This is a genomic window from Donghicola tyrosinivorans (assembly GCF_003003355.1).
In the GTDB taxonomy this organism is placed as follows: Bacteria; Pseudomonadota; Alphaproteobacteria; order Rhodobacterales; family Rhodobacteraceae; genus Donghicola; species Donghicola tyrosinivorans.
Genome location: NZ_PVTQ01000005.1, coordinates 1 through 113,794, shown reverse-complemented (window position 1 = coordinate 113,794; position 113,794 = coordinate 1). Strand labels below are relative to the sequence as shown.

Sequence of the window (113,794 nt, the reverse complement as noted above, 5' to 3'; positions counted from 1 at the left end):
GGCAATATCACCTATGTGGACCCCTCATTCGAGCGCCCTGAAGAGACGGGTGCTTTGCTGGCCTTTGACACGGGGCCAGCCAATGCACCGGTGAATGATCTGATGATGGCGCAGCGCGGTCTGGCTTATGATGAGGACGGCGGGATTGCCGCACTTGGAGCCGTTGATCAGGCACTGGTGGAGGAAGTTCTGTCGCGCAGCTATTTCTTAAGAATGCCACCAAAGTCTCTGGACCGGAACGATTTTTCGGATGTGATGGCGCTGGTTGAGGTGCTGTCTTTGGAAGATGCGGCCGCGACCCTGACCGAGCTATGCGTCGCCTCGGTCCTGCGGGGGCTGGAGCATTGTCCGGTGTTGCCAACACGGCTGCTGGTCTGTGGCGGCGGTCGCAAGAACGCCCATATCATGGCGCGACTGGCTGCAGATGCGGGCTGTGAGGTTCTGCCAGTTGAAGCGGTTGGTCTGGACGGGGACATGCTGGAAGCACAAGCCTTCGGGCATCTGGCCGTTCGTGTGCTGCGCGGTATGCCCACGTCGTGCCCGTCGACCACGGGTGTTGCGGCGGCGGTTGGCGGTGGATCAGTGTCGCGGCCTTGATAAACTGGTGAGGGCGCTGGGGGCGCTGCCCCCGCAGCTTTGCTGCTCCCCCGAGGTATTTCTGCCAAGATGAATGGCATGGGTGCCCCTGCGGGCATAGGCGGCGCAGGGGCGGTTTGTCTATTCTTTCGCCGCTAGAGCGCCGGCGACTTTTTCCGAGACAAGACCGAATACGTTGCCAACAACCATGGCGATGGCCACGGTGAGCGACGCGGGCAGCAGGGCCGTCAGATCGGTGAGCGCGACGCCGCCCATCAGCAGGAAGGCCGCAGTGCTGGCATAGCCGTAGACTGCGGCGGGGATGGTCGATAAAATCGGCAGGTGCGCGCCGAGAACCAGCACCACCACCGAGACACCGACGATGATCGAGGTGACGGGAACGGTGCCTGCCACGGTTCCGACTACAAAGAGCGCGATGGTTGCGACCACAATGCCCCAGATGTGGTTGATGGCGGATTTGCCTACGGAGTCAGTGCCGCCGCCGCAGTGGTAAAAGCTGCCCCAGCCGATGAAGAGCGCCCAGACAGGCAGGCCGTATGGCGTGCCGAGGCAGAGCCATGTAGCGGCGACGGCAAGCACGCCGATTGAGAGCGCAAGCGCATTAATAAGGTTCATAGATTTCCTCCCTAGATATAGCAGGGCGCCTGTTTCTCCTCCGGCGCCGTGTGCACAAAATCTAAGCAGAAGTTTGCCGGTCTACGTATCAGACCTTAGTTTCAAGGACTTAAAGCTAATAGACATGTTTTTCGCAAAGCTTTGCGGACAAAAAAGGCTCCCGCATTGCGGGAGCCTTCGGAATTTGTTGTACGACTATGCTTTCGCGCGTTTGATCACTTTTTCAGGATCGAACGGCCTGCGTAGATCGCGGTTTCACCCAGCTGCTCTTCGATACGGATCAGCTGGTTGTATTTCGCGAGCCGGTCCGAACGGGCCAGCGAGCCGGTTTTGATCTGGCCGCAGTTGGTCGCGACCGCCAGATCCGCGATGGTCGCGTCTTCGGTTTCACCCGAGCGGTGCGACATCACGTTGGTGTAGCGGGCGCGGTGGGCCATATCGACGGCGCGCAGGGTTTCCGACAGCGAGCCGATCTGGTTCACTTTCACCAGCATCGAGTTGGCGACCCCTTTTTCGATGCCTTGAGCCAGACGGGCAGGGTTGGTGACGAAGAGGTCATCGCCGACCAACTGGACTTTGCCGCCCAGTTTCTCGGTCAGCATGGCCCAACCTTCCCAGTCGTCTTCGTCGCAGCCGTCTTCGATCGAGATGATCGGGTAGTCTGCGCAAAGCTGTGCCAGATATTCGACGTTCTCTGCGGGGGTCAGGGATTTGCCTTCGCCCTTCATCTCGTACTTGCCGTCCTTGAAGTATTCGGTCGCGGCGCAATCGAGGGCCAGATAGATGTCTTCGCCGGGCTTGTAGCCAGCTTTTTCGATCGACTTCAGGATGAAGTCCAGCGCTTCGCGCGCCGAGCCCAGTTCGGGGGCAAAGCCGCCCTCATCGCCCAGACCGGTGGACATGCCAGCCGCGTGCAGTTCTTTCTTCAGGGTGTGGAAGACTTCGGAGCCCATGCGGACGGCGTCACGGATGTTCGTGGCCGACACGGGCATGATCATGAATTCCTGAATGTCGATCGGGTTGTCCGCATGCTCGCCGCCGTTGATGATGTTCATCATGGGAACGGGCAGGGTGCGCGCCGAAGTGCCGCCGACATAGCGGTAGAGGGGCTGGCCCAGATAGTCGGCAGCAGCGTGGGCCACGGCCAGCGACACGCCGAGGATGGCGTTGGCGCCAAGGCGGCCTTTGTTCTCGGTGCCGTCCAGTTCGATCATCGCCTGGTCGATAGCTTCCTGCTCGGTGGCGTCCATGCCAACCAGTTCTTCGGCGATCTCGCCGTTGACGGCGGCCACGGCACCCAGAACGCCTTTGCCCATGTAGCGGGCCTTGTCGCCGTCGCGACGCTCGACAGCTTCATAGGCGCCGGTGGATGCGCCCGAGGGCACAGCCGCGCGGCCCATGGTGCCGTCTTCCAGAGTGACGTCGACTTCGACAGTGGGGTTGCCACGGCTGTCGAGAATCTCGCGGGCGTGGATGTCGATGATGGTGCTCATGAATGATCCCTCGGATGGTAGAGTTGGAGACCTTCTAGCGGGTGCCGGAAGGGGTGGAAAGACGTGCAAGTCGCTGTTTGCGCTCACGGAAAAGGGTATAAATGCCGGATGTGATAATTACTGCAGCCCCGACGTAGGTCAGCAGCTGCGGACGCTCGCCGAAGAAGGTCATGCCGATGATCATCGCAAAGATCAGGCGGGTGTAACGGAAGGGCATGATGACGCCCATTTCACCCACGCGCATGGCGACGGTCAGGGCCAGATAACCCGCCATGCCGAACAGGAGCGCGCCGATGATGTTGCCCCAGTCGGCGACGTCCATCGGAACAAAGAAGGTGTCTTCGAAGAGTTGCAGGGCAAAACCTGCGATGCCGATCACGGCAAAGGCATAGCAGGCGATCACCTGACTTGAAATATCGCGGGGAAGCACACGGGTTGCCACGTCGCGGGCGGCAAGGCCGATCACCGCGCCCACAGCAAACAGCGAGGCAGGCTCAAAGTTGGCCGAGCCGGGACGGACGATCAGCAAAACGCCGATAAAGCCCACGGCAATCGCGCTCCAGCGGCGCCAGCCGACGGGCTCTTTCAGGAAGACAGCAGCACAGAGGGTTGTGGCCAGCGGCGCGGCCTGAAAAATCGCGGTCGAGGTGCTAAGCGCGCTGGTGGTGATCGCGGTCACGAAGGACAGGGTGCCGATCAACTCGCCCAGATTGCGCAGGATAACCGTCTTGTGCAGAGAGCTGGCCGAGAACAGCCGGTGGCCAGAGGATCTCGCCAGAACCGCAAAGGCGATCCCGCCGCCGATCCCCAGCAGGCCCAGAATCTGGCCGATAGACATATGGGCCGAGGCTGTTTTGACAAACATATCCTCCATGGCAAAACACGCCATCGCCAGAACAAGTAGTAGTATGCCGCGCAGGTTATCCATGCGGACGCTCTCCCCCAATGCAGGCCAAGGCCTACGCGGAAGGCGCAGCCAAAGCAAGTGTTAGCGCAAACGGAATGCGCGTCTTTTCCAGAAATCCGGTAAATGTCGGATGATCGCCCGGCGCAGGCGCGGCTATTCGGACTTTTTGATCGGAATCCCGTAAAGTTCCAGCCGGTGGCCTTTCAGGCGATACCCCAGCCGCTCTGCGATCTTTTCTTGCAGGGCTTCGATCTCGGGGTCGACGAATTCGATCACCTCGCCGCTGTTCATGTCGATCAGGTGGTCATGGTGTTCGCGCTCGGCGTCTTCATAGCGGGCACGGCCATCGCCGAACTCCAGCTTTTCCAGAATGCCGGCTTCTTCGAACAGTTTCACTGTCCGGTACACCGTCGCGATCGAGATTTTCGGGTCCTGTGCGATGGCGCGGGCGTACAGCTCTTCCACATCCGGATGGTCGTCCGAGGTTTCTAGCACGCTGGCAATCACGCGGCGTTGTTCGGTCATGCGCAGGCCCTTGGCCTCGCAGCGGGCGATGATGGTGTCGGTGGTCATACCGTCCCCCGGATAGGATCTGAGTGGGCGGGCTGCTTAGCGCCTCGGAGGCGAGATTGCCATAGGAAAGGCGCGGGGGAAACGGGGGATCGGCGGAATGTCTGTGTCTATGGACCGCGTGCAAAGATTGCTTCAGCAGATCGTGAAAATCCTGCCTTTAACGGGGATAGTAATAAACATGTAAAAGTGCTCTACATGTTGAATTATTCACGCTTAAGTTGATTTTACGGAGCGATTATGACGGCCTACACAGTACAGGCAATCCAGCTGACCTACAGTGCCGAATCCCAACAGACCGATGTGCAGCAGGTGACCCTGACGCTTTCGGGCTCGCAGGACCTGACCTTTTCTTACCAGTATTCGTATGTGGAGCAGGGGAACGATAGCTTGTTTCGCTATATCGACACCACAGCGTTTGAAAAAAGCGGCGCACTTTGGTCTGTCGAGGTGCTGTCGGCACCGCCGGGAACTGTCGGGGAACTAAGCCTGAACCGCTTTGAGGTCAGTTACCTGTCGATTGAACGGGGAACGCTGTCAGGTTCGATGAATTACCCTGATGCGGTGTTCGATTATGCCTTCATGGGGCAAGACAACGGGGATGGCAGCACGACGACGTTGCTCGTGCCATTGGATCAGAACTTCCCCGATGTTTTCGGCGCTTCTTTCACGCTCGCTGATTGGAATGAACTGGCCGATCATGTTTTTGCCACCGAAATCCAGACGGGCCCATTCGCACCGGGTGCGGTTTTTTCGCTGGATGACATCGCCTATGACACCAAGACCCAGAACGATGTGGTGAACGGAACCGCATTTGATGATCTGTACAATCTGGGTGTGGGCAAGGACGTGGCTTGGGGGCAGGCTGGCAACGATACACTGAACGGCGGCAACGGGAATGATTTCCTTTACGGTCAGAACGGGAACGATGACCTGTTTGGCGGTAACGGCTTTGACAAGCTTGTTGGCGGCAATGGCCATGACCGGCTGTTCGGTGGTGCCCATGCGGATGAACTGATTGGCGGCGCGGGCAACGATGTCTTGCGCGGCGGCGACGGGATTGACCTGCTGTCAGGGGGCACAGGGCGCGATCTTTACGATGGGGGCAAGGGCTTTGATACCGCCGAGTTCCGGTCCGAGATTGCCGGTGTCACAGTCGATCTATCCGCATCCCAAGCGATCAACGGCGAAGGCCGCGTTGAGAAGGTGATCAACATCGAGCAGGTGATCGGCTCGCATTTTGACGATGTGCTGATTGGCGATGCAAAGCGGAACAGCTTTATCGGCCTTGGCGGCTCGGACCATTTTGAAGGTGGCGACGGGCTGGATGTGGTGCGCTATGACACCGACTTTGAACGTGGCGGCGCATCAGGCATTTTCGCGGATCTTCTGCAAGGCAACGTGACCGACGGCTTTGGCTGGACCGATACGCTGTCGAATATCGAGGTGCTTGTGGGCTCGACCGTGGCGGACAAAATCTTCGGATCGCACGGGCGTGACCGGATTTATGGCGAGGCGGGCAATGATAAGATTGCGGGCCGCGGCGGTCATGATCTTCTCTACGGGGAGGCAGGGAACGATCTGCTGAACGGTGGCGGCGGTCACGATAAGCTGTTTGGTGGCGGCGGACGGGACCGGCTGATTGGCGGCGCCGGCAATGACACCATGACCGGCGGTGCAGGCGCGGACACCTTTGTTTTCACAGCGCAGTTCGGGCATGACGTGGTGACAGATCTGACGGCGCAGGATCGGCTGAATTTCTCGGCTGTGACCGACATCACCGATGCAGAGGCCTTTATCGTGGCCTTTGTCTCGGTCGGGCGTGAGGAGTTGTTTATCCAGATTGACGATCAGCGCTCAGTGACATTGGAGGGCTTCACCGACGAGGCAGCTTTGGCCGATCTGCTGATCCTCTGATCAGACCTCAGGTGCCGCAGAAGGTTTGCGGCACCACCTCATCGGGCGTGGGCGGACGGCGCAGGTCCTCGGCCCCGTCCTGCACGGTGTAAGGGTTCGCCAGCACCGTCATCAGTCGCTGCATCGGGGCCAGATCACCCTCAAGCGCGGCATCGATCATCTGCTCGATCCAGTGATTGCGGGGGATATAGACCGGATTGCTGCGGGCCATCAGAGCCTGCGGGTCTGGCTCATTTACGATGCGGGCCTTCCAATCTTTTTCCCACTGATCAAAGGCGTCGCGGTCGCTGAACTGGTCGCGCGCGTTTCCGTCCACCAAGGCGCGGAAGGTGTTGGTGAAATCGGAATGGTTCGCCGCCATCAGCGCCAGTAGCCGCTCGATCAATCTTTGATCGTCACGCTGCGGCGTGCTGATCCCGATTTTGGCGCAGAAAATACGCAGCCATTCCGCTTTAAGAGCCTCGGGCATCTTGTTGATGCGAATTGTGTAATCCTCAACGGCTGCGTCCTCATCTGCGTTCAGCGGCACCAAGGCGCTGGCCAGTTGCGCAAGGTTCCACACCAGCACATGCATCTGGTTCGAGTAGCTGTACCGCCCCTGATGGTCGATCGATGAGAAGGTCATATTCGGATGGAAATCATCCATGAAGGCACAGGGGCCATAGTCGATCGTCTGACCCGAGATGGCGCAGTTGTCGGTGTTCATCACCCCGTGGATAAAGCCCAAGCCCATCCACTGGGGGATCAGCTTGACCTGCCGGTCGATGCAACCTTGCAGGAAGGCCGCAGGTCCATCAGCCTGAGGATCGTGGCGGGCAATGGCATAGTCCATCAAGGTTTGCAGCGCGTCGCGGTCATCGCGCACGGCGAAATACTGAAAGGTGCCAATGCGCAGGTGGCTGGCGGCAACGCGAGTCAGAACCGCACCGGGCAGTGCGGTCTGGCGCAGCACCGTGTCGCCGGTGGCAACCGCCGCCAAAGCGCGGGTGGTGGGCACGCCAAGGGCATGCATCGCCTCAGAGACCACATATTCGCGCAGGACTGGCCCCAGCCATGCCTTGCCATCGCCACGACGTGAAAAGGGCGTGCGGCCCGAACCTTTCAACTGAATATCAAATCGCTGGCCGTCCTTGCCCAAAACCTCGCCCACTAGCAACGCACGGCCATCGCCTAGCTGAGGTGAAAAGCCGCCGAACTGGTGACCTGCATAGGCTTGCGCCAAGGGTGCGGCCCCGTCAGGTGTCACAGTGCCAGAGAAAATCTGTGCGAGTTCTACGTCACTCGCCTCTGACCCCAGACCCAATTCGTCTGCCAATGCCGTGTTATAGGCCAGAAGGCGCGGCGCGGGGGCTTTGGCCGCGTTCTGACGGGCAAAGAACCTGTCCGGCAGGCGGGCATAGCTGTTGTCGAAGGCAAAGTTCAGAGGCATGGGCAAAATCCTTGATCTACCCAATACCTAGGAAGGCGAGACTGCTTTTGAAAGGGCGACTTAGAGCTTACGCGTCATCGTTTGATAGCGTTCGCGGGGATGGAACAGCGATTTCTCATAAAGGCGCATGGCAGCCGCATCGTCGGGGCGCACCTCAAGGCTGATCGCGCGGACACCGGCCTGACGCAAGGTCCGACCAATGCTATTGATCACCTCAGAGGCCAGACCACGGCGGCGGATGGCGGGACGCACGTAAATCTCGTCGATGCCAGCTTCGATCCCGCCGAATTCCACCGACCATGTGAAGGTCATCACCATATAGCCGATGGGCGCGCGGGTGGGGCCGAACATATACACCGCCCCAAGAGGGTTGCCGTCCAGCAAAGGCGCGATGGCGGCGTGACGGCGTTCGCTGTCTTGCTCGATGCCCACCTCTTGGTGAAAGGCTTCGACCAAGGGCAGCAAGGCGTTCAGGTGCTCGGGTTTGGCCAGACTGATTTGTGCGCTCATAGGCGGGCAAGCCTTTCTGTCAGAAGGTCGAAAAAGCCCTGTGCGTCCACATCGCCCATGAACATGGCGTTGGCGGGCCGATCGGTGACACCCCACCAGTCCGCAACAGTCATGCCAAGGGTCAGAGGGCTTTGGGTCTCGATCTCGACGTTGATGTGACGGCCCTGGAACAAGTCGGGCCGGATCAGATAGGCGATCACACAAGGATCATGCAGCGGCGCACCGAGGCTGCCGTATTTTTCCTTGTCGAACCGCTCGAAAAAGTCGGTCATCTCTGCAACGGCGGTGCCGACAGGCGTTCCTAGGGCGCGGAAAGCATCGTTGCGGGGTTTGGTGACCAGCACCTTGTGGGTCACATCCAGCGGCATCACGGTGATCGGGCATCCGCTGTCAAAGACGATCTTGGCGGCTTGCGGGTCCACGTAGATGTTGAACTCGGCGGCGGGCGTGATGTTGCCCACCTCAAAGTAGGCGCCACCCATCAGGACGATTTCCTGTACCTTTTCAATGATATCCGGCGCTTGTTTAAATGCGGTGGCGATGTTGGTTAGCGGCCCCAGAGGGCAAAGCGTGATGGTTCCCGAAGGCGCATTGCGCAGGGTCTCGATTATGAAATCCACACCGTGTTCTGCCTGCAGGGGCATCACCGGATCGGGCAGATCGGGACCGTCCAAACCGGTCTTGCCATGCACATGTTCGGCGGTGACAAGGGTGCGGCCCATTGGCGCCTCGCAGCCCGCATAGACCGGCACGTCAGCACGGTTTGCCAGTTCACAGACAATGCGGGCATTCTTCTGGGTCAGGGCCAGTTGCACGTTCCCAGCGACAGCGGTGATCCCCAGCACCTCGACCTCATCGGGGCTGCCAAGCGCCAGTAGGATGGCGACGGCATCGTCCTGACCGGGATCAGTGTCGATGATGATCTTGCGTGGGGACATGGAACCTCCGGACCTGCGAATTTCTCTTTCAGTGACAGGCATAACCTGTTCTGACAAGCCCTTAGGGCCTGAGGTTTTCGTGAAAGCGCGGCCCTAGCTGTCCCGTTTTAGGTCCAGACGGGCAATCAACCCGCTGCTGCCCTGTTCAAAGGTCAGATCGCCCCCGTGCTGGCGTGCCACCGTGCGCACGATTGAAAGGCCAAGCCCGTGGCCTTTGGTCGGGCCCACGTTCTGCCCGCGCCGGAACGGGCGCGTGAGGGCTGCCATATCATCGGGGGTCATGCCAGAGCCGCCCGCGTCCTCAACCAGAATGGACACGGTTTCCGAATGCGCCTCTAGCCGGACGGTGGCGCGGCGACCGTAGTGTAGGGCATTCTCAATCAGGTTGGTGATCGCCCGTTCCAGCGCCATGGGACGGCCCGAGATCAGAACCCGCAGGTTCGCGTCCGGCACTTGCTGCTGCGTAGGAGGCGAGCGGCGGGCGCGGGGTGTCACGCCGAACAGGGAATGGTGACTTTCAGGCATCAAAAGCTGGACAGGGGCCATGGTGACGGGACGGCCCAGATCGGCGTAATCATCCACCAGCGCCTCGACCAGCGAACTCAGGGCCATGCGTTGGGCGGGCTCGGCGTCCAATTCTGTGCGCGTGAAGGACAGCACCCCTTCGACCATGGCAATCATCTGGTCGATGTCACCTTCCATGCGGCCGCGCAGGTCCGGATCGTCGATCAAGGCAGTGCGCAGTTTCAGGCGGGCGGCGGGGGTGCCCAGATCATGGCTGATGGCGGACAGGGCCTCGGCCCGTTTTTCCAGCGTTTCCCGTTCGCTGGCGATGTGCTGGTTCAGGGCCTCGGCGATCTCTGTAAGCTCTGAAGGGCCTTCGACGGGCAGGGGTGCTTTGCCGGCGGTGCCGTTTTCGGAAAACACCCGCGCCAGTTTGCCAAAGCGGCCAGATACCTCGGTCGCGCGGCTGATCACGGTGCTAAGCAGCAGCACAAAGATCAGGGCCAGCGGCAGGCGCTTGTCTGTGGGCGCGGCTTCGCAGGACCAAATGTTCGGTGCACGAAGTTCAACCCAGCCTTCGCTGGGGACGCGGGCGAAAAGGCGGGGATCACCGCACAGGCGGGCGATCTGGCGGGTAATTGCGCCAAGCTGCTCGGCCGGTCCGCTAACAGGGGGCAGCGCCCCGATGGCATAGCGCAGATGCGGGTCCTGAATTTCCAACTGCAACCGAGGGCCAGAAATCGGCGAAGGCTCATGCCCGATGATCGAGATTTGCGACAGCTTGTGATTGGTCTCGGGCGGGCGGCCGATGTGGACCACCTGCACCTCAGCGGGCGCAGGGGCGTTGTAGACCAGCGTGCTGTAAAGAAGCTGGCCCGTTGTCTCGGCTCGCGCCAGATGACTCAGCCATGCGGCTTGGTCTGAAATCCAAAATCCACCCGTCAAAACCCCCGCTAACCCGCTGATCGCGATCCAGAAAACAGTTTTGGCACGAAGAGAGGCCAGCAGGTTCATTCCTGCGTCACCTCACAGGCTAGAACATAGCCGACACCCCGTTCGGTGCGGATCAAGCGCGGGTCTTTCGGGTTGCTTTCGATCTTGCCGCGGAGGCGGCCGACCAGCACGTCGATAGCGCGCCCCTCTGCGGCATCCATCGCCCGTTCGGGGTCGCGGTCGGGGTCCAGCGCCTCGGCAATCTCTTCACGGCGTAGGGGGATCAGAGGGTTCGCCAGCAGGGCCTTCAGCAGGGCGGATTCGCGCCGCGACAGAGGCACCAGATAGCCTTCGGGCGCGCGGGCCTCGCCGGTGCGGGCGTCATAGGACCAGCCCTCAAACCGATAAAGTCCCGCCGAGCGCCGATAGCTCAGGGATGCCGCACGGTTCCCCCGACGCAGAACCGCCTTGACGCGGGCGGCTAGAAGATCGGGATTGAAGGGCTTGGCCACATAGTCATCCGCCCCCGCCGAATAGCCCTGCATTCGCTGGCTGTCGGAACTGAGGGCCGAGATGATGATGATCGGCACATCCTGCTGGGTGCGCAATTCGGCGCAGATATCCAGCCCGCTTTCATCCCCCAGCATCACATCCAGAAGGATCAGGTCGATGCGGAACCGCTCCATTGCGGCATTGATTTCGGCACCCGTCGCGGCAGAGCTGACAGCAAAGCCCTGTGACTGGAAATACCGCGTGATCATCTCACGCAGTTCCAGATCGTCATCCACCACAAGAAGTCTCGGGATCGTCATGGCCATACCTTCCGCTCTTGGCGGCGCAAAATGGACGGGGGCAGGGCCTGTGTCTACCCATACCTTCGAGGTCAACGTAACAGAGCGTAACAAACCGATGGGTTTTGTCATGCGCAAAGGGATTAGCCGCCTTGCGCAGAATGCATGGTCGGACCAAGGATAGTCCCACTTCACGCCCCGCAACACTGGGGCGCCGATGGGAGGAAATCATGAAGTTTACTGTTTTTGCAGCCGCAACCGCGGCCCTTTGCGCACTGGCAACCACCTCGGTTGCAGAGCCCCAGGCAGAAGTTCTGCACTGGTGGACCTCGGGCGGCGAAGCCAAGTCGGTTGCCGTTCTCCAGCAAGAGTTCAAGGACGCCGGCGGCACCTGGACCGACATGCCTGTTGCAGGTGGTGGCGGTGATGCGGCGATGACCGCGCTGCGCGCCCGTGTTCTGTCGGGCAACGCCCCCGCAGCTGTTCAGCTGAAAGGCCCCGCCATTCAGGAATGGTACGAAGAAGGCGTTCTGTCGGACATCTCTGCTGTGGCTGAAGAGAATGGTTGGGCGGACGTGCTGCCCGAAGCCATCGCCAACCACATGAAGTGCGAAGGCCACTGGTGTGCCGCGCCTGTGAACGTTCACCGCGTTGACTGGATCTGGGCCAACAAAAAGATCCTGGAAGACAACGGCATTGCAATGCCCACCACTTGGGACGAGTTCAACGCCGCAGCTGAAAAGCTGAAGGCCGCTGGCATCACCCCGCTGGCCCACGGTGGTCAGGCATGGCAGGACGCGACCGTTTTCGAAACCGTAGTTCTGGGTCTTGGCGGCGCCGAGTTCTTCCAGAAGGCACTGGTTGATCTGGATCCCGAAGCGCTGGGTTCGGACACCATGAAGGCCGTGTTCGACCAGATGCGCCTGCTGCGCGGCGACGTTGACGCGAACTTCTCGGGCCGTGACTGGAACCTTGCCACTGCGATGGTCATGAACGGCGAAGCCGCGTTCCAGATCATGGGTGACTGGGCCAAGGGCGAATTCCTTGCTGCGGGCAAAGTTCCCGGCGAAGACTTCCTCTGCGCCTCGACCCCTGGTGAGGGCTACCTCTACAACGTAGACAGCTTTGCCATGTTCGACGTGGACGGCGAGGACAAAGAGGCCGGTCAGGCTCTGCTGGCGAAACTGATCGTTGGTCCCTCGTTCCAGAAGGTCTTCAACCTGAACAAAGGCTCGATCCCTGTACGTACCGACGTGTCGCTGGATGACTTCGACATGTGTGCGCACACCTCGAGCGAAGAAATGGCATCGTCGAGCGAAAATGGCTCGCTACTGCCCAGCTACGCGCACGGCATGGCTCTGCGCGGCGCGCAATCGGGTGCGATCACCGACGTTGTGACCGCCCACTTCAACTCTGACATGTCGTCGGATGACGCTGTCAAAATGCTGGTCGACGCAGTCGCGGCTGTCCAGTAATCCCTGAACTATGGCCCTTCGCGCGCGCCAACGCGCGGAGGGCTTTTCCGTCAGGAGCACCTCCCCATGACCCTCTGGCTTGAACGCCATGTACCCAAGCTGGTACTGGCTCCCTCTTTTGCTGCCATCTTGTTGTTTGTTTACGGCTTTATCGCCTGGACCGGATGGATTTCGCTGACCAAATCCCGCCTGATGCCCAAGTATGACATCGAAGGCGTGCAACAATATACCCGCCTCTTCGCAGCTCCCCGCTGGGACGTGGCGATGAACAACCTTTATATCTTCGGCGCCCTCTTCATCGTGATCGCGATGGTGCTGGGTCTGGGGCTGGCTATCCTGCTGGACCAGAAAATCCGCGCTGAAGGTGTTCTGCGCACCATCTACCTTTACCCTATGGCCCTGTCGATGATCGTCACCGGCACCGCGTGGAAGTGGATCCTGAACCCCGGTCTGGGTCTGGAAAAAGTGGTCCAGGGCTGGGGCTTTGAGAACTTCAAGTTCGACTGGCTGGTGAACACCGATTACGCGATCTACACCATCGTGATTGCAGCGGTCTGGCAGTCGTCGGGCTTTGTGATGGCCCTTTTCCTTGCTGGCCTGCGCTCGGTCGATACCGAGATCATCAAAGCTGCCCAAGTGGACGGTATCCCGACCCACCGCATCTATACTGCGATCATCATCCCCTCGATGGCGCCGATCTTCCTGTCCGCATTCATCGTGCTGTCGCACCTTGCGATCAAGAGCTTCGATCTGGTTATCGCCATGACCAACGGCGGGCCTGGCTATGCCACCGACCTTCCTGCGACCTACATGTACGCTATGGCGTTCTCGCGCGGTGATCTGGGGCAGGCGGCCAGCTCGGCCATGATCATGATGCTGGTGGTGTTCACCATCGTTGTTCCTTACCTCTATTCCGAACTGAGAACCCGCAATGACTGATCTTTCTGCAACCCAAGGCGCCGGGCGCCCGTGGGGCAGGATCGCCCTGCGCTGGGGCCTTTATGTCCTGCTCGGCCTGTTTGCCCTCTATTACCTGATCCCGCTTTTCGTGATGGTCACCACCTCGCTGAAAAGTCTGGAAGAAATCCGCTCGGGCAGCCTGATTGCCCTGCCGCGCGAAGTCACCTTTGACGCTTGGACCAAAGCATGGGCCAATGCCTGTACCGGCATCCAGTGCGAGGGCCTGCGCCCTTACTTCTGGAACTCGGTCTTTATGGCGGTGCCTGCGGTGATGATCTCGACCGTGGTGGGCGCGATGAACGGCTATGTGGTGGCGCAGTGGCGCTTCCGCGGGGCGAACGTCATCTTCTCGCTCTTGCTGTTCGGATGCTTCATCCCGTTTCAGGTGGTTCTGCTGCCGATGGCGAAGATGCTTGGCATCTTGGGCGTCGCGGGCACTATCCCCGGCCTGATCATGGTCCACGTGATCTATGGTATCGGCTTCACCACGCTGTTTTTCCGGAACTACTACGTGACCATTCCGGTGGAACTGGTGAAAGCGGCCAAGATCGATGGCGCGGGGTTCTTCCGTATCTTCTTCTCGATCTTCCTGCCTTTGTCGCTGCCTATTATCGTGGTGTCGGTCATCTGGCAGTTCACCCAGATTTGGAACGACTTCCTCTTCGGGGTCAGCTTTAGCCAGGCGGGCACCCAGCCCATCACCGTGGCCCTCAACAACATCGTCAACTCCACCACCGGCGTTAAGGAATACAACGTGGATATGGCTGCTGCGATCATCGCCGCTCTGCCCACGCTGGTCGTCTACGTCGTCGCCGGCAAGTACTTCATCCGCGGTCTGACCGCCGGATCGGTGAAAGGATAAGTCTTATGGCTCCTATTCTCGACATTCAGAACCTCTACAAAGCCTACGGCCAGACCGAGATCCTCAAGGACATCAACGTGTCCATCGAAAAGGGTGATTTTCTGGTGCTGGTCGGCCCCTCGGGCTGCGGTAAATCCACCCTGCTGAACTGTATCGCTGGCCTTGAGCCGATCACCGGCGGGCAGCTGAACATTGCAGGTCTGGATATGACCAACGTCAGCCCAAAAGACCGCAACATCGCGATGGTGTTCCAGAGCTACGCGCTTTACCCGACCATGTCGGTCGCCAAAAACATCACCTTCGGGATGCAGGTGCGCGGCGTGGATAAGGCGACGCAGGAAAAGAAACTGGCCGAAGTGGCCCGCCAGCTGCAAATCGAAAAGCTGCTGAGCCGCAAGCCCAGCCAGCTTTCGGGCGGTCAGCGTCAGCGTGTGGCGATGGGCCGTGCGCTGGTCCGTGACCCCGCGCTGTTCCTCTTCGACGAGCCCCTGTCGAACCTTGACGCCAAGCTGCGTGTAGAAATGCGAACTGAAATCAAGCGTTTGCATCAGGACCTTCATGCCTCGATGGTTTATGTGACCCACGACCAGATCGAAGCGATGACCTTGGCGACCAAGATCGTTGTGATGAAGGATGGTGTGATCCAGCAGATCGGCACTCCGGCTGAAATCTACCGGACGCCTGCGAACCTGTTCGTGGCGGACTTTATGGGAAGCCCTGCCATGAACCTGATCCCCGCAAAGGTGCATCAGGACGGCAACGCCCGCCGGATCGAGATCACCCGTGACGGCGAAGCACCCTTGGTGCTAACCGACCGCCGTGGTCTGGATCTGCCGCAGGACGTGATCATCGGTCTGCGCCCCGAGGACATTACCGATCCCGCCAGCCGTCAGGGTGATGCGATCGAGATCGCCGACTGTATGGTTGACGTGGTCGAGCCTGCCGGTGCGGACACCTATGTGGTCTCGCGTCTTGGGGGTAAAGAGGTGACGGCTCGTCTTCAAGCCGAAACCGACGTGCGCCCCGGTGCGCGGGCAAGCTTTGCCTTTGATCTGGCGAAGGCGAGTTACTTCGAGCCCAAGTCGGGTATTCGTCTGAGCTAAGCGCTTTTGCTGGCAGGTATCGCGTCTTCGGGCGCGGTGCCGGTGAGTATTTGTCTCAAGAAGAAGCTTGTTGGTGGTTTGCTGTCATTGACGTGGCGCTGGCTGCGCGGGCGGATTTTTGAGTATTTTGCGATAAAGAAGCGGGGTCCGGTGGTATCGGGCCCCGTTTTGCTGTTCGGGCGGGGCGCATGGTCGCATCTTTGATGTGGTTTGCTTGAAGCGGGCGGGGTTGCGCCCTAATGTCCGCCCGACGAATGGAGACAGGACCCATGAGCGGAAAACGCAGTATTTTCGAAGAGGTTGATGGCAAGCAGGCGCAGCAGAGTGCCGCAGGCGCGATCGACCGGACCAAGCGCGGCGCGCGCGGCGCGGTGCGCCTGTGGCTGATGCTGATCTTTGTGATGGTGATGGGGATGATTGCCGTGGGCGGCTTGACCCGTCTGACCGACAGTGGACTGTCGATCACCGAATGGCGCCCTGTGACCGGTGCCTTGCCGCCGATGAGCGATGTGGAGTGGCAGGCGGAGTTTGCCAAGTATCAGGAAATTCCTGAATACCAGTTCCAGAACAAAGGCATGAGCCTTGGCGAATTCAAAGCTATTTACTGGTGGGAATGGGGGCACCGTCAGTTGGGGCGGACCATTGGCCTGGTGTGGGCTTTGGGCTTTTTCGGGTTCCTGCTGGCACGGGCGATCCCGCCGGGCTGGACGGGTCGGTTGCTGTTCATTGGTGCTTTGGGCGGTTTGCAAGGGGCGATCGGCTGGTGGATGGTTGCCAGTGGTTTGACCGGCCAGATGCTGGATGTGGCCAGCTACCGTTTGGCAACCCATCTGGGCATCGCCTTCGTGATCCTTGGCTTTATCGCATGGTATGTGTTCGAGCTGGGACGCGAACCGCGGGATCTTTTGCAAGCCCGTCGCGGCGGCGAGAAGAAGTTGTTCGGTCTGTCCACCGGTCTGCTGCATTTCGCCTTTTTGCAGATCCTGCTGGGGGCTTTGGTTGCTGGCATCGATGCGGGCCGGAACTATACGGACTGGCCGTTGATGGCGGGCCATTGGACACCGCCGGATATGTTCATCCTTGAGCCGGTGTGGCGGAATTTCTTTGAGAACGACGGGCTGGTGCAGCTGATCCACCGGTGCTCGGGGTATCTGCTGTTTGTCTTCGGCGTGGTAGTGTTCCTTAAGGGGCGCCGTAGCGCTTATCCGAAGACGCGCGGTGCGTTCACCGTGGTTTTTGCGATGTTGGTTCTGCAGATGCTGCTGGGGATCGTGACAGTCATGCATAGCTCGCCTTGGTATCTTGCGATCATGCATCAGATTGGCGCAGTGGCCCTGTGGGTGCTGATCCTGCGCGCGCGGTTCATGTCGCGCTATCCCGTGGCCACTAGTGTTCGTGAGGGGCTGTGATGGCTGCATATGATGACTTGATGGCTTTTGTCCGCGTTACCGAGGCCTTGGGGCAGGTGGCTGGCCGCACCGGCTGGGACCAAGAGGTCATGATGCCTGACGGCGCTGCCGAGCAGCGGGCGGAAGAAATGGCCGCGCTAGAGCAGGTTCTGCATGCCCGCCGCTGTGACCCCCGTGTGGGAGACTGGTTGGCGCAGGCCGAGGCCGCTGACGCCGTTCAGGCAGCGCAGTTACGCGAAATCCGTCGCAGCTATGACCGCGCGACCAAGGTGCCCTCGGCTTTGGCCGAGGCGCTGGCGCGCACCACATCCAAGGCCCAAGGGGTTTGGGCCAAGGCGCGTGGCGCGCAGGACGTGGCAGCCTTTCTGCCCATCCTGTCAGAGGTTGTGCAGCTGCGCCGCGAAGAAGCTGCCGCGTTGGGTGGGGCCGTGGCCTATGACGCCCTGCTGGATGATTATGAGCCGGGCCTGACAGGGGCTGAAATCTCGAACCTCTTTGATGCCATGCGCCCCCGTCTGGTGGCCTTGCGCGATGAGGTTCTGGGCCGTCCCATTGGGCCAGAGCTAAAGGGCCATTTTGATCCCGCAATCCAGATGGCGCTGGCCGAAGAGGTGGCGCTGGCCTTTGGCTATGACCTGAGCCGTGGGCGCATCGACAAGGCAGTGCATCCGTTCAGTTCGGGCAGCGGTCAGGACGTGCGGATCACCACGCGCACGGCGGTTGATGATCCGTTCAACTGCATCTACTCGACCATCCATGAGGTGGGTCATGCGTGCTATGAGCAGAACATCAGCGATGATTTTCTGCTGACGCCGCTGGGGTCGGGAGCCTCGATGGGGGTGCATGAAAGCCAGAGCCGGATTTATGAGAACCAGCTTGGTCGTTCGCGAGCGTTCACGGGCTGGCTCTATGGCCGGATGGTAGACCGTTTCGGCACCCTAGAGGGGATCGCGGATGAAGGGGCATTCTATCGCGCAGTGAACCGCGTCCATAACGGCTACATCCGGACCGAGGCCGATGAGGTGCAGTATAACCTGCATGTCATGCTGCGCTTTGATCTGGAGCGGGCGCTGTTCAGCGGCCAGCTTGAGGTCAGTGATCTGGAAGCAGCGTGGAACGAGCGGTTCAAGGCGGATTTCGGTTATGCGGTCGACAAGCCCTCTAACGGGGTTTTGCAGGACGTTCACTGGTCTGTGGGTCTGTTCGGATATTTCCCGACTTACACGCTTGGGAACGTTTATGCAGGCTGTCTGCATGACGCCTTGCGGAAGGATCTCCCCGATCTGGATCAACAACTGGCCAATGGTGATCTAAAGCCTGCGACCGGTTGGCTGCGTGAAAAAGTCCAGCGCTTTGGTAGCCAGAAACCGGCGCAGCAAACGATCGAGGATGCAATCGGCGGCGCTGTGTCTTCGGGTCCGCTGTTGGACTATCTGGACGCGAAATTCACCGCCTGAAAACGCGAGCGGGGGTCCGGATAGGACCCCCGCATGGTAGTGAGAGCGGCCTCAGAGCCAATTAACCTTTTAGACCATTTTTATTCGGTCTGCGGGGCGAACCGTCATCTCACCGGCGGTGCCCAGTGATCAGGTTCTTGGTCTGTGTGAGCTTGAATTAGTTTCTAAATATGGCGCAATTTGGGCGCATTCTTCCAGAAAAACTGTGGATAAGCAGTGACTTGGCGTCATCTATTGCATTATTGTAAGTCTGGATTACGGCATGCATGGGGATAAATAGTAAAGACCCCGAAAGCATGCGCTTCAGGGCCTGCAAGTCTAGCTAAACAAGATAGTAGGACTATCGTAAAATTTTTTTAAGCTTAGACGCCCATCAGCATCAGCATCAGGCCCAGCAGTCCGGCAAAGCCTGCACCGCCACCACCGCCGTCGCCACCGTCACCGCCGCCGTGTGCGGTGTCGTCTTCGTCGTCGTCGCCCTGGTTGTCGGGATCGTCCTCAAAGGCGACCGACGGCAGGACTTCGGGTTCTTCCCAATAGGTGACCTCGGTTTCTTCTTCGGCAATCGCCTCAAGATCGATGATCGAGGATTGCTCGCCGTGCCAGGTGGCGATTTCGTCCGCGGCGGCGTCATTGCGGGCGAAGGTCAGGCGAATGATTTCACCGGGCTGGGTGAAGCTGATGTTCAGGTTGCCGCCGTCCTGCTCGGGCGAGAAGGATTCGCGCACGCCAACCGCGTAGGTTTCAGCTTCGGCAGATTGATCGACACCATCTACCACCGGCACATCGAACATGGTGTTCCAGTCTTCCGGCACTTCGCTGGTCAGGCTTTCGCCCCACACTTCGGTGATATCGCCAAAGCCCTGCATGGCCAGTTCGACGTTGACGGTGTTCTGACCGCCAAAGTCCTGCGGTGCGGTCAGGAAAACAACCAGCTTGTCGGGGCTGTCAAAGCCGTAGATGCCTGTGTCGGTATGGTCGACCAGATCGTTGCTTTCGTACCAGTTGGTCACCTTGGTGCCGTCCAGCGCCTCGGCCATCATGTCTTGCAGATCACCTGCAACGAATAGGTGGCTGTTGCCGTCTACATCTTCGTAGCTCAGACGGCCCGCGTGGGTCAGATCCCAGCCGTAGATACCCGCGCTAGAGGTCCCCAACCCCTGATATTCGGAGAAGACCTGAAGGATGTTCTCGCCCTGCTCAAGGCCATAGGGGCGATAATCCAGCATCTCTTGGTAATGCTGTTCAAACTCAAGGTTCGAGCGCCCGTCAAGGTCCAGATCGTCGATGGTCAGGCCTTCACCTGCTTCGGTGGTCAGGAAATCCTGCGCAGCCTCAAGGCGCGACAGCGACGCAGTGTTGAACGCGCTGAGCGACAGGTCGGGACGGTCGATGCCAAGGGCGTCGGTTTCTTGTTCCCACAGGTTCAGGCTTTCTGCGACGTCGTCAACGCATTTGTCAGCCGAGTCGATGCTGACGTTAAAGCGGTGATGGACCAGTGCGTCGGTCATCAGGATGGCGTCATCCGACAGCACATCCAGCATGGCGTCGGTTGCTGCGACCTCACGGCCAATCTGGACATTCCAGTTTACGGTGTCCGACTGGTCGGCGTATTCGGCTTCTTTTTCCAGTACCACTTCGGCATAGACGTTGACGATCTCTGCATAGGCAGCGGCCTGTTCGGCCTCGGTCGCGCCGTCAAATACGCCGTAGAATTCGTTGCCGACCTCAAAGTAGATCTGCTGGGGCAGCTCACCGTAGGTGCCGCCGTAAAGATCGTCGAGGAAGTCGCCTAGATCAGCCCGCAGCGCGTCGTGATCATCTGCATAGCGTGCGGTGGGCAGGGTCACGGTCAGCGACAGGCCGTTGTCCACACAGTAGGCCATGATCTCGTCCAGACCGGGCTTTCCGCCGGTTGCGTCCGAGTTGTAAAGACCGTCGTACTCAAAACCAAACCGCTCAGGGTTCTTTTCGGCCAACGTTCCGCCGGGCCAGATCACCATGCCTAGGTCGGTCTGCTGGATGGCGTCATCGAAACGGTCAAAGTTGCGGAAGCTGACAAACCGTGCGCCGAAACTATCGCCGGTGATGCTAAGTGCATCCTCCGGTGTTGCCTCTGCGATCTGGTAGCCAATGGCCATTTGTCTTGCTCCTGGTTGGGCGCTTCCGCCCGGGTTTGCGGCTCTGACCGATGGTCTGCTGGTGGCCGTTTGATAGGTTCAGGCTAACGCAGAAGTGTGGGTCCAATTAGCTTGAAGTTTGCAAAGTTCAGTTTGCGCATCATCCATAAACGCATGATTTTAAACAAAAAATACCCGTTCTTAGGGGGAGGCCACAACGTTCCAAGGTGTTGGCTCCTACCCCTAAGGCTAGCCACACAGGTGGCCGGATATGTGCAAGGTTGGGAGTGCGCTAAGCGCTGTATCGTTCGGTTGGTTTGTCGCCCAAAGGCATGTCTGAGATACAGTCGATCGCCTGTCTCACGAGAGGATCGTTCTTGCGTGACGTGTGGTAGGACACCCAGATTTCGTGCGTGCTGACCGGGTACCCGTCCACAGGGACAAGCGACCTATCCGATTGCGCGAAGGTGTCATTGAAGATGCAGCACAGGGGAAACGCGCCAATTATCTGGTAGGCGGTATCGACCCCGTCGATCGATAGCTTCGCAGGCGAATCAAACGCCATGAAAAGCTGGTCGTGCAATTCCTCATGGATGGTGTCGCCATTCAACTTGGCCCAGCCTTCGAGCGAACCGATAAAGTTCTGGTGTGCGTAGACGCGCTCGGTGATGGTGCCGATCTTCTGGCTGATGATGCGGCCCTCTTCGGGCGGCGTGGTCGAGACGGCGATATCGGTCTCACCAAATGCCAAGCTGGCGGGTGCAGCGGCGACGGTCAGCTCTAGCCCGTCAAGGGTACGGTAGAGGGTAGAGATCAGCGCGCCCAGATCGCTTTGCAGCAGGGGGAAGACCCCGTGGATACGCAAGACTTGTTCTTTGGGTTCATCGTTCAGCTCGACCTCAAGGGTCTGCAGCGCCTCTTCGGTGTTTTCGGCAAGGCTGATCAGATGTTCGGCCACACGGGTCGGGCGCCACTGATGACCTTCCTTTTTGAAGAGGGGATGACGGTAGGTTTCGTTCATCCGGTCGATCCGGCGGGATACCGTAGCGGTGTTGGTTCCCAGCGCCGAAGCAGCGGCCGTCATCGTACGGTAACGCTTCAGCGCAAGGCAGTATTTCAAATCATCCCAATTCTGCACGGCGGACTCCGTTCGTTTGTGCGTCTCTGGTCTGGAAAGAAATATTCGGTACTGCTTAACAAACAGGACCAATCCCCTAAAAGCTTAGACGATTGTTTCCACCAACCACTTAATGGAGGCCGTTTTGTGCAGCGCTCCGACCATTAGAAGGTACCGGAATCGAAGGACTGTCTGCATCTGGACACATGGCGAGGGTTGTGGAGTTATCGCGCCACTCACTCATAAGAGTGGGTAGTTTGCGAACGATCGGACGTCCCCTTAGGTGTGGGATTCGCCACGAAAACGCAAAACGCCGCCCAATTTTTAAAGGGCGGCGTTGCAGAATTGGTAGAATCTGAGTGGGGTCAGACTTTGCGGGTGAACGTCAGGATTGTGTCACGCAGCCATTCCCGAACCACTTTCAGCACGGGATCGGACCGGCGGGTTTCATGGTAGCATTGGTACATCTTGTAGGTCGCGATTTCTGGCCCGTCTTTGATGCGGTCGAAATTGGGGTCGGGATCGCCGACAAGACAGGGAAGTGGTGCGGATAGGCCCGACACAGCTGCCACTTGGACCAGAGATTGAAAGCTATCGACGCGTACAATCGGTTCCGTTGCCCAATAGTCAAGCGCCGTCCGCATCGGGCCTTGTTTGTCAAACTCGCTCGTCAGGCCAGCCCATTGATTGGTCCCTCTCGCAGCTTTGTTTTCATACAGGGCAAAGCTCATCTCCCCGACAGCGGAAGAGATCAGTCGCCCTTGTGTCGGCTGCACGTAAGTGATGATGACATCGTTTTCGTTCAGGCTTTCTTGCAATGCTTCCATCTTGAAGTTCAGATGGATACGAGGATGTTGCTGCAAAAACTCGTTTAGTTTTGGGTACAGCATGTGGGTCGCAAGGATGGGCGGACAACAGACTGTCACGTTTCCTGTGAGCTCACCCTCAGATTCTTGTGATTCTTGACTGATCGCAGACGCCAGTTCTCCGTCAAACTGGATGGCATGTTCAACGATAGTCTCCAGGCGCGGGTTCAGTTCCCACCCATCAGGGCGCTTTTCAAAGGGCGGATAGCCCAAAGCCTCGGCCAGACGGGTCATCCGGCGTGATACGGTTGCCGGGTTCGAATTCAGACGCGCTGCTGCTGCCGCCATATTGCCGGTACGGTGCAGCGCAATCAGGTAACGAAGGTCATCCCAGTTTTGGAATTTAGGCATCTAGGGTCCATTAGGCTGTCAGCGGTGTCAAAAGGAACGGGCGTCCCTTACCTTAACGTAAGAGACGCCCGAAAAGTTTCAACGCTTTCCAGCATTCATGACCAATTTTATCGGTTATTACGACTCTTCACCGGTTTCTTCGCCATCTTGATCAGCCTGATCCGCGATTCTTGCGACCGAAACCACGTGTTCGCCCGCAGAGGTGTTGAAGACACGCACACCACCTGCACTACGCGAGCGGAAGGAAATGCCATCGACCGGTACACGGATGGACTGACCGTTCGAGGTCGCCAACATGATCTGGTCATCCAGTTCAACGGGGAAGGATGCCACGATGGCCCCGCCGCGCATCGCCTTGTCCATCGCCGAAACACCCATGCCGCCGCGACCCCGCACGGGGTAATCGTGGCTAGAGGACAACTTGCCCGCGCCGCCAGCGGTGATGGTCAGGATCAGGTTCTCTGCCGCCGACATCTCGGCGTAGCGTTCCTGAGGCAGGGTGCTGTCTGCGTTGCCCTCATCCTCATCAGCTTCGGTGTCTTCAGTCACGCCCGCCATCAGACGGCGCATCTTCAGATAGGTCGCACGCTCATCGGGCGAGGCCTCGAAGTGACGGATCACCGACATAGAGACCACATGATCTTCGCCGCTTAGCTTGATGCCGCGCACACCAGTGGACTCGCGCGAGTTGAAGACGCGCACATCAGTGGTGCGGAAGCGGATCGCACGGCCCGAGTCCGTGAACAGCATCACATCGTCGTCTTCCGAGCAGATGCGCGCGTTCACAAGGCTGACGCTGCCATCTTCGGGCAGTTTCATCGCGATCTTGCCGTTGCGGCGCACATTGGTGAAATCCGACAGACGGTTACGGCGCACATCACCGGCGCTGGTGGCAAAGACCACCTGCAGATCGTCCCAATCATCCTCATCACGGTCCACGGGCATGATCGCCGCAATCGACACACCTGTCGGGATCGGCAGGATGTTGACGATCGCCTTGCCCTTCGCGGTCCGGCCACCAAGGGGCAAACGCCAGCACTTCAGCTTGTAGGCCATGCCGTCGGTGGTGAAGAACAACAGCTGCGTGTGGGTATTGGCCACGAAAAGGGTGGTGACAACGTCATCATCCTTGGTGGACATGCCCGACAGACCTTTGCCGCCCCGCTTTTGCGCACGGAAATCGGCCAGCGCGGTGCGCTTGATGTAGCCGGACTGGGTGATGGTCACCACCATGTCCTCACGCTCGATCAGGTCTTCGTCTTCCATGTCACCGGACCAGTCGACTATCTCGGTGCGGCGGTCCACGGCGAACTGAGCGCGGACTTCGCGAAGCTCATCGGCGATGATGCCCATGATACGGTCGCGGCTGCCCAGAATTTCCAGATATTCGCGGATCGCTTTCGCCAGTTCCTGCAGTTCGTCCGTGACTTCCTGAACACCCAGTTGGGTCAGGCGCTGTAGACGCAATTCCAGAATGGCGCGTGCCTGCGCTTCGGAAAGGTTATATGTGCCGTCGTCATTGATCGTGTGGGTCGGATCATCCACCAGCTTGATGTATTCCGCGATGGTCTGAGCAGGCCAGCGGCGGGTCATCAGCTTTTCACGGGCTTCCGCCGCATCGGCCGAGCTGCGGATAGTCGCGACAATCTCATCGACGTTGGTGACGGCCACGGCCAGACCGCACAGGATATGGGCACGATCACGGGCCTTGCGCAGCAAGAATGCGGTGCGGCGCACAACCACATCTTCGCGGAAGTCGATAAAGCAGGTCAGGAACCGGCGCAGGGTTAGCTGTTCGGGGCGGCCACCATTCAGCGCCAGCATGTTACAGCCAAAGCTGGTCTGCATGGGCGTAAAGCGGAACAACTGGTTCAGCACCACTTCGGCAGTGGCATCGCGCTTCAGTTCGACCACCACGCGGACACCGTTACGGTCCGATTCATCCTGCACGTGGGCGATGCCCTCGATCCGCTTTTCACGGGCGGCTTCGGCGATCTTCTCGATCATCGCGGCCTTGTTCACCTGATAGGGGATCTCGTCCACGACGATGGCATAGCGGTCTTTGCGCAACTCTTCGATGTGGGTCTTCGAGCGGATGATGACGCTGCCGCGGCCTTCGATATAGGCTTTGCGCGCGCCAGAGCGGCCCAGCAGAATGCCGCCCGTCGGAAAGTCCGGACCGGGCACATATTCAATCAGATCTTCGCTGGACAGATCAGGGTTATCGATCAGCGCCAGCGTGGCATCTATCACTTCGCCAAGGTTATGGGGCGGAATATTGGTGGCCATACCCACCGCAATACCGCCAGCGCCGTTGACCAGCATATTCGGGAAACGGGCGGGCAGAACCGTGGGCTCACGGTCCTTGCCATCATAGTTGTCCTGAAAATCGACGGTATCCTTGTCGATATCCGCCAGCAGCGCGGCCGCAGGCTTGTCCATCCGGACCTCGGTGTAACGCATGGCGGCTGCGTTATCACCGTCCATCGAACCAAAGTTGCCCTGACCGTCAAGCAGAGGCAGCGACATCGAGAAATCCTGCGCCATCCGCACCAGCGCGTCATAGATCGCGCTGTCGCCGTGGGGGTGGTATTTACCCATCACATCGCCAACGGGACGGGCCGATTTCCGGTAAGCTTTATCGTGCGAATTTCCGGTCTCATGCATCGCGTAAAGGATGCGTCGATGCACAGGTTTTAGGCCATCACGCAAATCCGGAATCGCGCGGCTGACGATCACCGACATCGCGTAATCCAGATAGGAGGTTTTCATCTCGTCCGCGATCGAGATCGTCGGGCCATCGTAAGCGGGCCGCGCTGGACGATTTTCTTCTGCGTTTTCAGGGGTTTCCGGTGTATCGCTCACGAGTACGTCTGCCTGTGCGGTTATCTCTATATATAGTTGGGAGGTTTATAGCAGAGCCTGTATGTGGGGCGCAATGGTAGCGGCACCGTGGAATTGGCAGCCACCCGCGCTGGCTGCTACTATATTGTTTTTATTGCTATAAATAAATTTCCTTGGAACGCTTTTTGCAGACATCCCTGAAGATGGAGGCAAGAGCATGGAAAAATCCGAAACCGAACTGCTACTGCAAGGCTACGGGCTGACCACCGCCGAGATGATATACCGTATGCCTGATTACAAATCGGTCCTGAACAGTTTCGTCTGGCAGGACTACGACATCGCGCCCGATTATCCGCGCCTGTTCAAGTTCATCGAATTCTGGCAGGCCGAAATCGAAGGCCCCCTGCACACCGTCCGCTTTACTCACCGCAAACTGCTGAAAGCCGGGGAATGGCGCAACGTCGTGGGCGAGTTCCGCCTGCACTAAAAGAAAAGGCCAGACCCCGATACGGATCTGGCCGCGCAGGCACGACAGCCTGCTTCTTTATTGCAAAAATACTCATATCCCGCTGTTGAAAACGGCGGGACAGGTTCAGTTCTTGCGCAGCGCCGCAGCCACCCAGATCAGGGCCAGCACGCCCGAGATCAGGAAGTTGTAGCCAGCCATAGTGATGCCAAACAACTCCCATACGATCTCGTCGCAGAGGATCACGCCGGTCGGCCCGTCCAGAGACAGTAGATCGTTGCCGGTCAGTCCCGAGAGCGCATCTCCGGAACCGGTGCAACTGGTCGGGCCTTCCCACCATTTCTGCTCGACGCCAAAGTGATAGGCCCCAAGGCCCGAGGTCACGGCCGCCGACAAGGCGCCAGCCCAAGCGACAATCGCATGGGGAACAGCCATGCCTATCACCCCAAGCAGTACTGCCGCCGCATGGGGCCAGCGCTGCCAAAGACACATGGCACAGGGAAGCAGCCCGCCAATATACTGAAAGCCGAACGCCCCCAGCAGCATTGCCGCCGATCCTGCCGCTGCCAGCGCCATAAGCATTTTTCGGGTCATAGGAACCTCACCACATAAAAGCCGCCGATCAGGATGATCAGGAACAGGGCGAACATAAGGCCCAGCCGCTTCTCGATGAAATCACGGATCGGTGCGCCATATTTGCGCAGCAGGGCCGCGATCAGGAAGAACCGGATCCCGCGGGCAATCACAGAGGATACGAAGAACACCATCACCGGCATGCCCGTCCAGCCGGACATGATTGTGATGACCTTATAAGGAAACGGCGTCATGCCGGCGATTAGCACGGCCCAGAAGCTGAAATCGTTGAAACGTGCGTTGAACGCCTCCATCGCGTCAGCCTTGCCCAGATGCTCCAGAATGGGGCGGCCAATCTGTTCAAAGGCAAAGGCCCCGATGGCATAGCCCGCAAGTCCACCCAGAACCGAGCTGACCAGCGCAACGGCAGCGATAAGCCAGGCGCGGCGCGGCGCGGCCAGGATCATCGGGATCATCAGGATGTCCGGCGGGATCGGGAAAAAGGAACTCTCGACAAAAGAGACAATCGCAAGGGCCCAGAGGGCGCGGGGATGCTCGGCCAGGCCAAGCGTCCATGTATATAAGGAACGAAGAATGGCAGATACTCCTGTCTGATGGCGGTGAATGACCACGGGCAGGGGGGCGGGGTCAAGCGTTTGACGAATTCTCATGCGCTTCACCGTTCAAGACCTCTTTACCCTGCAACACGCTTGCGCTAAACGGCTCGTTACCAACCGTGCCCAAGTGGCGGAATGGTAGACGCAGGGGATTCAAAATCCCCCGCTGGTAACAGCGTGCGAGTTCGAGTCTCGCCTTGGGCACCACTGGATCTGAATGGCCGATTGGCCGGGGTCCGACAAAAGCTTCCCGTTGTAATTGTGAGGCCGGCTGCGACCCGCGCGCCTGCCCATTCGGATTTGCCGTCTTTTTCCGGCTGCGGTCGTAAAACGATGTGCGAGCCTTGGTTGCGTTTTTGCAAAGCTTGCCAGCCTGATTTTCGCCCGATTCCGGGTAAGTGATTCGGATCTATGCGCCGAGTGTGTGGCACAAATCTCCAATTTGCCGGAATACTGTTCAGAATTAGCGAACATTATCCATACTAACGGGTGTGTCCGGATGGATGTCGCCATGGTCTTGCCACAATTTTTCACAAAAAATCTTAATTTATGCAGTGTCAGAAACGATAACTTTTCCTTGATAACTTGGTGATCTGGGTAAATTGCTGCATATGCTAATAAATTAAGGGGTTTCTGCATCTGCATTCCGATTGGCATTGGCCCTCAAGATGAAACAATGCCTAATACTTGCCGCATTTCAGCCTCAATTCGAGACTGTTCGAATGGGGTGCACATGTGACCACAGCCTAACCATTAAGATTTTTCTCTTTGTCTAAGGGATATTTGGGGGGTATCCAAAAGGGGTGCCCATCTGGGGGGATGGCGTCAAAGGATGACTGAAGTCGGTTCAGTTTGCGTATTCGCAGAGTAGTGCCGTTTTCGATCGTACGTGTAAGGAACAATTTCGTTCGGGGTGTCGGACGAAACCAGTGAGCTTGTGCTCGGCTTATATGTGCAACCTGTCAGGCCCGCGATGCCTCAGCTCCACCTTAGATGGTGCGAGTGGGCGTTGTGGTAACCGCGGTGCGATGTGCGCCAGGACAGGAGTTGAAGAATGACTTTTTATCATTGGGGCTCGGGCTATACCTCTACGTCCGGTGCAGCAGCAGAGAATTTTGCCGATACAGACGCACAAGGGCTGATCGGTCTATGGGATTTCCTTAAAGGTACCGAAACCAAAGACACCGCTCTGGGTGACGGTCTTGCGAACAACGGCACGCTTTGTGGCGATGCATGTGTTAAAGACGGCCAGCTGCATCTGGACGGTTACCATGACTATTTTTCGGTCAAGGGTGACAAGAGTGCGTTCGACCTGCAGCAGGGCACGATCGAAGTGCAGTTCACCCAGGCGTCTGGGTGCTACGACAACGACACGATCCTGAGCCGCGGCGAAGAGTGTGACAAAGACAAAGAAGGTTACTTCGATATCAGCGTCACCAAATACGGTGCCGTGACCCTGTCGCACTACGCGAACGGCAAATGCGTGAACTTGAAAACCGCCAACGGCCTGTTCAAGCCCGGCGATGTGGTGAACGTGACCTACCAGTTCGACGCTGCGTCGGGCGGTACCTTCACCGTGACCAACGAAACCACCGGCAAAGATTGCGTGATCGAGCACACCACCAAGGGTCTCGACTTCGACATCGGTGACAACGATGACGAAGAAATCACCATCGGTGCGCGTGAATACGACGACGCCTGCTACGACAAGTTCTTCAAAGGCACGATCGACTACGTTGCGATCTACGACTCGTCGAACCCCGATGAAACCGGTGGCGACGGCGACGGCTATGTCGAAGGCACCGAAGGCAATGACCTGATCGATCTGGCCTACACGGGCGATCCCGAAGGCGACAAGGTCGACAACGGCGATGCCATCCTTGCAGGCGCGAACCCTGATGATGACATCATTCTGGCGGGCAAAGGCGACGATACCGTCTACGCAGGTGCCGGTGATGACGTGATCTGCGGTGACGATGCGCAGGTGACCGATAAGTCGCCCATCACGATCACCATCGACTCGGCCAGCGCGGGCTACACCAATAAGGTCTACGCCTACGAAATCGATCCCGCGACGGGCAAGCTGACCAACGTTGTTCTGCTGACCGGCAGCGCGAAAGACTCGATTGGCCAGACCTATACTTACAACGCCTCGGAAGGTGCGCTGATTGGTGTCGCCATCCAGAACAAGGACGGTCAGTACTTCACCTCGGGCTATGATGGCCGCGTGAACTACAACAGCGACTGCAAGGTCCACACCAAGGCGCTTGGCGAGAACGCTGATGGCTCGGTCCAACTGGGCTTCGAGGACTACTACGGTCTGGGTGACAAGGACTACAACGACGTTGTTTTCACTGTCGATCTGGGTACCTCGGGTGCAAGCTTCGACAACGCGCACTACGATTATGACTCGGAAGTTGGCAACGAGATCGTTGAGGTCGGCGCAGGCAATGACGTGCTGTACGGCGAAGAAGGCGATGACCTGATCAAAGGCGGCGCTGGTAACGACTATCTGGACGGCGGTGTCGGCGACGACACGCTTGAAGGCGGCGTTGGCAACGACACTCTGGTCGGCGGCGACGGCAACGACGATCTTTACGGCAACGACGGCGACGACAAGATCCTGTTCGGCAACGGCGACGACTATGTCGAAGGCGGCGCGGGCAACGATTTCATCGACGACATCGAAGGTGCGGTCGGCAACGGCAACGACACCATTCTGGCCGGTGAAGGTGACGACACTGTCTATGCTGGCAATGGCAACGACGAGATCTACGGCAACGAAGGTAAAGACCTTCTGTTCGGTGAAGATGGCAACGACACCATCCTTGGTGGCGACGACAATGACACCATCTACGGTGGCAATGGCGATGACAGCCTTCTGGGCGAAGCCGGTGATGACAGCATCTTCGGTGAAGGTGGTGAAGACACCATCGACGGCGGCGACGGCAATGACACCATCTACGGCGGTGCCGACGATGACAGCATCCGTGGCGGTGCTGGCAACGATGACATCTACGGCGAAGGCGGTTTCGACACCATCGACGCAGGCGCGGGCGATGACACCGTTCACGGCGGCGAACTGGCGGACTCGATCTTTGGCGGTGACGGCAACGACACGATCCTTGGTGACCAGGGCAACGACACCCTGATCGGTGGCGCTGGCGATGACACCCTGCGCGGTGAATTCGGTGACGACTATCTGGAAGGCAACGAGGGCAAGGACTCGATCTCGGGCGGTGAAGGGGATGACACCCTTTACGGCGGCGCAGACGACGACTTGATCCGCGGCGGCTCTGGCAACGACGAACTGTACGGCGAAGAAGGCAACGACACGCTGGATAGCGGCTCGGCCGATGACTATCTGGACGGCGGCGTTGGCGACGACAGCATCTTCTCGGGCGGTGGTCGTGACACTGTCATCGGTGGCGACGGCAACGACACCATCGTGACCAGCGGCAACGCAGACGCTCTGCCTGACCGTGGTTACGAAGGCGCATTCGACGCAGATGCCGATCCGGAAAATGATCGTGACTACGTTGACGCTGGCGAAGGCAACAACGCCATCTCGACCGGCGACGACCGTGACACCATCATCTCGGGCAGCGGCAACGATTCGATCGATGCAGGCTTCGACGATGACTCGATCACGTCCGGCGCGGGCGATGACTTCATCATCGGCGGCGAAGGCAACGACACCATTCTGGCGGGTGACGGCAACGACACCATCTACGCAGGTGGCGACTCCGAGTTTGATGAGGCTTGCTACGTTCCCGATGAGACTGACAAAGAAACCAACAACGGCAATGACTTGGTCTACGCTGGCGCTGGCAACGATGTCATCTTCGGTGCAGACGATAGCGACACCATCTACGGCGAAGCTGGCGACGATTACATCGACGGTCAGATCGACGCGGACTCGCTGTTCGGCGGGGCAGGGAACGACACCCTGAACTCGGGCTTCGATACTGCGGCGGACTACTCGGAAGGTGGCGCGGATCAGGATACATTCATCGGCGCTGGCGCTGGTGACACCGTGGACGGTGGCACCGATGGCAACGACGTTGATACTCTGGACATGACCGGCCTGACCAACTGGCGGGTGACCGATCAGAGTGTTGATGCCGATGGCGACTCGACCAGCGGTACCATCAGCTTCTTCGATGATCTGGGCAACGTCACCGGCACCCTGAAGTTCAACGAGATCGAGAACATCATCCCCTGCTTCACCCCCGGTACCGTGATCGCGACACCCTACGGTGAGCGTCTGGTCGAGGAGCTGGAAGCTGGCGACCGCATCATCACCCGCGACAACGGCATCCAGCGGATCCGTTGGGTTGGTGCCAAGCAGGTCAGCGGTGCAGACATGAAAAAGGCGCCCCATCTGCGCCCGATCATGATCAAAGCCGGTGCACTGGGGAACGGTCTGCCCGAGCGTGACATCGTTGTCAGCCCGAACCACCGGATGCTGGTCTCGAACGAGAAAACCTCGCTGTACTTTGATGAGGCAGAAGTTCTGGCCGCTGCAAAGCACCTGATCGGTTCGCCCGGCATCTATGAACTGGCGGCGCCCGAGACCACCTACATCCACTTTATGTTCGACCGCCACGAAGTGGTTCTGTCGAACGGCGCATGGAGCGAAAGCTTCCAGCCCGGTGACTATTCGCTGAAAGGTATCGGCAACGCACAGCGTAACGAAATCTTTGAACTGTTCCCCGAGCTGCGCGAGCAGAAGGGTCTGGAAAACTTCGAAGCGGCACGTCGCTCGCTGAAGAAGCACGAAGCAAAACTACTGGTGATGTAAGTCACACCAAGAATTTTGCCCCCAACGAGGCCGAAGCACCCGCTTCGGCCTCAATTTTATGTGTAATCAATTCTTACTTATTTCAACTCTTGTTCTCATTTTGGCCGTATTCCGGTTTGAATATGTAACCCAGATTTACGGTCTTATCGGTCCGCATGGGTTTTCGGAGAGCAGAGTGAACAAAGCACGGCAAACAGGAACGGGTTTCGCTCCTTTGCATGCAGGTGGTCCCAACGGTGGCGGACAGAATTCTGTCCATTCCGGCGCTGGTGGGGTGCCACCAGTCCCGTGTTTTCTGGCCGGAACCCGGATTCTGACCCGTTCAGGCGAGGTTTTCGTCGAAGATTTGCGAGAAAATGATCGGGTTCTGACCCGTGATAACGGATTCCAGCCGGTGAAATGGGTGGGCGAAAGCCTGTTTTGCCGTGAAATCCTGCGTGGCTCTTCCCATCTTCAGCCGATTCTGATCAAGGCAGGCGCTTTGGGTGACGGGGTTCCGGCGACGGACCTGTTTGTCTCGCGCGAGCATCAGATGCTTTTGACCCGTCGCAGCGGTTTGTTGGAAGTAGATTCGGATGAGGCGCTGATCTCTGCCAAATCTTTGCTATCGGTCGCAGGCGTGTGCAGCGCACCGCGCACCCATGTCCGCTTTGTGCATTTACTTTTCGAAGGGCATGAGATCGTGCTGGCCGATGGCGCTTGGTCCGAGAGCTATCGACCGTTCTGGTCGCCTGACGGGGTGCTAGAGCCCGCACGTCAGATCGTCGGGCCAGAGGCGCTTTATACGCCGCGTGCGCGGTAATCCTGCCAGCTTTCAGGAGTATCCAGATCCAGCGTTGCATGGTCGTCCGGCAGCGCTATCATCTGCAACCGGCTTTTGTTTGACTTGATGATATCTTTGGCGCCGGTGTCGCCGGTCAGATTGCCCAGACTTCCAATCAAATCTGATGGAAAAACAACAGGATGCCCTGCTGTATTCATGTGGTCTGTGCCGCGTAAAATGGCCAAGGGGTCGGCCTTATGAGCTGTCAGCATCGTCTCGAAATCCGCGTGGGTTAGCGCGGGCATATCGGCAGGCACCACCATTAATGGGCCGGTCACATGGGCGGCAGCAGTGGCCAGAGACACGCCCATCCCGTCTGCCGCATTCGGTACGGTAATCCGCGTGACTGGCAGATCGCGAATAGCCTGATCGCGCAAAGGCCGATCTGGTGGCAGGGCGATCATTACCGGCTGCTCCGTTGCCAGCGCCCGCAACGCCATCACGCGCAAGCAGGGCTGACCGTTTACGTCCTCAAGCAGCTTGTCTCCGCCACGCATCCGCGACGAGGAACCCGCCGCCAAAAGCAGGATCACCGGCCCAGTATTCGTCGGTGATCCCGTCATCGGTTAGTGGCCCTTCCAGATCCAGCCGCCACCAAGGATCCGGCTGCTGTCGTTTTCGTAGAACACACAAGCCTGACCGGGGCTGACCCCTTCTTCAGCGGTCAGCAATTCGACCTCGGCTTCGTTGGCGCTGATCGGGCGCAGGATAGCTGCACGGGGCGGACGGGTGCTGCGCACTTTGACCGAGATTTCACGCTCGGTCATATCGGTGAAGGCACCATCGCCTAGCCAGTTGATCTCGCGGATCGGGACAATGCGCGTGGCCAGCATTTCTTTCGGTCCCACAACAACTTGCTTGGCGTCCACGTCCAGTTTAACCACGTACAGAGGTTCGCTCAGGCCGCCGATCCCAAGACCGCGGCGCTGGCCGATGGTGTAGTGGATCACGCCGTTATGCTCGCCCAGAACGCGGCCATCTGCATGGACGATCTGACCTGCCTCGGCCGCACCGGGGCGCAGCTTTTCAATCACGCTGGCATAGTTGCCATTGGGCACGAAACAGATGTCCTGACTGTCGGGCTTATCAGCCACCGCCAACCCGTATTTCGCAGCCAGTTCGCGCGTTGCATCCTTTGAGGGCAGGTGCCCCAGAGGGAAGCGCAGAAAGCTGAGCTGTTCGGGCGTGGTCGAGAACAGGAAATAGCTCTGATCGCGGTTCGCATCGGTCGCGCAATGCAGTTCCGGCCCGTGATCGCCCATTTTGCGCTGGATATAGTGGCCCGTCGCCATGCAATCGGCATCCAGATCCTTGGCGGTTTCCAGCAGATCCTTGAACTTTACCCGTTCATTACAGCGGATGCAGGGCACAGGGGTCGCGCCCGCCAGATAGCTGTCGGCGAATTCGTCAATTACGGCATCCTTAAAAATGTTCTCATAATCCAGAACATAGTGGGGAAAGCCCATTTCCTCGGCCACGCGCCGTGCATCGTGGATATCGATCCCCGCGCAGCAGGCGCCTTTCTTGGCCAGAGCGGCCCCGTGATCGTAAAGCTGCAACGTCACGCCCACCACGTCATAGCCTTCTTCTTTTAGCTTTGCGGCCACCACAGAGCTATCCACGCCGCCCGACATGGCAACCACCACGCGGGTTTCGGACGGGGGCTTGGGGAAGCCAAGCGAATTGAGCGGTGCATCATTGTCCAGCGCCATGATGGGACTCCTGTGGGTTTGGAACCTGCGGAATATATGAAAATCCTCGGTACTCTCAAGGGCCGGTTTCAGAAGCTGTTAAGTCCTCTCACCCAGTTTGTGCCTCGGGAGTTCGAAACAACAAGGGGACAAACGATGTTTCTGAAACGGATTGATGGTGTGCGTGCGGTGACTTTGCCGAATGGGCGGGTGTTGTCGCAGGTTGATTTGCCCGCGCCCGATACCACGCGATGGGTGGCCTCGCGGAAAGAGGCGGTGGTGCTGGCTGTAAGGCACGGTTTGGTTAGCCGCGAGACTGCGCTGGACCGTTATGACCTATCGGAAGAAGAATTTCTGTCGTGGGATTCGGCGCATAAATGTCATGGATCACAGGCGCTTAAGTCTACATCTTTACAAAATTATAGACAACCGGCGCGGGAAAATGGAAGAAATGATTAAATGGTAACTTGCAGTTAACAAATTCGGGTCAGTTTAGTCGCATGCCCGGTGAACAAGAGGGAAACACATGCGTATTTTGCTGATTGAAGACGACCCGACCACGACCAAGAGTATCGAGCTGATGCTGGGTCACGCGAACCTGAATGTCTTTTCGACATCTTTCGGGGAAGAAGGGGTCGAGCTTGCGAAACTGTATGATTATGATTTGATCCTGCTGGATCTGACGCTTCCGGACATGAGTGGTCATGAAGTGCTGCGCCAGATCCGTCTGGCGCGGGTCGAAACGCCCGCGCTGATCCTGTCCGGTGCTGATGACACGGAAAGCAAATTGAAGGGCTTCGGCTTTGGGGCCGACGACTATCTGACCAAACCTTTCCATCGGGATGAGCTTGTCGCGCGCATTCACGCCATCATCCGCCGCAGCAAAGGGCATTCGCAGTCCGTAATCCGCACAGGCAAAATCTGTGTGAACCTTGATCAAAAGACGGTCGAGGTTGAAGGCGCAACGGTGCATCTGACCGGTAAGGAATACCAGATGCTAGAACTCTTGAGCCTGCGCAAGGGCACGACGCTGACGAAAGAGATGTTCCTAAATCACCTGTACGGCGGCATGGACGAACCTGAACTGAAAATCATCGACGTGTTCATCTGCAAGCTGCGGAAAAAGCTGGCCAAAGCAACCGGCGGCGATACCTACATCGAAACGGTTTGGGGCCGTGGCTATGTCATGCGTGATCCGGTCATGAGTGGCATGACGGCAGATGTGGTGGCCATCGGGGCCTGAGGCTCTGGACGGCAGGCTGGCCCGCGCCTAAACCATAGACCGGAAACAGGATCTTTGGGGGCGTGTGATGGACCTTGATGCAAGCGCGATTGCGGTAGAGCAGCTGACAGCGGAACAAGCTGTGCAAGAGCTTGCGCGGCTGGCGCAGGTTTTGGGGGCCGCGAATGAAGCCTATCACACCAACGATGCGCCTGAAATTACGGACGCAGAATATGATGCCTTAAAGCGTCGTAATGCGGCAATCGAAGCCCGTTTTCCCGATCTGAAACGCGACGACAGCCCGACTGAACAGGTGGGCGCCGCACCCGCAGAGGGCTTTGGCAAGATCACCCATGCAGTGCGCATGATGTCCTTGGCCAACGCCTTTGATGAGGATGAACTGGCAGATTTCGACGATGGTATTCGCCGCTATCTGGGTCTCTCGGCGGATGCAGAATTGCTCTATACGGCTGAGCCGAAGATCGACGGGCTGTCCTTGTCGCTGCGCTATGAAGGTGGCGTTCTGGTTCATGCGGCGACCCGTGGCGACGGCAGCGTTGGCGAGAATGTGACAGCAAACGCGCGGACCATCGCAGATATTCCGGAAACTCTTGCGGGCGCCCCCGAGGTTTTGGAGGTTCGCGGCGAGGTCTATATGTCCCACGCGGATTTTGAGGCTTTGAACGCCCGTCAATCTGAACGCGGCGGAAAAACCTTTGCGAACCCGCGGAACGCTGCTGCGGGCTCATTGCGGCAACTGGATGCAGAGATCACCCGTGCGCGTCCGTTGAAGTTCTTTGCCTACGCATGGGGAGAACTGTCCGCGCCGCTAGCAGAGACGCAGGTCGGCGCCATTGAACGGCTGGCGGCGCTGGGGTTTCAAACTAACCCATTGACCGCGCTCTGCGATGGCGAAGCCAGCTTGATGGCCCATTATCGCAAGATCGAGCAGATGCGAGCGAGCCTTGGGTATGACATCGACGGTGTCGTCTACAAAGTGAACGATCTGGCCCTTCAAGGCCGACTGGGCTTTCGCAGTACGACCCCCCGTTGGGCCATTGCCCATAAATTCCCGGCTGAGCTGGCTTGGACGCGCCTAACCTCTATCGATATTCAGGTTGGCCGCACCGGTGCCCTCAGCCCCGTTGCGCGGTTAGAGCCGGTGACAGTGGGCGGTGTGGTTGTCTCGAACGCGACGCTGCACAATGAGGACTACATCGAGGGGCGGGATAATCAGGGCAATCCGATCCGCGATGGCCGCGATATCCGCGTTGGCGATTGGGTGCAGGTCTATCGTGCCGGTGATGTTATCCCGAAAATCGCCGATGTGGACCTGTCGAAACGTTCCGAAGATGCGCAGCCCTTCGACTTTCCCAAAACCTGTCCCGAATGCGGCTCCGAGGCCATCCGCGATGTGGGCGATAGCGTTCGACGGTGTTCGGGCGGCATCATCTGTCCGGCGCAAGCGGTTGAGAAATTGAAACATTTCGTCGGTCGCTCTGCCTTTGACATCGAAGGGCTTGGCGCCAAACAGGCAGAACAGTTCTATAAGGATGGTTGGGTGAAAGAGCCTGCGGATATCTTTACACTGCGCGATCGGTTCGGTAGCGGCATCCAGCAGCTTAAGAACCGCGAAGGCTGGGGAGAGAAAAGCGCAAGCAATCTCTTTGATGCGATTGATGAGAAACGGAAAATCGGTTTGGATCGCTTCCTCTTCGGCCTTGGTATCCGCCACGTTGGCGAGAATGCCTCGCGCTTGATCGCCCGCCATTATGGTAGCTGGGACACAATGGCCAAAGGTCTGGATGCAGCCCACGAAGGCGGCGCGGCGCTGGATGACCTTCTGTCGGTGGACGGGGTCGGGCAGGTGATGGCCCATTCGCTGGTCACCGCCTTCGCCCAAGAGGCCGAGCGGGCCAGCATTGACCGTCTGGTCGCGCAGCTGGACATTCAGGACATCGCGGCGCCGCAAACCACGGGCAGCCCCGTGGCGGGCAAGACCGTGGTCTTTACCGGCACGCTTGAAAAGATGACACGGGCCGAGGCCAAGGCGCGGGCCGAGGCGCTGGGTGCCAAGGTGTCAGGCTCGGTCAGTGCGAAAACCGATATTCTGGTCGCGGGGCCGGGTGCGGGTTCAAAGGCGAAGAAAGCCGCTGAATTGGGGATTGAGACCATGGATGAGGATGGCTGGCTTGAACTGATCGGCGCGTCATGAGCCGGCCTGAGGTACTCTTTCCCTTATTTGCGGGCCTCGAAACCTTGCCGGGCATCGGTCCGCGCACGGCTGAGGCCATGGCGACCTTGGGGATCGAGAAGCCTCGGGATTTGCTGTTTCACTTGCCCTATAGCGGGATCAGCCGCCAGTTGCGGGCAACGGTGCAGGGGGCGACGGCGGGGGATGTGGTCACGGTGCAGGTTGCCGTGGATCGGCATCAGGCCCCATCGGGGCGCGGGCGGCCATATAGGGTGATGGTCCATGATGATCAGGTGGCTTTTCCGCTGATCTTCTTCCATGCCCGCGACCGCTATTTGCAGCAGATATTGCCGGACGGCAGTCAGCGGATCATCTCGGGGAAGGTCGAGTTTTTCGACGGTATTCCGCAGATCGCGCACCCCGATCATGTGTTGCCTCTGGATGAGGCGGCAGAAATCCCCGCATTTGAGCCGGTGTATCCCTTAACCGCCGGTGTCACTGGTAAGACGGTGATCAAAGGCGTGACGGGTGCGTTGGAGCGGGTGCCTGAACTGGTGGAGTGGATTGATCCGAACCTTCTGAAACAGGAAGGTTGGCCCTCGTGGCATGAGGCGCTGACGACAGCGCACCATCCCCAAACCGGTGCGGATCTGGTGGCCGAGGCACCTGCGCGGCAAAGGCTGGCCTATGATGAATTGCTGGCCCATCAGTTGACTATGGCACTGGCGCGCAGCGTGCAGCGGGCCAAGCCGGGCATTCCCTCGCGCGGAACGGGACGGTTGCAAAGCAAGGTACTGAAGGCGCTGCCCTACAAGCCCACGGGCGCACAGATGCGGGCGATTTCAGAGATTGGAGCCGACCTTGAACGGCCCCAGCGGATGAACCGCTTGCTGCAAGGGGACGTGGGTGCGGGTAAGACGCTGGTTGCGTTGATGGCGCTGCTGATCGCGGTTGAGGCTGGCGGGCAGGGCGTGATGATGGCCCCGACCGAAATCTTGGCGCGCCAGCATATGGATGGGCTGAAGCCCTTGGCTGAAAGTGCAGGCGTTGTGGTCGAGATTTTGACCGGCCGCGATAAGGGTAAAGAGCGGGCGGCAAAGCTGAAGGCCTTGGCCAAGGGCAATATTCACATTCTGGTGGGCACCCATGCGGTGTTCCAGAAAGACGTGGAATTCCGCGATCTGCGCTTGGCTGTGATCGACGAACAGCACCGCTTTGGTGTCGCCCAACGGCTTGAGCTTGGCCAGAAGGGCCGCGCCGTCGATGTGCTGGTGATGACCGCAACGCCCATTCCGCGCAGTCTGGCGCTGGCGCAGTTCGGGGATATGGATGTCTCGGTTCTGGATGAAAAGCCCCCAGGACGGACGCCGGTGAAAACCGCGATGGTCTCGACCGAGCGGGTGGCTGAGGTTGTAGATCACCTGCGCCGTGCGGTCTCGGAAGGGCGGCAGGCCTATTGGGTGTGCCCCTTGGTTGAAGAAAGCGAAGTCAGTGATCTGACCTCGGCGCAAGAGCGGTTTGAACGGCTGCGGGCGGCGCTTGGGGAAGGGGTGGTTGATCTGGTCCACGGGCAAATGCGCCCCGAGGAGAAAGACGCTGCCATGGAGAAATTCCAAAGCGGCAAGACCAAGGTTCTGGTGGCCACCACCGTGATTGAGGTCGGGGTAAACGTGCCCAATGCTTCGATCATGGTGATCGAGCGGGCCGAGATTTTCGGGCTGGCCCAGTTGCACCAGCTGCGCGGGCGCGTCGGGCGCGGCGCTGCGGAATCAACGTGCCTGCTGATGTACCAAAGCCCGCTGAGCGAAAGCGGTCAGCGCCGGTTGAAGACCCTGCGCGATACCGAAGACGGCTTTCGGATCAGTGAGGTTGATCTGGAAATGCGCGGGGCTGGTGATCTGATCGGGACGGCCCAATCGGGCTTGCCGCGATTCCGTGTGGCCGATCTGGAACGGCAAGCAGGGCTGATGGCCGTCGCCCAATCAGATGCCCGCGCCTTGCTGACCAGCGACCCAAAGCTGGACTCCCCCCGTGGTAAGGCGGCGCGTGTTCTGCTTTGGTTAATGGAACAGGATCAGGCGATCCGTTTGATTTCAGTGGGTTAGGGCGCGGGTCCTGCCCGAAGTTCATTTTGTTCACAAATGTTCTCAAAAAGTTCTTTACCGAATCGTTAATTTTTGAGAACAAAGGAGCAACAGGAACATTGAGTGAACGGAGGCACCCATGGCCCGCCAGATCAAGAACACCATCGTTCGTCATGCGGATGAGTTTGTTATCGACCTGCTTGGCGCGTCGTCATTGATTGTGATGCTTTGCGGCGCTCTGTACCTGCCCAACTTTTTCTGAGCCTCGGTTCGCTTGCCATCCGGAAGACCGTTTTGTCCCGATCCACGGTGTAGAAGTTTTGCCACAGGGAAGTCTGCCTCTTCCTGCTTCTGCTCTTCCGGTCCGAACCGCTCTACCGCCGCCATCCCTGCCCGGATGTGCGGCGGTTTTTTTATTTTGGGGTAGGGCGCTTAGGCGGTCTGGTCCGCCTGTGCTTCATCAAAGGCCTGCGCCAGAGCGTCCAGCGTCAGCATGATCGAGGCGTGCCGGTTCTTGTAGTCCTTGGCGGGCAGCAGCGCCTCAAGCCCGTCAAAGGGGGCATCGGGGACGGGGCCCTCCTCTTTCAACATGGCTTTCAGTTGATCGCGGGCGGTGATGACTTCGGCCTGAGTGCGACCCACGGCAGCTTGGCCGACCACGCCAGCGGCGGCTTGGCCCAAGGCACAGGCTTTCACCTCGGCGCCATAGTTGCTGATCTTGCCATCCTTGACGTCGATATCGACCGTCACTGTCGAGCCGCACAGGGGCGAGCGTTTTTTCACGCTGGCCATCGGGGACTCCAGTCGTGCGTTGTGCGGAACCTCTGCGGCCAGTGCCAGAATGCGCTGGGAATAGAGTTTCATCAGATCATTGTCGCCGGACATGGTCCCTCCGAGGCTTTTGTTCGCTGCCGGTTCTGCTTAGATAAGCGCCATGACCACGGAAGCAAAAGGTTTTTCATGATGACGGAACAAGCATTTGATCCCGCAGGGCTGAAGTATGACGACAAAGGGCTGATCCCCGTGGTCGCGCAGGACGCCGAGAGCCTTGAAGTGTTGATGGTGGCCTGGATGAATGCCGAGGCTGTGGCAAAGACTTTGGAGACAGGCAAGGTCACTTACTGGTCGCGTTCGCGGCAGGCGTTCTGGGTGAAGGGCGAGACCAGCGGACATGTGCAGACGCTGGTGGATTTGCGGTTCGATTGCGATCGGGATTGTTTGTTGGTGATGGTCCGGCAAGAGGGACCGGCCTGTCACACGAACCGGCGGTCGTGTTTCTACACCGCGGTGCGGGACGGTTCGGAAGTTAAGTTGCTGTCGCCCATGGTGTGACGGTTTCGGGAAAGGGGGCGCTGCCCCCTCTTGGGCCTGTGGCCCAATTCACCCCCGAGGTATTTTTGCCAAGATGAAGTCAGGGGCTTTCTTTATTTAGGGAAGCGTTGCGCCTGTGAGGGTGGCGATATCCTGCGGGGTTTTGCCTTCGGAACGATAGAGGGCGATGGCGCGGGCATCGTCGCGTTTTGCAAGGCGTTTGCCGTTCTCATCGCGGACAAGTGCGTGGTGATGATAGATTGGCGTCGGCAGGTTCAGGAGTGCTTGCAGGACCACGTGGATTTGGGTGGCCTCAAACAGGTCCGCGCCGCGGGTGACATGGGTGATATCCTGGTCTGCATCGTCGAGGACCACCGAGAGGTGGTAGGAGGTGCCCATATCGCGGCGGGCGAGCACGATGTCACCGAGGGTTTCGGGGGCGTCTGATATCCTGAGGATCTGAGTGTCTTCGTGCAGTGGGCCTGTCTCGGTGAAGCTTAGGGTTTCCGGCAGGTGCTGGATGGCTTTTTCCATGTCGAGGCGCAGGCTTTGGCCTTCGGGGAGCTGTGTGGGGCGCGGCTTGTCGCGGCACGTGCCCGGGTAGATCGGGCCATCGGGGCCATAGTGGAGCGCGCCTTCTTGGGGCGCGCTGAGAGCGGCATCAATGTCGCGGCGGGTGCAGGCGCAAGGATAGAGCAGGCCTTGATCCCAAAGCTTTTGAAGCGCGGCGCGGTAGACCGGCATCCGGTCTGATTGGCGCATCACGGGCGTTGGCCATGTGAGGCCGAGCCAGTGGAGGTCATCGTAGATTTGCGCTTCCCAATGGGCGCGGGCGCGGGATTGATCGATATCCTCGATCCGCAGAAGGAAGGAGCCTTGCGCCTCTTTTGCCAGTCTTGCTGCAGTCAGGGCCGAAAAGGCATGACCCAGATGCAGTGGTCCGGTGGGAGATGGCGCAAAGCGGGTTCGCATTAGCTTTGGCTGGCAAGCCACTGTTGCCAAACCTCTTTTGCGCGATCTGTGTAGCCTTTGTAGCGGATTTTTCGGCCCTTGCGGCCACCGCGCACGTCTTCCAGCGGTTGGAAGAGGCCGAAGTTCACGTTCATCGGCTGGAAGGTTTTTGCATCAGCGCCGCCGGTGATGTGGTTCACGAGACTGCCCATAGCGGTTTCCAGTGGCACCTCGGGGATTTCTTGTCCAAGCAATTCAGCGGCTGCGAAACGGCCTGCCAAAAGACCCATGGCGGCGGATTCCACATAGCCTTCGACGCCGGTGATCTGGCCTGCGAAGCGCACATTGTGACGTGACTTCATCCGTAGACGGCTGTCCAGCAGCGTGGGCGAGTTGATGAAGGTGTTCCGGTGGATGCCGCCCAGACGGGCAAAGCTGGCGTTTTCCAGACCGGGGATCATGCGGAAGACCTCGGTCTGCGCACCGTACTTCATCTTGGTCTGGAAACCGACGATGTTGAACAGCGTGCCCAATGCGTTGTCACGGCGCAGCTGCACCACCGCATAGGCTTTTTCTTCGGGCTGATGCGGATTGGTCAGGCCGACGGGTTTCATGGGGCCGTGGCGCAGGGTCTCGCGTCCGCGCTCGGCCATGACCTCGATCGGCAGGCAGCCGTCAAAGTAACCGGCAGTCTCGCCTTCATGGAACTCGGTCTTATCGGCGGCAAGAAGCGCGTCGATAAAGGCCTCATACTGGTCTTTGGTCATGGGGCAGTTTAGGTAGGCGGTGCGCTCTTCCTCGGTTTCGCCCTTGTCATAGCGGGATTGCATCCACGCCTGCGACATGTCGATGCTGTCCGCATAGACGATGGGCGCGATGGCGTCGAAGAAGGCCAGATGATCCTGACCGGTGGCGGCCTGAATGGATTTGCCCAAAGCGGTGCTGGTCAGCGGTCCAGTGGCGACGATCCAGTTGCCGTCCGTTGGCAGTTCGGTGATTTCCTCATCACTGACCGATACATTGGGATGGCTGCGCAGCGCAGCCGTAACGCTTTCCGCAAAGGGTTCGCGGTCCACAGCCAAAGCACCGCCCGCGGGGATGCGGTGCTTGTCGGCGGTGGTCATGATCAGACCAGCTGCGGCGCGCATTTCCCAATGCAGAAGACCTACAGCGTTTTGTTCGTCATCGTCCGAACGGAACGAATTCGAGCACACCATTTCCCCCAGATTGCCGGTCTGGTGGGCAAAGGTCTCTACCTTCGGGCGCATCTCGTGGATGACCACGTTTACGCCCATGTTCGCGGCCTGCCATGCGGCCTCGGAGCCGGCCATGCCGCCGCCAATGATATGCAATGTCTTGTCCATGAGGCGCGATCTAGGGCTTTCGAGGAGAAATGGAAAGGGTCACTGTTGCCAGTCGGGGTGGCGCTTTTCGATAAAGGCGTTGATGCCTTCTTCCGTATCGCGGTCCAGCATGTTCTGAACCATCACCTCCGCCGTATAGGCGTAGGCCTGATCCACGGGCATTTCGATCTGCTCGTAGAATGCCCGTTTGCCGATCCGTACCGCGCTGCCAAGCTTGGAGGCGATCTTTTCGGCCAGTGCTTGGGTCGTGGCCTCCAGATCTTCAGGGGTGGCGATGCGGTTGATCAGGCCAAGGGCTTGCGCCTCGGGCGTGCTGAGGAATTCGCCGGTGGTCAGCATCTCGAACGCTTGCTTGCGTGGGATGTTGCGGGACAGGGCCACCATGGGGGTCGAGCAAAAGAGCCCGATGTTCACTCCGTTGACCCCAAAGCGGGTGCCTTCTGCGGCAACGGCCAGATCGCAACTGGCGACCATCTGGCATCCCGCTGCCGTGGCAATTCCGTGGACCTGAGCGATCACCGGTTGGGGCAGGGTGCGGATTGTCTTCATCAACGTGCTGCAACGGGCAAACAGGTCTGCGAAATATGCAGCACCTTTATCTGGCGTTGCGCGGCCAGCGGTCATTTGCTTCAGATCATGACCCGCACAAAAGGCTTTGCCCGCCCCGCTTAAGACGACCACGCGGATTGCCGGATCTGCCGCGATCCCGTCCAGTTCCGATTGCAGCGCGGCGATCATTTCGTCCGATAAGGCGTTCAGCCGCTCTGGGCTGTTCATCTTGATATGGGTGACGGGCCCTGTGCCGTGACGTTCCAGAATTGCCATCTTGTTTCCTCCCTCTTTGCGGTCAGAGTACCGACAGCAGATACGAGAGGGAAGAGAATGCAGGTAGTCATGGATGTCGCAGCGCTTCAGGCGTTTCTGGCAGAGGCCTTTCCGCAGGTGAAAGACGATTTCGCTGTGGATGCGGTGACGGATGACGGTGTGACCGTTCGGCTTTTGGCGAATGACCGTCATCTGCGGCCGGGGGGGACTGTATCGGGCCCTGCTATGTTCGCGCTTGCAGATGTGGGAATTTATCTTGCAGTACTGTCCCGTATTGGGCCTAAGGCGCTGGCGGTGACCACCAATTGTGGCATCGATTTCATGCGCAAGCCCGAGGCCGGCACCGATCTGGTCGCCGAATGCCGCCTTTTGAAGCTGGGGAAGGTTCTGGCCGTGGGGGATGTGCTGATTTACCAGAACGGATCGAAAAAGCCTGTGGCGCGGGCCAGCATGACCTATTCGATCCCGCCAGAGCGCGGCTAACTTTCGGTATCTGAGTAATTTGCGATCAAGAAGAAGCAGGGCTAGATTTCTTTATCGCATCAATACTCATAGCCCGCAGGGCGTTCGAAACGGCGATTGAAGCGAGGAATGCGTGGGGTATTATTATACCTATTTTTTAAGTAATTGTTTTTGTTGGGTTATTTTGGAGTTGGTGCGCTTGACTGTGCTTTCGGGCCGAGTATAACGCTGCAATCCAATTCGGGCGGGGCAGATTTCTGTCTGGCCCCGACCAAATCAAACAAACCCAGGGTATCCTGACAATGAAAACCTTCTCTGCAAAGCCTGCAGACATCGAGAAGAAATGGATCCTGATCGACGCCGAGGGCGTCGTTCTGGGCCGTCTTGCGTCGATCGTCGCAATGCGCCTGCGCGGCAAGCACAAGCCGTCGTTCACGCCCCACATGGACTGTGGCGACAACATCATCATCATCAACGCTGAAAAGATCCAGATGACCGGCAAGAAGCGCGAAGAGCGTTTCTACTGGCACACCGGCCACCCCGGTGGGATCAAGTCGCGCACCAAGCAGGAAATCCTGGAAGGCGCCTATCCCGAGCGCGTCGTTCAGAAAGCTGTTCAGCGTATGCTGCCCGGCAACCGCCTGTCGCGCAAGCTGATGACCAACCTGCGCGTATACGCTGGTAACGAACATCCCCACGAAGCTCAGGCACCTGAAGTCATCGACGTGAAGGTACTGAACTCGAAGAACACGAGGACTGCGAAATAATGGCCGATCAAGTCAACTCGCTCGAAGAACTCGGCGCCGTTGCTGGCGGTGAAGCTGTTGTCGAAATCGCAGCACCCCGCGAGCCCGTTCGTGACGAACTGGGTCGTTCCTACGCAACCGGCAAGCGTAAAGACGCTGTTGCCCGCGTTTGGATCAAGCCCGGCTCGGGTAAAGTCACTGTTAACGGTCGCGAGCTGAATGCATACTTCGCGCGTCCCGTTCTGCAGATGATCCTGCGTCAGCCGTTCGAAATCGCTGGCTGCGAAGATCAGTTCGACGTTTACGCGACCGTTAAAGGCGGTGGTCTTTCGGGTCAGGCCGGTGCGGTCAAGCACGGCATCTCGAAAGCTCTGCAGCTGTACGATCCCAGCCTGCGTGGCGCTCTGAAAGCCGCTGGCTTCCTGACCCGCGACAGCCGCGTTGTGGAACGTAAGAAGTTCGGCCGTCGTAAGGCACGTCGTAGCTTCCAGTTCTCGAAGCGCTAATTCGCGTCTCGACAAGTTTCGGAGAAGGGCTCGCATCTGCGGGCCCTTTTTCTTTGCGCGCTTGTTTGTGGCGGGTAGGCGACTGATGGTCCAAGAACGCAAAAGGCCCGCACTGGCAGGTGCGGGCCTTTGCTTTTGATCGGCGTCGGACTGGCAGGTCCGAAAAGAGATCAGTGATGGTTCAGGCGATACAGGCCGGCTTTACGCTCGGGCGCGTGCTGGATGAAGCCACGGTCCAGCAGGCGCTTCAGCGTGCGGTGGTAGGTGGCGTGCTTCATTTTACGTACAGTTTCATAGGTGCGAATTGCTTCGGAATGCACAGTCACTTCGTCCTCTTCAGGGCGCGCAAGTGTGTGGAATGCATACAGAATATCTTTCTCATTCTGCGACATTTCATCCAGACCCATGTCTTGCTCAAGGTTGAAAAGAAGTTCGCGTACGGCAGCAAGGTGCTTGTAGCCACTGTTCATTGGAATACCCCAGGTTTGCAAAAAATCGTAATCAATACCGATATCTGAGGTTTAACCCACACTTTACAGTTGTGTCTAGGGGGTGATGCCGATCTGGGACAAAATAGTTAAATTTTAGTAAACATGTGCAATCGCAGTTTGGTTGCCTAAGTTTGGCCACATTGTTTCCAATTCAGCGACTTAAGGCCATATTTGAGCGCTAATCCGTCTGAAATATGGCTAAAATAAGGTAAACTGGGCCATGTTTCTGCCCAACTTATGCAACTTTTGAGTGATTGCGTTATCTGTCGTTGCGGGTGTGACGGTTGCGAATTTCAAGGGTCAGACGTTAGGTAAGATGTCTGTGAGATTGCCAATGAGAGCCAATTTTGGCTGTCTGGTTCAATCTTTCTCGATCAGACCGAGGCCGCGCAGATAGATTCCGATTCCCGATTCGAGAAGATCCTCAGGCGCAAAAGGCGACTGGGTTCCGGGGGCGCCGCGGGCGAAAAGTTCGACCACACCGTGACTCATGGCCCAGATGTGCGCCGAAAACATACTGGCCGGAGGACGACGGTCTGCGGGGATGCGTTCTGACAGGCCGCGCGCTGCTTGTTCGAGGATTCCCTTGGCCCGTCCGGCGGCCTTTGCCAGCTCGGGCGTGCGATTGACCGAGATGTGGGATTCGAACATTGCCACGTAGTGGCCGGGGTATTTGCGAGCAAAGGCCAGATAGGCGCGGCCTGTGGCCTCGAACGCGCGCAGGGCAGAGGGGCGGCCATTATCGAAGGCGAACTCCATCACATCGGCGAAGATCTCGTAGCCCTGTAGGGCGGCTTCGGCGATCAGGTCTTCACGCCCTTCAAAGTGGCGATAGACCGCCGCAGGGGTCACGCCAGCCTTCTTGGCAGCCTCGGACAGGGTAAAGCCTGTGGGACCCTTGTCGGTGATCAGCTCAAGTGCGGCATCGACCAAAGCCTGCCGCAGGTTGCCGTGATGGTAGCCGCGTTTAGACATCCCAGATCTCGGGGCCTCCGACGATCTTGGGATCGGGCGAAGAGACCACATCCTTATCCTTGGCGTCATAGTCCAATTGGCCCAGAACAAGGCGCATCGCCTCAAGGCGGGCGCGGCGTTTATCGTCGCTGCGCACAATGTTCCAGGGCGAGGTCTTGCTGTGCGTGCGGGTCAGGGTCTCTTTAATCGCGACGCTGTAGGCGTCCCACCGTTTCAGGCCCTCTACGTCGATCCAGCTGAGCTTCCATTGCTTCAGTGGGTCTTGTTCGCGGTCCAGAAAGCGCCGCAACTGTTCGGCGCGATCCACGTTCAGCCAGATTTTTACCAGCGTGATGCCTTCGTCGATCAGCATGTCCTCGAACGGCAGAACCTGCCGGAAGAAATGTTCGCGCTGATCAGCTGTGCAAAAATCGAAGACCTTTTCCACCACGCCGCGGTTGTACCAACTGCGGTCAAAGAACACGATCTCGCCGCCTGAGGGCAGTTGTTCGATGTAGCGTTGGAAATACCATTGGGTGGCTTCGGTTTCCGTGGGTTTCGATAAGGCCACCACGCGGGCGCCGCGCGGGTTCAGATATTCCTGTAGGCGTTTGATGGTGCCGCCCTTGCCAGCAGCGTCGCGCCCTTCAAAGACTACGGCCACGCGGGCGCCGGTGTCTTTCACCCACCGTTGCAGCTTGACCATTTCGACCTGCAATGCGTGCAGATCGGCCTCATAATCGTCGGCGTTCAGGCGTTTGTCATAGGGGTAGCCGTCGTCAAGAATATCCTTCTTGGAGCCATCCTTGATAGCGTCGCGCACCGCGTCGGGGGCTTCGGTCTGGTAGAACTTGCTGATCGCACCATCAAACGGCAGGGACATGGAACCTCCTATACTTGCCTTCTTTATGAGGTGTTACAGGCCCTTGTGCAATCCGGCGCGGCTGCGGGCGCGGTCGATGGCATCCACAACAGCTTCGGGGGCGACTTGGTGGGGCATGTGTCCGATCCCATCAAGCTGTGTCAGATTGGCATTGGGCAGGATCTCCGACAGCGGGATTGCGTGGACTTTGGCCGGAACGGTGGTGTCAGCCGCGCCGTGCAGGATTTCAACCGGCAGGGTCAGGCTGTGATAGCGCGGCAGCATGGTGATCAGATGATCTTTCAACACGTTGACCTGCCGCGCATTGGCCCGCATGGCGTCGCGCCGCAGGGATAGCGCCGAGCCCAGACCCTTGGTGTAGCCTTCGGGGGCGTGCTGAGGTTTGAACACACCGTCAACGATGGGCTCTAGCTTGGATTCGGGGAAAAAGGCCGTCACCGCAGGCACCAGCATCGCGCTGCCAAGGGTCGAGGAGGGCACCTTGTAACTAAAGCTTAGCCCGCCTTCCCACGGGATTGTGGCGCCCGATACGATCACCAGCGCCGCAGTGTCTTCGGGCCGCGCCAAAGCCCATGCCATCGCGACAGCGCCGCCATAGCTGTGGCCAAGCACGATAGGATTTTCCACGTCCAGAAGATCGGCAGCGGCTTGCAGCATGACCACCTGTTCTTCGGGGCTTTCCGCACCGTTGTTGGCTACGGTCGCATAGGCTGCGTCTGTCCGGTCCGTATAACCCATGCCGGGACGATCCAACGCGATCACGCGATAGCGGTCGGTCAGTCGGCGGGTCAGATCGAAGGTAAAGTCGCGCAGGTTGCCACTGGCCCCGTGGATCAACACCAGATCGGGACCACTGCCTTGAACAAAAGCGTGAACGCGGCGGCCGTCGGGCAGGGTCAGAATCTGTCCGACGGGCGGGTTTTCTGCCTCGAATTGCGCTTCGCGCTGGCTGGCGCGCTGGTCAATGGCAGAGCAGCCGGTCAGGAACAGTCCGGCTGCGACGAGGGAAAAAGTCTTACGTCCCAATGTTCTCCAACTCATATGGCGTGGTCTGATAGATCTGGTTGATCCAGTTGCCATATAGAAGGTGGGCGTGACTTCTCCAGCGGTTCTGAGGCGTTTGTGAAGGATCGTCATCGGGATAGTAGTTGCAAGGCACGTTAATGGGCGTGCCCGCTGCAACATCGCGATCATACTCTTCCTTCAAAGTGCCGCTGTCGTATTCAAAGTGGTTGAACACATACAGCGCCCGATGGGCATCGTCCTGCACCAGACAGGGGCCGGTTTCCTCGCCGGTGATCAGGGTGGTCAGCCCTGCGGCGTCAATCTCGTCCTGACGCATTTCGGTCCAGCGGCTGACGGGCACCAGCACATCATCCGAGAACCCGCGCAGATAGGGCGAGGCAGGGGCCACGTTCCGGTGACGGAAACAGCCGAACGCCTTATGCGGCAGGATGTGCTTTTTCACCCCGTTGAAGTAGTTGATCATCGCCATGCCACCCCAGCAGACGCCAAAGGTCGAATGCACATGGGTCTGGGTCCAGTCAAAGACCGCGCACAGTTCTTTCCAGTAGGTGACCTCTTCAAACGGCAGATGTTCGATGGGGGCACCGGTGATGACCAGACCGTCAAACTTTTCACCGCTGTCGCGCACCTCTTCGAAGGGGCGGTAAAAGCTTTCCATATGTTCGGCAGCCGTGTTCTTGGTCTGATGCTCGCTCATGCGGATCAGGTCGAATTCGATCTGCAAGGGCGTGGCACCGATCAAACGGGCGAACTGGTTCTCGGTCTGGATCTTCTTGGGCATCAGATTCAGCAGAGCGATACGGATCGGGCGGATGTCCTGACGGGTGGCCTGATCATCCGACATGACCATCACGCCCTCGCGCGAGAGCACGTCAAAGGCAGGAAGGTCAGAGGGTAGTTTGATCGGCATGTCAGTTTTCCGTTTTATTGGATGAGCGTCTTAGATAGTTCCGAAGTTGCGGTTGCTCAAGCCTTACGTTCGATAGCCCGCTGGATCAGCGCGTCAAAGTCGGCGGGGGTGCGGATCTGCATCACCTCTTCGGCTTTGATCGTCACGCCCCACTTGGCCATACCAGCATAGCGCGGCTGGCGATGGGCCAGCGCCTGCGCATAGGTCCAGCGCACGAAAGCATCGGGATCAACCTCGGCTTCGGTCTGACCTTTCTCCTGCAAATACTGGGCCCATTTGGCGGTCAGAAACTCGGGCATGTAGTACATCGGTTTCGGCGCGCGGTCGAAGCGACGGCAGAGTTCCTCTGTGTGGGCATCGCTGCCCTCGATCCAGATCATCAGGGTCTCTTCGCTGAGGGCTTTGAGGACCGGATCATCAGGGTCGTTCGGGTCCACCACTTCGCAGATCGAGCCACCGCTGTCGCAGATGAAATGGGGATAGCCGTAAAGCTCCTGTGCGCGGCGGCGGAAGTACACGGTATCCAAGAGGGCGCGGATTTCCGCGTCGCGGTGTTGGTCCTGACGTTCGCGGTATTCGGAAAAGGGCAGGCCGCCTTTGTCCGCGTTGCCCGGCTTGCCCAGATAGGTGGATAGGGGGGCCAGATTTTCAAACGTGATGTTCGAGCCGATATAGATCGAATCCGACATCAACAGTTCGCGCAGCAACGGGTGCTGCATGGCGATGCGCTTGTAGTTGTCGGTGATGTATTCGCCCATGTAGCGGGTGCCGATCCGGTAATCGATCGAGTAGTGAAACCACCCCCCGTCATGGCGCAACATGTTGGCCAAAAAGGTTTTTCCCAGACCTGACATCCCGAACAGAGTTATGCGCTTTGACGTTGCATCGCGCCAGCTTTCAGCAGTGGGATAGATCATGGGCCGCCCTGAGGTGTGTTGGTTTTCCTTGTGTTATCCGGCTGTTGCCTTGCGGTCAAATACCCGTCGCCACAGACGGCCATCCAGGATCATCAGACCTATGGCCAGCAGCGCGAAACCTGCATAAGCGCGGGGTTGCAACTGCTCTCCAAGGACCACAGCGCCAAGGACGATCGCGACGGGGGCGACCAGCAAGGTCACCAGCAGCACGTTGCCGCTGCCCGCCATTTTCAGAACGCGGTAGTAGAACGCATAGGCGACGCCCGTGGCGATCAGGCTAAGGTAGGCGATGCCGCCCCAGACATGGGCAGTCTGCGGGGCCATATAGCCTTCGGTCAGACCCACGACGGGCAACATGATCAGAAAAGCGCCGGTCAGCATACCGGCGGCGGCGACCTCTGGGTTCAACTCGGACAGGTTGATGCGGCCGAAGGGGCCAGCAAAGGCATAGCTGATGGTTGCGCCAATGACTGCGATCTGTCCCAATGAGGTCAAGTCGAAATGGGTCAGGGACGACAAGCCAATCGCCGTGGCCACACCCATAAAGCCAAAGCCCACCCCCACCAACTTGCGCACGCTCAGCCGTTCATCCGCAAAGATCAGCGCTGCCGTCAGGGTGCCGAACACTGCCGTCGCCGCGTTCAGGATCGAGGTTAGACCGCTGGCGATATGCAGCTGCCCCCAGGACAGCAGCGAGAAGGGAATCACGTTGTTCAAAAGGCCCATGCCCAGAAACGCCAGCCAGACCCCAGCCGAAGTCGGGACGCTGCGCCCGCGCATCAAGGCCCACGTCCAAAGTAGAGCCGCGCCGATACCGGTGCGGTACATGACGACGTTCAGCGGCCCGAGTTCTTCAAGCGCGATATGCGTGGACAGGAACGAGCCGCCCCAGATCGAGGCAAGCAGGAACAGTTCGGCCCAAGCGCGGGTGGACATGGTTTTCTGATCTATCATGGGAACGTCTGTCTCATGTTTCGGACGCACAGGCGATCCGGAAATTGCCCAAAAGAAAACACCCCGCCGAACAGGCGGGGTGCGTATTTGCGGGATTCGGATCCGAGGATCAGAAAGCGTAGGAAATGCGGATGCCTGCGCCCATTGCGGTGTTGCCGCTGAAGTCCGCACGCGCGGTGTCTGCGGTAGCCGCTTTCGCGTCACCCAGCTTCAGGTAGGTCACACCGCCAGCCAGTTCCAGACCGCCGTCAAACTTATACGCGCCACCGATCGAGATGCCGGTGTAGCCGTTGGTCGGCGCCAGCGGCGATTTCAGATCATCGCTCGAGCTACGCTCATGTGCGATGCTGGCCTGCGCCGAGAAGTTCGGCGTAAAGCGACGGCCAACACCCAGACGGTAGGTCGTGGTGTCATCTAGATCCACCAGACCGCTTTTCTTCACGTTATCTTTGAAGAAATCAGGGGCGATCTTGAAGGCCGAATGCTCGACCCAACGGATCGAACCGAAGACCAGAGTGTCTTTCGCCACGCCCGATTGGAACTCAAGGTTCCATGACTGCGGGGTTTTGACCTTGGTCGTGCCAGTGGTGGTGTTGTTGATCGTCGCGGTGATCGGAGTCAGACCGCTGAGGCCGACGATGGCAGTGACGGGCAGGACTTCGGTGGTGTCCATCTCGTGCTCGATCGCCGAGTTGTAGGTTACAGCCACGCGAAGTGCGATGTCCTTACGCTCATATGCGCCGCCGACGACAAAACCGGTTGCAGTGCTTTCACCCAGTTCGACCGAATAGCCGCTGGCGCCCGAGCGCGCACGACTGTCCAGCAAGGAAATGCCCGAGCGGTTGACAACGGTCGGACCACCGTAAGCGATGCCGTCCAGCGTGATGTCACCGCTTGCAGTCTGACGGCGGATACCACCAAAGCCGCTGAAGTGATCGTCGAACTGGTATTTCAGCAAGAAGGTTTGCGCCTTCGTTTCCGCCGAAGCCGACGTGCCGCCAAGTTCCGTGGTCAGGCTTGCGCCGTCATATTCGATGTCCGCGCCGAACGGGCTGTCCAGGACAAGACCGAACGACAGTCGGTCGGTCAGATCGATTTTTGCGCTGATGCCGGTTTGGTTGTAGCTCTGTGCAACCTTGTCATAGTCGGTGCCTGCGGCAACGCCGCCTGCCGCAATGCCCAGACCTTCGCCGCTAACGGTCGGCGTGACCTGACCATGGCTAAGCTCGACATAGTTGCCGTCTTTATACAGCACCAATGCCGATTGCGTGGTCCGCTCGATACCGCCTGCATAGACTGCGCTGCTTGCGACAGCTGCCAAAGCAGTGCCAAGTAGTAGCTTATTCATTATGATCCTCATCCCTGTTGAGTTTCTCCCCCTGAGCCTTTGAGCGTAAGTTGTGATTTGCCTTTCGGTCAATTCTAACCAAGCGTCAGCGGGATACTTCTGAAGGTTATTCATCCAATCGTTTTAACGGCTTGCTCTTCGGATATTGTTATAGTTGGCCAAAAATATCACGGCTGCACCGATGAATACGAATGGATCCAGAGCCTCAGAATAGAGTAACGCGCCTGTTATCGCAATCAGCGGTAGGCGCAAAAAGTCAATCGGCATTACAATTGCAGCGGGTGCCAGCGACAGGGCGGTTGTCAGGCAGAAGTGGGCCAGAAGGCCAGCACCGGCAATCAGAACGATATACGGAATTGCGCCTGAGGTAGGGATTGCGATTTCTCCGTCAATTCCGGCGCAGATCAGGCCAAAGACGGTTTGCATCACAGTCAGCCAGAACAGAATGCTGGTGATGTTTTCCGTTCGGGTCAAAAGGCGGGTGAATACTGCTGATCCGGCGAATCCGACTGCGCACAGGGCCGCGGTGATTTGGGGAATGCCGAATTCCTGTAATCCCGGACGGGTCACAATCAAAATGCCGACAAATCCCATTAGCCCCGATAGCACGCGGGCTTTCGTCAGCGCTTCGCCCAAGATCAGAGCCGAAAGTAGCATCGCCCAGAGGGGGGCCGAGAACTCTAAGGCGAAGACCTGCGCCAAAGGGGCCACGGTCACTGCATAGAACCATAGGTTCTGGCCGGTGAAATGGCTGATGTTGCGGATCAGGTGCAGGCCCATCTTTTGGCGGCGGATGTCCCCCAGATGCCCCGTAGCCGAGGCAATGGTCAGGACAATCACGACACCGATCATACTGCGGTAAAGCATGATCTCGAACGTATCCAGCTCAAGCCCGATGATCCGTCCCGCCAGCGCCATTGACGTGAAAGACAAAATGGCGCCGCTCATCCAGAGCGCGCCGCGTATAACTGGTGACATGTCCCCTCCCAAGCGGTGGAAATTTCCGCTTCGCTTGGGGTGCATCATGGAGCGTGAACGGGTCTTGTCCAGCCTCTAATGCAGGAAATAGCTGCCCAGAACGTGGGGATAGCCGAAAAGGTCTGCAACCTTCCAAAGAACCGCGCGGGCCAGATTGAACCACAGGGCCAAGGCTTCGCGGACGGTGGCACGGGCGCTGCGTTGCCAGCCTTCGGCGTGGAAGGCGTGGGGTTTGCACATGCCCTCGGGCTGCATGTCTGCCCAGTAAAAGCTAAGCCAGCTGCGCCAGAGGTGATAGCCCTCGGTCACGATGATCAGGGATTTGCCGTCCAGATCACCCTTGGAGAACAGTGCATTCTCTAGCGTCGAGCGTGAAAGACCTTCGGTGGTGATGGTGCTGGCGGGTACTCCACTGGCGATGGCACGGTCCTTCATGACCTCGGCGGTTGGCACAAAGGGGATGGGGCGATTGACGCCGCCGGTCATATGCATCGCCGGAGCGATCCCCGACTGGAACAGGGCAACACCCGCGTCAACGCGGGATGCGGTGTCCGCCATCAATGCGCCATTCTCCATGCCGCCGCCGCCCAAGACGACGATCACGTCATAACGGGTCTGGCTTCCGATCAGGTCACGACACAGGGGCGACAGCAACGCCGATCCCAGCGCGAACAGGGTTCCGGCCAATGCGGCATAGGCCAAACAGGAAAAGAAAAGTCGAAGGGTACGAAACACGTGAAAATAGGGGCCGAATGCAAAATTGCTCTGGGATTAACCTCTCATTGGTAAAAACAACATAAAATTTGTGACATACCTAAGGATTTTTCGCGCAGACTGTCAGAACGGCCCAAACGGTATGAATAGAGATGCCGAAAACAAAACAGCGGCCCCGATGGAGCCGCCGTTTGTAAGTTTGATTATTCCCACTCGATGGTGCCCGGAGGCTTCGAGGTGATGTCGTAGGTGCAACGGTTGATGCCCTTGACCTCGTTGATGATCCGCGTGGCGGTCTCACCAAGGAATTCGTGGGTGAAGGGGTAGTAATCCGCAGTCATCCCGTCGACCGAAGTCACCGCACGCAGGGCGCAGGCATAATCGTAGGTCCGGCCATCGCCCATCACACCAACGGTGCGGACGGGCAGGATCGCCACAAAGGCTTGCCAGATTTCATCGTAAAGGCCGTGCTTGCGAATCTGGTCGATGTAAACCGCATCTGCCTTGCGCAGGATCTCCAGCTTTTCGCGGGTGATCTCGCCGGGGCAGCGGATCGCAAGACCCGGTCCGGGGAAGGGGTGACGACCGATAAAGCTGGCGGGCAGACCCAGTTCGCGGCCAAGGGCGCGGACTTCGTCTTTGAACAGCTCCCGCAGGGGCTCGACCAGTTTCAGGCCCATCTTTTCCGGCAGACCGCCCACGTTGTGGTGCGACTTGATGGTGACCGAGGGACCGCCCGAGAACGAAACCGATTCGATCACGTCCGGATACAGGGTGCCCTGCGCCAAGAACTCGGCGCCTTCGATGGTGTCGGCGTGCTTCTGGAACACGTCGATGAACAGCTTGCCGATGGTCTTGCGCTTGACCTCGGGGTCGGACACGCCTTCCAGTGCGCCGATGAACAGGTCGGATTCAGCGGCGTGGATCAGCTTGATGTTGTAGTTGTCGCGGAACATCGCGACGACTTCTTCCGCCTCGTTCAGACGCAGCAGGCCGTGGTCCACGAACACACAGGTCAGCTGTTCGCCAATCGCTTCGTGCAGCAGGATCGCGGTGACAGAGCTGTCAACGCCGCCCGACAGACCGCAGATAACCTGCTTGTCGCCGACCTGAGCGCGGATTTTCTGGATCATCTCTTCGCGGTAGGCGCCCATGGTCCAGTCGCCGGTAAAGCCCGCCAGTTCGATGAAGTTCTTGTAGAGGGCAGCACCATTCGGGGTGTGGTGCACCTCGGGGTGGAACTGCACGGCGTAGAAGCGACGCGACAGGTCTGCGGTGATCGCAAAAGGCGCACCGGGCGAGGTTCCGTAAACCTCAAAGCCGGGGGCGATTTCTGCCACGTGGTCACCGTGGGACATCCACACCTGTTCGCGGCCTTCGGTGAACCAGCCGTTCAGGAAGTCGCTCTTGACGGCGGTGGGTTCCACATAGGCACGACCGAATTCGGCGGTGTGGCTTTCACCGGCCTCGATGCGGCCGCCCAGATCATGGGTCATGACCTGCTGGCCATAGCAGATACCCAGGATCGGCACGCCAAGATCGTAGACCGATTTCGGAGGACGCGGCGAGCCTTCGCGGGTTACCGAGTCAGGGCCGCCAGAGAAGATAACGGCCTTTGGGGCGAACTCTGCCAGAAAGGCGTCGGTGACGTTCTGGTAGGGATGGATTTCGCAATAGACGTTCAACTCGCGCAAGCGACGCGCGATCAGCTGCGTGACCTGAGAGCCGAAGTCGATGATGAGGAGGCGTTCATGCTGTGTCATGGGCACCCATTAGGCTTATGCAGCATTTTAGGCAAGGGGCAGGGACACCGCCATCGGGCGCAAAGAACAGTGTCAATGTCGCTTTCTCGACGGAAAGGACGCAAACCCGCGCTGATCACTGCACAATGAAGGGTAATAGACTGGGGACGACGCGCGCATTGCGCGCTGGAACTGGAGGTTTTGACATGGCCGAAGCAACAACCCGCCGTCGCGGTGGTGGTGGTGCCGCCCGTCGCGCAGAGCGCACCGCGGTGCGGATCGAATGCGCGAAATTCATCGAGCGCAACATTCCCACGTTCGATATCCTGAACGAAGAGGCGCTTGAGATCATCGAGTATAACGCCGAAACCGTTCTGGAAGAGATTGGCGTGAATTTCCCCTCGAACCCCGGTGCGCTGGCGCTGTGGCGCGAGGCAGGGGCCGATGTTCAGGGCGAACGTGTCCGCATTCCCCGTGGTCTGGCCCGCCAGCTGTGCAAAACCGCGCCGTCGCGCATCACCCAGCACGCCCGTAACCCCGAGCGGAACGTGGAAATCGGTGGCAACTCTCTGGTTTGTGCGCCGGTATACGGCCCGCCGTTTGTGCGTGATACGCAAGGTGGCCGCCGCTATGCGACCATGGAAGATTTCCAGAACTTCGTGAAACTGGGCTACATGTCCAAGTGGCTGCACCACTCGGGCGGCACTGTCTGCGAACCCACGGACGTTCCGGTGAACAAGCGTCACCTCGATATGCTGCTGGCCCACATGACCCTGTCGGACAAGCCCTTCATGGGGTCGGTCACTGAACCCAGCCGTGCGCAGGATTCGGTCGACATGTGCGGCATCCTCTTCGGCAAGGATTTCGTTCAGGAAAACACGGTGATGACCTCGCTGGTCAACATCAACTCGCCCCTGACATTCGACGATGTGATGATGGGTGCGCTTGAGGTCTATGCGGCCAACAATCAGGCCTGCATCATTTCGCCGTTTATCGTTGGTGGCGCGATGGCGCCCGTGTCGGTGGCAGGCACCCTGACGCAGGTTCTGGCCGAGGTTCTGGCCGGTATCGCGTACAGCCAGCTGATCCGTAAAGGCGCACCGGTGATCTTCGGGACCTTTGTGACCTCGATCGACATGAACTCGGGTGCGCCGACCTTTGGTACCCCCGAAGCCAGCCATATTCTCTACGGGGCCGGCCAGTTGGCCCGCCGGATGAACCTGCCTTATCGCTCGGGTGGTGGTCTGTGCGGATCAAAGCTGCCTGACGCTCAGGCGGCCTATGAATCGGCAAACACGCTGAACGCGGCGCTGATGGGCGGTGTGAACTTCATGCTGCACTCGTGCGGCTGGCTGGAAGGCGGTCTGGTGTCCTCATACGAGAAATTCGTGATGGACGCAGACCAGCTTGGCGTTCTGCACCGTCTGGCAGCGGGTGTGTCTGCGGATGAAAATGCGCAGGCGATGGAGGCGATCCGTCAGGTTGGCCCCGGTGGCCACTATCTGGGCTGCGATCACACGCAGGCGAACTTCAAGGATGCTTTCTGGCGGACCCAATTGCTGGACTACAAGCCGTTCGAGACTTGGGACGAAGAGGGCGCCCGCGATACGCAGGCGCTGGCCTCGGCCCGTGTTGCTAAGATGCTGGCTGAATATCAGCAGCCCGCCATGGACCCCGCCATCGCCGAGGCGCTGCGGGCATATGTGGCTGAGAAAAAGGCTTCAATGCCGGACGCATTCACCTGATTTTGCAGGGAATTCTCCACTAAGGCGGGGCGGCATAGGGTTGCCGCCTCGGCCCGAATGGCAATCAGGCATTCTACATGACGGGCGGCGCGATAATGAGCGGCGCCCGTTTTTCTTTGGGCATTAAGATCCTGTTCCAGATTTAGCAACAATTCTAAAATTTCGGCAGTATCTTCACCACCTTCCAGCACAACTAGGCGGCGTAGGATACGGTCACGGCGATACATGGGCGCACCGGCCTTTGCCGCATCGCACAGCAGCTTCGAACGCTTCAGGTTGCGAATTTTCTTCATAAGATCAGACATCTCTGGGTCTCCGCTGAATGGACTGCCAGACCATCACACCACAATGGACGGGGTGTTGCGTCAGCGTGCGATGCACCGTGCGGTGGGTTTCACAACTGTTCAGATTTTGGAAACAAATCTTGGTTGTACCGGCTGAAATTAACTCTCCGGTAACGCAAGAAACGTTAACTCGACCTGATCGTGGGAGAACGGCCTTTGGCGCGGATCCCTGCCAAGAAAGGAGAGCCCATGGCTACCATCCAGCGTTCAGGTCCTAGTGTCGAGCGGTTGCCCCGCTGGGTGCCTCAAGGGGCGCGGCGATATCTGGCCCATACGGAAGAGGGTCTGTCGATCCGTGAACTGGCGCGGGACGCGGGCTGTCATGCCTCGACCGTGTTGCGTCAGGTCCAAAAGATCGAAACACGCCGCGACGATCCTTTGGTGGATGAGGCCCTTTCCCAGCTTGGACAAACCTTGGCGCGACAGTCAGACCAAGACCAGAAGGATCGCTTTCACATGTCTTACGATGCCGAGATTTCTATTGTGCAGCCCGATAGCGAAACCCTGCGCCGCGAAGGTAAACGCATTCTGCTGCGTCTTTCCGAACCGGGTGCGGTGATGGCCGTGGCCGAGGGGATGGAAAAGGCCGTTGTCGTGCGCGACATGCCCACGGGCAGCACCCGCACCGATATCACTGACCGCGGGGTCGCGCGGGCCTTGGCGCTGAAGGAATGGGTGGCCTGTACCGATCCGGGCCGCATTTCGCGCTATCGGATCACGACCGCAGGTCGCGCTGCCCTGAAGATGATGCTGGCCGAGGATGAGAACCGCGCCAGCGGATTTGCCGAAGGCCCCGTCGGTTTCGATCGCACCGGAGCTGCGCCCATAGCAAGCGCCCCGCAAGACAGCCAGATCCGCTACACATCCTATGAGACGCCCTTGGCGGCCTTGGCCCGTCGCAAGGACAAAAGCGGTCAGCCGTTTGTTTCAGACGATCTTGTGCGGGCGGGCGAGCGTCTGCGCGAGGATTTCGAACTGTCCCAGATGGCCCGCGATACCAGCACGGATTGGCAGGCTCTGGTACTTGGACGTGGCGCAGGGCCCTATACTCCGGGCAGTGAGCAGGGCTATAGCCCCTCTGCCGCGCGGGCGCGGGTCAGCGGTGCCCTGCGCGATCTGGGTCCCGGTCTTGGTGACGTGGCCCTGCGCTGCTGCTGTTTTCTGGAAGGGCTTGAGCAAGCGGAAAAGAAAATGGGCTGGTCGGCCCGTTCCGGCAAAATCGTTCTGCGCATCGCGCTGCAACGCCTCAAGCAATACTATCACCGCTATGAAGGGGCAGGTGGCCCGCTAATTGGCTAAGGCCCTTTAGGCCCCAACCAAAAAGCCCACCCCATAGGCCACCGCCGCACAGGTGGCGCCTACCAGCACTGTCTCTCCGACCGAGCGGACCAGCCGCTCGGAGGTGGCGTGCCAACGCAGCAGCCCCAGCGCGATAAGCGCCCCGAAGGTCGAGATCAGCGACAGAACAAATGTCTGGAAGTCCGGCGGCAGAAAGAAATACGGCCCGATCGGAATCGCACCGAAGATCACAAAGCTGAAAAAGGTAAACAGGCCGCTGACAACGGGGTTTTCGTTGTCAGGGTCTTGTAGGCCGAATTCATAGGTCATCATCAGATCGGCCATCAGTTCGGGATGGCGCGCAATCAGTTCGGTCGCGGTATCAGCCTCGCCGGGAGGCATGCCCCGTTGGCGCAGGATTTCAAACAGTTCCATCCGTTCTTGTTCTGGGTCACGGGCGATTTCTGCCAACTCGCTCTGCCGGCGCGACCGATATAGGTCGTGCTGGGACCGCAAGGACAAAAACTCGCCCAACCCCATGCTGACCGCATCGGCGAAAAGGTTCGCCAAGCCAAAGACCAGAACCGCCATGCCGCCGATCTGCGCAACCCCGTCCGCAGCCGCACCGGCAAAGCCCGCGACGATAGCAAAGGTGGTCACGATCCCGTCGTTGCCGCCAAAAACGATTTGCTTCAGGAATTCCTGCATTCGGCCCAAGGAATGTGCCTCCCGTCGGTGCGACTCCCAGTCCATCGGCTGTCTCCAGTACTGCGCTTCTTCGGCTATCGCCCGTCCGCGCCGTTGATGCAAGAACGCGGTTGGGGCAGGCCAATGGTTGCGGATTGCGGTCTACATTTACGCCACAGCAAAGACGATAAGGGTATCTTGCGGTATCACCCCTAGGTGATAAATTATTCTTATGAAAATCACCCTGCGCCAACTTCAGTACTTTATCGCTCTGGCCGAGACCCGCCACTTTGGCCGCGCCGCAGGGCAGATGAACGTCAGTCAACCGGCCTTGTCCGTCCAGATCAAAGAGCTTGAGGCCCATCTGGGCGGCCCCTTGGTCGAGCGCGGTGCGCGAGAGATCACCCTGACCCCTTTCGGGCGCCAAGCCCTTGAACAAGCGAAAGAGATCACTGGCCGCGTGATCCGGCTAGAGCAATCCGCCCGCTGGCGCGAAGGTCTGGCGGGGCATCTGGTGATTGGCATGATCCCGACCATTGCGCCTTACCTTCTGCCCGGTGCCTTGGCCGAACTTCGCGCCCGCGACATCCACTTAGATGTGCAAGTGCAAGAGGCGAAAACACACCGGCTTTTGCATGCGCTGGACACCGGAAAGCTGGACGCTGCTGTCATTGCCTTGCCCTCGGACACCACTGGTCTGATCGAACGACCCCTCTTCGATGATCACTTCATTCTTGCGGGATCATCTAAACGCCTCAATGCCTTACAGGCCAAAGCCCAAGCACTTTGCCCCACGGAACTGGACCCCGATCAATTGCTGCTTTTGGAAGATGGTCACTGCCTGACCGATCAAGCGCTTGAGGTCTGTGGCCGCTCGACCCATCAGATCAACATGGGTGCATCGTCCCTTGCCACACTGTCGCGCATGGTTGGGGCAGGCTTCGGCCTGACGCTGCTTCCGGAAATCGCGGCTTTGACGGAACGCAAAGCCTCCCCTGAAATGGCCCTGAGCCGCTTCAAAACGCCTGAACCTTACCGGACAATCGGTCTTGTCCGGCGCGCTGCCTCTAGCGAAGAAGGCTGGTTCGATGAGCTTGCCGAAATCCTGATCAGCGTGGGTGTCGATCTGGTAGATGAAGCCCGCGCCGTGATCTGAGACCGCATGAGGCTTCCTTATTGCCCAAATACTCAAACGCCCTGCGCTCGGGGAATCCGAGCGCAGGGCGCTAATTCATCAAAAGCTGGAAAACAGCTTATTCAGCTGCAACCGGTTTGGCCGCGTTTTCCAGATAGGCCAGCAGGGTCTCGGGCGAGCTTTCGCCATAGGGGTCTTCGCCGTGGTTGTCGCAACGACCGGGCTCTTCGAACCATGCTTCGACCACACCGTTGTTCACGATGGCCGCATAGCGCCACGAGCGCATGCCAAAGCCAAGGTTGTCTTTCGCAACCAGCATGCCGATCTTGCGGGTGAATTCGCCCGAGCCATCGGGGATCACTTTGACGTTCTTGATCTCCTGCATCTGCGCCCATTTGTTCATGACAAAGCTGTCGTTGACGGACATGCAGTAGATCTCGTCGATGCCCAGTTCCTGGAACTTGGCAAAGTTGTCTTCAAAGCCGGGCAGCTGGTAGGTCGAGCAGGTGGGCGTGAACGCGCCAGGCAGCGAGAACAGAACAACGCGCTTGCCCTTGAAGTAATCGGCAGTGGTCATGTCCTGCCAACGAAAGGGGTTCGGGCCGCCAACGGCCTCGTCACGAACGCGGGTGCGGAAGGTCACTTCGGGAAGGGCAATACCGGGTTTCATGGGGCTCTCCGTGATATCGGTCAAATATAATTCTGCGACGCAACATTGCGTCTGCGGCATAAGTAGAACCATTCCAAATTGGCCGCAAGGCGATGGCCGCAGAACAGCGGAAATCACCGGCGATCAAGCTGCACGTTCCCGTGAAATGCTGGGGAAATCAGCACCTTCTGGCTAAGGGTTTCCCCTGCGGAATAGCGGCAATGCGCCCCGTGCAAACCGCGCCGAAGCGGGTGGTACTTTGGCGCAACAAGCTGTATTGTCCAGCCAGCCAAGAGCCAGCCGTCATTCGCGTGGAGGACATCGTGCGAGACCTGAAGATCCCTGAACAGCGTCATCCGGAAAAGGCCCATCGCCCTGACAATGCGCAGCCGCGCAAGCCGGAATGGATCCGTGTGAAAGCGCCCACCAGCGACGGCTACAAGGAAACGCACAAGATCATGCGGGATCACGGGCTGGTCACGGTCTGCGAAGAGGCGGGCTGTCCCAACGTGGGCGAATGCTGGTCGCAGGGCCACGCGACCATGATGATCATGGGAGATATCTGTACCCGCGGCTGTTCGTTCTGCAACATTGCCACCGGTCGCCCCGATGCGCTGGACGTGTTTGAACCGGGCCGCGTCGCCGATGCGGTCCAGAAACTGGGTCTGAAGCATGTGGTGATCACCTCTGTTGACCGCGATGACCTGAAAGATGGCGGGGCCGAGCATTTTGCCCAGACCATCCGCGCCGTCCGTCACCGCAGCCCCGAAACCACCATCGAGATCCTGACGCCTGACTTCCTGAAGTGTGACGACTCGGTGCTGGAAATCGTTGTGAAGGCCAAGCCGGACGTGTTCAACCACAACCTCGAAACCGTGCCCGGTCTTTATCCGACCGTGCGTCCCGGTGCGCGGTACTTCCACTCTCTGCGTCTTCTCCAGCGCGTGAAAGAGATCGACCCGACCATTTTCACCAAATCTGGCATCATGGTCGGTCTTGGTGAAACCAATGAACAGGTCCGTCAGGTAATGGACGATATGCGTGCGGCTGATATCGATTTCCTGACCATCGGCCAGTACCTGCAGCCGACCCCCAAACACCACCGCGTTGATCGTTTCGTCACGCCGGAGGAATTCGCAGCCTATGACAAGGCCGCGTGGGGCAAGGGGTTCTTGATGGTCTCGGCCACACCGCTGACCCGTTCCAGCTATCACGCAGGCGACGATTTTGCCCGTCTGCGGGACAACCGCCTGAAGAAACTGGCCGAAGCAGGCGCATAAGCGCCGCGGGCCCGACATCTGATGCGAAATTCAAAGCGCGCCTCATCACGGGCGCGCTTTTTGTTCGGTTCTAGTTCGGCAGGGCCAGCAGATATGCCGCGATGGCCTCTCGGTCGCTGGCGGACAGTTGCGCCATATTCTCGACCACATGGGCCATATGACCGCCTGCGCTGTCGTAGTCGGGGGTGAAGCCGCTTTCCAGATAATAGGCGATGTCGCCCATGCTCCAGCCCAACGTGGCTGGGGTGATGTCTGGCACTTTGCCGCGTCCTGATGGATCGGGGGCGCCGCTTAGCCACGCATCGTGTTGCAAGCCGCCAAGGGTGTTGCGGGGCGTATGGCATTCACCGCAATGGGCCTGCGCTTCAACCAGATAGCGGCCACGCTCTAGCTGGGGCGTGTCGGCGGGCATAACCCAATCTTTTGGGGTGAACAGCAGCTTCCATCCGCCCAAAGCGGTGCGGATGTTGAAGGGAAAGCCGACCTCATGGGGCTGGCTTGGCGTCTGGTCTGCGGGCAGGGTCTGCATATAGGCCCACAGGTCCACCACATCCTGATCGGTCATCTTCTGATAGGCCGCATAGGGGAAGGCGGGGAAATAGTGCTGGCCCTCGGGCGATGTGCCTTTTGTCACCGCCGAGGCAAACTGATCCAACGTCCACCCGCCAATGCCTGCCTCTGGATCGCTAGAGATATTCGGGACCACAAACGTTCCGAAGGGCGAAGCCAGTCGCTGCCCGCCAGACAAGATCAGCGGGGTCTTGCTGCCCTCGGCCATGTGGCAAGAGGCGCAGCCCGACGCGGTAAACACCTGCGCCCCATGGGCCGGATCAGGCGTCAGGGCGGCAAATGTGTCAGTGTCTACGGTTTGCGGGCGGGTGATATACAGTCCCGCCGCGCCGACAATCGCCAGCGCGGTAAGGCCTTTTAGTGCAAGTGATTTCACGCGGAACCTCAGGGCGTGCGGTAAGTTTCATGGCAGGATTTGCAAGCGCCCCCCAAGGGGCCCATGGCCGCGCCAATTGCCTCGGCGCTGGTGCCAGCGGCAGCTTGCATGCCTTTCGCGGCCTCTCCCAGTGCGGCCCATTTGGCGGCGAAATCGTCAGTGTTTTCCCAGATGACGGGCAGGGCGCGGGTGCCCTCAACGCTCATGTCATCGGTGCCTTCTACGAACAGCGTCGGCTGATGCACCATCGACACGCCTACAATGCTGTCTGCGGCGGCCTGAGCGCCAGCGGCGTCATAGGTCAGCTCTCCCTTAGCCATGCCGCCCAGAACCCCAAGGTTCAGCGCCAGAATACGGAACTGTCCCTGACGGGCTTTGATATTGGCGGACATGTCCTGTGCCAACACAGGCGTGGCAAGTGCCGCGACCAGCCCAAAGGCGGCGGCAGTGGCTGCAATCTGTTTCATAATGGTCACTCCCTTTCCAATAGGGAAACGGTAACACATCCGCCTCGCAATCCTTGGTGCGAATACACGATGGCTGTTCAAAGCTTTGTTATTGCAGTTTGGGCATCGCCCCACGAGAGACATTGTTCGGCGTCAGCGCATCGGGCCAGCCAAAGAAATGCTCGAACGCGAAAAGCGCAAGGCAGGCCAGCACCACACCCAGCACCAGCAGCACCCGCGATAGTGGCGGCGGATTGCGCGACCACTGGGACATCTTCAAAAGCCAGCGCGGGTTCATTCGGTGAACCGGACCTTGCCGATATAGGGCAAATTGCGGTTGTGCTGCGCATAGTCGATCCCGTAGCCCACCACGAATTCATCAGGAATTTCAAAGCCGATCCAGTCCGCCTTAAAGTCCACCTCGCGGCGCGAGGGTTTGTCCAGCAGGGCAATGGTCTTTAGCTTGGCTGGATGGCGGGCCAGCAGATATTCGGTGGTGCGTGACAGGGTGTGGCCGGTGTCCACGATATCCTCGACCACCAGCACATCGCGCCCTTCGATCTGGCCGCGCAGGTCTTTCAGAATACGCACCTCGCGCGAGCTTTCCATCGCGTCGCCGTATGAGCTGACCTCAAGGAAATCCACTTCGACCGGCAGGTCCAATTCGCGCACCAGATCGGCGATGAAGATAAAGCTGCCGCGCAAAAGCCCGATCACCACCAGCTTTTCGGTGCCCTCATATTCGGCTTCGATCAGCTTGGCCAATTCCTCGATCCGGGCGGCGATGGCCTTGGCCGAGATCATTTCATCGATGACATATAGCCGCGACATGGGTTTTCTCCCCTTGAAATTCTGCGCGCATACTACGAAATGCAGGCCCACTGTCACGAATAAAACCGGTTACTGATGCCCAAGCACTCTGAGACCCGATTTATGCCCTATACCGCCCAACAGATGTACGATCTGGTGGCAGATGTGGGTGCTTATCCAAAATTCCTGCCGTGGTGTGCGGCAGCCCGCATTCGCAGTGTGACACCCGAAGGGGATGCACAGGTGATGGCGGCGGATCTGGTGATCAGTTTCAAAGTGTTTCGCGAACGATTTGGCAGCCGCGTGACCCTATGGCCCGCAGATCGCAAGATTGACACCGAATATCTGGACGGACCCTTCCGCTACATGAAGTCCAACTGGGCTTTCGCGGATGTTGAGGGCGGCTGCGAAGTGGCGTTCTTTGTGGATTTCGAATTCAAGAACGCGGTGCTGCAAAAGATCATCGGTGTTGTCTTCAACGAGGCGATGCAGCGGATCGTGCGCGCCTTTGAAAAGCGCGCACATGATCTTTACGGCGCGGACAGCAGCAGCGCCAAAGCGTGATCGCGGGCGGCGGCGCGGACATTTGCGCGCCCCAATGCGCCGAATTCCACAGTTTCGACTTTGAGAAATCCCTGAGAGGTCGCGAGGCCAAAGCAGACGCGTCCTTCGGGTTTGTATTCGGACCCGCCGGGCCCTGCGATGCCGGTGATGCTGACAGCCACATCGGCCCCCGAATGACGCAGTGCCCCTTGGGCCATTTCCTGCGCGACCTCTTCCGAAACCGCTCCGTGCGCTTCCAGCATTTGGGGACGCACGCCAAGCATCTCTTCCTTGGCGCGGTTGGTGTAGGTGACAAAGCCCCTTTCGACCACGGCGCTAGAGCCGGGGATATCGGTCAGCGCGGCGCTGACCATCCCGCCCGTGCAGCTTTCTGCGGTGGCGATCATGCGCCCCTCATATTTGAACCGCTCTAGGATCTTTTCTGAAAGAGACAGGTCATCGGTCATACGCCGAACACTCCGTGCGAGATGCCTGCGCCGATCATCACGCAGATCGCTGCCATGACACCAGCGAAAACATCATCCAGCATGACGCCAAGAGCGTCTCCCCGCCGATCGGCCCAACCTACAGGGCCGGGTTTCCAGATGTCGAAAAGGCGAAAGCCCGCAAAGGCCACGACCCAACCGGGCCACAGGGCCAGCACGTCCGCGCCCGCATGGGTGGCGCCGATGAACACAGGGGCCAGTGCGATCCACTGGCCAGCCACTTCGTCGATGACGATTTCACCGGGGTCATGATCGTCCATTCCGCGGGTGGCGTCTGCCGTGGCCCACCAGCCGATAAAGAAGACAGCGATCAGGGCGATGTAGAAACCGTTCAAGCCGGTAAGGTGAAACACCAGCCAGCCAGCGGGCAGGGCCGCTAGCGATCCGAAGGTGCCGGGCGCTTTGGGCGCAAGGCCCGCGCCAAAGAAGGTCGCGATCAGGCGGCTGAAGGTCATGGCTTCACCAGCGTTGCAGTGGCAATGGCCGCAATCCCTTCTTCGCGTCCTGTAAAGCCCAGACGTTCACTGGTGGTTGCCTTGACCGAGATCCGGTCCATCGCCATTCCGGTGATCTGCGCAAGCGCATCCATCATGGCGGTGGCATGGGGGCCGACCTTGGGACGTTCGCAGATCAGGGTGCAGTCGATGTTGCTGATCTCGAAGCCTTTTTCGCGGGCCAGCAGGACCGCGTGCTTTAGGAAAATCTCGCTGGCGGCACCCTTCCATTGCGGGTCTGACGGGGGGAAGTGGCGGCCGATGTCCCCTTCGGCCAATGCACCATAGATAGCGTCGGTGATGGCGTGCATCCCCACATCCGCATCCGAGTGTCCCTTCAGCGCCTTGTCATGGGGCACTTTCACGCCGCACAGCACCACGTGATCACCTTCTTCAAAGGCATGCACGTCAAAGCCGTTTCCCAGTCTGATATCCATTCAACTCTCCAGCAGTCGCGCCGCGCGGTCAAAGTCCGCGGGCAGCGTGATCTTGAAATTATCTTCCGACCCTTGGGTCATGCGCACCTGCATTCCGGCAGTGCGGGCGATTTCCACGTCATCGGCAGCATCGCCTTGATGGGCGCGGTGGGCGGCCAGCAGCGGGGAAAAGTGGAACCCCTGCGGCGTCTGCGCCCGAAACAGGCCTTCGCGGGATCGGGTGCCAGCAACCATACCGTCTTCGCCAACCCAAAGGGCATCGACAACGGGCAGGGCGGGCGCGGCCCCTTCGGTGGTCTCTAGTGCCTCTAGCACGCCGTCGATGACCGCTGCGCTCAGGCCCGGACGGGCTACATCATGGATCAGCACGCGGGTCACGCCGGCATCGGCCAGTGATTCCAACCCGTTGAGAACCGAGTCGCGCCGCGTCTCGCCGCCCGCAACCCAGTCTACCCCCAGCGCCTGCGCCATATCCGCATCGTCTGGGTGGATCACCATGACGATGTGGCTGATGTCAGGGTGCGCGCGGAAGGTCGCCAGGCTGTAGGACGCCACCGTCCGGCCATGAATCATGCGCCATTGCTTGGGCAAATCCCCTCCGGCGCGGCGTCCGCGACCTGCGGCGACGATGACGGCAGCAGTGCTCATAAGTCCCTCTTTTTTACGCCTTGCTTGTTTAGGCGGTGCTGCGGCCACTGGCAATCAGTTGCAGAGTTGTGATTAAAAAACAGGCAGAGACGCTTTTTAGGGCAAAATTCGGCGGGCAAAAGTTGAATGCTTTGGGGGGCGTGGCTAACACCTAAGTACATGCACAAGGATTAAGCAGTTGGCCATTCACTTGGCAGATATCTCGATCACACCTCCGGTCCTACTGGCCCCTCTGGCAGGGATCACCGATTTGCCCTTCCGCAAGTTGGTCTCTGGCTTTGGCGCGGGGCTGGTCGTCAGCGAAATGGTCGCCAGCCAGGAAATGGTGCAGGCGAAACCCGGCGTGCGTGAAAAGGCCGAGCTTGGGCTGGGGGCAGATCGCACCTCGGTCCAACTGGCGGGACGTGAGGCCTATTGGATGGCCGAAGCCGCCAAGCGGGTGGCTGCCGATGGTGCCCGCGTGATCGACATCAACATGGGTTGCCCCGCCAAGAAGGTGACCAGCGGCTATTCGGGGTCCGCCCTGATGAAGGATCTGGACCACGCCTTGACGCTGATTGAGGCGGTCGTTGGCGCGGTGGATGTGCCGGTGACGCTGAAGTGCCGCCTTGGCTGGGACGATGATTGCTTGAACGCGCCGGAACTCGCGCGGCGGGCAGAGGCTGCGGGCGTGCGGATGATGACCATCCACGGACGCACCCGCTGCCAGTTTTACAAGGGCAGCGCCGATTGGGCGGCGATTGCTCAGGTGAAAGAGGCGGTCACGATCCCCGTGATCGCAAACGGAGACATTGTGGACGCCGAAACCGCCCGCACCGCCTTGGCCCGATCAGGGGCCGATGGGGTGATGATCGGACGGGGCGCACAAGGCCGCCCGTGGATTTTGGCGCAAGTTGCGTCAGAGCTGTTCGGCACCCCTGCGCCGCGCATCCCCACAGGGGCGGCGCTCGTGGATATGGTCGCCGGTCATTACAGTGACATGCTTTCTTTTTACGGAACAGAATTGGGCCTGAAAGTGGCCCGCAAACATTTGGGATGGTACATGGACGCCGCCAATACAAACGCCACAGTCCGGCGCGCAATTTTGACCGCGCGCACGCCGCAAGAGGTTCTGGAACGTCTGGACGAGGCCCTTCTGGCCCCCGAAGCGGAGCTTGGCGATGCTGGATAACCTATGGAATTCACTGCCGGTTCCAGCGTTGGTCGTAGATGAGGAAAACCGCATCTGCGACATGAACCCCGCCGCCGAAGGTTTCCTGAACTATTCGACCCGCTCGATGATGGGCTATCCGGTCTTTGACGTTCTGGCCGTGGATGCTCCGATCGAAGAGGCCTTCGGGCGGGCGCGTGAGGGCAACTCGGTCCTCATTGTGAATGATGTGGATGTGGGGACGGGAAACCGCCCGCCGCTGCAATGCACGCTGCAGATCGCGCCTTTGCTTGGCGCACCGGGCAAGATGCTGTTCCTGATGTCCACCCGCGAATTTGCGGGCCGGATCACTCAAGGGCAGACCGTCAAATCCGCTGCCAAATCCGCCATCGGCATGGCGCAGATGTTGGCCCATGAGATCAAGAACCCGCTGGCGGGGATTTCCGGTGCGGCGCAGCTCTTGTCCATGAACCTGCACGGCGAAGACCTTGAACTGACCGATCTGATCGTGGCCGAGACGCGCCGCATCGCGGCCCTACTGGATCAGGTCGAACAGTTCGGCAACCAGCGCCCGCCCGCGCTGGCCGCCGTGAACCTGCACGATATTCTGGACCGCGCCCGCCGCTCGGCCATGTTGGGCTTTGGCGCGCATATGAATTTCGTCGAGGATTACGATCCCTCACTGCCCGAGGCTTGGGGCGATGCGGACCAGTTGCTTCAGGTGATCCTGAACCTTCTGAAGAACGCGTCCGAGGCTTGCGGTAACCGTGGCGGCACCATCCGCCTGCATACTTTCTATGAATATTCGCTGCGCCTACGTCGCAAGGATGGCAACGGCAAGGCGCTGCCCCTTCAGATCGAGATTATCGATGACGGCCCCGGCCTGCCGCCCGAGATTGCAGGGGATGTGTTCGATCCCTTCGTGTCGGGCCGCGAAAACGGCACCGGTCTTGGTCTCGCGCTGGTTAGCAAAATCATTTCAGAACATGACGGCTGGATCTCGGTGGACTCGGTCCCCGGACGCACCGTCTTCCGTATTTCATTGCCTCAGGTCCCGCGCTCGGTACGCGCAGACCGTAAGGCACAGGCAGAGCAGTAAGGAGACATACCCATGGACGGAACCGTACTGGTCGCAGATGACGATCGCACCATTCGCACCGTTTTGACGCAGGCTTTGACCCGCGCAGGCTGCAAGGTCCACGCGACCAGCTCGCTGACCACGCTGATGCGCTGGGTGGGTGAAGGCAAAGGGGATGTGGTGATCTCTGACGTGATGATGCCTGACGGCAATGGTCTGGAGATGCTGCCCAAGATCAACGAAGAGCGGCCTAATCTGCCGGTCATCGTGATCTCGGCGCAGAACACCATCATGACCGCCATTCAGGCAGCCGAGGCGAAGGCATATGACTATCTGCCCAAGCCCTTCGACCTGCCCGATTTGATGAAGCGGACGGCCCGCGCACTGGAATCCCGCTCGCGCACCGCGCCCCGCGCTATCGAAGAGCCGGACCGCCCAGATGAGCTGCCATTGGTGGGCCGTACCCCCGCGATGCAGGCGCTGTATCGTCTGGTGGCGCGGGTCATGAATACCGACCTTCCGGTGTTGATTTCTGGTGAAAGTGGCTCTGGTAAGTCGTTGATCGCTCGCGCAATTCACGATTTCAGCGATCGCCGCACGCTGCCCTTTGTCACCGTCACCTCGAATGATCTAGAGACTCTGGAAGGTCCAGCGCAGGCGCTGGCCCGCGCCAAGGGCGGTTCGCTGTTGTTTGACGAAGTGGGCGATCTGAGCCCCGAGGCACAGGCCCGCGTGGTGCGGATGCTGGACAGCCTGTCGGAAAGCGCGCCGCGGATCATGGCGACGTCGCAGACCGATCTGACCAACCGGATGGAAGCGGGCGAGTTCCGTCAGGATCTGTTCTACCGGCTTGGCGGCGTGACCATTCAGGTGCCCGCGCTGCGCGAGCGGGTGGATGATATTCCCCTGTTGGCGGCACACTTCCTGTCCAAGGCCGAACTGGACGGCGCACCTTCACGTTCACTGTCGGATGATGCGGAAAAGATGGTTCGCGCCTACAGCTGGCCGGGCAACGTGCGCCAGTTGGAAAACGCGATGAAGCGTCTGGTGGTCACGTCGCGTGAGCCGCAAATCACCAAGACCGAAGTGGAATCGGTTCTTGGCAACCAACCCAGCATGGAGCCTATGGTCAGCGGTGCGCCGCAGGAGAAACTGTCCGCCGCCGTGGCCCGCCACCTGCGTCGTTACTTTGACCTGCACGGCGGGGTTCTGCCGCCGCCGGGTCTCTACCAGCGCATTCTGGCCGAGATCGAAGTGCCTCTCATTGAGATAGCGCTGGATGCAACGGGCGGAAATCAGGCGAAATGCGCCGATTTGCTGGGGATCAACAGAAATACCCTGCGTAAAAAGATCACTGACCTTGATATTCAGGTGACACGTCGTCGAAAGTTGATGTAAAATCGCAACAGTGGGTGGCAAATCAGGTTCACTTTGATCCTACCTCCCAAAATGTAGCGAGTGGGCGGCACTGCCGCCCCATCATGTCGAAGAGGCCATAGTGGCAGCAGGATCACAGCGGATGAACCGCGCTTGGTCGTGGGAGCGCATCAACCGCTTGCGTGCGCAGCGCCGCGTGCAGAACGCGGCCGCCTTGGGTCTGGTGATCCTTGGCCCTGTGCTCGCATTTCTAACCTTCTTGGTTCTGGGCCCTCTGGATCAGGGGATGTCCTCGGCCAACCTGCGGGTCATCCTGCTGGCGGATTTCATCTATGTGCTGCTGGTGGCAACGCTGGTTCTGGGCCGCGTGGCGCAGATGGTGGCTGCCCGCCGAGCCCGCTCGGCTGGGTCGCGGCTGCACCTGCGCCTGACGGGTGTATTCGCTCTTTTGGCCCTTATTCCAACGGTTTGCGTGGCGATCTTCGCAGTTTTGACAGTGAATTTCGGCCTTGAAGGCTGGTTTTCTGACCGCGTGCAGCGGGTGCTTGGATCGTCCCTTGCCGCCGCGCAGGCTTATGAGGAAGAGCACCGCCAAGACTTGGCCGAGGATGCCCGCGCCCTCAGCGCCTATCTTGAGGCCAACCGCCGTGCCAAAGGCTACCTGACTGATGGCGAGGTGCGTGAATTGGTCGGCAACGGGCAAAAGCTGATCCAGCGCGGCTTGGCCGAGGCCTTTGTGATTGATGCGGGCGGGGAAATTCGTGCGCGCGGCGAGGGGTCTTATCTTTTCAACTTCGAAAAGCCCTCGACCGAGGATATCCAGACCGCTGCCCGCGAAGGTATTGCAATCATTGAAGATTGGGACAGGAACGAGTTTCGCGCCATCGTCAACTTGCCGGGCTATGTGAACCGTTATCTCTATGTCAGCCGGATCGTCGATGGCTCGATCCTGAAGCTGCTGGATGATACGCAGCAAACGGTGAAACTGTACCAGCAGTTGGAAAACGACCGAGGACGTCTGCTGTTCGAATTCGGCCTATTGTACCTTGGCTTTGCATTGATCCTGATCTTGGCCGCGATTTGGCTAGGGCTGTGGTTTGCCGAACGTCTGGCCCGTCCTGTGGGTCGCTTGGCGGGTGCTGCGCAGCGCGTGGGTGGCGGCGATCTGATGGTTCAGGTCCGTGAGGAAAAGGGCGACGACGAAATCGCCATGCTTGGCCGCTATTTCAACCAGATGACGCGCCAACTGAAGCAACAGCGCGATACCTTGCTGGAAAGCACAGAACAGATCGAAAAGCGCCGCCGGTTATTTGACTCGGTGCTGACCTCGGTGACATCGGGCGTGATTGCGCTGGACGCCGACGGACGGATCACGCTGGCGAACCGCTCGGCCGAGGCGCTGCTGGACCTGCGGGAAAGCGACGGACAGGGCGTGGCGCTGGGGGTTGCGATCCCCGAATTCCTGCCCGCGTTCGACAATCTGCGCTCAAGTCCGACTGAGGCTTTGCAGCAAGAGGTGCGCCTGACCCGTAACGGCAAGACCGAAACCCTTCTGGTGCGTATGTCGGCGCGGATGAACGAAGAGACCGGTCTTGAGGGCTACGTGGTTGCCTTTGACGATGTGTCCGATCTTGTGGCGGCGCAGCGCTCTGCCGCGTGGGGCGACGTGGCCCGCCGGATCGCCCATGAGATCAAGAACCCGCTGACCCCGATCCAGCTGTCCGCTGAGCGGATCAAGCGTAAATTCGGCAAGTTGGTGGGGGACGAAAAGGACTCGCTGGAGCAGTTGACCGGCGTGATCGTCCGCCAGACCGAGGACCTGCGCCATATCGTGAACGAGTTCTCGAAATTCGCGCGGATGCCCCAGCCCCAGCGTAAGCCGGTGGATTTGCTGCCCTTGGTCAGCAACGCTGTCCTGCTGCAGGATTCGAATACCGATCTGAAAATCGTCTCGGACCTTCCGGATCAGGGCATTCAGGCGCTGGTGGATGAGACGATGATTTCTCAGGCGCTGATAAATTTAATCAAGAACGCCGGAGAAGCCATTGAAACCCTGTATGAAAAGGGTGCTCCGGATGGTCATGTGCCGGAAGTTCGTGTAAAGATGCGGGCAAATGGCGATCAGGTGATGATCCGGATTTCCGACAATGGGATCGGCCTGCCCGAAGATCGCGGGCGGCTGTTTGAACCCTATGTGACGACCCGCGAAAAAGGCACCGGACTTGGTTTGCCGATTGTGAAGAAGATTATCGAAGAACACGGCGGCACGCTGCAACTGCTGGACGCCGAACCCTTTACCGAAGGTGCGCGCGTTGGCGCCTGTGCCGAGATCCTGCTGCCGCTTGACGGCGCTGCGAAGAAATAAAAGTGAGGCCTCAGAGTAAGATGAGCGACATTCTTATTGTTGATGACGAACGTGATATCCGCGAGTTGATTGGCGACATCCTTGAGGATGAAGGCTATTCCACACGGCTTGCGGGCTCTTCCGATGAATGCATGGCGGAACTGAACGCGGCGCCGCCCGCTTTGATGATCTTGGATATCTGGTTGAAAGACAGCCAGATGGACGGCATCGACATTCTGAAAACGGTCAAGCGCGATAACCCTGGTATTCCGGTGGTCATTATCTCGGGTCACGGTAACATTGAAATCGCCGTAGCGGCGATCAAACAGGGTGCCTACGACTTCATCGAAAAGCCCTTCAACATCGACCAGCTTCTGGTGGTGATCCGCCGCGCGATGGAGGCCAGCAACCTGCGCCGCGAAAACCAGAGTCTCAAGCGTGTTGAACAGAAAGCTGCCGTGATGATCGGGGATAGCCCCGCGTTCCGCGGGCTGATCGGGCAATTGGATAAGGTCACGCGCTCGAACGGGCGGGTGATGCTGACGGGGCCGTCGGGTAGCGGCAAGGAAGTGGCGGCGCGCTACATCCACCAGAACTCGAACCGTGCGGATGCGCCGTTTGTGGTGGTCAACTGCGCCTCGATCGAGCCTGAGCGGATCGAAGCGGTGCTGTTCGGCCGTGAAAGCACCGAGCGGGGGATTGAGCCCGGTCTGCTGGAACAAGCCAACGGCGGTGTTCTCTATTTCGATGAGGTGGCAGATATGCCGCTGGGGTCCCAGTCCAAGCTGCTGCGGGTGCTGGTCGATCAGACCTTCCAACGCTTGGGTGGCACGGACAAGGTACGGGTGGACCTCCGGGTCATCAGCTCGACCGGTTGTGATCTGAAGGACGAAATTGCAGCGGGCCGCTTTCGTGAAGAGCTGTTCCACCGCCTGAATGTGGTGCCTGTGCAGGTGCCGCCCCTGACCGAACGGCGCGAGGATCTGCCGCTGCTGGTCAGCCATTTCGTCGAGGAATTCCACAACACCCAAGGTCTGGCCAAGCGGGCCCTCAGCGATGAGGCCGCCGCAGTTCTGCAAACCATGAGCTGGCCTGGCAACGTGCGCCAGTTGCGCAACCTTATCGAGCGCGTTCTGATCCTTGGTGACAGCGACGGGCCGATCAGCGCCGCCGAGGTATCAGGCAGCGACCGTCCCGCCGATGAAGGTGAAGAGCGTGTGGTTCTGTCGGGCGTGCTGGCCGCGCTGCCTTTGCGTGAGGCCCGCGAAGCCTTTGAAAAGGAATATCTGCTGACCCAGATCAACCGTTTTGGCGGCAACATCAGCCGCACTGCGCAATTCGTCGGGATGGAGCGCAGCGCCCTGCATCGCAAGCTCAAATCCCTTGGGATCGGCGCCAAGGCGGGCAGTAAATCCGATGAGAGCATTTCAGCCTGAGTGTGTCAGCAATTGACGATTCAACGCCAACCTGCGAAGTCATTTCGCAGTAGCATGAGGTATCTGCCATGAAGGTGATCATTTGTGGCGCTGGCCAGGTGGGGTGGCAAATTGCCCGCCATCTCTCGGGCGAACTGAACGACGTGACCGTCGTGGACAACAATCCTGATCTTGTGCGGCGTGCCACCGATACGCTGGACGTGCAGGGCATCGCGGGCTTTGCCAGCTATCCTGACGTGCTGGAACGGGCAGGGGCGCGGGACGCGGATATGATCATCGCGGCGACCTACTCGGACGAGGTGAACATGGTCACCTGTCAGGTGGCCCATTCGGTGTTCAACATTCCCCGCAAGATCGCCCGTCTGCGGGCGCAAAGCTATCTGACTGCGATTTATTCAGACCTCTATCGCCGTGATCACCTGCCCATCGACGTGGTGATCAGCCCCGAACGCGAGGTCGCCTCGGCGGCGTTGCAACGTCTGTCTGCGCCCGATGCGTTTGACACCGACACCTTCTTTGATGGCCATGCCCGTTTGTTGGGGATCGTCGCCGATGAGGATTGTCCGGTTCTGAACACGCCGCTGCGCCAGTTGACCGATCTTTTCTCGACCCTGCGGGCGACCGTGGTTGGTATCCGCCGCGAAGGGACGCTGTATGCGCCTGAAGCCGGTGATCAGATTTTCGAAGGCGATCACATTTATCTGTTCATCTACAACGAAGATCTGAACCGCACGCTGGAAATCTTTGGCAAGACCCCCCGCAAACAAGAGCGCGTGGTTCTTGTGGGCGGCGGTAACGTCGGCCTGGCGGTCGCGAAAGAACTGGAAAGCGCCAAAAAGCGCATCCGGATGAAGGTCATCGAAAAGGACCGCAAACGCGCCGAGAAGGCTGCTGATGCGCTGGAACGCACCATCGTTTTGCATGGCGACGGTCTGGACGCAGCCCTACTGGAAGAGGCGCAGATTGGTCGCGCCGACGCGGTGCTTTGTGTGACCGACGACGATAAAACCAACATGCTGGCGGCGACGCGGGCCAAGTCCCTTGGCTGCCCCATGTCGATCGCCCTGATCAACGATCCGACGCTGTTGCCGATGATCGACGCGCTGGGGATCGACGCCTACATCAACCCTCGGGCCACCACCGTTAGCTCGATTCTGCGGCATATCCGTCATGGCCGCGTGCGCAACGTCTATTCAATTGGCGATGCCGAGGCCGAGGTGATCGAGGCGCAGGTTCTGTCGACCTCGCCCCTGTCGGGCAAGCCGGTGCGGGACATTGCTTTCCCCGAAGGCGTTCTGCTTGGTGGCATCATGCGCGGCGAGAAATACCTTAATCCGCGCGGCAATACCGTGGTGGAAGAGGGGGATATCGTCTCGATCTTCTCGCTGACAAAAGACGTCCCCGAGGTCGAGCGCCTGTTGCAGGTCTCGATCGACTATTTCTAGAGGCTGACCGGTGCGGGCGCTCGCGAACCTTCCATTGGCACTGCACCTGACCGGGGTGGCAGGGCTGGCGATGATGCTGCCGGCTGCCCATGCGCTGGTGGCCGAAGATTTCCATGTGGCGCGCAGCTTTTTCTACAGCGGCCTGCTGACGCTGATCATCACCGCCTTTATCGGGATCGCGGTGAACCAACGGCATGGCGCGTTTTCCCAGCGGGAACAGTTGGCGACCCTTGTGGCGTCATTCACCCTGCTGCCGTTAGTGCTGGCCGTGCCTTTGTATGAGGGCAGCCAGAATACCACCTTTCTGAACGCCTATTTTGAGATGGTCTCAAGCCTGACCACCACTGGCGCGTCGCTTTATGAAGGCACTGGTCAGTTGACCAAAAGCCTGCATCTGTGGCGCGGAATCGTTGGCTGGCTAGGCGGCCTGCTAGTTTGGGTCGTCGCAGCGGCCACCCTTGCCCCAATGAACCTTGGCGGGTTCGAGATCACCACCGCCGCAGGTGGCGGTGAGGACGTGACCCTTATCCGGCGCGGCACCCGCCAGCGAACCCCCGCGGGCCATATCTGGTACGCGCTGTCCACCCTTGCGCCAATCTATATCTCGCTAACCTTGCTGCTCTGGGTGCTTTTGCTGGTCGTGGGCGAGGATACCCTGCGTGCCTTGATGCACGCCATGGGGACCATGTCGACCAGTGGGATCACTATTGTCGGTCATGTGACAGAGGATAACGCCGGTCTGGCCGCAGAGGTTGTTATCCTGTTTTTCTTCGCCTTCGGGATTTCGCGCCTGACATTTTCGCGCGATGTGGCGGGGCGGCGTGAACGTCTGCTGACCGACCCCGAAGTGCAGATGGCGGGGATTATCATCATTGGCCTGCCCATGCTTCTGTTCTTGCGCCACTGGATCGGCGCCATCGAGGTGAACGAGCATAGCGATTTCACCGCCGGTTTGCTGGCGCTTTGGGGCTCGGTCTTTACGGTGGCGTCCTTCCTGACCACGACGGGATACGAATCCGTGGCTTGGAATGAGGCCCGTGATTGGTCTGGCCTACCTGCGCCGGGCGTGGTTCTGATCGGCCTGTCGATCATCGGCGGCGGTGTGGCCACCACCACCGGCGGGGTCAAGCTGCTGCGGGTCTATGCCCTCTACAAGCACGGCGTTCGGGAATTGAACAAGCTGGTCTATCCGTCCTCTGTCGCCGGAATGCGGGCCTATGGCCGCCGCATCCATCGTCAGGGCGCATTCCTGGCGTGGCTGTTCTTTATGCTGTTCGCTTTGTCCATCGCGGCGGTGATGTCGCTACTGACCGCTTTCGGCGTTGGATTTGAAGAGGCGATGATCTTCGCGGTGGCTGGTCTTTCCACCACCGGCCAGTTGGCACATGCCGGTGCCGATGTCCCGTTGACGTACCAGTCCCTATCCGATGGGGCAAAACTGGTCGTTTGTTTTGCAATGGTGCTGGGACGCCTTGAGGCATTGGCGCTGATCGCTCTGTTTAATCCGAATTTCTGGCGAAATTGAGACACATCAGCAATTTTCATGTGTCATAAGTGAATTATAGGCTGGAAACTCGGGCAATCGCTCTCCATACTCCGTGGGCGAGACAGGCGCTGCACAGCGGCAATGACAAGAATAAAGGTGCAAATACAATGGCTTCCGATAAGCAAAACTTGCAAGACGCTTTTCTAAACCATGTACGGAAGACCAAGATCCCGGTCACTATCTTCCTGATTAACGGGGTCAAGCTGCAAGGCGTCATCACTTGGTTCGATAACTTCTGCGTTCTTCTGCGCCGTGACGGTCAGTCCCAGCTTGTGTACAAACATGCAATCTCGACCATCATGCCTGCTCAGCCTTTGAACCTTTACGACGGCGATAACGACAATTGAATGAAACACAAGAAGAGCTGACGCGCGCGTTAGTTCTGCATCCTGACATCCGGAGCGATGGACAGCGCAGGGCAGCCGGCCCGGCGTATGAGGAAGCAGTCGCTTTGGCGGCTGCTTTGCCGCATCTGGAGGTCGTGGGCGGAACGGTGGTGCGTCTGCCACGTCCCCATCCGGGTATGTTGTTCGGGTCGGGCAAAATTCAGGAACTGGCCGAGTGGATCAAACGCGATGAAATCGCGCTGGTTCTGATCGACGGTCCTGTCAGCCCGATTCAGCAGCGCAACCTTGAAAAAGAGTGGAAGTGTAAGGTTCTGGACCGCACTGGCCTGATCCTCGAGATTTTCTCGGATCGGGCTGCCACCCGCGAAGGTGTGTTGCAGGTGGAAATGGCCGCGCTGTCCTATCAGCGCACCCGACTGGTCCGTGCGTGGACCCACCTTGAACGTCAGCGGGGCGGTTTGGGCTTTGTTGGCGGCCCCGGCGAAACCCAGATCGAGGCTGACCGCCGGGCTATTGATGACCAGTTGGTTCGCCTGCGTCGTCAGCTGGACAAAGTGGTTAAGACCCGCAATCTGCACCGTGCGGCCCGCGCTAAGGTGCCGTTCCCGATTGTGGCCTTGGTCGGCTATACGAACGCCGGTAAATCCACCTTGTTCAACCGTCTGACCGGTGCAGACGTGATGGCCAAGGACATGCTGTTCGCAACGCTGGACCCGACCATGCGCTCGGTCAAGTTGCCTGATGGGCCTGAGATCATCCTTTCGGATACGGTGGGCTTTATCAGCGATCTGCCGACCGAACTGGTTGCCGCATTCCGCGCCACGCTGGAAGAGGTGTTGGCCGCGCAGGTCATTTTGCACGTGCGCGACATCAGCCACGCGGAGTCCGCTCTACAGGCGGCCGATGTGCGCGATATCCTTGAAAGTCTTGGCACCTCGAAAGAGGTTCCAATGATTGAGGTCTGGAACAAGATCGACCGCGTGGACGAAGAACGCCGCGAAACTCTGATGAATCAGGCGGCGCGTTCGGACAACACCATGGTTCTGTCGGCTGTCACCGGCGAAGGGCTGGATGAGCTGCTGGCAACGGTGTCCGAGGCGCTGGAAGGCGCCCGTGTCGAAGAAACCTTAGAGCTGGGTTTCTCGGACGGGAAAAAGCGGGCGTGGCTTTTCAAGAAGGGTTTCGTTCTGGAAGAACGCCAGACCGAAACCGGTTTTGAAATCGACGTGCGCTGGACCCAGAAAGATTCGAACCAGTACAAAGACGTTTAACGTCAGAGGGTTGCGAGCCAGTCTCGCAGCCCTTGTTCGCCTCGGGGCTGCCATCCCATCTGCTGCAAGCGCGTGCAATCCATTTGGTTCGGCGTGGCAGTGCTGCGCTCTGGCAGCGGATGGTCATAGCCCTTCAGCCCGGCATAAATCCCCAACACATCATGGCGATCCATCAGCATGTCCGAGACATTGACTGTCTGCGGCGGCGCGTCGGAGGCCAGCAGGATTTCGGCGGCGGAACAAAGATCGCGACCATGCACTTCGGTCCCGTTACGAGGGGCGATCGTTTTACCTTCACGGAAGTCGGCGAACATCGCGCGCCACTTATGGGGACCACACACGACCGAGGCCCCATAGACGCCGGTCGCCCTGAGGCTGGTGGTTTGAAAACCGTCGTCCGTCAGAGCCTTTAGCCCGTCTTCGCAGTCCAGTTTCACTTGGCCGTACAACGTATCGGGGGTGCAGGTCATACCTTCGGTTAGCAGAGTGCCTGTTGGTCGGGGACCGTAGACCGCCCGCGACGACAGAAACAGAACTCGCCCTACGCCAGCGGCCTTTGCGGCCTCAAACAAGGTCAGTGATCCATCACGGTTCAGGCGAATAAAGCCTTCAGGATCGTCGCCTTCTCCGCCGCGAAATTTCCCCTCAACATGGGAAAAGGCACAGTGGATCAGGGCATCGAACCCCGTCAGGTCCGGCTGGTCGCCCAAATCATATGGAACGCCATCGCGGCCAAAGGGTACGACCTCATGCCCTTGATCACGTAAACCATAAAGGAAGAAACTGCCGACGTAGCCGCCGGCGCCAGTCAGTGCAATCTTCATGAGACAGCGGCGGGCTTGGCCATGCGATCAAGATCAGGGCGGGAACTGCCATCGTAATACTGGTGCCAGATAGCGATCAACGTGGCCAGTTCCTCGGACTTTGGGTGGTCCATTTCCCAAGGTTTTTCATACTGGTAATGGATAACCTTCACCATGTCCCAGTTCCAGAGGTCAGGCAGGTTCATCCAGACATATTGCAGCGTGTTGTAGGTGACGGGCAGGCCGTTCCAATCGGGAAAGTAGGACTGAAGAAAGGTCTGATCCGTGCGCCGCCAGAAGGCATCGGGTACGTCCAGTTCCGCCAGCATCTTGTGGAACGTCTTCTGCGAGGGCCGGGCGGTGAACACGCCACTGTTCATCCGATGAAAGTCCGAAAGGCTTTCGTAGACATTGGGCGCGGCGCAGAACTCGGGGTACTCGAACAGGTTGTCGATGTTGCGCACCACCACCGTATCGGCATCCAGAAACACCACGTTGTCGTAGTCGGTTAGTTGCCACAGACGCAACTTGGCGAAATTGTCCAAGGGCGTGTGAAAGACCGGCTTGCCGCCCTTTGTAAAGGGCGCGGCACCATGTAGCGCGTCCCGGGCATGAGCCTGATTGAACGCGTCCGAAGTGGGCAGTAAATCCACCTGCACCAGTCGCGCGGCAAATGTCTCAAGCTCGGCCAGATCGTCAGCAGATAGGGCGGCGGTATGCATCACCACCAAATCAGCCTCGGTTCCCGTCCAGAGAAGCGAGCGTAATAATGCCCGCGCTCCGGCCACGTAGTTCGAATTCGTCACCAGAGTGACGTAGGCGTGCTGCGAATATGCAGCACGCGATACTTGTATTCCGTCCATTAACTTACCGATTTTAAACGTTTTCCTTCCGGATCGTGATTGACACGGGAGGCAATATCACGCGTCCACGCGGATACTGCAGGTACACGGCTGCGATCGATCCGGTGGGCGTATTTCTTGGCCACGTCCACCACTTCGGACAGAAGACCCTGCTCCAGAGTGACGGGGTTCAGACCAAGGGCAAGGAACTGATCGTTCTTCACGATCAGATCGTTCTCTGCCGCTTCTTTGCGGGGGTTGGGCAGGTTGGCGATGTCGGCACCGGTGAGGCGGCTGATCATTTGGGCCAGATCGCGGACGCGGTGGGTCTCGGTCATCTGGTTAAAGATTTTGACCCGTTCGCCGGATTTCGGCGCGTCAGAAAGGGCCAGTTCGATGCAACGGACACTGTCCTGAATGTGGATAAAGGCTCGGGTCTGCCCGCCGGTGCCATGCACGGTCAGCGGATAGTTGATCGCGGCCTGAATGAGGAATCGGTTCAGGACGGTACCGTAATCGCCATCGTAATCGAAGCGGTTGATCAGTTGCTCATGGCGGCGGGTCTGGTCAGTGTGCGTGCCCCAGACGATGCCCTGATGCAGATCGGTGATCCGCAGCCCGTCATTCTGCGCGTAGAACTGGAACAAGATCTGATCCAGCGATTTTGTCATGTGATAGACCGAGCCGGGGCGGGTGGGATAGAGAATCTCTAAGCCTTTTGTCTCACCGGCAAGATTTTCAATCTCGACATCCAGATAGCCTTCGGGGATCGCTGCCCCGACACTGGAATAGCCATAGACGCCCATGGTCCCCAGATGCACGATATGGGGATCGATGCCTGCCTCGACCACCGCGGCCAGCAGGTTGTGGGTGGCATTGACGTTGTTATTGACCGTGTAGACCTTATGGCGGTCGGTCTTCATGGAATAGGGCGCGGCGCGCTGTTCGGCGAAATGGATGATCGCGTCAGGTTTGTGGTCGATCAGCCAGCCTTTCAGACGCTCATACTCATTTGCAAGATCCAGCAAGTGAAAGTGCAGTTTTTCGCCCGAAACCTCTTTCCAGATGCGGCAGCGTTCCTGAATCGAGTCCATCGGGGTCAGTGATTGGACGCCCAGTTCGGTGTCAATCCAGCGGCGCGAGAGGTTGTCGATGATGTGGATCTCATGACCCGCCTGCGATAAATGCAAAACTGTGGGCCAACCGACAAACCCGTCGCCACCAAGGATTGCGATTTTCATAGGACTCTCCTGAAAATAATAAATCTTGAAAATGAACTATGTCAGGCGGATAAAATGCCGATGTCAGCTTTATAAATGATTGGTGACAGAGTGCCCCGTAAAGGCCCGTGACGCAAAAGAAAAAGCCGCCCAAACGGGACGGCTTTTGCATCTTTTCGTGTTATGCGCGAGTTTTCGCTATTAACCGTTCCATGTGCGAACGTCGCCGCAGTCCATGTGAACAAAGTTAGAGCCGTAGTACGAGCCGACACCACCAGCATTACAGGCCTTAGCGGCTTGCGCCATCTGCTTGACCGAGCGGGACGCCAGACGCAGGTCAGCGGCCTGACCACGCATGTGCAACGAGTTTTTAGCAACTCCGCGCGAACGCGAGCGAAGCATGTTGTTGGTCTGAGGGCTACGGTAGCCCGACAGAAGCATGTAGGGTTCGCTGATGTCCATAAGGCGGTGAGCCGCCGACGCGATATCAACAGTGCGGGCGTCAATTGTCTTGACTTGGTTGGTCCGCCAATCGCGCATGAAGTGCGAAACTTCGTCCAGTGCTTCGGGGATATACTCCCCATCGATCCAGTAGATCGTGTTCAGTTTTTCGCCTGTACGACCGGAATACATTTGGATTCGGCGTACATCGCCAGCTCCGCGAAGGAAGCCGAACGCATTGGAGTAGGTCGGCGCCGCTGCAACTGCAGTTGCGGCGAAAGCGCGAAGCAACCCACGGCGAGTCACGTTAGTGATCGTCATCGTCATGCCTGTCCCATTTCATTCCGCGTTTCGCGGATTTTTTTGTCCATCCCCAGATGTGCCATCGTTATTGCACAAGGTTTTGTTAGTACCAAGCTTGTATTCATCTCGGGTTCCCGTCCTTTTCGGAAATGGGCAAATTCTCGCTCAACGCACCGGCAGATTGTGACCCAAAGTATACAAAACAAGGTTAATATCGCCGCCTTTTGCGAGAATTTGCACTTGTGAATAGACATTACCGTCGTGGAATTAGAAAACGGCTTAGTGCTGGGACGGATTGCAAAGGACATGCCATGCTGAGTGGAATCATGACGAAAACACCAAGTTTTAAAGGTCTTTTCGCACTTCTTATGATGGTCCTGCTTGCAGTTTCCACTCCTGCGTCTGCCCAGATGACGGCAATTCGGCAAGCGATTGCAGAGGCTTCGTCCTCGGATGAGGATATTGCCGCCTTTTATCGCGAAAACGACTTTAACCCGATCTGGACGGCCCGCGGTGGTAAGGACAAACGTCGCCGCGAAGCGCTGTTCGAGGCGCTGGAAGACAGTGGCGCCCATGGTCTGCCCACTTCCAGCTACCAGATTGACACCCTGCGCGCGCAGCTTGGTTCTGCGAAAACGGCCCGTGACGTAGGGCAGGTTGAGGTCGCGCTAAGCCGGACCTTCCTGAAATACGCCCGTGATTTGCAGACCGGCGTGCTGGTCCCCGCGCGGGTGGATTCGGGCATTGTCCGTGAAGTGCCGTACCGCAGCCGTTTGTCCTATCTGACCAACTTTGTGAAATCCTCGCCCCGTGGGTTCCTGCGGGCGATCGCGCCCCAGACCCAAGAGTATAACCGTCTATTCGCTGCCAAAGCCGACCTTGAGCGGACCTTGGGCCGTGGGGATTGGGGCGCATTGGTTCCCGGCACTCTGAAACCAGGCGCATCCGGCAACTCGGTCGTGGCGCTGCGCAATCGACTTCAGGCGATGGGCTATCTGGGCCGTAGCGCGACTGCGACCTATGACGCTGAGATCCAGCAAGCCGTGCAGGCGTTCCAGCTGGACAACGGTCTGACCGCCGACGGCGTTCTGGGTGAAGGCACCTTGAAAGAGATCAACACCAGTGCGCAGGCCCGTCTGCAATCGGTGATCGTCGCGATGGAGCGGGAGCGCTGGCTGAATAAGGAACGCGGCGCACGTCATGTGCTGGTCAACCTGACCGACTTTACCGCGAAGATTATCGACAATGATAAGGTCACGTTTGAGACCCGCTCGGTCATCGGAGCCAACAGTGGCGACCGTCGCAGCTTGGAATTCTCGGATGTGATGGAACATATGGTGGTGAACCCCACCTGGAACGTTCCGCGTTCGATCACCGTTAAGGAATATCTGCCGATGCTGCAGAAGAACCCCAACGCGGTGCGCCATTTGAATGTGGTCGATTCGAAGGGCCGCGTTGTAAGCCGCGCGGCGGTGGACTTTGCATCCTATAATGCTCGGACCTTCCCCTTTGCGCTGAAAGAGCCGCCCAGTCAGGGCAACGCGTTGGGTTTGGTCAAGTTCATGTTCCCGAACCCCTACAATATCTACCTGCACGATACGCCGGCAAAGAACCTGTTTGGTCGCGAAGTGCGCGCGTACTCGCACGGGTGCATCCGTCTGCACCAGCCGTTCGACTTTGCCTACGCACTGCTGGCCCGTCAGACCAAAGACCCTGAAGGCTATTTCAAAAGCGTTCTGGCCACGGGCCGCGAGACCGTGGTCGCGCTGGAACAGCCGGTTCCTGTGCACCTGATTTATCGGACCGCCTTTACCAGCGCCAAAGGGCACATCCAGTTCCGCCGCGACATCTATGGCCGTGATGCCAAGATCTGGGACGCTCTGGCACGGGAAGGGGTGGCGCTGCGTGCTATTCAGGGCTAGACCCTGATCCGGATTAACTCCGGGAGAATGTGGCATGCGGTATACCGTAGCTGAACTGGCCCGAGCGCTGGGTGTGCCTGCGCTTGGTAATGCAGACCTCTGTATCACCCGTGTGGCCGAACCCGCTCATGCCGGTCCCGAGGATCTGGCCATCGCGATGAAGCCCGAATACGCCGAGACCCTGTCCAAGGGCCAAGCCAAGGTGGCGCTGCTCTGGAGCGGCGCGGATTGGCAAGCCCTTGGCCTAGAGGCCGCCATATGTCTGGACCGGCCCCGTTTCGGCATGTCCACCATCTCGGCTATGGTTGATCCGGGGCAGGGGTACGCGGCGGGCATTCACCCTAGCGCCATCATCGATCCCTCGGCTGAGCTGGCAGACGATGTGTCGGTCGGTCCGTTCACGGTCATCGGCGCGCGGGCCAAGATCGGTGCAGGCACTGTGATTGCCAGCCATGTAACCATCGCCCGTGATGTGACCATTGGCGAAGTCAGCCTGATCCACCCCGGGGTGCGTATTTATTCGGACGTTCATATCGGTGCCCGTGCGATCCTGCATGGCAACGTGGTGATCGGCGGCGACGGGTTCTCTTTCGTCACCCCCGAAGAATCCGGCGTCGAACGTGCGCGTAGCAGCCTTGGGGATCAGGGCGAGATCAAGTCGCAGGCATGGGCGCGTATCCATTCGCTTGGCGGGGTTGAGATCGGCGATGATGTGGAAATCGGCGCGAACTCGACCGTGGATCGCGGGACTGTGCGGGCCACCCGCGTTGGCAGCGGCACCAAGATCGATAACCTTGTGCAGATCGGCCACAATGTGGTTGTGGGGCAAGACTGCCTGCTGTGTGCGCAGGCTGCCGTTGCGGGGTCGTCCAAGATCGGTCGCAACACGGTGATCGCGGGGCAGGCGGGTGTGGCTGATAATCTGGTGATTGGTGAGAATGTGGTGATCGGGGCAGCCTCGGCTGTTTTGTCCAATGTTCCTTCGGGCCGCGCTATGCTGGGGTATCCGGCAGTCAAAATGGACACCCATATCGAGTCCTACAAAGGCCTGCGCCGATTGCCGCGCCTGTTGAAAGAGTTCGCCGAGCTTAAAAAATCCGTTACAAAGATCGGGTCTACGGACTAGATCGCTTTAGAGTTACAAGAAAAGGGCAACGACCATGACCGTCCGGGACAAAGTGATCGCAATCATTGCGGAGCAGGCTGTACTTGAGCCGTCGGATGTGACCGGAGACAGCAGCCTTGAAGATCTGGGGATCGACAGCATGGGTCTGGTGGAAAGCATTTTCGCCATTGAAGAGGCCTTTGATATCTCGGTTCCCTTCAACGCGAATGATCCGTCGGAAAGCGACTTTGACATCTCGTCCGTGGATGCCATCGTCGCCGCTGTTGAAAAGCTGAAGGCCGAACAAGCGTGAGGCGCGTTGTTATCACTGGGGCGGGAACCATCAACGCCCTTGGCCGCGACGTGGCCACAACGCTGGAAGCCATGCGCGAAGGGCGCTGCGGCATTTCCGATCTGAAAATGCGGGATCTTGAGCGTCTGGCCATCCGGATCGGCGGGCAGGTGCATGACTATGTGCCCGAAGACCGTTGGAATCGCCAGCAAATCGCCCTTTATGACCGGTTCACCCAGTTCGCCCTGATCGCGGCGGAAGAGGCGATCCAGCAGTCCGGACTTAGCTTTACCGGCAAGCTTGCGGCGCGGTCCGGCGTGGTGCTGGGAACGGCGGGCGGCGGTCTGTCCACCTCGGACGAGAATTACCGGACCGTTTATGAAGAGGGAAAGAACCGTGTTCACCCCTTCATCGTGCCCAAGTTGATGAACAATGCGGCGGCCAGCCATGTCTCGATGGAGCATAACCTGAAAGGCCCGACCTTCACGGTCGCCACCGCTTGCGCCAGTTCGAACCATGCGATGGGACAAGCGTTCCACATGATCCGTTCCGGCATGTCCGATGTGATGCTGACCGGCGGGTCCGAGGCCATGCTGTGTTTCGGTGGTCTCAAGGCTTGGGAAGGTCTGCGCGTTATGTCCAAAGACGCCTGCCGTCCCTTCAGTCTGAACCGCAACGGGATGGTACAGGGTGAAGGTGCAGCGATGTTCGTCTTTGAAGACTACGATCACGCCAAAGCCCGAGGGGCAGAGATTCTTGCCGAAGTCATCGGCTTTGCTATGACCTCGGACGCCGCGGATATCGTGATGCCCTCAAAACAGGGGGCCGCGCGGGCGATCCAAGGGGCGATGACCGATGCACAGCTGAACTCGGACGATGTGGGCTATATCAACGCACACGGCACCGGAACGGCGGCGAATGACAAAACCGAATGCGCGGCGGTGGCGGATGTTTTTGGTCACCATGCGGATGACCTGATGATCTCGTCCACGAAATCCATGCACGGCCACCTGATTGGTGGCACCGGCGCGGTGGAACTGCTGGCCTGTATCATGGCCCTGCGTGACGGGGTGATTGCACCGACCATTGGCTACGAAGAGCCTGACCCCGAATGCGCCTTGGACGTGGTTCCGAATGAGGCCCGCGATGCAAAGGTGGATGTGGTTCTGTCGAACGCTTTTGCTTTCGGCGGCCTCAACGCGGTTCTGGCCTTGCGCAAATTCGCCTGATTTCGGGCTGTAGTGACAAACGAAAAAGGCCGCCCCAAAATCGGGCGGCCTTTTCTGTTTCGGATCGGCGCAGCGGTTAACGCGCGGGGATCGAGTCGAACGCGTCGGTAAAGCCCGACAGCGACATGGTCACGCCGACCTGCTGATCGGGGGCCATGCGGGGAACGATGGTCAACGTCGCTTTCGAGCCCTTCTTGAAGGCTGCAATCTCTTCTGCGGTAAAGCCGACCTGCGCGTAGCAGCCGGCTTGGGTGCAGAAACGGAAGGGGTAGCGCTTGGCGGGTGCGTTATCGACCGCGATGCGCAGTTGTTCGGTCAGCAGGGTTTCCAGCGGGGTCGCGATGGTTGCACCAGCGACGGCAGCCTGTCCGTCAGGCAGCTTGAACATGCTGATTTCAGCCACGTTGTTGCCTTCGCCGTCGGTCAGCACCTGTGCCATCTCGCAGGGGTCCTGCTCGGCGGGGCTACGCAGGCAGCGGATGGACCAATCGCCCTTTGCTTCCAGATCGTAGGTGGTGCCAAGCGGCTCGCCGTTTTCGTCAAGCTGCTCGCCCAGATTGAGTGCGGGGTCTGCTGCGGGCGCGTCCTGTGCGGCCTGTTCCTGGGCCCAAAGTGCGGTGCCGCTGGTCAGCATTGCTGCAATCAAAAGGCTTTTCACGGTATTGGACATTTTTAATCCTTGTCCCTTGTTGTGTCGGCAACAGGGGTATCACACCTGCGCGGCGAGAGTCAGGGTGATTTCACTGAATTTTTCTTGAACGCTGGGGCAGGCGGCGGCGTTTCGCCTTTGCAGATTTCAGGCCCGATGGCCTAGAATCAAAGAAGGGGCTGAGTGAGCCCCTTCTTCGTTTTTTGCTCCCTGTCGGACTGGCCGACTTAGTAATTGCCCAAACGTTACGAACGCGGACAGGGATCGTCAACAGGGAAATTCATATCTCTGATGGATAGGCCGGGGAATTGCGAACGTATTGATGCAAAAATAAAAATGCCGCGCCTGCGAGGGCGCGGCCAGTTCAACAGGGAGGAAAGTGTCGTGCCTTACGCGACACACATCCTAAGGTGGACCAGTCCGGTTAAGAATGTATTGTCATGCCGAACGGTTAAGGAGTGGCAGATGTCCGATACGATTTTCATTGGTGGTGCAGGCGAGGGCTATGCCGCGCCCGAAACACTGATCCTGAAATACGCCAACCGCCACGGATTGATCGCAGGGGCGACAGGGACCGGCAAGACGGTGACTGTGCAGATTATGGCCCAAGCCTTCGCTGACGCAGCGGGTTCCGGTGTTCGTGTCGGATGTCAAAGGCGATCTGTCGGGACTGGCTGCGGCTGGGGCAGAGACTCATAAGCTGCACGGCCCTTTCATGGAACGCGCAGCAACGATTGGACTCAATCTGCAGTATAGCGCCGCTCCGGTCACTTTCTGGGACCTCTGGGGAAAAAAGGGGCATCCGGTGCGCGCCACAGTGGCCGAGATGGGGCCGCTGCTGCTGTCACGGATGCTGGATCTGTCCGAGGTCCAAGAGGGCATCCTGAACATCGCCTTCCGCATCGCCGATGATCAGGGTCTGCCCTTGCTGGACCTGAACGATCTGCGGGCCATGCTGGTCTGGCTGGGGGAAAATCGCGCCGAAGTTTCTTTGCGCTACGGTAATATCTCGCCCTCCAGCGTTGGGGCGATCCAGCGCCGGTTGCTGACGCTGGAAAATCAGGGGGCGTTGGCCTTTTTCGGCGAGCCCGCCTTGGAATTGGCAGACCTGATGCGCTGCGCCCCCGACGGGCGCGGCATGGTCAATATTCTGGCTGCCGATCAACTGATGGAATCGCCGCGTCTTTACGCGACCTTCCTGCTGTGGCTGCTGTCCGAGCTGTTCGAGGAACTGCCCGAGGTGGGCGATCCGGACAAACCCAAGCTGGTGTTCTTCTTTGATGAGGCGCATTTGCTGTTTGACGGCGCGCCGAAGCCGCTGGTGGATAAGGTCGAGCAGGTGGCCCGGCTGATCCGATCAAAAGGCGTCGGGGTTTATTTCATCACCCAGCATCCGGGTGACATCCCCGAGGATATTCTGGGCCAGCTTGGGAACCGTGTGCAGCACGCCCTGCGTGCCTTTACCGCGCGGGATCAAAAGAACCTTCGCTTGGCGGCGCAAACCTACCGCGAAAACCCCGCATTCGACGTGATGGAAGCCATCAAAGAGGTGGGTGTGGGCGAGGCTGTGACCTCGCTTCTGGCCAATAAGGGTGTGCCCGGTGTGGCGCAGCGCACCTTGATCCGCCCGCCCGCATCCCGTCTTGGTCCCATCACGGACGCCGAGCGCGGTGCAGTCATCGCGGCCAGCGATTTGCGGGCGAAGTATGAGACCAGGCTGGATCGGGAAAGTGCCTATGAAATCCTGACCCGCCGCGCCGAGGATGCCGCGAAAGCGGCCCAGAAGGCCGAAGAGGAAGAGGCTCGTCAGGAAACAGCCGAGCGGGAGTATCGCACCGCGCGCCGCTATTCCGGCACCCGCGTCAGCCGGTCGTCGTCGCGGAGCAGCGGTGACGACAGTATCGGCAGCGCTTTGGCTGGTGCTTTGGTAAAAGAGCTAAAAGGCACCACAGGCCGCCGCATCGTGCGCGGCATTCTAGGCGGCCTTTTCAAAGCCCGCTAACGCCCGCCACTGTTGCCAAATAGAAAAAGGCGCCCATCGGGCGCCTTTTGCAGTTTAAGTCGATTTGGCTCTACTTTTCAGGCAGCAGGCCCCTTGGGCTGAACCGCAGCATCAAGAGCATGATCAAGCCCATCGACAGCAGACGCATATGCGCTGCCGAGGCCAGTAGGTGATCGCGCAGGGTGCTGCCCGGCTCCATCCCGCTGGTGATCAGTTCCATCAACCAACGGCCAAAGGGTTCAACCTGTACCCAGAGGAACCAGATGATAAAGCCGCCAAGGATCGCACCAAAGTTGTTGCCCGATCCGCCAACAATCACCATCACCCAGATAAGGAAGGTAAAGCGCAGGGGCTGGTAGCTGGAAGGAGTCAACTGGCCGTCCAGCGTGGTCATCATCGCGCCGGCAATGCCACAGATCGCGCTGCCCAGAATGAAGATTTGCAGGTGACGTTTGGTGACATCCTTGCCCATGGCACGGGCGGCAACTTCGTTATCGCGGATCGCCCGCATCATCCGGCCCCAAGGGCTGTGCAGCGACCGTTGCATGAGGAACAGGATCACCAGCAGCACCGCCGCGAACAGCAGCCCGTAGCCTGCCTTCACATAAAGGGTCGAGGCCGTGACCGGATCCAGACCAAAGCTGGCCGCACGCTCGACAAAGGCGGGATCGGCTTGCAGGTCGATCTCATAGGGCAAGGGACGGGGCAGGCCGTTGATGTTTTTTACACCGCGGGCCAACCAGTCCTCGTTCTTCATGATGGCGATGATGATCTCGGCGATACCTAGGGTGGCAATTGCCAGATAGTCACTGCGCAAACCAAGAGCGGTTTTTCCGATCACCCACGCAGCCCCAGCGGCCAGCAAGCCGCCCGCAGGCCACGCCAGCAGCACGGGCAGGTTCATGCCGCCCAGATAGCCTTGCAGCGCGGGGTTCACGGCCTCGATCGCGTCGCGGGCCGGATCGAACATGCTGCGATACAGAACAAAGCCCCCGATCAGCAGCACAGCGGTCAGCGCCGCACGGGGCAGACCTTCGGCCATCTTCTTGCGGACCATGATCACGATGGCCAGCGTTGCGGCGCCTAGGCCCAATGCGGCCCAGATGCGTAAACCGCCAGCAGCCCAAGCCTCGGGCACAGGCGGCATCGAGATCAGCACAGTCGCCAGACCGCCAAGGGCCACAAAGCCCATGACGCCTACATTAAAGAGGCCCGCAAAGCCCCACTGTAGGTTCACCCCCAGCGCCATGACAGCACTGATGAGGCCCATATTCAGAATGCCCAAGGCGGCGTTCCAGCTTTGGAACAGGCCGGTACCGATGATCAGCAGAGCGACCAGCGCGAATAGAGCGGTTGTCTTGATGGACTCGTTCATACGGATTTCCCCTTGAACAGGCCTGTGGGGCGGAACAGCAGCACAATCACCAGAATGACAAAGCTGACCGCGAATTTATAATCGACCGCCAGCATTTGCATCAGACCATCAGGCGCAAGGCTTTCAGGCAGCATATAGGCGGCGACTTTTTTCCAAGCGTAGGTGATGGTGACTTCACTGAAGGCAATCACAAATCCCCCCGCAATGGCCCCCAGCGGGCTGCCAAGGCCGCCCACAATCGCCGCTGCGAAGATCGGCAGCAGAAGCTGGAAATAGGTGAAAGGTTTGAAGGACTTGTCGATGCCGTAAAGCACACCGGCCACCGTTGCCAATGCGGCTACAATGATCCAAGTGACGGCCACTACCCGCTCGGGGTTGATGCCCGACAGCAAGGCCAGATCCTCATTGTCCGAATAGGCGCGCATGGATTTGCCCGTGCGGGTGCGGTTCAGGAACCAGAACAGCAGCGCCACAACGATGATAGCCGTGACCACGGTGATGCCCTGACTGGTCTTGATCGCCAGACCTTCCTCAAGTCCGGTCATATTCTTGAAGTCGCGGGCGCTGATGATGAAACGCTCGCCATCGGTAAAGTTCTGATCGTTCGGTCCGATGATAAAACGGACAAGGCCGTTCATCACGAACATCACCCCCATCGAGACGATCACAAGGATCACCGGCTTGGCTTTTTGTTCGCGGTAAAAGCGATAAACGATACGGTCGGTTCCCAGCACCAGCAGCGCCGTGGCGGCGATGCCGACAGGCATGGCCAGCAGCGCAGTAGGTAGCGGCCCAAGGCTCACGCCCGCCGCTTGCAAGCCCCAAGTCACCAATACGGTCACCATCGTGCCAAAGGCCATGGTATCCCCGTGGGCAAAGTTCGAGAACCGCAGGATGCCATAGATCAACGTCACACCCAGCGCGCCGATCGCCAGCTGGCTGCCATAGGCCAAAGCCGGTACCAGAACGAAATTCGCCAGAGTGACAAGTGCGTTAAGAATATCCATCTGTCAGCCTCCCAGGAACGACTTGCGGACGTCAGGGTTGGCCAGCAGCTCTTTGCCGCTGCCCGTATAGCCGTTGGCACCTTGCACCAGAACATAGCCCTTGTGGGCAATCTCCAGCGCCTGACGGGCATTCTGCTCGACCATAAGGATCGAGATGCCTGTGCGGGCCACCTCGATAATCCGGTCAAACAGCTCGTCCATGACGATGGGGCTGACACCGGCCGTCGGCTCGTCCAGCATCAGCAGCTTGGGCTTGGTCATCAACGCGCGGCCCACGGCCACCTGTTGACGCTGACCGCCCGAAAGCTCACCCGCGTGCTGATGGCGCTTTTCCTTCAGGATCGGGAACAGATCATAGACCTGTGCCATGGTGTCGCGATAATCGTCGCGCCGCAAAAACGCGCCCATCTCAAGGTTCTCTTCCACAGACATCGAGGCAAAGATGTTGTGGGTCTGGGGCACAAACCCCATGCCCTTTGCCACCCGCGCCTGAGGGCTCAGCCGCGTGATATCCTCGCCATCAAACACCACCGATCCGGTATGGATGTTCAGCATGCCGAACACCGCTTTCATGGCTGTCGATTTGCCAGCCCCGTTCGGGCCAACAATCACGGCAATCTCGCCAAGTTCCACATCCAGCGTCACCCCGTTCAGGATGTCCGCACCGCGGCCATAGCCGCCAATCATATTCGTTGCGCTCAGAAAAGGTCCGCTCATACCGCGCCCCTTTCATCTTGGCCCAAATACCTCCGGGGGGAGTCGCCGCGCAGCGGCGACGGGGGGCAGGCAGCCCCCTTGCAACAGATCATGCTCATGCGCCCACCTGATCCTTGTTCTTCAGGCCCGTGCCCAAGTAGGCCTCGATCACCTGTTCATTCGCCTTGATCTCGTCGATCGTGCCTTCCGCCAGCTTCTTGCCCTCGGCCATCACGATCACCGGATCACAAAGGCGTCCGATAAATTCCATGTCGTGCTCGATCACGCAGAAGGTATAGCCCTTCTCCTGATTCAGCCGGATGATCGCATCGCCGATGGTGTTCAGCAGCGTTCGGTTCACGCCCGCGCCCACCTCGTCCAGAAACACGATCTTGGCGTCCACCATCATGGTGCGCCCCAGCTCCAGCAGTTTTTTCTGTCCGCCCGAAAGGTTTCCGGCTTTCTCGTCCGCCACATGTGTGATGGTCAGGAACTCCAGAACCTCATCGGCCTTGCGGCGGATCGCCTCTTCTTCGCGGGCGATCTGGCCGCGCTTGAACCAGCTGTTCCATAGATTTTCGCCGGTCTGCGCGGGCGGCACCATCATCAGGTTCTCGCGCACAGTCATGCTGTTGAACTCGTGTGCGATCTGGAAGGTGCGCAACAAGCCTTTACCGAACAGCTCGTGCGGGGGCAGGCCGGTGATGTCTTCGCCGTCCAGAAAGACCTTGCCGGAAGTCGGCGGTAGCGCTCCGGCGATAACGTTGAAAAGTGTGGATTTTCCGGCGCCGTTCGGCCCCACCAATCCGGTGATCGAGCCCTTGGCAATCTCAAGCGAGGCCCCATCCACCGCGCGAAATCCACCGAAATGTCTGTGCAGGTTTTCTACCCTGATCACGGTTGTTCTCCCCGTGCGTTTTTATGGCAACGTTGCGTTGCATAGTAGAACAGCCCGGACGTGCCGGGCTGTCTGTTGTTGGACCTTGCAGTCCGATTAGCGGATGCTGTCCGTGACGTATGCGCCGTCTTTGAACGAATATTCACGGTAGGTGCCAGCGGCTTCACCGGGTCCGATCAGTTCGACGTTGGTTGCGCCGACGTAGTCGATGTCACCACCGGCTGCCAGAATCTCCAGCGCCTTGCCAAGCTGACCGGGCATGATCAGCTCGCCGGGGGCGTTGGCGATTTCCAGCATCTTGGCAGCGGCTGCTGCGCTGGTTGCCTCGCCGCCCGCTGCCATCGCCAGTGCGATCAGAGCTGCACCGTCGTAGGACGAACCGGTGTAAGCGCCTTCGGGGTTGATGCCCGCTGCGCTTGCGATGCCTGCAAAGGCTTCGGTGCCTTCACCTTCGGCCCACGGAACGGCACCAAAGCTGCCTTCCAGATCGCCGCCCATGTCGGCAACCAGAGCGTCGGCGTACATGCCGTCACCCAGCATGAAGGTGTCGAACGCGCCGGTGTCCAGCGAGGCTTGGATGATGCCTTTGCCGCCCTGGTCTGCGTAGCCCAGAACTGCCAGCACTTCGCCGCCCGCTGCTGCCAGAGCCGCGATCTCGGCCGAGTAGTCGGCTTTGCCGTCCTCATGGGGAGCGTTCAGGGTGACTTTGCCGCCTGCTGCTTCATAGGCTGCAACAAAGCTGTCGCTCAGGCCCTTGCCGTAGTCGTTGTTGGTGTAGGTGACTGCAACTTCCTTGATGCCTTTGTCGGTCAGGATGTTCGACAGAACCTCGCCCTGACGGGCATCCGAGGGCGCGGTACGGAAGAACAGGCCGTTGTCTTCGACGGTCGACAGGCCGGGGCTGGTGGCCGAGGGCGATACCATGACGATGCCGTTGGGCACAGCCACGTTGGTCAGGATCGCGCCGGTTACACCCGAGCAGTCCGCGCCGAAGATCGCCGCTACGCCATCCGAGGTGATCAGACGTTCTGCAGCAGCAGTCGCGCCAGCGGCGTCAACGCAGGTCGAATCCGCGCGGACGGGTTCGATCATCTTGCCCAGAAGGCCGCCAGCGTCGTTGATTTCTTTCATCGCCAGTTCGGCCGAGTCAGCCATGGCGGGGGTCAGCGATTCAATCGGGCCGGTGAAACCCAGAATAACGCCCAGTTTTACGGTCTCGCCGTGGCTTGCAGCCATGGCGGCGCCCGCGGTCAGCGCAGTGGCAGCGGTGGCCAGCAGGAACTTTTTCATTTTATCTCTCCCGTGTTGGAACATGACGTCCAAAGCTGAGGTTACGAACCAATCGGTCAAAAGAAAAGGGGCCATAATTGGCCTATTCACGACCCTTCAGGGTTCCGTTGCGGCATCCTCGCCTCAAGGATGAGAAGGACTAGATTCGCCACGTAGCCTCGATTTTAGAAGGATGTCTTTCATGCGCCGGATTTTTACGTGTTTTTTCCTGATGAGCGCCGCTCCGATTGCTGCAGCGCCGCAAATTAAACTGGTGGCCAGCGGGCTAGATAGCCCTTGGTCCATCGGCCATCTGCCAGATGGTGAAGGGGTTCTGGTGACGCTGAAATCCGGTAGCATCGTCTGGATCACAGAGGGTGCAGCGCGGGCTGTTGGCGGTCTGCCCAAAGTGGTTGCCAAGGGGCAAGGCGGCCTGTTGGACATCATGATCCCCCGTGATTTTGCTAAAACGCGGCAGGTCTATTTTAGCTATGCCCGACCACAGCGCAGCGGCGGAGCGGGAACGGCCCTTGGGCGCGGGGTCTTGGACAAAGGCGCCAGCAGTCTGCGTTCGGTGGAAACCCTGTTTGAGATGAAACCCGGCAACTCTGGCGGCCGCCATTTCGGTAGCCGCATTGTCGAAGGGCGCGATGAGCTGATCTACCTGACCATGGGCGAGCGCGGTGACGATATGGCGGCGCAGGATTTGTCGCGGCATAACGGCTCGGTCGTGCGCCTGACGCGGGATGGCAAGGTGCCGGACGACAACCCCTTCGTGGGCGTCGCGGGCGCATTGCCGGAAATCTATAGTTACGGGCATCGCAACCCCCAAGGGGCGGCGCTGGATGGCAGCGGGCAGCTTTGGGTGCATGAGCACGGCGCGCAAGGCGGGGACGAGATTAACCGTATCATCGCGGGCGCAAACTATGGCTGGCCGGTGATTTCCTACGGACGGCACTATTCCGGTGCAAAGATCGGAGAAGGCACGGCGAAAGAGGGAATGCAGCAGCCCACATTCTATTGGGACCCGTCGATTGCCCCATCAGGGCTGGCGATCCATTCCGGCACCAATGCACCGGAATGGAAGGGAGATTTCTTCATCGGCTCGCTCAAGTTTGACATGATCAGCCGCGTGGACGGCGACACCATGCAAGAGCTTGAGCGGATCAAGACCCCCGAGACCCTGCGCGTTCGTGATGTGGAAGAAGGCCCCGATGGCGCGCTGTGGTTCCTGTCGGAAATTAACGGCGCGCTTTATCGGATGACGCCTTAATCGGCGTTTTCCTCATTCGTGCGTGTGCCGTGGCTGCCCCGTTCGCGGTAGGGCGTGGTTTCATAGTGGGCGCGGTAGCATTTCGAGAAATGCGACGGGCTGGCAAAGCCGCAGGCCAGCGCCACGTTAATCACGCTCATATCCGTCTGCATCAGCAGGTTGCGGGCTTTGGAGAGGCGCAGTTCCATGTAATAGCGCTTGGGGCTGCGGTTCAGGTACCGGCGGAACAGTCGTTCCAACTGGCGCGTGGACATGCCCACATCCTTGGCCAGAACAGCGGGGCTGATCGGCTCTTCGATGTTCTTTTCCATCATCTGGATGATCTGGCTTAGTTTTGGATGGCGCACGCCAATACGGGTCGGGATCGACAGGCGCTGGGTGTCCCGATCTGTCCGGATCGAACTATAGATCAGCTGGTCCGCAACCGCGTTGCTAAGATCCTCGCCGTGGTGATCTGCCATCAATTTCAGCATCAGGTCCAGCGATGCAGTGCCGCCTGCGGCCGTGATCCGGTTGCCGTCGACGACGAAAACCGACTTTGTCAGGTCCACCTCATCGAACTCTTCCGAGAAGCTGTCCTGATTCTCCCAGTGGATGGTGGCGCGTTTGCCGTCCAGCAGACCGGCCTTGGCAATCGCATAGGTGGCGGTACAGAGCCCGCCCATAGGTGCCCCGCGCCGCGCCTCTTTCCGTAGCCAATTCAATAGGCGCTTGGTGGTCGCGGCCTGCACGTTGATGCCGCCGCAGACGATCACGATGGTATCGCGGGGCAGCTCATCCAGATCCGAATCAAGCTTGAACTCAACGCCGCTAGAGCTTTTGGCCGTCACGCCGCCTTCGCCGACCAGCGACCACGTGTACAGGGTCTTGCCCGCCATCCGGTTGGCAATACGTAGACATTCGATCGACCCTGCCAGCGAAAGCATGGTGAAATTGTCCAGAAGCACAAAGGCAAAGTGGCGGGCTTTCTTCTGCTCGCCTGTGACCGGAACTGGCTGGGGATCTTTGATGCTGTCCATTTTCGATATCCTGTCGGACTTATATGTCGCTGCATATCGCAACGTTAGCGTAGCATTTCGACGAAGGTCGACACCCGCGTCAAGAGGTCTGGTTAATTTCAAAGGTGGTCAATGGTGGCCCGCTTGGGTATAGCGATAACACTTTAAACATCTTCCAGCGGAGTATGAGAGATGACCGAGTGGAGCAAATCGACCTGGCGCAACCTGCCTCGAGTGCAGATGCCCGAGTATACCGATTCTGCCGCCCTGGCGGCTGTTGAGGCCAAACTTTCTTCGTATCCCCCGCTGGTTTTCGCCGGCGAGGCACGGAAACTGAAGGCTGAGTTGGCCAAAGCATCGCGTGGCGAGGCATTTTTGCTGCAAGGCGGCGACTGCGCCGAGAGCTTTCAGCAGTTCAACGCGGACCTGATTCGCGACACCTTCAAGGTGATGCTGCAAATGGCTATGGTTCTGACCTTCGGCGCCAAAGTGCCCGTGGTCAAAGTGGGTCGTATGGCGGGCCAGTTCGCGAAACCGCGCTCGGCCCCGACCGAGGTCAAGGATGGTGTCGAACTGCCAAGCTACCGCGGTGACATCATCAACGATCTGGACTTCACCCCCGAAGCCCGCATCCCGAACCCCAGCAAAATGCTTGAGGCTTACACTCAGGCCGCAGCAACGCTGAACCTGCTGCGCGCGTTCTCGACCGGTGGTTATGCGGATGTACACAAGGTGCACAGCTGGACCCTTGGCTTTACCGAAAGCGGCAAGGCCGACAAGTACCGCGAGATGGCCGAGCGTATCGGCGACACGCTGGACTTCATGAAGGCCGCAGGCGTGGACAGCCAGCGTGCGCATACGCTTCAGACCGTAGATTTCTACACCAGCCATGAAAGCCTGCTGCTTGAGTATGAAGAGGCTCTGACCCGTCTGGATTCTACCAGCGGCAAGTGGCTGGCAGGTTCCGGCCACATGCTGTGGATCGGCGACCGTACCCGTCAGCCTGATGGTGCCCACGTGGAATACCTGCGCGGCGTCCAGAACCCGATCGGCCTGAAATGTGGTCCGACCACCACTGCCGACGACCTGAAAATCTTGCTGGAAAAACTGAACCCTGAAAACGAGGCTGGCCGTCTGACCCTGATCGCCCGTTTCGGCGCTGGCAAAGTGGGTGACAACCTTCCGCGCCTGATCAAAGCGGTTCAGGAAGAGGGTGCCAAGGTTGTCTGGTCCTGCGACCCGATGCACGGTAACACCATCAAATCCTCGACCGGTTACAAGACTCGTCCGTTCGATAACGTACTGCGCGAAGTGCGCGAATTCTTCGCGATCCACGCGGCCGAGGGCACCATCCCCGGTGGTGTGCACTTCGAGATGACCGGCGCAGACGTGACCGAATGCACCGGCGGCGTGCGTGCCGTGACCGAAGAGAACCTCTCGGACCGTTACCACACCGCTTGCGATCCGCGTCTGAACGCATCGCAGTCGCTGGAACTGGCGTTCCTGGTGGCCGAAGAGCTGTCGGCCCGCAACCGCGAAGCGCAAGCGCTGGCCAGCTGATTACGCTAGGGGGCCTTCGGGCTCGACCAGACAGAGACCGGCCCCGACGTGGGCCGGTTTTTCTGTTTTAGGGCAATCGTTTGTGGACAGTGGCTCATATGAAATTCGGGTGATGTGAAGTCGTGAAAGGGGCGCCGGTGTGGTCGCGTCCAGCGACAGACAGCCAAGGGCACGGCTGGTGTCCCCCAGATCGCTGCGCATGGGCCAAAGGGTTAGATGCCCCCTTGATCCGTTGCATTGAAAAGAAATGGTAACGATTGCAGGGCGTTGCCAGCAGTCCTCTAGCGCTTCGGCCAGATCACGGCGATCCGCGCCGGTGAACAGGGCCGAGACCGGCATGCCGCGCAAATCCATCCCCAGAATATCGTTCAATGCGCCGCCCGACAGGCGCAACCGCCCATGACCAGGTGCGATCCGTTGCAGCAAGAAAACCCGATCCAGATGCGCGCCCAGTGATGCGGCGCGGATCTGGCTGCGCAGGGGCGGCTCGGCTCCGTCGCGCAGGCTGTCCCAATGGGCACCCACAGTTGCCTCGGCCTGACAACGGCCTTTGATCAACGTCCGATCAAACTGAACAACCACACCCATAACGACCTCCGGATGATGCACCCGCGCCCCGCGTTGCCGCAGGTTCTTAACGCTTTTCAATTGATTACACGGCGAATTTGCCAGGGTTTTCATTCAAAGTCGTCTCAAAGGTGAAATGCAGGTTAACAGCCTCAGATGCGGGGTTTTCCCCCTTCTGCCCTTGCCCTTTGGGGACTGGCGGGCATAGTGGATCGCCAAAGAAGGGGCGTTCATGAAATCACTTACCGGATACGCAAGCCTTGAAGGGCAGGTCGAGGCGCTGCAGTGGCAATGGGAATTGCGCAGCGTGAATGGCAAAGGTCTGGATGTGCGTGTGCGCATGCCCGACTGGTGCGTCGTGATCGAGGCCGAAGCCCGCAAACGTCTGTCGGCTCAGGTGGCGCGGGGCAATATCTCGGTCAATCTGCGGATGCAGGCGGCCCAAGGGCAGGGTGGTGCATCGTTGGATCGCGATGCGCTGGACCGTACCTTGGCCATGCTGGTTGAAGTGGAAGATCGCGCCAACCATATCGGTGTGTCGCTGGCCGCCACGTCTGCTGCGGATATTCTGGCCCTGCGCGGTGTTCTAACCGAAGACACCCGCCCTGATGGCCTGAGCGACAGCGCACAAGCGGCCCTGCTGGCCGCATTCGATCAGGTTCTGGCCGCTTTCATCGATAGCCGGATCTCCGAAGGCGCAGCCCTGAAAGATGTGCTGACCCGTCAGGTGGATGAGATTGCCGCCCAACTGGACGCCATTCGCGCCATCGTGCCCGACCGCGCTGCCGCCCAGTCCGAAGCCCTGAAGACCGGTATTGCCCGCCTGCTGGACACCGAGGCGCTGGACGCCGCACGCCTGCACCAAGAGGCGGCTTTGCTGGCTGTGAAGTCCGATATCACTGAAGAGATAGATCGTCTTACGGTCCACGTCGAGGCTGCCCGCAAGCTGATTGCGGCCAAGGTGCCCGTGGGCCGGAAATTCGATTTCCTCTGTCAGGAATTCAATCGCGAAGCCAATACGCTTTGCTCGAAATCGCAACACAGCGGTCTGACCGAACTGGGGCTTGAGATGAAAGTCACGATCGACCAGATGCGCGAACAGATCCAGAATGTAGAATGATGCCCCACGATACCCGCCGCGGCCTGCTTGTTATCCTGTCCTCGCCCTCTGGCGCAGGCAAATCCACCTTGGCCAAACGTCTTATGGCATGGGATCCGACGCTGTCGTTCTCGGTCTCGGCCACCACGCGCAAACCCCGTCCGGGTGAAGTGGATGGAAAGGACTATCAATTCGTTACCGAATCCGATTTCAAACACATGGTGTCTGACGACGGGATGCTGGAGCACGCCCACGTTTTCGGAAACTTCTACGGCTCGCCCAAGGGGCCGGTGCAGGCGGCGATCGACAATGGCAACGATGTGCTGTTTGACATTGACTGGCAGGGTGCGCAGCAAATCCGCAACTCGGCTTTGGGTCAGCACACGCTATCGATTTTTATCCTGCCGCCCTCGATTCCGGAATTGCATCGCCGCCTGATCAGCCGCAATCAGGATGACGCGGACACCATTACCAAGCGCATGAAGAAAAGCTGGGACGAGATCAGCCACTGGGGCAGCTATGACTACGTGCTGGTGAATGACGATCTGGACAAGACCGAAGAGATGCTGAAGTCGATCCTGACCGCCACGCGCCTGCGCCGCTTGCAACAGCCCAGTCTGGTGAACCATGTTCGCGCGCTACAAAACCAGTTCGAGGAGTTGGATATTTGACACTTTACGCATTAGACGGCGTTGCGCCCGAAATTCACGAAGACAGCTGGATTGCGCCCGACGCCAATGTGATCGGCAAGATCGTGGTGGAAGAGGGCGGCTCGGTCTGGTTCGGCTGCACACTGCGCGGCGACAACGAGGAAATCCGCGTCGGTAAAGGCAGCAATGTGCAGGAAAACTGTATCTTGCACACGGACATGGGCTATCCGCTGACCATCGGTGAGGGCTGCACGATCGGCCACAAGGCGATGCTGCACGGCTGCACCATCGGCAACAACACCTTGATCGGCATGGGCGCCACCATCCTGAACGGTGCCAAGATTGGCGACAACTGCCTGATCGGGGCAGGGGCGCTGGTCACCGAAGGCAAAGAGATCCCTGATGGCTCGATGGTGCTGGGTGCGCCGGGCAAAGTGGTGCGGCAGTTGGATGAGGCCACGATTGAAGGTCTGCGCAAGTCAGCCGTCGGCTATCAGAACAACATGCGCCGCTTCCGTGCGGGTCTGAGCAAGCTGGACTAAGCTTCCCTGTCGGTGCAGGGCCTGCCTTGCGCTGACATGAAACTGTTACATCTTTGTGGTGTTTCGGTTTTCCCGACGATGACATTTTCAATAGGGGACGCGGCTATGGACAGTTCATTCGCCAGCCAATTGGTTGAGGCGCTTCCCCTTCCGGCATTTTTTGTTGATGCGAACCAGCGTTTGGCCGGCATCAACGCGGATGCGACCAAGATCCTTGTCACCGCCTTGCTAGAGCGGAACTACTTGATGAGCGTCCGCCATCCCGCGCTGCAATCTGCGATCGAGACCTGCTTTCAGGACGGCAACAAGCGCAGCCTGCGCCTGACCATGAATGTCCAGTCTCTTGAGATGGTCTATGGGGTGACGGTGGCCTCGGTTGGGTCTTCGGGTGTTCTGGTGAGCTTCATGGATCAAAGCAGCGCCGAAGAGATTGGCCAGATGCGCCGCGATTTCGTCGCCAACGTGAGCCATGAATTGAAAACGCCTCTGACCGCCTTGCTGGGGTTCATCGAGACCCTGCGCGGTCCCGCCCGCAATGACGACAAGGTTCGTGACCGTTTCCTTGAGATCATGGAGCGTGAGGCCAGCCGGATGAACCGTCTTGTGCGGGATTTGCTGTCCCTTAGTCGCGTTGAGGCAGAAGAGCGTATCCCGCCCGCCGAACACGTCGACATGGGGCAATTGCTGAACACTGTTTGTAATAGCCTAGCACCTGTGGCCGAGAACAAGGGCACCAGCATCCGTCTGGACGTGGCCGGAGATGTGGCTGTCACCGGGGATCGGGATCAGTTGATGCAGGTTTTCACCAACCTGATCGAGAACGCGGTGAAATACGGTGGCGATGGGGATGTGGACGTTCAGGTCACTATGTTGCCCCGCGATCCGGCGGTGCGCGGCGCGGCGGTTTTAATCGCTGTGAAGGACCACGGGCAGGGAATCGACCCGATTCACATCCCGCGTCTGACCGAACGGTTCTATCGGATCGATTCCCATCGCTCACGCGAGATGGGCGGCACGGGGCTGGGACTTGCGATTGTAAAACATATCGTTAACCGTCACAGAGGCCGTCTGCGGATTGAAAGCGTGTTGGGGCAGGGCAGTACTTTTTCGATTATTCTGCCTGCGGCCTGAATTTTTCCGTATCTTATTGATTTTAAATAGGAATGCGCCTCTCCGCGGGGCGCATTTTTCGTTGCTCTCGAAAGATTTTTCCCAAAATTAGTATAAATCTGCGACTGTCATGAAAGCGTTACAAATCTGTCGCAAAAGCTCAATCCAAGCGCCGTAGTTAGCGCCTCAAGGCTTCGAGCGATGAAGTCTCGGAATGTAATTAGGAGCTAAATGATGTCCTTTGTTAAACTGACCGCCTCGACCCTGGCGATCGCTGCTGTAACTGCCACCGCCGCTGCTGCCCGTGACAACGTGCAGGTTGCCGGTTCGTCGACTGTTCTTCCCTACGCATCGATCGTTGCTGAAGCGTTTGGTGAAAACTTTGACTTCCCGACCCCCGTTGTTGAATCGGGCGGTTCGTCGGCAGGTCTGAAGCGCTTCTGCGAAGGCGTTGGCGAAAACACCATCGACGTTGCAAACGCATCGCGCAAAATCAAAGACAAAGAGATCGCAGCTTGCGCCGAAGCTGGCGTGACCGACATCATCGAAGTCCGCATCGGCTACGATGGCATCGTGTTTGCTTCGCAGATCAACGGCCCCGCGTTCAACGCGTTCGAGCCCGCAGACTGGTACAACGCTCTGGCAGCTGAAAAGCCCGTTGACGGCGCAATGGTTGCGAACACCGCAGCAACTTGGGCCGATGCAAACGCAGAACTGCCCGCAGTTGAAATCGCAGCCTTCATCCCCGGCACCAAGCACGGCACCCGTGAAGTTTTCGAAGAAAAAGTCCTGCTGCAGGGCTGTGAAGACACCGGCGCGCTGGCCGCGATCCTGGAAATCAACGGCGGCGACGAAAAAGCAGCCGAGAAGACCTGTATGGCTGTCCGCACCGACGGCAAGTCGGTCGACATCGACGGCGACTACACCGAAACTCTGGCACGTATCGACAGCAACACCAACGGTGTTGGCGTCTTCGGTCTGGCCTTCTACGAAAACAACACCGACAAGCTGAAAGTGGCAACCATGTCGGGCGTTGCACCTTCGACCGAGACCATCGCAGCCGGTGACTACCCCGTATCGCGTCCGCTGTTCTTCTACGTGAAGAAAGCCCACATCGGCGTCATCCCCGGCCTGAAAGAGTACGCAGAATTCTTCGTATCGGACGAGATCGCTGGCACCGATGGCCCGCTGTCGGCCTACGGTCTGGTTTCGGATCCCGAACTGGCAGCGACCCAGGCAGTGGTTGCGAACGAAGAAGCCATGTAATAGTTGGTTTCGGAGTGGCCCTCGGGCCGCTCCACCCAATTGCAGAAAGCGCCGCCGTCCGGACGGCGCTTTTTGTCCGTTCTGGACCTAACGGAGCCCCTATGCCCCTTCTTTGGTTAGTTTTGATCGTTCTCGCACTGGCCGGTGCCGGATACGTTCTTGGCCGACAGCGTGCGATGTCCAGCGCTGGCGGTGATACCCGTCACCTGCATTCGCTGCCCGTATATTACGGATCGAACGTCGCGATCTTTGCCGCAATGCCTGCCTTTCTGGTTCTGGCCGTCTGGCTGATCGCGCAACCGCTTTTGGTCGATAGTATAGTGTCGGCAGATATCCCCGCGACTGCAGTTCCCGAAGGCAGCACCCTGAGCCTGCTGATGAGCGACGTGCGCCGTGTTGCCGATGGTCTGGATCTGGCAATTTCTCAGGGCACGATCGCGGCGGATGAGGCAAAGACCCTGCGCGCTGACGCCACCGATGTGCGTGCGCTGCTTGCAAGTGTCGGTGTGGCGCTTGGTTCTGACGTGAATGAGACAACCCTGTCCGCCGCGCAGGAATTCCGCGCCTTGACCGGTACCGGATCGATGGCGATGACGGTGGTTGTTCTGGCGCTTGCCTTGGGCGGTTTCGCCTACGCCTATTCGCGCACCAACAAAGATTTTCGTGCCCGTAACGTGGTGGAGCGGTCTATCCGCGGCCTACTGATTGCAGCTGCGTCGATTGCGATCCTGACCACTGTGGGTATCGTTCTGTCGCTGGTGTTCAACACGGTCGAGTTCTTCAGACTCTATCCGGCGCTGGATTTCTTCTTCGGCACCACGTGGAGCCCCAGCTTTGGCGGCGGCTCGGAACTAGGTGTTCTGCCGCTGCTGTGGGGCACGCTGTATATCTCGGTCATCGCGCTGGCGGTGGCTGTGCCGATTGGCCTGTTCGCAGCCGTTTATTTGTCGGAATACGCAGGCGCCAAGGTCCGCGCCTTTGCCAAGCCGCTGATCGAGGTTCTGGCAGGCATCCCGACCATCGTTTACGGTCTTTTTGCCCTGCTAACAGTGGGTCCGCTGCTGGTGAAATTCTTTGGCTCTGGCGGGACTTTCGGCGTGGATTGGATGTCCGGTGCATCGTCCGTGACCACCGCAGGTCTGGTGATGGGCATCATGCTGATCCCGTTTGTCAGTTCGCTTTCTGATGATATTATCAACGCGGTGCCTCAGTCGATGCGCGATGGCTCGCTAGGTTTGGGCGCAACGAAATCCGAAACCATCAAGCAGGTGGTTCTGCCCGCAGCTTTGCCCGGCATCGTCGGTGCGATCCTGCTGGCCGCAAGCCGCGCCATTGGTGAGACAATGATCGTGGTGCTTGGGGCAGGGGCCGCGGCCCGCCTGTCGATGAACCCGCTGGAAGCCATGACCACTGTGACCGCCAAGATCGTCAGCCAGCTGACCGGCGACGCGGATTTCGCCAGCCCCGAAGCGCTGGTGGCCTTTGCCCTTGGCATGACCCTCTTTGTGATGACCCTCGGGCTTAACGTCCTCGCACTCTACATCGTGCGCAAATACCGGGAGCAGTACGAGTAATGACCGACGCGACCAACAACACGCCCAAAGCTAAGACCTCGCTACTGACGGTCTCGCCTCGAGTGAAAAAACGCAACGCTCAGGAAGCCCGCTTTAAGGCCTATGGTATAGCCGCTGTCGCCACCGGCCTGGTGTTTCTGGTGATCTTGCTGAGCACGATCCTCTACAACGGGGTTGGGGCCTTCCAACAGACCTTCATCACGGTGCCGATCTATCTGGATGAAGCCAAGCTGGACAAGAATGGCAACCGCGACATTGAAGAGATCAAGAAGGTTTCGACCTTTGGCTATACGCCCTTGATCCAAGACGCGATTTTCGCTGCAATCGAAGAGAAAGCCCCCGGCAGCGAGATTACTTCGGCCAAGGATACCAAGGCGCTCATCTCGGCAAGTGCGGCGGCGCAAATCCGTGATGTAGTGATTGCGAACCCCGATATGATCGGTAAAAGCGTTGAGTTCCGCATTCTGGCAGCCAGCCGCGTGGACGGTTATCTGAAGGGCCGTGTGACCCGCGATAGCATCGCCCGTGACAAGAATATCGACGCCAAGCATCTGGATGTGGTGGATACCCTGCGCTCCAAGGGCATCGTAAAACGTGAATTCAACATGGCCTTCATCACCGGCGCAGACGCCTCTGAAAGCCGTCCCGAACAGGCCGGTATCGGTGTGTCGATGCTTGGTTCGCTGTTCATGATGCTGGTGGTTCTGGTGTTGTCGCTGCCCATTGGTGTGGCGGCGTCGATCTACCTTGAAGAATTCGCGCCCCAGAACAAATGGACTGACCTTATCGAGGTAAACATCTCGAACCTTGCAGCGGTTCCGTCAATTGTGTTCGGTATTCTGGGTCTGGCGGTCTTCATCCAGTTTGCAGGTCTGCCCCAGTCCGCGCCCCTGGTGGGTGGTCTGGTGCTGACCCTGATGACGCTGCCGACCATTATCATCTCGACCCGCGCATCGCTGAAATCTGTGCCGCCGTCGATCCGTGATGCGGCGCTGGGACTTGGGGCCTCCAAGATGCAGTCTGTGTTCCACCACGTGCTGCCACTGGCGATGCCCGGTATTCTGACCGGCACCATCATTGGTCTGGCGCAGGCGCTGGGGGAAACCGCTCCGCTGCTCTTGATCGGGATGGTGGGATACATCGCCTCGAACTATCCGTCTGGTCCGATCTCGGGCTTTATGGACCCGAACTCGGCCATGCCCGCGCAGATCTATGAGTGGGCAAAGCGTGCCGACCCTGCCTATTATGAACGGGCATGGGGTGGCATCATTATCCTGCTGGTGTTCCTGATCACGATGAACATCATTGCCATCATCCTCCGCCGCCGCTTCGAGCGTCGCTGGTAACAGGAAGGATAACGATTATGTACGATAACCCGAACTTGGAGCGCAAAGTGGCTCAGGCAGAATCCAAAATCTCCGCACGCAACGTACAGGTTTTCTACGGCGATACTCACGCCATCAAGGACGTGAACGTCGAAATCGAAGCCCGTACCGTCACTGCGTTTATCGGCCCGTCTGGCTGCGGTAAATCGACCTTCCTGCGCTGTCTGAACCGCATGAATGACACCATCGATATCTGCCGCGTTGAAGGCGATATCGAGCTGGACGGAGAGAACATCTACGACAAGCGCGTAGACCCCGTGCAACTGCGTGCCAAAGTGGGCATGGTGTTCCAAAAGCCGAACCCTTTCCCCAAGTCGATCTACGACAACATCGCCTACGGCCCCCGTATTCACGGTTTGGCCAAGAACAAGGCCGATCTGGACGATATCGTTGAAAAGGCCCTGCGTCGCGGTGCCATCTGGAATGAGGTCAAAGACCGTCTGCACGCGCCCGGCACCGGCCTTTCCGGTGGCCAGCAGCAGCGTCTGTGTATCGCCCGCGCTGTCGCAACCGAGCCCGAAGTTCTGCTGATGGACGAGCCTTGCTCGGCGCTGGACCCCATCGCCACCAGTCAGGTTGAAGAACTGATCGACGAGTTGCGTGATCAGTATTCGGTGGTGATCGTCACGCACTCGATGCAGCAGGCGGCCCGTGTCAGCCAGAAGACCGCGTTCTTCCATCTGGGGAATCTGGTGGAATATGGCGACACCGACCAGATTTTTACCAACCCCCATGATCCCCGTACCGAAGCCTACATCACCGGCCGCATCGGGTAAGGAGCAGACATTATGCAAGATAAACACATTGTCTCCAGCTACGACCGCGATCTGGACGCTGTTCAGGCACTGATCGTGAAAATGGGCGGTCTGGTTGAAACCGCCATCATGGATTGCGCCAAGGCGCTTGAGTTGCGCGACGAGCAGATGGCCGAACAGGTCCGCGCCAACGACAAAGCCATCGACGCGCTGATGGAACAGATCAACGAAGAGACCGCGCGTGTGATCGCGCTGCGTTCGCCCACGGCCCGCGACCTGCGCATTGTTCTGTCGGTCATGAAGATGAGCCAGAACCTGGAACGTATTGGCGATTATGCAAAAAATATCGCCAAGCGGGCAGGGGTCCTGCTGCAGATGGCGCCTATTGAAGGCTCGTCCGGTGCGGTGCGCCGTATGGCTCGTGCAGTGGAGCTGATGCTGAAAGACGCACTGGACGCCTACATCCAACGCGATGCCGAACTGGCTCAGGATGTGATCAACCGCGACCGTGATGTTGACCAGATGTACAACGCGCTGTTCCGCGAATTCCTGACCTTCATGATGGAAGACCCGCGCAACATCACCGCCTGTATGCACCTGCATTTCATCGCCAAGAACGTCGAGCGTATGGGCGATCACGTCACTGCGCTGGCCGAACAGGTGATCTATGTGGTGACGGGCGAAATGCCCGATGAAAAGCGCCCCAAGGGGGATCGTACGCCGTACGAAACCCATAACCTGCCGGGTTCCGAGGGCTAAGCCATGTCGCAACAACCAAGCGTCCTGGTGGTCGAAGACGAACCCGCGCAGCGCGAAGTTCTGTCCTATAACCTTGAGGCCGAAGGGTTTCGCGTACTGAAGGCCGAGAATGGCGAAGACGGCTTGCTGCTGGTTCAAGAGGACCAGCCAGACATCATCGTTCTGGACTGGATGCTGCCCAATGTCTCGGGGATCGAGGTGTGCCGGCGTCTGAAGATGCAGGCCGAGACCCGCGACATTCCGATCATCATGCTCTCGGCGCGCTCGGAAGAGGTGGATCGTGTCCGCGGGCTAGAGACCGGCGCGGATGACTACGTGATCAAGCCGTACTCGGTGATTGAACTGATGGCCCGTGTGCGCACCCAACTGCGCCGGACGCGTCCGGCGACTGTCGGCCAGAAGCTGGAGTATGACGATATCGTTCTGGACCCCGAGACCCACAAAGTCTTCCGATCAGAGAACCAGTTGAAGCTGGGGCCGACAGAGTTCCGTTTGCTCTCGACCTTCATGGAAAAGCCCGGTCGGGTCTGGAGCCGCGATCAGTTGCTGGACCGTGTATGGGGTCGCGACATCTACGTGGACACAAGGACGGTCGACGTCCACATCGGGCGACTGCGCAAGGCTCTTTGCCAGTTTGGCGGAGATGATCCTGTCAGAACAGTACGCGGCGCAGGATACGCGCTAGGATAACGACTTAGAACCGCGGTGCAGGATATGTGCGCCGCGGTTTTTCGTTAGGGGATCAGTCCGTTTTACGAGGTGGCTTACGTTAGTGTGCGCGCTCCCTGAAGCGCGGCGGCCATTGCGTTTTCTGGTGTTCCTCAGCAGCACAGTGAAGCGACTGACACGCTCAACCAAGGAGGTGACCTTGGGCTGGCCAAGTGATTGTTTGAACGCCATAAAATCACCCTCCCAGTGACCGAACTCGCGAGGGTGTGCGAGATATCATAGGGGATTTGTCGCAACCCAGTTTAGAATGTACCCCCAGCTACAATGGTTGTTGCAACCATTCAGAAATGTCACCCGGCTTGCAAAGCAGAAGTGTCACCATTGGGAGCGACTGGAGCAAAGCCTGACAGGGCGGAGACCTCAGATATCGCAGCCCTGGCTGGCTTTGCAGGGGGAGGGGGCAGCTTATAGACCCCGCTCGCGTCGCTCTTTCTTGTTGTAAAATGCTTTGATGCCTTCCTCGCTTAAAAGCTCTTGGAAGGCGCGCCAGGCGAGAACATCCCCGAAATAGGGTGGGGTGTCCGAGACCGTTAACGTGCCGAATTGGTTCTCGACTGACAGGATCCACCTGGGGGCGAGGCTTGTCTTGTAAATCTCGACGGCGAAGTCGTGCCCGTCGATGGTAGCGGTTTGGGTGTAGTGAGAAAAAATGATCTCTGGTTCGTGCTGGGTCATGTCGGCAGTCTTGGGCTATTCTGCCGCCTGCGCAATCTGGTTCTTGGTCCGCGAACCTGATGGTCTGCCTGGACGCCGCCCATTCGGCTTATAGCCCATCTTCTCAGAGTTGGTGCGTACCTTCGGCTTTGGTGGTGCCGCGTCCTGCATCTCCTTGATGTGTTCCAGAACCGCGCTCAGGTTTTTGTTGCTGGTAATTGCCGCATGGGTGACGCGCTGATCCATGTCAAAGACCCTGTAGGGCAAAGATCGGCCCTTCGAGCGCACCTCGAACCGACCGTCCACAAAAGCATAAGTGTCCACATATTTACCGATCAGACCGCGTGTGAGGTCATTCTCTTCGAGCGTGATCCTCTTGCGGTCATAGGAGAACGTTAGTTGCCTGCCGACATAGCGGTTCTCGCGCCAACACAGCACGTCAGCCAGCCGATCTGGCGCTACATTGAGTGCGCGATGCAAGTTGTCCGGCTTTGCCGGGGACTTGGCGAATTTGGCGTTGTGACGCTCTTTAAACCCCTGCAGATAGGCGTTTCCAGCGTCCATGTCAGAAATGCCCGCGATGCGCATTTCCTTGACCAGCCGGTCTTGCAGCGTGCGATTGGCGCGTTCGACACGGCCTTTGGCCTGGCTCGAATTGGCGCAGAGAATCTCGATGTTCAGCTCACTCAGCGCCCGACCAAACTGGGTGATCCGCGCGCCGCCCTTCGCGTCTTCTTTGGCAACACGGAACACCGAGTGTTTGTCACTGTAAAAGGCAACCGGGCGACCGTGCTTGTGCAAATAGCCCTCAAGTGCCTCGAAATAGCTGAATGTGTTTTCCGACTTTACGAACCGCAACTCCATCAAGGTGCTGGTCGCGTCGTCGATAAACACCAGAAGAGTGCAGGGACCGCCTCGATCCTCGAACCAGCGGTGCTCCGAGCCATCTATCTGGATAAGCTCTCCAAAGTACTCTCTGCGCAGTCTGGGCTGGTGAAACGTCCGGCGTTGTTTGCGGGAAAGCCAGATACCATCCTCAATCATCCACTTGCGCACCGTCTCATGCGAGACTTTGAACCCATGATGTTCGGCCAGCATCTCCGTCGCAAGCGTCGGCCCAAAATCCGGATACTGTTCTTTGATGACGCTCAAAGCGTAGTCGCGTTTAGCCGCATGAATCCGGTTGTTCGGCGGCTTGCCCCGCGCTCTGTGCCGGATGGCTGGTGCGCCATCCTGACGGTACCGCTTCAGAAGTCGGAAAATCTGCCGACGCGTCAGCGCAAGCATATGCGCAGCATTATCAATGCTCAGTCGACCATCATCGACCTGCGCCAAAACCTCAACGCGCTGTAACTCGCGCTCGCTCATAACCACCCATCCCATGTCCCCAAACCTCCACTAATTCATGGAAGCAGAGTGACATTCCTGATTTGCTCATGGGTGACATTTTAGCTTTGGCTGAAGTCTCAAGGGTCGTTGCGACAGCTTTCCCTATCTTAGGTTCATCATCTCTTCTCTGAAGGCTTCAGTGGGCGTGCGCCAGCCGAGGCACTT

General features: G+C 58.9%; 107 protein-coding genes, 1 tRNA gene and 2 pseudogenes (1 of these 110 cut by a window edge). 52 read left to right on the top strand and 58 right to left on the bottom strand.

Going from position 1 to position 113,794, the window contains the following annotated elements:
- A protein-coding gene (locus CLV74_RS09255; RefSeq protein WP_106263952.1) for an anhydro-N-acetylmuramic acid kinase crosses the window boundary here: on the top strand, window positions 1-597 show its 3' portion. It extends 495 nt beyond the left edge of the window; 597 of the gene's 1,092 nt are visible here — the last part of the coding sequence; its start codon lies beyond the left edge, outside the window; it ends in the stop codon at window positions 595-597.
- Window positions 598-717: 120 nt separating this feature from the next.
- On the opposite strand, the gene CLV74_RS09250 is transcribed toward CLV74_RS09255, so the two are convergent.
- The 4 genes from CLV74_RS09250 to CLV74_RS09235 all read right to left on the bottom strand — a co-directional run bounded on the left by CLV74_RS09250 (window position 718) and on the right by CLV74_RS09235 (window position 4,185).
- Entirely contained in the window at window positions 718-1,212 is a 495-nt protein-coding gene (locus tag CLV74_RS09250) for a DUF1097 domain-containing protein (protein ID WP_106263951.1), read from the bottom strand.
- 215 nt (window positions 1,213-1,427) lie between these two features.
- The gene (gene eno, locus CLV74_RS09245; RefSeq protein ID WP_106263950.1) at window positions 1,428-2,705 is read right to left on the bottom strand and encodes a phosphopyruvate hydratase; all 1,278 of its coding nucleotides are present in this window, start codon (window positions 2,703-2,705) and stop codon (window positions 1,428-1,430) included.
- 34 nt (window positions 2,706-2,739) lie between these two features.
- Window positions 2,740-3,633: a DMT family transporter gene (locus tag CLV74_RS09240; protein ID WP_106263949.1), complete on the bottom strand. Its 894-nt coding sequence runs from the start codon at window positions 3,631-3,633 to the stop codon at window positions 2,740-2,742.
- 132 nt (window positions 3,634-3,765) lie between these two features.
- Complete coding sequence (locus CLV74_RS09235) at window positions 3,766-4,185, bottom strand: Fur family transcriptional regulator (protein ID WP_106263948.1); 420 nt, start codon at window positions 4,183-4,185, stop codon at window positions 3,766-3,768.
- Between the two features lie 237 nt (window positions 4,186-4,422).
- Between CLV74_RS09235 and CLV74_RS09230 the strand changes: the two genes are divergently transcribed.
- The gene (locus CLV74_RS09230; RefSeq protein ID WP_106263947.1) at window positions 4,423-6,099 is read left to right on the top strand and encodes a calcium-binding protein; all 1,677 of its coding nucleotides are present in this window, start codon (window positions 4,423-4,425) and stop codon (window positions 6,097-6,099) included.
- 7 nt (window positions 6,100-6,106) lie between these two features.
- On the opposite strand, the gene CLV74_RS09225 is transcribed toward CLV74_RS09230, so the two are convergent.
- The 5 genes from CLV74_RS09225 to CLV74_RS09205 form a co-directional block, all read right to left on the bottom strand.
- A complete protein-coding gene (locus CLV74_RS09225; RefSeq protein ID WP_106263946.1) occupies window positions 6,107-7,528 on the bottom strand; it encodes a protein adenylyltransferase SelO in 1,422 nt (473 codons plus the stop codon).
- 60 nt (window positions 7,529-7,588) lie between these two features.
- Entirely contained in the window at window positions 7,589-8,038 is a 450-nt protein-coding gene (locus CLV74_RS09220; RefSeq protein WP_106263945.1) for a GNAT family N-acetyltransferase, read from the bottom strand.
- A complete protein-coding gene (locus tag CLV74_RS09215; RefSeq protein ID WP_106263944.1) occupies window positions 8,035-8,976 on the bottom strand; it encodes a nucleoside hydrolase in 942 nt (313 codons plus the stop codon). Before CLV74_RS09215 ends, CLV74_RS09220 begins: the two co-directional genes overlap by 4 nt.
- A 93-nt stretch (window positions 8,977-9,069) precedes the next feature.
- The gene (locus tag CLV74_RS09210; protein WP_106263943.1) at window positions 9,070-10,494 is read right to left on the bottom strand and encodes a sensor histidine kinase; all 1,425 of its coding nucleotides are present in this window, start codon (window positions 10,492-10,494) and stop codon (window positions 9,070-9,072) included.
- Window positions 10,491-11,225 (bottom strand): response regulator, encoded by a 735-nt coding sequence (locus CLV74_RS09205; protein WP_106264228.1) that lies wholly within the window; start codon window positions 11,223-11,225, stop codon window positions 10,491-10,493. The genes CLV74_RS09210 and CLV74_RS09205 overlap by 4 nt, the downstream gene beginning before the upstream one ends.
- A 209-nt stretch (window positions 11,226-11,434) precedes the next feature.
- Here CLV74_RS09205 and CLV74_RS09200 point away from each other — a divergent pair, with 209 nt between their 5' ends.
- The 6 genes from CLV74_RS09200 (at window position 11,435) to CLV74_RS09175 (ending at window position 18,470) form a co-directional block, all read left to right on the top strand.
- Complete coding sequence (locus CLV74_RS09200; protein ID WP_106263942.1) at window positions 11,435-12,679, top strand: ABC transporter substrate-binding protein; 1,245 nt, start codon at window positions 11,435-11,437, stop codon at window positions 12,677-12,679.
- A gap of 66 nt (window positions 12,680-12,745) precedes the next feature.
- Window positions 12,746-13,618, top strand: coding sequence for a carbohydrate ABC transporter permease (locus tag CLV74_RS09195; protein ID WP_106263941.1), 873 nt, complete (start codon window positions 12,746-12,748; stop codon window positions 13,616-13,618).
- A complete protein-coding gene (locus CLV74_RS09190; RefSeq protein WP_106263940.1) occupies window positions 13,611-14,501 on the top strand; it encodes a carbohydrate ABC transporter permease in 891 nt (296 codons plus the stop codon). Before CLV74_RS09195 ends, CLV74_RS09190 begins: the two co-directional genes overlap by 8 nt.
- Window positions 14,502-14,506: 5 nt before the next feature.
- A complete protein-coding gene (locus tag CLV74_RS09185; protein ID WP_106263939.1) occupies window positions 14,507-15,604 on the top strand; it encodes an ABC transporter ATP-binding protein in 1,098 nt (365 codons plus the stop codon).
- 269 nt (window positions 15,605-15,873) lie between these two features.
- The gene (gene ctaA / locus CLV74_RS09180; RefSeq protein WP_106263938.1) at window positions 15,874-17,013 is read left to right on the top strand and encodes a heme A synthase; all 1,140 of its coding nucleotides are present in this window, start codon (window positions 15,874-15,876) and stop codon (window positions 17,011-17,013) included.
- Window positions 17,013-18,470 (top strand): carboxypeptidase M32, encoded by a 1,458-nt coding sequence (locus CLV74_RS09175; RefSeq protein WP_106263937.1) that lies wholly within the window; start codon window positions 17,013-17,015, stop codon window positions 18,468-18,470. Before ctaA ends, CLV74_RS09175 begins: the two co-directional genes overlap by 1 nt.
- A 362-nt stretch (window positions 18,471-18,832) precedes the next feature.
- Here the strand turns inward: CLV74_RS09175 and CLV74_RS09170 are convergent, their stop codons facing one another.
- The 4 genes from CLV74_RS09170 to gyrA all read right to left on the bottom strand — a co-directional run bounded on the left by CLV74_RS09170 (window position 18,833) and on the right by gyrA (window position 25,789).
- The gene (locus tag CLV74_RS09170; protein WP_106263936.1) at window positions 18,833-20,611 is read right to left on the bottom strand and encodes a hypothetical protein; all 1,779 of its coding nucleotides are present in this window, start codon (window positions 20,609-20,611) and stop codon (window positions 18,833-18,835) included.
- A 271-nt stretch (window positions 20,612-20,882) separates the two neighbouring features.
- Window positions 20,883-21,728 (bottom strand): LysR family transcriptional regulator, encoded by an 846-nt coding sequence (locus tag CLV74_RS09165; protein WP_106263935.1) that lies wholly within the window; start codon window positions 21,726-21,728, stop codon window positions 20,883-20,885.
- A gap of 344 nt (window positions 21,729-22,072) precedes the next feature.
- Window positions 22,073-22,924: a LysR family transcriptional regulator gene (locus tag CLV74_RS09160; RefSeq protein ID WP_106263934.1), complete on the bottom strand. Its 852-nt coding sequence runs from the start codon at window positions 22,922-22,924 to the stop codon at window positions 22,073-22,075.
- A 117-nt stretch (window positions 22,925-23,041) separates the two neighbouring features.
- On the bottom strand, window positions 23,042-25,789 hold the full coding sequence (gene gyrA, locus CLV74_RS09155) for a DNA gyrase subunit A (protein ID WP_106263933.1): 2,748 nt from the start codon (window positions 25,787-25,789) through the stop codon (window positions 23,042-23,044).
- Window positions 25,790-25,985: 196 nt separating this feature from the next.
- On the opposite strand from gyrA, the gene CLV74_RS09150 reads away from it, so the two are divergent.
- Complete coding sequence (locus CLV74_RS09150) at window positions 25,986-26,255, top strand: usg protein (RefSeq protein ID WP_106263932.1); 270 nt, start codon at window positions 25,986-25,988, stop codon at window positions 26,253-26,255.
- 105 nt (window positions 26,256-26,360) lie between these two features.
- On the opposite strand, the gene CLV74_RS09145 is transcribed toward CLV74_RS09150, so the two are convergent.
- On the bottom strand, window positions 26,361-26,828 hold the full coding sequence (locus CLV74_RS09145) for a disulfide bond formation protein B (RefSeq protein ID WP_106263931.1): 468 nt from the start codon (window positions 26,826-26,828) through the stop codon (window positions 26,361-26,363).
- Window positions 26,825-27,403 (bottom strand): YqaA family protein, encoded by a 579-nt coding sequence (locus tag CLV74_RS09140; protein WP_106264225.1) that lies wholly within the window; start codon window positions 27,401-27,403, stop codon window positions 26,825-26,827. The genes CLV74_RS09145 and CLV74_RS09140 overlap by 4 nt, the downstream gene beginning before the upstream one ends.
- Before the next feature lie 142 nt (window positions 27,404-27,545).
- Between CLV74_RS09140 and CLV74_RS09135 the strand changes: the two genes are divergently transcribed.
- From CLV74_RS09135 to CLV74_RS09125, 3 genes are all read left to right on the top strand, one after another.
- A tRNA-Leu gene (locus CLV74_RS09135) sits at window positions 27,546-27,631 on the top strand.
- An 847-nt stretch (window positions 27,632-28,478) separates the two neighbouring features.
- Window positions 28,479-32,228, top strand: coding sequence for a Hint domain-containing protein (locus CLV74_RS09130; RefSeq protein ID WP_106263930.1), 3,750 nt, complete (start codon window positions 28,479-28,481; stop codon window positions 32,226-32,228).
- A 175-nt stretch (window positions 32,229-32,403) separates the two neighbouring features.
- On the top strand, window positions 32,404-33,030 hold the full coding sequence (locus CLV74_RS09125) for a Hint domain-containing protein (protein ID WP_170108012.1): 627 nt from the start codon (window positions 32,404-32,406) through the stop codon (window positions 33,028-33,030).
- Here the strand turns inward: CLV74_RS09125 and CLV74_RS09120 are convergent.
- Both CLV74_RS09120 and mnmA read right to left on the bottom strand, forming a co-directional pair.
- Window positions 33,009-33,614: a nucleotidyltransferase family protein gene (locus tag CLV74_RS09120; RefSeq protein WP_106263928.1), complete on the bottom strand. Its 606-nt coding sequence runs from the start codon at window positions 33,612-33,614 to the stop codon at window positions 33,009-33,011. The genes CLV74_RS09125 and CLV74_RS09120 overlap by 22 nt on opposite strands.
- A gap of 3 nt (window positions 33,615-33,617) precedes the next feature.
- Window positions 33,618-34,763 carry a tRNA 2-thiouridine(34) synthase MnmA gene (gene mnmA / locus CLV74_RS09115; protein ID WP_106263927.1) on the bottom strand — a complete coding sequence of 382 codons (1,146 nt, stop codon included), beginning with the start codon at window positions 34,761-34,763 and terminating at the stop codon, window positions 33,618-33,620.
- A gap of 135 nt (window positions 34,764-34,898) precedes the next feature.
- Between mnmA and sciP the strand changes: the two genes are divergently transcribed.
- The 5 genes from sciP to CLV74_RS23370 all read left to right on the top strand — a co-directional run bounded on the left by sciP (window position 34,899) and on the right by CLV74_RS23370 (window position 40,504).
- Entirely contained in the window at window positions 34,899-35,201 is a 303-nt protein-coding gene (gene sciP, locus CLV74_RS09110) for a CtrA inhibitor SciP (protein WP_106264223.1), read from the top strand.
- Between the two features lie 76 nt (window positions 35,202-35,277).
- Entirely contained in the window at window positions 35,278-35,985 is a 708-nt protein-coding gene (gene ctrA, locus CLV74_RS09105) for a response regulator transcription factor CtrA (RefSeq protein WP_425430974.1), read from the top strand.
- Between the two features lie 67 nt (window positions 35,986-36,052).
- A complete protein-coding gene (gene ligA / locus CLV74_RS09100; RefSeq protein WP_106263925.1) occupies window positions 36,053-38,179 on the top strand; it encodes an NAD-dependent DNA ligase LigA in 2,127 nt (708 codons plus the stop codon).
- Window positions 38,176-40,263 (top strand): ATP-dependent DNA helicase RecG, encoded by a 2,088-nt coding sequence (gene recG / locus CLV74_RS09095; protein ID WP_106263924.1) that lies wholly within the window; start codon window positions 38,176-38,178, stop codon window positions 40,261-40,263. Before ligA ends, recG begins: the two co-directional genes overlap by 4 nt.
- A gap of 118 nt (window positions 40,264-40,381) precedes the next feature.
- The gene (locus tag CLV74_RS23370) at window positions 40,382-40,504 is read left to right on the top strand and encodes a hypothetical protein (RefSeq protein ID WP_281260653.1); all 123 of its coding nucleotides are present in this window, start codon (window positions 40,382-40,384) and stop codon (window positions 40,502-40,504) included.
- A gap of 170 nt (window positions 40,505-40,674) precedes the next feature.
- On the opposite strand, the gene CLV74_RS09090 is transcribed toward CLV74_RS23370, so the two are convergent.
- Window positions 40,675-41,127 (bottom strand): iron-sulfur cluster assembly scaffold protein, encoded by a 453-nt coding sequence (locus CLV74_RS09090; RefSeq protein ID WP_106263923.1) that lies wholly within the window; start codon window positions 41,125-41,127, stop codon window positions 40,675-40,677.
- A 75-nt stretch (window positions 41,128-41,202) separates the two neighbouring features.
- Between CLV74_RS09090 and hisI the strand changes: the two genes are divergently transcribed.
- On the top strand, window positions 41,203-41,574 hold the full coding sequence (hisI, locus tag CLV74_RS09085) for a phosphoribosyl-AMP cyclohydrolase (protein WP_106263922.1): 372 nt from the start codon (window positions 41,203-41,205) through the stop codon (window positions 41,572-41,574).
- 96 nt (window positions 41,575-41,670) lie between these two features.
- On the opposite strand, the gene gluQRS is transcribed toward hisI, so the two are convergent.
- From gluQRS to CLV74_RS09070, 3 genes are read right to left on the bottom strand one after another with little or no spacing between them, the layout of a single operon-like run.
- On the bottom strand, window positions 41,671-42,525 hold the full coding sequence (gene gluQRS / locus CLV74_RS09080; protein ID WP_106263921.1) for a tRNA glutamyl-Q(34) synthetase GluQRS: 855 nt from the start codon (window positions 42,523-42,525) through the stop codon (window positions 41,671-41,673).
- Entirely contained in the window at window positions 42,525-43,868 is a 1,344-nt protein-coding gene (trmFO, locus tag CLV74_RS09075) for a methylenetetrahydrofolate--tRNA-(uracil(54)-C(5))-methyltransferase (FADH(2)-oxidizing) TrmFO (RefSeq protein ID WP_106263920.1), read from the bottom strand. Before trmFO ends, gluQRS begins: the two co-directional genes overlap by 1 nt.
- Window positions 43,869-43,907: 39 nt before the next feature.
- Window positions 43,908-44,693, bottom strand: a complete 786-nt coding sequence (locus tag CLV74_RS09070; RefSeq protein WP_106263919.1) for an enoyl-CoA hydratase — start codon at window positions 44,691-44,693, stop codon at window positions 43,908-43,910.
- Between the two features lie 57 nt (window positions 44,694-44,750).
- Between CLV74_RS09070 and CLV74_RS09065 the strand changes: the two genes are divergently transcribed.
- The 3 genes from CLV74_RS09065 to rpsI all read left to right on the top strand — a co-directional run bounded on the left by CLV74_RS09065 (window position 44,751) and on the right by rpsI (window position 46,407).
- The gene (locus CLV74_RS09065; protein WP_106263918.1) at window positions 44,751-45,176 is read left to right on the top strand and encodes a PaaI family thioesterase; all 426 of its coding nucleotides are present in this window, start codon (window positions 44,751-44,753) and stop codon (window positions 45,174-45,176) included.
- Window positions 45,177-45,457: 281 nt separating this feature from the next.
- Window positions 45,458-45,922: a 50S ribosomal protein L13 gene (rplM, locus tag CLV74_RS09060; protein WP_106263917.1), complete on the top strand. Its 465-nt coding sequence runs from the start codon at window positions 45,458-45,460 to the stop codon at window positions 45,920-45,922.
- Window positions 45,922-46,407, top strand: coding sequence for a 30S ribosomal protein S9 (gene rpsI / locus CLV74_RS09055; RefSeq protein ID WP_106263916.1), 486 nt, complete (start codon window positions 45,922-45,924; stop codon window positions 46,405-46,407). Before rplM ends, rpsI begins: the two co-directional genes overlap by 1 nt.
- 170 nt (window positions 46,408-46,577) lie before the next feature.
- Here the strand turns inward: rpsI and CLV74_RS09050 are convergent, their stop codons facing one another.
- From CLV74_RS09050 to guaA, 11 genes are all read right to left on the bottom strand, one after another.
- Window positions 46,578-46,877, bottom strand: coding sequence for a MarR family transcriptional regulator (locus tag CLV74_RS09050; RefSeq protein ID WP_106263915.1), 300 nt, complete (start codon window positions 46,875-46,877; stop codon window positions 46,578-46,580).
- A gap of 381 nt (window positions 46,878-47,258) precedes the next feature.
- Entirely contained in the window at window positions 47,259-47,873 is a 615-nt protein-coding gene (locus CLV74_RS09045) for a TetR/AcrR family transcriptional regulator (protein WP_106263914.1), read from the bottom strand.
- On the bottom strand, window positions 47,866-48,735 hold the full coding sequence (ppk2, locus tag CLV74_RS09040; RefSeq protein ID WP_106263913.1) for a polyphosphate kinase 2: 870 nt from the start codon (window positions 48,733-48,735) through the stop codon (window positions 47,866-47,868). Before ppk2 ends, CLV74_RS09045 begins: the two co-directional genes overlap by 8 nt.
- A gap of 33 nt (window positions 48,736-48,768) precedes the next feature.
- On the bottom strand, window positions 48,769-49,761 hold the full coding sequence (locus CLV74_RS09035) for an alpha/beta fold hydrolase (RefSeq protein ID WP_245888498.1): 993 nt from the start codon (window positions 49,759-49,761) through the stop codon (window positions 48,769-48,771).
- Window positions 49,751-50,671: a homoserine O-acetyltransferase MetA gene (gene metA, locus CLV74_RS09030; RefSeq protein WP_106263911.1), complete on the bottom strand. Its 921-nt coding sequence runs from the start codon at window positions 50,669-50,671 to the stop codon at window positions 49,751-49,753. Before metA ends, CLV74_RS09035 begins: the two co-directional genes overlap by 11 nt.
- A 56-nt stretch (window positions 50,672-50,727) precedes the next feature.
- Window positions 50,728-51,588 (bottom strand): ATPase, encoded by an 861-nt coding sequence (locus tag CLV74_RS09025; protein ID WP_106263910.1) that lies wholly within the window; start codon window positions 51,586-51,588, stop codon window positions 50,728-50,730.
- A gap of 33 nt (window positions 51,589-51,621) precedes the next feature.
- Window positions 51,622-52,542 carry a DMT family transporter gene (locus tag CLV74_RS09020; RefSeq protein WP_106263909.1) on the bottom strand — a complete coding sequence of 307 codons (921 nt, stop codon included), beginning with the start codon at window positions 52,540-52,542 and terminating at the stop codon, window positions 51,622-51,624.
- A 109-nt stretch (window positions 52,543-52,651) separates the two neighbouring features.
- Window positions 52,652-53,890, bottom strand: coding sequence for an OmpP1/FadL family transporter (locus CLV74_RS09015; protein WP_106263908.1), 1,239 nt, complete (start codon window positions 53,888-53,890; stop codon window positions 52,652-52,654).
- A 123-nt stretch (window positions 53,891-54,013) separates the two neighbouring features.
- Window positions 54,014-54,868, bottom strand: coding sequence for a DMT family transporter (locus tag CLV74_RS09010; RefSeq protein WP_106263907.1), 855 nt, complete (start codon window positions 54,866-54,868; stop codon window positions 54,014-54,016).
- Window positions 54,869-54,943: 75 nt separating this feature from the next.
- A complete protein-coding gene (locus CLV74_RS09005; protein ID WP_106263906.1) occupies window positions 54,944-55,603 on the bottom strand; it encodes a YdcF family protein in 660 nt (219 codons plus the stop codon).
- Window positions 55,604-55,785: 182 nt separating this feature from the next.
- Window positions 55,786-57,345: a glutamine-hydrolyzing GMP synthase gene (gene guaA / locus CLV74_RS09000; RefSeq protein WP_106263905.1), complete on the bottom strand. Its 1,560-nt coding sequence runs from the start codon at window positions 57,343-57,345 to the stop codon at window positions 55,786-55,788.
- A 185-nt stretch (window positions 57,346-57,530) separates the two neighbouring features.
- Between guaA and CLV74_RS08995 the strand changes: the two genes are divergently transcribed.
- Window positions 57,531-59,069, top strand: coding sequence for a trimethylamine methyltransferase family protein (locus CLV74_RS08995; protein WP_106263904.1), 1,539 nt, complete (start codon window positions 57,531-57,533; stop codon window positions 59,067-59,069).
- Here CLV74_RS08995 and CLV74_RS08990 read toward each other — a convergent pair.
- Window positions 58,979-59,374, bottom strand: coding sequence for a DUF6477 family protein (locus tag CLV74_RS08990; protein WP_106263903.1), 396 nt, complete (start codon window positions 59,372-59,374; stop codon window positions 58,979-58,981). The genes CLV74_RS08995 and CLV74_RS08990 overlap by 91 nt on opposite strands.
- Window positions 59,375-59,602: 228 nt before the next feature.
- On the opposite strand from CLV74_RS08990, the gene CLV74_RS08985 reads away from it, so the two are divergent.
- Entirely contained in the window at window positions 59,603-60,712 is a 1,110-nt protein-coding gene (locus CLV74_RS08985; protein WP_106263902.1) for a DUF6456 domain-containing protein, read from the top strand.
- 6 nt (window positions 60,713-60,718) lie between these two features.
- On the opposite strand, the gene CLV74_RS08980 is transcribed toward CLV74_RS08985, so the two are convergent.
- The gene (locus CLV74_RS08980; RefSeq protein WP_245888507.1) at window positions 60,719-61,399 is read right to left on the bottom strand and encodes a VIT1/CCC1 transporter family protein; all 681 of its coding nucleotides are present in this window, start codon (window positions 61,397-61,399) and stop codon (window positions 60,719-60,721) included.
- Between the two features lie 211 nt (window positions 61,400-61,610).
- On the opposite strand from CLV74_RS08980, the gene CLV74_RS08975 reads away from it, so the two are divergent.
- The gene (locus CLV74_RS08975) at window positions 61,611-62,534 is read left to right on the top strand and encodes a LysR substrate-binding domain-containing protein (protein ID WP_106263900.1); all 924 of its coding nucleotides are present in this window, start codon (window positions 61,611-61,613) and stop codon (window positions 62,532-62,534) included.
- Between the two features lie 97 nt (window positions 62,535-62,631).
- On the opposite strand, the gene CLV74_RS08970 is transcribed toward CLV74_RS08975, so the two are convergent.
- Window positions 62,632-63,183, bottom strand: coding sequence for a peroxiredoxin (locus tag CLV74_RS08970; protein ID WP_106263899.1), 552 nt, complete (start codon window positions 63,181-63,183; stop codon window positions 62,632-62,634).
- Window positions 63,184-63,485: 302 nt separating this feature from the next.
- Between CLV74_RS08970 and lipA the strand changes: the two genes are divergently transcribed.
- Window positions 63,486-64,442, top strand: coding sequence for a lipoyl synthase (gene lipA / locus CLV74_RS08965; protein WP_106264221.1), 957 nt, complete (start codon window positions 63,486-63,488; stop codon window positions 64,440-64,442).
- A 70-nt stretch (window positions 64,443-64,512) separates the two neighbouring features.
- On the opposite strand, the gene CLV74_RS08960 is transcribed toward lipA, so the two are convergent.
- The 4 genes from CLV74_RS08960 to hpt form a co-directional block, all read right to left on the bottom strand.
- On the bottom strand, window positions 64,513-65,388 hold the full coding sequence (locus tag CLV74_RS08960; RefSeq protein ID WP_106263898.1) for a cytochrome c: 876 nt from the start codon (window positions 65,386-65,388) through the stop codon (window positions 64,513-64,515).
- 8 nt (window positions 65,389-65,396) lie between these two features.
- Window positions 65,397-65,855 (bottom strand): c-type cytochrome, encoded by a 459-nt coding sequence (locus tag CLV74_RS08955; protein WP_106263897.1) that lies wholly within the window; start codon window positions 65,853-65,855, stop codon window positions 65,397-65,399.
- An 88-nt stretch (window positions 65,856-65,943) separates the two neighbouring features.
- Window positions 65,944-66,132, bottom strand: coding sequence for a hypothetical protein (locus tag CLV74_RS08950; RefSeq protein ID WP_106263896.1), 189 nt, complete (start codon window positions 66,130-66,132; stop codon window positions 65,944-65,946).
- Entirely contained in the window at window positions 66,129-66,665 is a 537-nt protein-coding gene (hpt, locus tag CLV74_RS08945; protein WP_106263895.1) for a hypoxanthine phosphoribosyltransferase, read from the bottom strand. The genes CLV74_RS08950 and hpt overlap by 4 nt, the downstream gene beginning before the upstream one ends.
- A 75-nt stretch (window positions 66,666-66,740) precedes the next feature.
- Here hpt and CLV74_RS08940 point away from each other — a divergent pair, with 75 nt between their 5' ends.
- The gene (locus CLV74_RS08940; RefSeq protein WP_106263894.1) at window positions 66,741-67,208 is read left to right on the top strand and encodes a type II toxin-antitoxin system RatA family toxin; all 468 of its coding nucleotides are present in this window, start codon (window positions 66,741-66,743) and stop codon (window positions 67,206-67,208) included.
- On the opposite strand, the gene CLV74_RS08935 is transcribed toward CLV74_RS08940, so the two are convergent.
- From CLV74_RS08935 to ispD, 4 genes are read right to left on the bottom strand one after another with little or no spacing between them, the layout of a single operon-like run.
- Window positions 67,175-67,654: a CinA family protein gene (locus CLV74_RS08935; protein ID WP_106263893.1), complete on the bottom strand. Its 480-nt coding sequence runs from the start codon at window positions 67,652-67,654 to the stop codon at window positions 67,175-67,177. The genes CLV74_RS08940 and CLV74_RS08935 overlap by 34 nt on opposite strands.
- Complete coding sequence (locus tag CLV74_RS08930; protein ID WP_106263892.1) at window positions 67,651-68,148, bottom strand: phosphatidylglycerophosphatase A family protein; 498 nt, start codon at window positions 68,146-68,148, stop codon at window positions 67,651-67,653. Before CLV74_RS08930 ends, CLV74_RS08935 begins: the two co-directional genes overlap by 4 nt.
- Entirely contained in the window at window positions 68,145-68,624 is a 480-nt protein-coding gene (gene ispF, locus CLV74_RS23435) for a 2-C-methyl-D-erythritol 2,4-cyclodiphosphate synthase (RefSeq protein WP_170108011.1), read from the bottom strand. The genes CLV74_RS08930 and ispF overlap by 4 nt, the downstream gene beginning before the upstream one ends.
- On the bottom strand, window positions 68,625-69,272 hold the full coding sequence (ispD, locus tag CLV74_RS23430) for a 2-C-methyl-D-erythritol 4-phosphate cytidylyltransferase (protein ID WP_170108010.1): 648 nt from the start codon (window positions 69,270-69,272) through the stop codon (window positions 68,625-68,627).
- A 178-nt stretch (window positions 69,273-69,450) separates the two neighbouring features.
- Between ispD and dusB the strand changes: the two genes are divergently transcribed.
- The 9 genes from dusB (at window position 69,451) to hflX (ending at window position 81,266) form a co-directional block, all read left to right on the top strand.
- Entirely contained in the window at window positions 69,451-70,443 is a 993-nt protein-coding gene (gene dusB, locus CLV74_RS08920) for a tRNA dihydrouridine synthase DusB (RefSeq protein ID WP_245888497.1), read from the top strand.
- The gene (locus CLV74_RS08915; protein ID WP_106263891.1) at window positions 70,433-71,521 is read left to right on the top strand and encodes a two-component system sensor histidine kinase NtrB; all 1,089 of its coding nucleotides are present in this window, start codon (window positions 70,433-70,435) and stop codon (window positions 71,519-71,521) included. Before dusB ends, CLV74_RS08915 begins: the two co-directional genes overlap by 11 nt.
- 12 nt (window positions 71,522-71,533) lie before the next feature.
- The gene (locus CLV74_RS08910) at window positions 71,534-72,898 is read left to right on the top strand and encodes a response regulator (protein ID WP_106263890.1); all 1,365 of its coding nucleotides are present in this window, start codon (window positions 71,534-71,536) and stop codon (window positions 72,896-72,898) included.
- Between the two features lie 121 nt (window positions 72,899-73,019).
- Window positions 73,020-75,242, top strand: coding sequence for a sensor histidine kinase NtrY-like (locus tag CLV74_RS08905; protein ID WP_106263889.1), 2,223 nt, complete (start codon window positions 73,020-73,022; stop codon window positions 75,240-75,242).
- Between the two features lie 20 nt (window positions 75,243-75,262).
- Window positions 75,263-76,657 (top strand): nitrogen assimilation response regulator NtrX, encoded by a 1,395-nt coding sequence (gene ntrX / locus CLV74_RS08900; RefSeq protein ID WP_106263888.1) that lies wholly within the window; start codon window positions 75,263-75,265, stop codon window positions 76,655-76,657.
- A 68-nt stretch (window positions 76,658-76,725) separates the two neighbouring features.
- Complete coding sequence (gene trkA, locus CLV74_RS08895; protein ID WP_106263887.1) at window positions 76,726-78,102, top strand: Trk system potassium transporter TrkA; 1,377 nt, start codon at window positions 76,726-76,728, stop codon at window positions 78,100-78,102.
- Window positions 78,103-78,136: 34 nt separating this feature from the next.
- The gene (locus CLV74_RS08890; protein WP_342753480.1) at window positions 78,137-79,627 is read left to right on the top strand and encodes a TrkH family potassium uptake protein; all 1,491 of its coding nucleotides are present in this window, start codon (window positions 78,137-78,139) and stop codon (window positions 79,625-79,627) included.
- 128 nt (window positions 79,628-79,755) lie between these two features.
- Window positions 79,756-79,995 (top strand): RNA chaperone Hfq, encoded by a 240-nt coding sequence (gene hfq, locus CLV74_RS08885; RefSeq protein ID WP_106263886.1) that lies wholly within the window; start codon window positions 79,756-79,758, stop codon window positions 79,993-79,995.
- A 17-nt stretch (window positions 79,996-80,012) separates the two neighbouring features.
- Window positions 80,013-81,266, top strand: a complete 1,254-nt coding sequence (gene hflX, locus CLV74_RS08880; protein WP_106264205.1) for a GTPase HflX — start codon at window positions 80,013-80,015, stop codon at window positions 81,264-81,266.
- 2 nt (window positions 81,267-81,268) lie between these two features.
- Here the strand turns inward: hflX and CLV74_RS08875 are convergent, their stop codons facing one another.
- The 4 genes from CLV74_RS08875 to mepK all read right to left on the bottom strand — a co-directional run bounded on the left by CLV74_RS08875 (window position 81,269) and on the right by mepK (window position 84,899).
- Window positions 81,269-82,090 carry an NAD-dependent epimerase/dehydratase family protein gene (locus CLV74_RS08875; protein ID WP_106263885.1) on the bottom strand — a complete coding sequence of 274 codons (822 nt, stop codon included), beginning with the start codon at window positions 82,088-82,090 and terminating at the stop codon, window positions 81,269-81,271.
- On the bottom strand, window positions 82,087-82,932 hold the full coding sequence (locus tag CLV74_RS08870; RefSeq protein ID WP_106263884.1) for a glycosyltransferase: 846 nt from the start codon (window positions 82,930-82,932) through the stop codon (window positions 82,087-82,089). Before CLV74_RS08870 ends, CLV74_RS08875 begins: the two co-directional genes overlap by 4 nt.
- Window positions 82,932-84,152, bottom strand: coding sequence for an NAD-dependent epimerase/dehydratase family protein (locus CLV74_RS08865; protein WP_106263883.1), 1,221 nt, complete (start codon window positions 84,150-84,152; stop codon window positions 82,932-82,934). Before CLV74_RS08865 ends, CLV74_RS08870 begins: the two co-directional genes overlap by 1 nt.
- 180 nt (window positions 84,153-84,332) lie before the next feature.
- Window positions 84,333-84,899, bottom strand: a complete 567-nt coding sequence (gene mepK, locus CLV74_RS08860) for a peptidoglycan L,D-endopeptidase MepK (protein ID WP_106263882.1) — start codon at window positions 84,897-84,899, stop codon at window positions 84,333-84,335.
- Between the two features lie 287 nt (window positions 84,900-85,186).
- Here mepK and CLV74_RS08855 point away from each other — a divergent pair, with 287 nt between their 5' ends.
- Genes CLV74_RS08855 through CLV74_RS08840 form a run of 4 tightly spaced genes read left to right on the top strand, consistent with a single transcriptional unit; the run spans window position 85,187 to window position 89,423 of the window.
- Complete coding sequence (locus CLV74_RS08855) at window positions 85,187-86,797, top strand: L,D-transpeptidase family protein (protein WP_425430973.1); 1,611 nt, start codon at window positions 85,187-85,189, stop codon at window positions 86,795-86,797.
- A gap of 34 nt (window positions 86,798-86,831) precedes the next feature.
- The gene (gene lpxD, locus CLV74_RS08850) at window positions 86,832-87,923 is read left to right on the top strand and encodes a UDP-3-O-(3-hydroxymyristoyl)glucosamine N-acyltransferase (RefSeq protein WP_106263881.1); all 1,092 of its coding nucleotides are present in this window, start codon (window positions 86,832-86,834) and stop codon (window positions 87,921-87,923) included.
- A 34-nt stretch (window positions 87,924-87,957) separates the two neighbouring features.
- Window positions 87,958-88,215 carry an acyl carrier protein gene (locus CLV74_RS08845; RefSeq protein WP_106263880.1) on the top strand — a complete coding sequence of 86 codons (258 nt, stop codon included), beginning with the start codon at window positions 87,958-87,960 and terminating at the stop codon, window positions 88,213-88,215.
- Entirely contained in the window at window positions 88,212-89,423 is a 1,212-nt protein-coding gene (locus CLV74_RS08840; protein ID WP_106263879.1) for a beta-ketoacyl-[acyl-carrier-protein] synthase family protein, read from the top strand. The genes CLV74_RS08845 and CLV74_RS08840 overlap by 4 nt, the downstream gene beginning before the upstream one ends.
- Window positions 89,424-89,499: 76 nt before the next feature.
- Here CLV74_RS08840 and CLV74_RS08835 read toward each other — a convergent pair whose 3' ends face one another.
- Window positions 89,500-90,093 (bottom strand): invasion associated locus B family protein, encoded by a 594-nt coding sequence (locus CLV74_RS08835; protein ID WP_106263878.1) that lies wholly within the window; start codon window positions 90,091-90,093, stop codon window positions 89,500-89,502.
- 444 nt (window positions 90,094-90,537) lie between these two features.
- Between CLV74_RS08835 and CLV74_RS08830 the strand changes: the two are divergent.
- Window positions 90,538-92,074: pseudogene (locus CLV74_RS08830) on the top strand (helicase HerA-like domain-containing protein).
- 70 nt (window positions 92,075-92,144) lie between these two features.
- Here CLV74_RS08830 and CLV74_RS08825 read toward each other — a convergent pair.
- The 5 genes from CLV74_RS08825 to CLV74_RS08805 all read right to left on the bottom strand — a co-directional run bounded on the left by CLV74_RS08825 (window position 92,145) and on the right by CLV74_RS08805 (window position 97,340).
- Window positions 92,145-93,449 carry a branched-chain amino acid ABC transporter permease gene (locus CLV74_RS08825; RefSeq protein ID WP_106263877.1) on the bottom strand — a complete coding sequence of 435 codons (1,305 nt, stop codon included), beginning with the start codon at window positions 93,447-93,449 and terminating at the stop codon, window positions 92,145-92,147.
- Window positions 93,446-94,456: a branched-chain amino acid ABC transporter permease gene (locus tag CLV74_RS08820; RefSeq protein WP_106263876.1), complete on the bottom strand. Its 1,011-nt coding sequence runs from the start codon at window positions 94,454-94,456 to the stop codon at window positions 93,446-93,448. Before CLV74_RS08820 ends, CLV74_RS08825 begins: the two co-directional genes overlap by 4 nt.
- 3 nt (window positions 94,457-94,459) lie before the next feature.
- Window positions 94,460-95,173 carry an ABC transporter ATP-binding protein gene (locus CLV74_RS08815; RefSeq protein WP_106263875.1) on the bottom strand — a complete coding sequence of 238 codons (714 nt, stop codon included), beginning with the start codon at window positions 95,171-95,173 and terminating at the stop codon, window positions 94,460-94,462.
- A 94-nt stretch (window positions 95,174-95,267) separates the two neighbouring features.
- Window positions 95,268-96,050 carry an ABC transporter ATP-binding protein gene (locus tag CLV74_RS08810; RefSeq protein ID WP_106263874.1) on the bottom strand — a complete coding sequence of 261 codons (783 nt, stop codon included), beginning with the start codon at window positions 96,048-96,050 and terminating at the stop codon, window positions 95,268-95,270.
- A 96-nt stretch (window positions 96,051-96,146) separates the two neighbouring features.
- Window positions 96,147-97,340, bottom strand: a complete 1,194-nt coding sequence (locus tag CLV74_RS08805; RefSeq protein ID WP_106263873.1) for an ABC transporter substrate-binding protein — start codon at window positions 97,338-97,340, stop codon at window positions 96,147-96,149.
- Window positions 97,341-97,521: 181 nt separating this feature from the next.
- Here CLV74_RS08805 and CLV74_RS08800 point away from each other — a divergent pair, with 181 nt between their 5' ends.
- A complete protein-coding gene (locus CLV74_RS08800) occupies window positions 97,522-98,592 on the top strand; it encodes a PQQ-dependent sugar dehydrogenase (RefSeq protein WP_106263872.1) in 1,071 nt (356 codons plus the stop codon).
- Here CLV74_RS08800 and CLV74_RS08795 read toward each other — a convergent pair.
- Window positions 98,589-99,611 (bottom strand): GlxA family transcriptional regulator, encoded by a 1,023-nt coding sequence (locus tag CLV74_RS08795; RefSeq protein WP_106263871.1) that lies wholly within the window; start codon window positions 99,609-99,611, stop codon window positions 98,589-98,591. The two genes, CLV74_RS08800 and CLV74_RS08795, sit on opposite strands and share 4 nt — an antisense overlap.
- Window positions 99,612-99,782: 171 nt before the next feature.
- On the opposite strand from CLV74_RS08795, the gene CLV74_RS08790 reads away from it, so the two are divergent.
- Complete coding sequence (locus CLV74_RS08790) at window positions 99,783-101,150, top strand: class II 3-deoxy-7-phosphoheptulonate synthase (protein ID WP_106263870.1); 1,368 nt, start codon at window positions 99,783-99,785, stop codon at window positions 101,148-101,150.
- Here CLV74_RS08790 and CLV74_RS08785 read toward each other — a convergent pair whose 3' ends face one another.
- A complete protein-coding gene (locus CLV74_RS08785) occupies window positions 101,151-101,738 on the bottom strand; it encodes a PAS domain-containing protein (RefSeq protein WP_170108009.1) in 588 nt (195 codons plus the stop codon).
- Between the two features lie 211 nt (window positions 101,739-101,949).
- Between CLV74_RS08785 and CLV74_RS08780 the strand changes: the two genes are divergently transcribed.
- From CLV74_RS08780 to phoB, 10 genes are all read left to right on the top strand, one after another.
- Window positions 101,950-102,837: a YicC/YloC family endoribonuclease gene (locus CLV74_RS08780; protein ID WP_106263868.1), complete on the top strand. Its 888-nt coding sequence runs from the start codon at window positions 101,950-101,952 to the stop codon at window positions 102,835-102,837.
- Window positions 102,834-103,487 carry a guanylate kinase gene (gene gmk / locus CLV74_RS08775; protein ID WP_211299024.1) on the top strand — a complete coding sequence of 218 codons (654 nt, stop codon included), beginning with the start codon at window positions 102,834-102,836 and terminating at the stop codon, window positions 103,485-103,487. The genes CLV74_RS08780 and gmk overlap by 4 nt, the downstream gene beginning before the upstream one ends.
- The gene (locus CLV74_RS08770; RefSeq protein WP_106263867.1) at window positions 103,484-104,008 is read left to right on the top strand and encodes a gamma carbonic anhydrase family protein; all 525 of its coding nucleotides are present in this window, start codon (window positions 103,484-103,486) and stop codon (window positions 104,006-104,008) included. The genes gmk and CLV74_RS08770 overlap by 4 nt, the downstream gene beginning before the upstream one ends.
- A gap of 105 nt (window positions 104,009-104,113) precedes the next feature.
- A complete protein-coding gene (locus CLV74_RS08765; protein WP_106263866.1) occupies window positions 104,114-105,139 on the top strand; it encodes an ATP-binding protein in 1,026 nt (341 codons plus the stop codon).
- Between the two features lie 213 nt (window positions 105,140-105,352).
- Window positions 105,353-106,384 carry a substrate-binding domain-containing protein gene (locus CLV74_RS08760; protein ID WP_106264198.1) on the top strand — a complete coding sequence of 344 codons (1,032 nt, stop codon included), beginning with the start codon at window positions 105,353-105,355 and terminating at the stop codon, window positions 106,382-106,384.
- 101 nt (window positions 106,385-106,485) lie between these two features.
- Complete coding sequence (gene pstC / locus CLV74_RS08755) at window positions 106,486-107,958, top strand: phosphate ABC transporter permease subunit PstC (RefSeq protein ID WP_106263865.1); 1,473 nt, start codon at window positions 106,486-106,488, stop codon at window positions 107,956-107,958.
- The gene (pstA, locus tag CLV74_RS08750; protein WP_106263864.1) at window positions 107,958-109,304 is read left to right on the top strand and encodes a phosphate ABC transporter permease PstA; all 1,347 of its coding nucleotides are present in this window, start codon (window positions 107,958-107,960) and stop codon (window positions 109,302-109,304) included. Before pstC ends, pstA begins: the two co-directional genes overlap by 1 nt.
- 17 nt (window positions 109,305-109,321) lie before the next feature.
- Window positions 109,322-110,119: a phosphate ABC transporter ATP-binding protein PstB gene (pstB, locus tag CLV74_RS08745; RefSeq protein ID WP_106263863.1), complete on the top strand. Its 798-nt coding sequence runs from the start codon at window positions 109,322-109,324 to the stop codon at window positions 110,117-110,119.
- 12 nt (window positions 110,120-110,131) lie between these two features.
- Window positions 110,132-110,857 (top strand): phosphate signaling complex protein PhoU, encoded by a 726-nt coding sequence (gene phoU / locus CLV74_RS08740; protein WP_106263862.1) that lies wholly within the window; start codon window positions 110,132-110,134, stop codon window positions 110,855-110,857.
- A 3-nt stretch (window positions 110,858-110,860) separates the two neighbouring features.
- Window positions 110,861-111,547 (top strand): phosphate regulon transcriptional regulator PhoB, encoded by a 687-nt coding sequence (gene phoB / locus CLV74_RS08735; protein WP_106263861.1) that lies wholly within the window; start codon window positions 110,861-110,863, stop codon window positions 111,545-111,547.
- 114 nt (window positions 111,548-111,661) lie between these two features.
- On the opposite strand, the pseudogene CLV74_RS23455 reads toward phoB, so the two are convergent.
- The 3 genes and pseudogenes from CLV74_RS23455 to CLV74_RS08720 all read right to left on the bottom strand — a co-directional run.
- Window positions 111,662-111,799: pseudogene (locus CLV74_RS23455) on the bottom strand (IS30 family transposase); the annotation flags it as partial.
- A gap of 192 nt (window positions 111,800-111,991) precedes the next feature.
- Entirely contained in the window at window positions 111,992-112,261 is a 270-nt protein-coding gene (locus CLV74_RS08725) for a hypothetical protein (RefSeq protein WP_106263860.1), read from the bottom strand.
- Between the two features lie 15 nt (window positions 112,262-112,276).
- Window positions 112,277-113,623 (bottom strand): ISNCY family transposase, encoded by a 1,347-nt coding sequence (locus CLV74_RS08720; RefSeq protein WP_106263859.1) that lies wholly within the window; start codon window positions 113,621-113,623, stop codon window positions 112,277-112,279.
- Between the last annotated feature and the right edge of the window lie 171 nt (window positions 113,624-113,794).

Bases quoted from the DNA above. Each gene is read 5' to 3' on its own strand.
- CLV74_RS09250 (WP_106263951.1), bottom strand. From the start codon at position 1,212: ATGAACCTTATTAATGCGCTTGCGCTCTCAATCGGCGTGCTTGCCGTC.
- eno (WP_106263950.1), bottom strand. From the start codon at position 2,705: ATGAGCACCATCATCGACATCCACGCCCGCGAGATTCTCGACAGCCGT.
- CLV74_RS09240 (WP_106263949.1), bottom strand. From the start codon at position 3,633: ATGGATAACCTGCGCGGCATACTACTACTTGTTCTGGCGATGGCGTGT.
- CLV74_RS09235 (WP_106263948.1), bottom strand. From the start codon at position 4,185: ATGACCACCGACACCATCATCGCCCGCTGCGAGGCCAAGGGCCTGCGC.
- CLV74_RS09230 (WP_106263947.1), top strand. From the start codon at position 4,423: ATGACGGCCTACACAGTACAGGCAATCCAGCTGACCTACAGTGCCGAA.
- CLV74_RS09225 (WP_106263946.1), bottom strand. From the start codon at position 7,528: ATGCCTCTGAACTTTGCCTTCGACAACAGCTATGCCCGCCTGCCGGAC.
- CLV74_RS09220 (WP_106263945.1), bottom strand. From the start codon at position 8,038: ATGAGCGCACAAATCAGTCTGGCCAAACCCGAGCACCTGAACGCCTTG.
- CLV74_RS09215 (WP_106263944.1), bottom strand. From the start codon at position 8,976: ATGTCCCCACGCAAGATCATCATCGACACTGATCCCGGTCAGGACGAT.
- CLV74_RS09210 (WP_106263943.1), bottom strand. From the start codon at position 10,494: ATGAACCTGCTGGCCTCTCTTCGTGCCAAAACTGTTTTCTGGATCGCG.
- CLV74_RS09205 (WP_106264228.1), bottom strand. From the start codon at position 11,225: ATGACGATCCCGAGACTTCTTGTGGTGGATGACGATCTGGAACTGCGT.
- CLV74_RS09200 (WP_106263942.1), top strand. From the start codon at position 11,435: ATGAAGTTTACTGTTTTTGCAGCCGCAACCGCGGCCCTTTGCGCACTG.
- CLV74_RS09195 (WP_106263941.1), top strand. From the start codon at position 12,746: ATGACCCTCTGGCTTGAACGCCATGTACCCAAGCTGGTACTGGCTCCC.
- CLV74_RS09190 (WP_106263940.1), top strand. From the start codon at position 13,611: ATGACTGATCTTTCTGCAACCCAAGGCGCCGGGCGCCCGTGGGGCAGG.
- CLV74_RS09185 (WP_106263939.1), top strand. From the start codon at position 14,507: ATGGCTCCTATTCTCGACATTCAGAACCTCTACAAAGCCTACGGCCAG.
- ctaA (WP_106263938.1), top strand. From the start codon at position 15,874: ATGAGCGGAAAACGCAGTATTTTCGAAGAGGTTGATGGCAAGCAGGCG.
- CLV74_RS09175 (WP_106263937.1), top strand. From the start codon at position 17,013: ATGGCTGCATATGATGACTTGATGGCTTTTGTCCGCGTTACCGAGGCC.
- CLV74_RS09170 (WP_106263936.1), bottom strand. From the start codon at position 20,611: ATGGCCATTGGCTACCAGATCGCAGAGGCAACACCGGAGGATGCACTT.
- CLV74_RS09160 (WP_106263934.1), bottom strand. From the start codon at position 22,924: ATGCCTAAATTCCAAAACTGGGATGACCTTCGTTACCTGATTGCGCTG.
- CLV74_RS09150 (WP_106263932.1), top strand. From the start codon at position 25,986: ATGGAAAAATCCGAAACCGAACTGCTACTGCAAGGCTACGGGCTGACC.
- CLV74_RS09145 (WP_106263931.1), bottom strand. From the start codon at position 26,828: ATGACCCGAAAAATGCTTATGGCGCTGGCAGCGGCAGGATCGGCGGCA.
- CLV74_RS09130 (WP_106263930.1), top strand. From the start codon at position 28,479: ATGACTTTTTATCATTGGGGCTCGGGCTATACCTCTACGTCCGGTGCA.
- CLV74_RS09120 (WP_106263928.1), bottom strand. From the start codon at position 33,614: ATGACGGGATCACCGACGAATACTGGGCCGGTGATCCTGCTTTTGGCG.
- mnmA (WP_106263927.1), bottom strand. From the start codon at position 34,763: ATGGCGCTGGACAATGATGCACCGCTCAATTCGCTTGGCTTCCCCAAG.
- sciP (WP_106264223.1), top strand. From the start codon at position 34,899: ATGTTTCTGAAACGGATTGATGGTGTGCGTGCGGTGACTTTGCCGAAT.
- ligA (WP_106263925.1), top strand. From the start codon at position 36,053: ATGGACCTTGATGCAAGCGCGATTGCGGTAGAGCAGCTGACAGCGGAA.
- recG (WP_106263924.1), top strand. From the start codon at position 38,176: ATGAGCCGGCCTGAGGTACTCTTTCCCTTATTTGCGGGCCTCGAAACC.
- CLV74_RS23370 (WP_281260653.1), top strand. From the start codon at position 40,382: ATGGCCCGCCAGATCAAGAACACCATCGTTCGTCATGCGGATGAGTTT.
- CLV74_RS09090 (WP_106263923.1), bottom strand. From the start codon at position 41,127: ATGTCCGGCGACAATGATCTGATGAAACTCTATTCCCAGCGCATTCTG.
- hisI (WP_106263922.1), top strand. From the start codon at position 41,203: ATGATGACGGAACAAGCATTTGATCCCGCAGGGCTGAAGTATGACGAC.
- gluQRS (WP_106263921.1), bottom strand. From the start codon at position 42,525: ATGCGAACCCGCTTTGCGCCATCTCCCACCGGACCACTGCATCTGGGT.
- trmFO (WP_106263920.1), bottom strand. From the start codon at position 43,868: ATGGACAAGACATTGCATATCATTGGCGGCGGCATGGCCGGCTCCGAG.
- CLV74_RS09070 (WP_106263919.1), bottom strand. From the start codon at position 44,693: ATGGCAATTCTGGAACGTCACGGCACAGGGCCCGTCACCCATATCAAG.
- CLV74_RS09065 (WP_106263918.1), top strand. From the start codon at position 44,751: ATGCAGGTAGTCATGGATGTCGCAGCGCTTCAGGCGTTTCTGGCAGAG.
- rplM (WP_106263917.1), top strand. From the start codon at position 45,458: ATGAAAACCTTCTCTGCAAAGCCTGCAGACATCGAGAAGAAATGGATC.
- rpsI (WP_106263916.1), top strand. From the start codon at position 45,922: ATGGCCGATCAAGTCAACTCGCTCGAAGAACTCGGCGCCGTTGCTGGC.
- CLV74_RS09050 (WP_106263915.1), bottom strand. From the start codon at position 46,877: ATGAACAGTGGCTACAAGCACCTTGCTGCCGTACGCGAACTTCTTTTC.
- CLV74_RS09045 (WP_106263914.1), bottom strand. From the start codon at position 47,873: ATGTCTAAACGCGGCTACCATCACGGCAACCTGCGGCAGGCTTTGGTC.
- ppk2 (WP_106263913.1), bottom strand. From the start codon at position 48,735: ATGTCCCTGCCGTTTGATGGTGCGATCAGCAAGTTCTACCAGACCGAA.
- metA (WP_106263911.1), bottom strand. From the start codon at position 50,671: ATGCCGATCAAACTACCCTCTGACCTTCCTGCCTTTGACGTGCTCTCG.
- CLV74_RS09025 (WP_106263910.1), bottom strand. From the start codon at position 51,588: ATGATCTATCCCACTGCTGAAAGCTGGCGCGATGCAACGTCAAAGCGC.
- CLV74_RS09020 (WP_106263909.1), bottom strand. From the start codon at position 52,542: ATGATAGATCAGAAAACCATGTCCACCCGCGCTTGGGCCGAACTGTTC.
- CLV74_RS09015 (WP_106263908.1), bottom strand. From the start codon at position 53,890: ATGAATAAGCTACTACTTGGCACTGCTTTGGCAGCTGTCGCAAGCAGC.
- CLV74_RS09010 (WP_106263907.1), bottom strand. From the start codon at position 54,868: ATGTCACCAGTTATACGCGGCGCGCTCTGGATGAGCGGCGCCATTTTG.
- guaA (WP_106263905.1), bottom strand. From the start codon at position 57,345: ATGACACAGCATGAACGCCTCCTCATCATCGACTTCGGCTCTCAGGTC.
- CLV74_RS08995 (WP_106263904.1), top strand. From the start codon at position 57,531: ATGGCCGAAGCAACAACCCGCCGTCGCGGTGGTGGTGGTGCCGCCCGT.
- CLV74_RS08990 (WP_106263903.1), bottom strand. From the start codon at position 59,374: ATGTCTGATCTTATGAAGAAAATTCGCAACCTGAAGCGTTCGAAGCTG.
- CLV74_RS08985 (WP_106263902.1), top strand. From the start codon at position 59,603: ATGGCTACCATCCAGCGTTCAGGTCCTAGTGTCGAGCGGTTGCCCCGC.
- CLV74_RS08980 (WP_245888507.1), bottom strand. From the start codon at position 61,399: ATGCAGGAATTCCTGAAGCAAATCGTTTTTGGCGGCAACGACGGGATC.
- CLV74_RS08975 (WP_106263900.1), top strand. From the start codon at position 61,611: ATGAAAATCACCCTGCGCCAACTTCAGTACTTTATCGCTCTGGCCGAG.
- CLV74_RS08970 (WP_106263899.1), bottom strand. From the start codon at position 63,183: ATGAAACCCGGTATTGCCCTTCCCGAAGTGACCTTCCGCACCCGCGTT.
- CLV74_RS08955 (WP_106263897.1), bottom strand. From the start codon at position 65,855: ATGAAACAGATTGCAGCCACTGCCGCCGCCTTTGGGCTGGTCGCGGCA.
- CLV74_RS08950 (WP_106263896.1), bottom strand. From the start codon at position 66,132: ATGAACCCGCGCTGGCTTTTGAAGATGTCCCAGTGGTCGCGCAATCCG.
- hpt (WP_106263895.1), bottom strand. From the start codon at position 66,665: ATGTCGCGGCTATATGTCATCGATGAAATGATCTCGGCCAAGGCCATC.
- CLV74_RS08940 (WP_106263894.1), top strand. From the start codon at position 66,741: ATGCCCAAGCACTCTGAGACCCGATTTATGCCCTATACCGCCCAACAG.
- CLV74_RS08935 (WP_106263893.1), bottom strand. From the start codon at position 67,654: ATGACCGATGACCTGTCTCTTTCAGAAAAGATCCTAGAGCGGTTCAAA.
- CLV74_RS08930 (WP_106263892.1), bottom strand. From the start codon at position 68,148: ATGACCTTCAGCCGCCTGATCGCGACCTTCTTTGGCGCGGGCCTTGCG.
- ispF (WP_170108011.1), bottom strand. From the start codon at position 68,624: ATGGATATCAGACTGGGAAACGGCTTTGACGTGCATGCCTTTGAAGAA.
- ispD (WP_170108010.1), bottom strand. From the start codon at position 69,272: ATGAGCACTGCTGCCGTCATCGTCGCCGCAGGTCGCGGACGCCGCGCC.
- CLV74_RS08915 (WP_106263891.1), top strand. From the start codon at position 70,433: ATGCTGGATAACCTATGGAATTCACTGCCGGTTCCAGCGTTGGTCGTA.
- CLV74_RS08910 (WP_106263890.1), top strand. From the start codon at position 71,534: ATGGACGGAACCGTACTGGTCGCAGATGACGATCGCACCATTCGCACC.
- CLV74_RS08905 (WP_106263889.1), top strand. From the start codon at position 73,020: ATGAACCGCGCTTGGTCGTGGGAGCGCATCAACCGCTTGCGTGCGCAG.
- ntrX (WP_106263888.1), top strand. From the start codon at position 75,263: ATGAGCGACATTCTTATTGTTGATGACGAACGTGATATCCGCGAGTTG.
- trkA (WP_106263887.1), top strand. From the start codon at position 76,726: ATGAAGGTGATCATTTGTGGCGCTGGCCAGGTGGGGTGGCAAATTGCC.
- hfq (WP_106263886.1), top strand. From the start codon at position 79,756: ATGGCTTCCGATAAGCAAAACTTGCAAGACGCTTTTCTAAACCATGTA.
- CLV74_RS08875 (WP_106263885.1), bottom strand. From the start codon at position 82,090: ATGAAGATTGCACTGACTGGCGCCGGCGGCTACGTCGGCAGTTTCTTC.
- CLV74_RS08870 (WP_106263884.1), bottom strand. From the start codon at position 82,932: ATGGACGGAATACAAGTATCGCGTGCTGCATATTCGCAGCACGCCTAC.
- CLV74_RS08865 (WP_106263883.1), bottom strand. From the start codon at position 84,152: ATGAAAATCGCAATCCTTGGTGGCGACGGGTTTGTCGGTTGGCCCACA.
- mepK (WP_106263882.1), bottom strand. From the start codon at position 84,899: ATGACGATGACGATCACTAACGTGACTCGCCGTGGGTTGCTTCGCGCT.
- CLV74_RS08855 (WP_425430973.1), top strand. From the start codon at position 85,187: ATGCTGAGTGGAATCATGACGAAAACACCAAGTTTTAAAGGTCTTTTC.
- lpxD (WP_106263881.1), top strand. From the start codon at position 86,832: ATGCGGTATACCGTAGCTGAACTGGCCCGAGCGCTGGGTGTGCCTGCG.
- CLV74_RS08845 (WP_106263880.1), top strand. From the start codon at position 87,958: ATGACCGTCCGGGACAAAGTGATCGCAATCATTGCGGAGCAGGCTGTA.
- CLV74_RS08835 (WP_106263878.1), bottom strand. From the start codon at position 90,093: ATGTCCAATACCGTGAAAAGCCTTTTGATTGCAGCAATGCTGACCAGC.
- CLV74_RS08825 (WP_106263877.1), bottom strand. From the start codon at position 93,449: ATGAACGAGTCCATCAAGACAACCGCTCTATTCGCGCTGGTCGCTCTG.
- CLV74_RS08820 (WP_106263876.1), bottom strand. From the start codon at position 94,456: ATGGATATTCTTAACGCACTTGTCACTCTGGCGAATTTCGTTCTGGTA.
- CLV74_RS08815 (WP_106263875.1), bottom strand. From the start codon at position 95,173: ATGAGCGGACCTTTTCTGAGCGCAACGAATATGATTGGCGGCTATGGC.
- CLV74_RS08805 (WP_106263873.1), bottom strand. From the start codon at position 97,340: ATGAAAAAGTTCCTGCTGGCCACCGCTGCCACTGCGCTGACCGCGGGC.
- CLV74_RS08800 (WP_106263872.1), top strand. From the start codon at position 97,522: ATGCGCCGGATTTTTACGTGTTTTTTCCTGATGAGCGCCGCTCCGATT.
- CLV74_RS08795 (WP_106263871.1), bottom strand. From the start codon at position 99,611: ATGGACAGCATCAAAGATCCCCAGCCAGTTCCGGTCACAGGCGAGCAG.
- CLV74_RS08790 (WP_106263870.1), top strand. From the start codon at position 99,783: ATGACCGAGTGGAGCAAATCGACCTGGCGCAACCTGCCTCGAGTGCAG.
- CLV74_RS08785 (WP_170108009.1), bottom strand. From the start codon at position 101,738: ATGGGTGTGGTTGTTCAGTTTGATCGGACGTTGATCAAAGGCCGTTGT.
- CLV74_RS08780 (WP_106263868.1), top strand. From the start codon at position 101,950: ATGAAATCACTTACCGGATACGCAAGCCTTGAAGGGCAGGTCGAGGCG.
- gmk (WP_211299024.1), top strand. From the start codon at position 102,834: ATGATGCCCCACGATACCCGCCGCGGCCTGCTTGTTATCCTGTCCTCG.
- CLV74_RS08765 (WP_106263866.1), top strand. From the start codon at position 104,114: ATGGACAGTTCATTCGCCAGCCAATTGGTTGAGGCGCTTCCCCTTCCG.
- CLV74_RS08760 (WP_106264198.1), top strand. From the start codon at position 105,353: ATGTCCTTTGTTAAACTGACCGCCTCGACCCTGGCGATCGCTGCTGTA.
- pstC (WP_106263865.1), top strand. From the start codon at position 106,486: ATGCCCCTTCTTTGGTTAGTTTTGATCGTTCTCGCACTGGCCGGTGCC.
- pstA (WP_106263864.1), top strand. From the start codon at position 107,958: ATGACCGACGCGACCAACAACACGCCCAAAGCTAAGACCTCGCTACTG.
- pstB (WP_106263863.1), top strand. From the start codon at position 109,322: ATGTACGATAACCCGAACTTGGAGCGCAAAGTGGCTCAGGCAGAATCC.
- phoU (WP_106263862.1), top strand. From the start codon at position 110,132: ATGCAAGATAAACACATTGTCTCCAGCTACGACCGCGATCTGGACGCT.
- phoB (WP_106263861.1), top strand. From the start codon at position 110,861: ATGTCGCAACAACCAAGCGTCCTGGTGGTCGAAGACGAACCCGCGCAG.
- CLV74_RS08725 (WP_106263860.1), bottom strand. From the start codon at position 112,261: ATGACCCAGCACGAACCAGAGATCATTTTTTCTCACTACACCCAAACC.
- CLV74_RS08720 (WP_106263859.1), bottom strand. From the start codon at position 113,623: ATGGGATGGGTGGTTATGAGCGAGCGCGAGTTACAGCGCGTTGAGGTT.